The 115,343-nt window shown below is 47.9% G+C and carries 83 protein-coding genes, 1 tRNA gene and 1 riboswitch (2 of these 85 only partly in view); of the genes, 18 read left to right on the forward strand and 66 right to left on the reverse strand.

Annotated features, from left to right (window positions below):
- The 3 genes in view from AB3N00_RS07720 to AB3N00_RS07730 are tightly spaced (at most 46 nt apart) and all read left to right on the forward strand, a layout consistent with a single transcriptional unit that may run on beyond the window.
- On the forward strand, nt 1-122 hold the final stretch of the coding sequence (locus tag AB3N00_RS07720) for a Ger(x)C family spore germination protein (RefSeq protein ID WP_413034027.1). 991 nt of this gene lie to the left of the window's left edge; the window shows 122 of its 1,113 coding nt (coding positions 992-1,113); its start codon lies off the left edge, out of view; it ends in the stop codon at nt 120-122.
- A 46-nt stretch (nt 123-168) separates the two neighbouring features.
- Nucleotides 169-375, forward strand: a complete 207-nt coding sequence (locus tag AB3N00_RS07725) for a hypothetical protein (protein WP_413034028.1) — start codon at nt 169-171, stop codon at nt 373-375.
- A gap of 15 nt (nt 376-390) precedes the next feature.
- Complete coding sequence (locus tag AB3N00_RS07730) at nt 391-1,509, forward strand: GerAB/ArcD/ProY family transporter (RefSeq protein WP_413034029.1); 1,119 nt, start codon at nt 391-393, stop codon at nt 1,507-1,509.
- Between the two features lie 10 nt (nt 1,510-1,519).
- Here AB3N00_RS07730 and fucU read toward each other — a convergent pair whose 3' ends face one another.
- Entirely contained in the window at nt 1,520-1,993 is a 474-nt protein-coding gene (fucU, locus tag AB3N00_RS07735) for an L-fucose mutarotase (protein ID WP_413034030.1), read from the reverse strand.
- A 254-nt stretch (nt 1,994-2,247) separates the two neighbouring features.
- Here fucU and AB3N00_RS07740 point away from each other — a divergent pair, with 254 nt between their 5' ends.
- Together AB3N00_RS07740 and AB3N00_RS07745 are read left to right on the forward strand one after the other, a co-directional pair.
- Complete coding sequence (locus AB3N00_RS07740) at nt 2,248-2,670, forward strand: MarR family winged helix-turn-helix transcriptional regulator (RefSeq protein ID WP_413034031.1); 423 nt, start codon at nt 2,248-2,250, stop codon at nt 2,668-2,670.
- 32 nt (nt 2,671-2,702) lie between these two features.
- Nucleotides 2,703-3,992, forward strand: coding sequence for an MFS transporter (locus tag AB3N00_RS07745; RefSeq protein WP_413035216.1), 1,290 nt, complete (start codon nt 2,703-2,705; stop codon nt 3,990-3,992).
- Nucleotides 3,993-4,090: 98 nt separating this feature from the next.
- On the opposite strand, the gene AB3N00_RS07750 is transcribed toward AB3N00_RS07745, so the two are convergent.
- The 4 genes from AB3N00_RS07750 to yicI form a co-directional block, all read right to left on the reverse strand.
- Entirely contained in the window at nt 4,091-5,389 is a 1,299-nt protein-coding gene (locus AB3N00_RS07750; protein WP_413034032.1) for an MFS transporter, read from the reverse strand.
- Between the two features lie 192 nt (nt 5,390-5,581).
- Nucleotides 5,582-8,512, reverse strand: coding sequence for a glycoside hydrolase family 3 C-terminal domain-containing protein (locus AB3N00_RS07755; RefSeq protein ID WP_413034033.1), 2,931 nt, complete (start codon nt 8,510-8,512; stop codon nt 5,582-5,584).
- A gap of 15 nt (nt 8,513-8,527) precedes the next feature.
- Nucleotides 8,528-9,544 carry a phosphotransferase gene (locus AB3N00_RS07760; protein WP_413034034.1) on the reverse strand — a complete coding sequence of 339 codons (1,017 nt, stop codon included), beginning with the start codon at nt 9,542-9,544 and terminating at the stop codon, nt 8,528-8,530.
- 137 nt (nt 9,545-9,681) lie between these two features.
- Nucleotides 9,682-12,000 carry an alpha-xylosidase gene (gene yicI, locus AB3N00_RS07765; RefSeq protein WP_413034035.1) on the reverse strand — a complete coding sequence of 773 codons (2,319 nt, stop codon included), beginning with the start codon at nt 11,998-12,000 and terminating at the stop codon, nt 9,682-9,684.
- Between the two features lie 172 nt (nt 12,001-12,172).
- Between yicI and AB3N00_RS07770 the strand changes: the two genes are divergently transcribed.
- Complete coding sequence (locus AB3N00_RS07770) at nt 12,173-13,087, forward strand: AraC family transcriptional regulator (protein ID WP_413034036.1); 915 nt, start codon at nt 12,173-12,175, stop codon at nt 13,085-13,087.
- 82 nt (nt 13,088-13,169) lie between these two features.
- Here AB3N00_RS07770 and AB3N00_RS07775 read toward each other — a convergent pair whose 3' ends face one another.
- The 20 genes from AB3N00_RS07775 to AB3N00_RS07870 form a co-directional block, all read right to left on the reverse strand.
- Nucleotides 13,170-14,087, reverse strand: a complete 918-nt coding sequence (locus AB3N00_RS07775) for a hypothetical protein (RefSeq protein ID WP_413034037.1) — start codon at nt 14,085-14,087, stop codon at nt 13,170-13,172.
- A 432-nt stretch (nt 14,088-14,519) separates the two neighbouring features.
- Complete coding sequence (gene ade, locus AB3N00_RS07780; protein WP_413034038.1) at nt 14,520-16,376, reverse strand: adenine deaminase; 1,857 nt, start codon at nt 16,374-16,376, stop codon at nt 14,520-14,522.
- Between the two features lie 273 nt (nt 16,377-16,649).
- On the reverse strand, nt 16,650-19,025 hold the full coding sequence (helD, locus tag AB3N00_RS07785; RefSeq protein WP_413034039.1) for an RNA polymerase recycling motor HelD: 2,376 nt from the start codon (nt 19,023-19,025) through the stop codon (nt 16,650-16,652).
- Nucleotides 19,026-19,302: 277 nt separating this feature from the next.
- Nucleotides 19,303-19,764 carry a pyridoxamine 5'-phosphate oxidase family protein gene (locus tag AB3N00_RS07790; protein WP_413034040.1) on the reverse strand — a complete coding sequence of 154 codons (462 nt, stop codon included), beginning with the start codon at nt 19,762-19,764 and terminating at the stop codon, nt 19,303-19,305.
- A gap of 128 nt (nt 19,765-19,892) precedes the next feature.
- Entirely contained in the window at nt 19,893-20,957 is a 1,065-nt protein-coding gene (locus AB3N00_RS07795) for an FUSC family protein (protein ID WP_175399825.1), read from the reverse strand.
- Between the two features lie 358 nt (nt 20,958-21,315).
- Nucleotides 21,316-21,978: an HD domain-containing protein gene (locus AB3N00_RS07800; protein ID WP_413035217.1), complete on the reverse strand. Its 663-nt coding sequence runs from the start codon at nt 21,976-21,978 to the stop codon at nt 21,316-21,318.
- 53 nt (nt 21,979-22,031) lie between these two features.
- Nucleotides 22,032-23,471, reverse strand: coding sequence for an NAD-dependent malic enzyme (locus tag AB3N00_RS07805; protein ID WP_413034041.1), 1,440 nt, complete (start codon nt 23,469-23,471; stop codon nt 22,032-22,034).
- 179 nt (nt 23,472-23,650) lie between these two features.
- Entirely contained in the window at nt 23,651-25,723 is a 2,073-nt protein-coding gene (locus tag AB3N00_RS07810; RefSeq protein ID WP_413034042.1) for a beta-galactosidase, read from the reverse strand.
- 37 nt (nt 25,724-25,760) lie between these two features.
- On the reverse strand, nt 25,761-26,870 hold the full coding sequence (locus AB3N00_RS07815) for an arabinogalactan endo-beta-1,4-galactanase (protein WP_413034043.1): 1,110 nt from the start codon (nt 26,868-26,870) through the stop codon (nt 25,761-25,763).
- A 38-nt stretch (nt 26,871-26,908) separates the two neighbouring features.
- The gene (locus AB3N00_RS07820; protein ID WP_413034044.1) at nt 26,909-27,787 is read right to left on the reverse strand and encodes a carbohydrate ABC transporter permease; all 879 of its coding nucleotides are present in this window, start codon (nt 27,785-27,787) and stop codon (nt 26,909-26,911) included.
- A gap of 30 nt (nt 27,788-27,817) precedes the next feature.
- Entirely contained in the window at nt 27,818-28,708 is an 891-nt protein-coding gene (locus tag AB3N00_RS07825) for an ABC transporter permease (protein ID WP_413034045.1), read from the reverse strand.
- Nucleotides 28,709-28,954: 246 nt separating this feature from the next.
- Nucleotides 28,955-30,637 (reverse strand): sugar ABC transporter, encoded by a 1,683-nt coding sequence (locus AB3N00_RS07830; RefSeq protein ID WP_413034046.1) that lies wholly within the window; start codon nt 30,635-30,637, stop codon nt 28,955-28,957.
- A 129-nt stretch (nt 30,638-30,766) separates the two neighbouring features.
- On the reverse strand, nt 30,767-32,389 hold the full coding sequence (locus tag AB3N00_RS07835) for a response regulator transcription factor (RefSeq protein WP_413034047.1): 1,623 nt from the start codon (nt 32,387-32,389) through the stop codon (nt 30,767-30,769).
- Between the two features lie 57 nt (nt 32,390-32,446).
- Complete coding sequence (locus tag AB3N00_RS07840; protein WP_413034048.1) at nt 32,447-34,213, reverse strand: sensor histidine kinase; 1,767 nt, start codon at nt 34,211-34,213, stop codon at nt 32,447-32,449.
- A 310-nt stretch (nt 34,214-34,523) separates the two neighbouring features.
- On the reverse strand, nt 34,524-35,222 hold the full coding sequence (locus AB3N00_RS07845; protein ID WP_413034049.1) for a hypothetical protein: 699 nt from the start codon (nt 35,220-35,222) through the stop codon (nt 34,524-34,526).
- 131 nt (nt 35,223-35,353) lie between these two features.
- Complete coding sequence (locus AB3N00_RS07850) at nt 35,354-36,877, reverse strand: ABC transporter substrate-binding protein (protein WP_413034050.1); 1,524 nt, start codon at nt 36,875-36,877, stop codon at nt 35,354-35,356.
- 147 nt (nt 36,878-37,024) lie between these two features.
- Nucleotides 37,025-37,933 carry a carbohydrate ABC transporter permease gene (locus AB3N00_RS07855; protein ID WP_413034051.1) on the reverse strand — a complete coding sequence of 303 codons (909 nt, stop codon included), beginning with the start codon at nt 37,931-37,933 and terminating at the stop codon, nt 37,025-37,027.
- 17 nt (nt 37,934-37,950) lie between these two features.
- Nucleotides 37,951-38,937, reverse strand: coding sequence for an ABC transporter permease (locus tag AB3N00_RS07860; RefSeq protein WP_175399815.1), 987 nt, complete (start codon nt 38,935-38,937; stop codon nt 37,951-37,953).
- Between the two features lie 181 nt (nt 38,938-39,118).
- Nucleotides 39,119-40,732 (reverse strand): helix-turn-helix domain-containing protein, encoded by a 1,614-nt coding sequence (locus AB3N00_RS07865; RefSeq protein WP_413034052.1) that lies wholly within the window; start codon nt 40,730-40,732, stop codon nt 39,119-39,121.
- Nucleotides 40,707-42,530 (reverse strand): histidine kinase, encoded by a 1,824-nt coding sequence (locus AB3N00_RS07870; protein WP_413034053.1) that lies wholly within the window; start codon nt 42,528-42,530, stop codon nt 40,707-40,709. Before AB3N00_RS07870 ends, AB3N00_RS07865 begins: the two co-directional genes overlap by 26 nt.
- Before the next feature lie 465 nt (nt 42,531-42,995).
- Between AB3N00_RS07870 and AB3N00_RS07875 the strand changes: the two genes are divergently transcribed.
- A complete protein-coding gene (locus AB3N00_RS07875; RefSeq protein WP_413035218.1) occupies nt 42,996-44,369 on the forward strand; it encodes a hypothetical protein in 1,374 nt (457 codons plus the stop codon).
- Between the two features lie 9 nt (nt 44,370-44,378).
- Here the strand turns inward: AB3N00_RS07875 and AB3N00_RS07880 are convergent, their stop codons facing one another.
- The 3 genes from AB3N00_RS07880 to AB3N00_RS07890 form a co-directional block, all read right to left on the reverse strand.
- Nucleotides 44,379-44,975, reverse strand: a complete 597-nt coding sequence (locus tag AB3N00_RS07880) for a DUF4269 domain-containing protein (protein ID WP_413034054.1) — start codon at nt 44,973-44,975, stop codon at nt 44,379-44,381.
- Nucleotides 44,976-44,996: 21 nt separating this feature from the next.
- Nucleotides 44,997-45,203, reverse strand: a complete 207-nt coding sequence (locus tag AB3N00_RS07885) for a YwbE family protein (protein WP_095287993.1) — start codon at nt 45,201-45,203, stop codon at nt 44,997-44,999.
- Nucleotides 45,204-45,330: 127 nt separating this feature from the next.
- Nucleotides 45,331-45,795, reverse strand: coding sequence for a hypothetical protein (locus AB3N00_RS07890; RefSeq protein WP_413034055.1), 465 nt, complete (start codon nt 45,793-45,795; stop codon nt 45,331-45,333).
- A gap of 160 nt (nt 45,796-45,955) precedes the next feature.
- Here AB3N00_RS07890 and AB3N00_RS07895 point away from each other — a divergent pair, with 160 nt between their 5' ends.
- Complete coding sequence (locus tag AB3N00_RS07895) at nt 45,956-46,591, forward strand: efflux RND transporter periplasmic adaptor subunit (RefSeq protein WP_175399808.1); 636 nt, start codon at nt 45,956-45,958, stop codon at nt 46,589-46,591.
- Nucleotides 46,592-46,600: 9 nt separating this feature from the next.
- On the forward strand, nt 46,601-48,142 hold the full coding sequence (locus AB3N00_RS07900; protein ID WP_413034056.1) for a DHA2 family efflux MFS transporter permease subunit: 1,542 nt from the start codon (nt 46,601-46,603) through the stop codon (nt 48,140-48,142).
- Nucleotides 48,143-48,211: 69 nt separating this feature from the next.
- Here AB3N00_RS07900 and AB3N00_RS07905 read toward each other — a convergent pair whose 3' ends face one another.
- The 3 genes from AB3N00_RS07905 to AB3N00_RS07915 form a co-directional block, all read right to left on the reverse strand.
- Complete coding sequence (locus tag AB3N00_RS07905; RefSeq protein WP_413034057.1) at nt 48,212-48,988, reverse strand: polysaccharide deacetylase family protein; 777 nt, start codon at nt 48,986-48,988, stop codon at nt 48,212-48,214.
- A 67-nt stretch (nt 48,989-49,055) separates the two neighbouring features.
- On the reverse strand, nt 49,056-49,994 hold the full coding sequence (locus AB3N00_RS07910; RefSeq protein WP_413034058.1) for an aldo/keto reductase: 939 nt from the start codon (nt 49,992-49,994) through the stop codon (nt 49,056-49,058).
- A 118-nt stretch (nt 49,995-50,112) separates the two neighbouring features.
- Nucleotides 50,113-52,137, reverse strand: coding sequence for a Na+/H+ antiporter (locus tag AB3N00_RS07915; RefSeq protein ID WP_413034059.1), 2,025 nt, complete (start codon nt 52,135-52,137; stop codon nt 50,113-50,115).
- A gap of 213 nt (nt 52,138-52,350) precedes the next feature.
- Between AB3N00_RS07915 and AB3N00_RS07920 the strand changes: the two genes are divergently transcribed.
- Nucleotides 52,351-52,650 carry a hypothetical protein gene (locus AB3N00_RS07920; RefSeq protein WP_413034060.1) on the forward strand — a complete coding sequence of 100 codons (300 nt, stop codon included), beginning with the start codon at nt 52,351-52,353 and terminating at the stop codon, nt 52,648-52,650.
- Between the two features lie 93 nt (nt 52,651-52,743).
- Here the strand turns inward: AB3N00_RS07920 and AB3N00_RS07925 are convergent, their stop codons facing one another.
- Nucleotides 52,744-53,226 (reverse strand): MarR family winged helix-turn-helix transcriptional regulator, encoded by a 483-nt coding sequence (locus tag AB3N00_RS07925; RefSeq protein WP_413034061.1) that lies wholly within the window; start codon nt 53,224-53,226, stop codon nt 52,744-52,746.
- A 187-nt stretch (nt 53,227-53,413) separates the two neighbouring features.
- On the opposite strand from AB3N00_RS07925, the gene AB3N00_RS07930 reads away from it, so the two are divergent.
- Together AB3N00_RS07930 and AB3N00_RS07935 are read left to right on the forward strand one after the other, a co-directional pair.
- A complete protein-coding gene (locus AB3N00_RS07930) occupies nt 53,414-53,938 on the forward strand; it encodes an NAD(P)H-dependent oxidoreductase (RefSeq protein ID WP_175399801.1) in 525 nt (174 codons plus the stop codon).
- 238 nt (nt 53,939-54,176) lie between these two features.
- The gene (locus tag AB3N00_RS07935; protein ID WP_413034062.1) at nt 54,177-55,289 is read left to right on the forward strand and encodes an FAD-dependent monooxygenase; all 1,113 of its coding nucleotides are present in this window, start codon (nt 54,177-54,179) and stop codon (nt 55,287-55,289) included.
- Between the two features lie 173 nt (nt 55,290-55,462).
- Here the strand turns inward: AB3N00_RS07935 and AB3N00_RS07940 are convergent, their stop codons facing one another.
- From AB3N00_RS07940 to AB3N00_RS07975, 8 genes are all read right to left on the reverse strand, one after another.
- Nucleotides 55,463-58,039 (reverse strand): beta-mannosidase, encoded by a 2,577-nt coding sequence (locus tag AB3N00_RS07940; RefSeq protein WP_413035219.1) that lies wholly within the window; start codon nt 58,037-58,039, stop codon nt 55,463-55,465.
- Between the two features lie 80 nt (nt 58,040-58,119).
- Nucleotides 58,120-59,703 (reverse strand): helix-turn-helix domain-containing protein, encoded by a 1,584-nt coding sequence (locus tag AB3N00_RS07945; protein WP_413034063.1) that lies wholly within the window; start codon nt 59,701-59,703, stop codon nt 58,120-58,122.
- Nucleotides 59,700-61,448, reverse strand: a complete 1,749-nt coding sequence (locus AB3N00_RS07950) for a sensor histidine kinase (RefSeq protein ID WP_413034064.1) — start codon at nt 61,446-61,448, stop codon at nt 59,700-59,702. The genes AB3N00_RS07945 and AB3N00_RS07950 overlap by 4 nt, the downstream gene beginning before the upstream one ends.
- 29 nt (nt 61,449-61,477) lie before the next feature.
- On the reverse strand, nt 61,478-62,332 hold the full coding sequence (locus tag AB3N00_RS07955; RefSeq protein ID WP_413035220.1) for a carbohydrate ABC transporter permease: 855 nt from the start codon (nt 62,330-62,332) through the stop codon (nt 61,478-61,480).
- Between the two features lie 39 nt (nt 62,333-62,371).
- Nucleotides 62,372-63,250: a carbohydrate ABC transporter permease gene (locus AB3N00_RS07960; protein ID WP_413034065.1), complete on the reverse strand. Its 879-nt coding sequence runs from the start codon at nt 63,248-63,250 to the stop codon at nt 62,372-62,374.
- Nucleotides 63,251-63,421: 171 nt separating this feature from the next.
- Nucleotides 63,422-64,735: an extracellular solute-binding protein gene (locus AB3N00_RS07965; protein WP_413034066.1), complete on the reverse strand. Its 1,314-nt coding sequence runs from the start codon at nt 64,733-64,735 to the stop codon at nt 63,422-63,424.
- A 206-nt stretch (nt 64,736-64,941) separates the two neighbouring features.
- Complete coding sequence (locus AB3N00_RS07970; RefSeq protein ID WP_413034067.1) at nt 64,942-67,029, reverse strand: acyltransferase family protein; 2,088 nt, start codon at nt 67,027-67,029, stop codon at nt 64,942-64,944.
- Nucleotides 67,030-67,620: 591 nt separating this feature from the next.
- Nucleotides 67,621-70,212 (reverse strand): adenosylcobalamin-dependent ribonucleoside-diphosphate reductase, encoded by a 2,592-nt coding sequence (locus AB3N00_RS07975; RefSeq protein WP_413034068.1) that lies wholly within the window; start codon nt 70,210-70,212, stop codon nt 67,621-67,623.
- 334 nt (nt 70,213-70,546) lie between these two features.
- On the opposite strand from AB3N00_RS07975, the gene AB3N00_RS07980 reads away from it, so the two are divergent.
- From AB3N00_RS07980 to AB3N00_RS07990, 3 genes are all read left to right on the forward strand, one after another.
- Nucleotides 70,547-72,307 (forward strand): DEAD/DEAH box helicase, encoded by a 1,761-nt coding sequence (locus AB3N00_RS07980; RefSeq protein WP_175399792.1) that lies wholly within the window; start codon nt 70,547-70,549, stop codon nt 72,305-72,307.
- A 2-nt stretch (nt 72,308-72,309) separates the two neighbouring features.
- A complete protein-coding gene (locus tag AB3N00_RS07985; protein WP_413034069.1) occupies nt 72,310-73,554 on the forward strand; it encodes a YqhG family protein in 1,245 nt (414 codons plus the stop codon).
- A gap of 178 nt (nt 73,555-73,732) precedes the next feature.
- Nucleotides 73,733-74,788 carry a hypothetical protein gene (locus tag AB3N00_RS07990; RefSeq protein WP_413034070.1) on the forward strand — a complete coding sequence of 352 codons (1,056 nt, stop codon included), beginning with the start codon at nt 73,733-73,735 and terminating at the stop codon, nt 74,786-74,788.
- Between the two features lie 105 nt (nt 74,789-74,893).
- Here the strand turns inward: AB3N00_RS07990 and AB3N00_RS07995 are convergent, their stop codons facing one another.
- The gene (locus tag AB3N00_RS07995; protein ID WP_413034071.1) at nt 74,894-75,118 is read right to left on the reverse strand and encodes a YqzE family protein; all 225 of its coding nucleotides are present in this window, start codon (nt 75,116-75,118) and stop codon (nt 74,894-74,896) included.
- 208 nt (nt 75,119-75,326) lie between these two features.
- Here AB3N00_RS07995 and AB3N00_RS08000 point away from each other — a divergent pair, with 208 nt between their 5' ends.
- Nucleotides 75,327-76,094 (forward strand): N-acetylmuramoyl-L-alanine amidase family protein, encoded by a 768-nt coding sequence (locus tag AB3N00_RS08000; protein ID WP_413035221.1) that lies wholly within the window; start codon nt 75,327-75,329, stop codon nt 76,092-76,094.
- Here the strand turns inward: AB3N00_RS08000 and AB3N00_RS08005 are convergent.
- From AB3N00_RS08005 to AB3N00_RS08020, 4 genes are all read right to left on the reverse strand, one after another.
- A complete protein-coding gene (locus AB3N00_RS08005; RefSeq protein ID WP_413034072.1) occupies nt 76,069-76,956 on the reverse strand; it encodes a divergent polysaccharide deacetylase family protein in 888 nt (295 codons plus the stop codon). The genes AB3N00_RS08000 and AB3N00_RS08005 overlap by 26 nt on opposite strands.
- Nucleotides 76,957-77,100: 144 nt before the next feature.
- Nucleotides 77,101-78,711: an extracellular solute-binding protein gene (locus AB3N00_RS08010; RefSeq protein WP_413034073.1), complete on the reverse strand. Its 1,611-nt coding sequence runs from the start codon at nt 78,709-78,711 to the stop codon at nt 77,101-77,103.
- A gap of 129 nt (nt 78,712-78,840) precedes the next feature.
- Nucleotides 78,841-79,731: a carbohydrate ABC transporter permease gene (locus AB3N00_RS08015; protein WP_413034074.1), complete on the reverse strand. Its 891-nt coding sequence runs from the start codon at nt 79,729-79,731 to the stop codon at nt 78,841-78,843.
- Between the two features lie 24 nt (nt 79,732-79,755).
- Nucleotides 79,756-80,667, reverse strand: a complete 912-nt coding sequence (locus tag AB3N00_RS08020) for an ABC transporter permease (protein ID WP_246311174.1) — start codon at nt 80,665-80,667, stop codon at nt 79,756-79,758.
- 271 nt (nt 80,668-80,938) lie between these two features.
- On the opposite strand from AB3N00_RS08020, the gene AB3N00_RS08025 reads away from it, so the two are divergent.
- A complete protein-coding gene (locus tag AB3N00_RS08025; RefSeq protein ID WP_413034075.1) occupies nt 80,939-82,699 on the forward strand; it encodes a cache domain-containing sensor histidine kinase in 1,761 nt (586 codons plus the stop codon).
- A 154-nt stretch (nt 82,700-82,853) separates the two neighbouring features.
- Here AB3N00_RS08025 and AB3N00_RS08030 read toward each other — a convergent pair whose 3' ends face one another.
- From AB3N00_RS08030 to AB3N00_RS08110, 17 genes are all read right to left on the reverse strand, one after another.
- Nucleotides 82,854-86,630 carry an S-layer homology domain-containing protein gene (locus AB3N00_RS08030; RefSeq protein ID WP_413034076.1) on the reverse strand — a complete coding sequence of 1,259 codons (3,777 nt, stop codon included), beginning with the start codon at nt 86,628-86,630 and terminating at the stop codon, nt 82,854-82,856.
- 312 nt (nt 86,631-86,942) lie between these two features.
- A complete protein-coding gene (locus AB3N00_RS08035; RefSeq protein ID WP_413034077.1) occupies nt 86,943-88,484 on the reverse strand; it encodes a response regulator transcription factor in 1,542 nt (513 codons plus the stop codon).
- A gap of 99 nt (nt 88,485-88,583) precedes the next feature.
- Nucleotides 88,584-90,914 carry a glycosyl hydrolase family 95 catalytic domain-containing protein gene (locus AB3N00_RS08040; RefSeq protein WP_413034078.1) on the reverse strand — a complete coding sequence of 777 codons (2,331 nt, stop codon included), beginning with the start codon at nt 90,912-90,914 and terminating at the stop codon, nt 88,584-88,586.
- Between the two features lie 112 nt (nt 90,915-91,026).
- Nucleotides 91,027-93,084, reverse strand: coding sequence for an alpha-galactosidase (locus AB3N00_RS08045; protein ID WP_413034079.1), 2,058 nt, complete (start codon nt 93,082-93,084; stop codon nt 91,027-91,029).
- A 150-nt stretch (nt 93,085-93,234) separates the two neighbouring features.
- The gene (locus AB3N00_RS08050) at nt 93,235-95,619 is read right to left on the reverse strand and encodes a glycosyl hydrolase family 95 catalytic domain-containing protein (protein WP_413034080.1); all 2,385 of its coding nucleotides are present in this window, start codon (nt 95,617-95,619) and stop codon (nt 93,235-93,237) included.
- 106 nt (nt 95,620-95,725) lie between these two features.
- A complete protein-coding gene (locus tag AB3N00_RS08055) occupies nt 95,726-97,372 on the reverse strand; it encodes an extracellular solute-binding protein (protein ID WP_413034081.1) in 1,647 nt (548 codons plus the stop codon).
- 65 nt (nt 97,373-97,437) lie between these two features.
- Nucleotides 97,438-98,337, reverse strand: coding sequence for a carbohydrate ABC transporter permease (locus AB3N00_RS08060; protein ID WP_413034082.1), 900 nt, complete (start codon nt 98,335-98,337; stop codon nt 97,438-97,440).
- An 18-nt stretch (nt 98,338-98,355) separates the two neighbouring features.
- Nucleotides 98,356-99,240: an ABC transporter permease gene (locus tag AB3N00_RS08065; RefSeq protein ID WP_413035222.1), complete on the reverse strand. Its 885-nt coding sequence runs from the start codon at nt 99,238-99,240 to the stop codon at nt 98,356-98,358.
- A gap of 323 nt (nt 99,241-99,563) precedes the next feature.
- Nucleotides 99,564-101,774, reverse strand: a complete 2,211-nt coding sequence (locus AB3N00_RS08070) for a helix-turn-helix domain-containing protein (protein ID WP_413034083.1) — start codon at nt 101,772-101,774, stop codon at nt 99,564-99,566.
- A 283-nt stretch (nt 101,775-102,057) separates the two neighbouring features.
- Nucleotides 102,058-103,614 carry an S-layer homology domain-containing protein gene (locus AB3N00_RS08075; RefSeq protein WP_413034084.1) on the reverse strand — a complete coding sequence of 519 codons (1,557 nt, stop codon included), beginning with the start codon at nt 103,612-103,614 and terminating at the stop codon, nt 102,058-102,060.
- Nucleotides 103,615-103,620: 6 nt separating this feature from the next.
- On the reverse strand, nt 103,621-105,951 hold the full coding sequence (locus AB3N00_RS08080) for a X2-like carbohydrate binding domain-containing protein (protein ID WP_413034085.1): 2,331 nt from the start codon (nt 105,949-105,951) through the stop codon (nt 103,621-103,623).
- 383 nt (nt 105,952-106,334) lie between these two features.
- Nucleotides 106,335-107,270: a DUF5643 domain-containing protein gene (locus tag AB3N00_RS08085; RefSeq protein WP_413034086.1), complete on the reverse strand. Its 936-nt coding sequence runs from the start codon at nt 107,268-107,270 to the stop codon at nt 106,335-106,337.
- A 61-nt stretch (nt 107,271-107,331) separates the two neighbouring features.
- Nucleotides 107,332-108,312: a DUF5643 domain-containing protein gene (locus tag AB3N00_RS08090; RefSeq protein ID WP_413034087.1), complete on the reverse strand. Its 981-nt coding sequence runs from the start codon at nt 108,310-108,312 to the stop codon at nt 107,332-107,334.
- 19 nt (nt 108,313-108,331) lie between these two features.
- On the reverse strand, nt 108,332-109,540 hold the full coding sequence (locus AB3N00_RS08095) for a DUF4179 domain-containing protein (RefSeq protein WP_413034088.1): 1,209 nt from the start codon (nt 109,538-109,540) through the stop codon (nt 108,332-108,334).
- A complete protein-coding gene (locus tag AB3N00_RS08100; protein WP_413034089.1) occupies nt 109,527-110,084 on the reverse strand; it encodes an RNA polymerase sigma factor in 558 nt (185 codons plus the stop codon). Before AB3N00_RS08100 ends, AB3N00_RS08095 begins: the two co-directional genes overlap by 14 nt.
- Before the next feature lie 567 nt (nt 110,085-110,651).
- Nucleotides 110,652-112,256 carry an alkaline phosphatase family protein gene (locus AB3N00_RS08105; RefSeq protein WP_413034090.1) on the reverse strand — a complete coding sequence of 535 codons (1,605 nt, stop codon included), beginning with the start codon at nt 112,254-112,256 and terminating at the stop codon, nt 110,652-110,654.
- Between the two features lie 185 nt (nt 112,257-112,441).
- A tRNA-Leu gene (locus AB3N00_RS08110) sits at nt 112,442-112,526 on the reverse strand.
- Between the two features lie 361 nt (nt 112,527-112,887).
- A riboswitch (cyclic di-AMP (ydaO/yuaA leader) is annotated at nt 112,888-113,019 on the forward strand.
- A 5-nt stretch (nt 113,020-113,024) separates the two neighbouring features.
- Between AB3N00_RS08110 and AB3N00_RS08115 the strand changes: the two genes are divergently transcribed.
- Nucleotides 113,025-113,489: a C40 family peptidase gene (locus tag AB3N00_RS08115; RefSeq protein ID WP_413034091.1), complete on the forward strand. Its 465-nt coding sequence runs from the start codon at nt 113,025-113,027 to the stop codon at nt 113,487-113,489.
- Between the two features lie 79 nt (nt 113,490-113,568).
- On the opposite strand, the gene AB3N00_RS08120 is transcribed toward AB3N00_RS08115, so the two are convergent.
- From AB3N00_RS08120 to AB3N00_RS08135, 4 genes are all read right to left on the reverse strand, one after another.
- Nucleotides 113,569-113,898 (reverse strand): carboxymuconolactone decarboxylase family protein, encoded by a 330-nt coding sequence (locus tag AB3N00_RS08120; protein ID WP_413034092.1) that lies wholly within the window; start codon nt 113,896-113,898, stop codon nt 113,569-113,571.
- Between the two features lie 121 nt (nt 113,899-114,019).
- Complete coding sequence (locus AB3N00_RS08125; RefSeq protein WP_413034093.1) at nt 114,020-114,238, reverse strand: hypothetical protein; 219 nt, start codon at nt 114,236-114,238, stop codon at nt 114,020-114,022.
- A 118-nt stretch (nt 114,239-114,356) separates the two neighbouring features.
- Nucleotides 114,357-114,686 (reverse strand): hypothetical protein, encoded by a 330-nt coding sequence (locus AB3N00_RS08130; RefSeq protein ID WP_175399771.1) that lies wholly within the window; start codon nt 114,684-114,686, stop codon nt 114,357-114,359.
- Nucleotides 114,687-114,783: 97 nt separating this feature from the next.
- Nucleotides 114,784-115,343 carry the 3' portion of a xanthine phosphoribosyltransferase gene (locus AB3N00_RS08135; protein WP_175399770.1) on the reverse strand. 22 nt of this gene lie beyond the right edge of the window, so 560 of the gene's 582 nt are visible here — the last part of the coding sequence; its start codon lies beyond the right edge, outside the window — the gene reads right to left on this strand; the stop codon is at nt 114,784-114,786.

A 115,343-nucleotide genomic window follows, 5' to 3' on the forward strand; every position in this document is an offset into this window, starting at 1 on the left:
GGTATCCAAAAACCTGGGAAAAGCTTCGTCCCCAGTGGATAAACTATATGAAGAATGACTTGCAATTCCATGTTAACACGGATATCAACATCCAATTCGTGGGGTCGGAATCCAGCTTCTAATGGGTCCCAAAGAATGTTTGCCAACCAACTACGCAGGAGGAATCGCATGATAGCCGTACTGTTGTTTGCCGGACTGTACTTAATGGACTGGTCCTCTGTTCGCTCCAGCAAAAAAACGATCAGACGGATATACTTCGTCATACTGCTCTTCTATCTTGTATGGAATACACTTGCGGTGAGCTGGGCTGGATGGCCTAATCCTAATGATATGATCCAATTCATCTTCGGCTGGGCTGATCGGATCACCCAATAAGGAAAGGGGATAACCATGAACCACCTGACTGCCGGACAAGCATATCGTTTCATGTTTGTGTACTTGTACTCGGAACCTGTTGCCTTTCTATTACAGCGATTATTCAAAATGAGCGGCTATCAAGGCTGGCTGTCCACCATTGGCGGATTTACGATAAGCCTGGTCTTTCTTCTTTTCACATACAAACTCGGCTCATTGCACCCGGACCAACCTTGGCTTTCCTATGGGGAAAAGATCGTTGGCAAATATGTGCATCGATTTTACATCGGAATGGTTGCCCTGTTGTGTGTCTATCTGTTGTCGATTGATGTGGAAAATTTTATCGTTTTCCTGCAGTCGATGTATCTTCCCGAAACCCCCATATGGTTAACAGCAACGATAACCATATTGTGCATCTGTCTGTCTGCTCGTTCAGGATTGATCACGATTGTCTTTATGTCTGAGGGTATTTTTGTGGTACAACTGATCACTTCTACCTTTCTTGTCCCCACTGTAGGTGGCGGAGGCAATCCGGGGATCCTGACTTCCATGCTGACCCATCATGATCTGTCGGAGCTCTTATTCGGCTCCCTTTCGACAATGCCCTGGTTCTCGGAATGGATGATGTTTCTATTCCTTGCCCCTGCTGTTGTTTTCCAGCGTTCCATGCTGAAGAGTATGGTTCTAGCCGGAGGTACAGTTGTTGTGTTCATTCTTACGTTTTGGATATTTACGATCATGAATTTTGGCCCTTATGTGGCGGCAAGTTTGCGTTATCCCTTGCTTGAGATGATACGTTTCGCCAGATATGGCGACTTCCTGGACAACCTCGACCCTGTATTGATTGCCATCTGGTCTACGACCATGTTCACCCGAAGCTCATTTCTTTTATATGTAGCTTCCGTGTGTCTTTCCAAACTCAGTGGGATCAAACAGCAGAAATCCGTCGTTTATCTGCTTGGAGGAACAGCGGCAGCCTTCGTGCTTCAATATGCAAAAGACGCTGCTTCCTATGAGCTGGCTATCCGTTCCTATGCGGTACCTGTGTATACCTTAGTTGTTGAATCCATGCCGATCGTTTATGTGGTGATCCATTGGCTGCGTTTTCGAAAAAACAAAAAGGCGAACAGAGCGTCAGCCGCTCCGTCGCCATAATTATAAAATTTTACTTTAGTTCAACTTGTTGATTTTGCGGATAAGGATCGGTGTCCGGGAAAATAACCCCTTTTTTCAGAATCAGATTCGCATACTGCGCACGCTCACCGGTAGCAATGATCGCATAAGCACGGGAGGCCCTCTCATAGAACGAGAATCGCTCTACCTGGTCAAACGCGTCCGTGATGCCTTCATGCTCAAGGATCAATCTGCGGTAATCTTCCCAGATGATCGGCACGACCTGATCTCCCTCAACAACCTGCATCACGGCTGCCGGCCGCTCTGCATAAGTATCCAGTGGGTACAAACTCAAAATGGCCTCCAATAACTCTACCGTTCCCAGAGCGTCACAACGAATGAGATGCCGAGCATGGCTGGCTGCGGGGAAATTGCCATCAGCCAGGACCAATTCGTCCCCATGACCCATTTCGGACATAATCTTAAGCAGTTCTGGAGAAATTATTGCAGGAATGTTTTTCAGCATACTCAACTCTCCTCGTTGGCTCCACATCGACTGGAGCAGAATGGTCTTCGGCATTCCTCTAAAGATATCCTTTACTTTCCAACTAAGCTGTTTCACTTCCATTCTATCAGCATTTTCTAACTTTCGCACAAACCGTTATGGAAGAGGCAGATATCCAAATATCTTTGACAAAATTGCTTGCATCACATATAGTTGTTATAACAACTAATTAAATTGAAGATGCTTCATACAAGAAAGTGAGGACTTACGTTCGTATGGAATATTCACTGGAGCAATCTGTCGGGTTTATGCTGGGCTTTACACATCGCAAAGCTGCTGCTTTACTTGCGACCCGCTTTAAACCCTACGATATTACAACAGAGCAATTCTCTGTTCTATTCAATATCGATAAGGGAGAAGGCGTGAATCAGAAGGAAGTTGCCAATCGCGTTCTCAAGGATCAACCTACAACTGCACGCATCATTGATCTGCTCGAGAAAAAGGGATGGGTTGAACGCCGGACCAGTGAACAGGATCGAAGAGCCTATCTCCTCTATCTGACGACGGAAGGTAAAGCTTTAATCGAGAAACTGGTTCCCATTGAAAGAGAAATGAATAAAGAACTTGCTGAAGGTATACCCGAAGACCAGATGGAAGCATTTAAACATACTCTTTCCCTCATCAATCGCAACTTGTAAATGAAATGACATCTCAGGGGGAATGAATGAATATGAAAGACCAATCTACACAGGTTAAACTTTGGACCACCGACTTTATTTTGCTTATGCTTTGTAACTTCCTGCTTTTCCTGCAGCTGCATATGATTGTTTCTCCACTTCCTTCCTACGTACAGGAACGTTTCCACGCCAATGCTTTTGAAGTCAGCCTATTCACTTGTCTGTTTGCACTTAGTGCAATAGCAGCACGACTGTACTCAGCCAAAGCGCTTGAGAAGGGGCTTCGCAATGCCATGATCTACATCGGCCTGTCTGTAGCCCTGCTGGCTACACTCGGGTATTATTTTGCTGCTGGTATAGCTGTCCTCTTGTTGCTGCGCATGATTTTTGGTGTCGGTTTCGGGATGAGCAGCACGGCTTTCCCAACGATGGCTTCCGACATCATCCCGGTTAAGCGAATGGGAGAAGGGATGGGCTATTTCGGGTTGTCCACCAGCCTTGCCATGTCCATGGGCCCTATCATCGGCGTGACTTTGCTGCAGGGTTCAGGATTCGTAACACTAATGCTATGTACGGCCGGCGTAATTGTCGTTATCTATCCACTCAGTTATTCGTTAACACGCAAGAAAGGCGCCCAATCCCAAGGAGTTTCAGCAGTGCCCGTCGCGAAGGTATCTGGTACTGGTGAGAAGATTCCTTTTAACCGCAAACTGATCTTGCCCAGTCTTCTGAACTGCCTGTTATCTGTTACCTACGGCGGCCTTGTCGGATTCATTGTCTTATATGGTAAAGAGGCCAATCTGTCCAACCCGGCGTTATTTTTCTTGTTTAATGCCTTAGCTGTACTGCTTGTAAGACCGTTTGCCGGTAGATTGTACGACAGCAAGGGACCCAAGGCTCTCCTTATTCCTGGAGCGATTTTCGTTGCTGTCGGGCTGATTATCCTCTCTTTTGCAACGTCCATGCCGATTTTATTTGTAGCAGCATTTATATACGGCATTGGATATGGTTCCATGCAATCTTCACTGCAGACCTGGATGATTCAGATTGTAGCTCCAACCCAGCGCGGGATGGCGAACGGAATGTTCTTGAATACACTTGATTTGGGAATTGCTATGGGAGCTCTGCTGCTTGGAGCTATCGCCTCCATGACGAGCTACACGGATATGTACCGGTATTCTGTCATATTCATGATTGTGTTCTTGCTGGTCTATCTTATTCAAGGTAAACGAAGTGGAACTTTCGCAGTTTCCGTTCATCCGCTGCTTGCTCATACGCATATATCTGCTAAAGATACGGAATCAATGGAACAAACTTCAGACAAATCAGTTGAGAAGAAATAATGCCACCGAATAATCACAATACAAAAAAACGCGTTTGCATGTTGAGAATCTTTGTCTCATAAGCAAGCGCGTTTTTCGTTATATTTTTCACTGTTCAATTAGAATGGACTCTTCTTCCTCCTGATCGGTACCCGTCTAAATTCTCGATTGCCATCAGCATTTTCCCCCTGTTTGCCATGCGTATTTCCTGAGGTCGGCTGATCCCCTTTTTCCGGCTTAACTGCCAGTAACGTAAGCAGACCGCCTATCGCTCCAGAAGCTGCAAGCACAACAAAAAGAATAAAATGCGAAGTGCCAATCAGAAGAGATACAACAGGTGGTCCCAAAGAGACTCCAATAAAACGCATGCTGCTGAATAAAGCTGTAATTGTACCACGCTGCTCTTTGTCAACGCCTTCAGTAATTAGTGCATCCAGACATGGCAGCGTGGCACCAATGCCTGCGCTTCCAAGGGTAAATAATCCTACCACCAGATAGATGTTATCCCACAGCCCCATGATGATCAGGGAAGCCGTCAGAACCACAAGTCCTGCAAAACCTACCCACTTCATGCGCACCTTGTTTTTACCAATCCATTTTCCTGCCAAAAATGATGACAAGCACAAGGCCGCCAGCGGGATTGCAAGAACAAGCCCTTTAAGAACACCTTTCAGCTTGAACTCAGATTCCAATGTCTCTGACAAATAAAACAGCACGCCAAAAATAACAAACATGCAAATTCCACCAATGGCAAACAGTGCATAAAGCCAGCGTCCTTTTTCTTTGAGCACTTTCCGAACTGAAGAAACAAACTCGGAAAATGTCGGTGGCTTTTCCTTTTTCTTAGGCGTTTTCACAAGGAAAATGACGAGGACAACTGAAAGCAAGCAGAGCACCGGTATCGCCATAAATGGCAAGTACCAGAGCCACACAGCCAGAGCTGCTCCCAAAATGGGACTTAATACTTTACCGAACGTATTCGACGTTTCGATAATACCCAAGCTCTTGCTGACCTCCTTCTCGTCATCAAACATGTCGCCAACGAGTGGAATTACGATGGGGAAGGCTCCTGCTGCCCCTATCCCCTGCAGTAACCTCCCACCGAGAATGGTCCAGTATGCCGTGCTTCCGTCCAGCATTAACGCTGCTCCACCTGCGACTGCGCCCCCAGCTGCAGCGATGATAAGGCTCGGTATGATGACCGCTTTTCGTCCAAATCGATCCGATAAATACCCCGCAATCGGAATAAGCAGGATTGCAACAACGGCGTAGACCGTAATAAGCATGCTTACTTTGAATGAGGAGACTTTCAGTTCACGCTCAATCTGCGGAAGGATCGGAATGAGCATGGAGTTGCCCAAGGTCATAATCAACGGGATGGAAGCGAGTGCGACGAGGTCCCACTTTTTATCTTTCATACCTTAACCACCTTTACGAGATCGGAAAACAACAATGTTATTGTGGGTTGTTCGTCAAATGATTATACGGGATATGTAAAAAAGTTCAGTTCCGCGCATGAAAAAAACCGTTCCCGGATTCTAGAATCAGGAACGGCCTTTGCTCTTAGCATGGATTGAATTGAAGCATATGCTGCCACTTTGGAATCAATTTTAACATTTTAAACAAAATTGTTGTATGGCTGCGCCACCCTTGAACACAATATATAACTGATCCAAATCCTGCTCAGGTTGTTCGAGCGAACATTGTACAGTCGTCCAGAAGATGTCCGAGTCAGTTTGGTCCGATGTGGAGTCAGAGACGCCAATAGGTACAGGACACAGGCCAAGAAGCGGTCCATCCGGGCTTTCAGAACGAATCTGCAGTTCACCATCTTCACCGAAAGCGGCTACCCGTGCCTCAAATGTATGAGCTCCTTGTGTCCCATTGTTCAGGAAACCAATCCAGGATGGCTGACTTTCCCTATACAGCGGCTCTCCAGGAACAATGGCCCGAACTGCAGATCGTCCTTCCAGGCATTCATCTAGAAGCATACCTGCATGCTCATCGTAATTCTCTGCAAAGGTTGGCATGTCCAACTGGCGAGCAGGTATAACCTCACCTTCAATATGAATCTCAGCTGTCTGGCGGATGTCCGCCGAGGAGCGTCCAGCCATAATGGACCAGGTTGCCGTCTCCACGCAATATCTGTCACGCGTGACGTCCCAGAAGGATAGCTTTGGTATAGGGATTTCAAAAGAAACCGACTTGGCCGCACCGGATGCAAGATGAATGCGCTGAAAGCCAATTAATTGCTTCAAAGGCCGTTTCACTCGGGACGTTTGCGGGTGTCCGTAGAGCTGCACGACTTCATCGCTCGCATATTCTCCTGTATTTCGGACTTGTACTTCAACCTTCAACACATCATCTCCGCTTAGTCCGGATATTTCCTGAACGCTAATGTTTTCATACTCAAATTCAGAATAAGTCAGACCATGACCAAAAGGATACAAAACCGGACCCTCATGGTACATATATGTTGTACCGTTGTTGATAATATCGTAATCCATGATATCGGCAAGCTGAGACTCATCCTCATACCATGTCATGTTCAGTCTACCTGCCGGAGCATATGCACCAAGCAGCACATCTGCAACCGCATTTCCGAGTTCTTGGCCTGCATGGGTTAAATATACGATGGCTGGAGCTATGTCTTTTAACTCCTGCAATGCAAACGGATAACTTCCGACAATAACTACGACGGTATTCGGATTAACCTTGCATACCTCTTTTACCAGACGGACCTGCTCGTACGGGAGTGTAAGACCTGGCCGATCTATTTCTTCCTTGCCATTAATGTAAGGACTGTTACCAACGACGACAACAGACAGATCACTTGCCCGGGCAGCATCTACTGCCCGCTCAACACCACTGGTTTCAATGTGTTTCACTAACGACACCGGCTCTTTCGACCCAATTACCGAGCTGCTTGCTTTTGAGGTATCTGCTCCATCCTCTGCTTGCTGAACAACTGGTGTCAAAACAAGTTTGCCTTGCTGTTCGGCCAAGCCCAATGGATTCCCATTCCACGATCGCAGTATGCTGCTGTCATCCTTCTGAGGATCGAATTGCACAATTTCCTTCACGAACCATCCACCGATCTCCGGTGCATTCGCCTGATATGTGCCTTGCTCAGTTAACGTAAGATAACGATTATTCTTCACACTTCGTAATGTATGGCTGCCCCAGCCCCAATCCTGATGTACGAATTCGGCCATCTCTGCCCTGCCTTCCGGAACAGCAATAAGTGTTCCTTCAGCGCCGAGAGTTAATACCTGCCCTTCCGTAGTCTTGAAGCTAACACGATCATTCCCGTCTTCATGAAGAACCTCTGCATTAGTCAATCGACTCCGCAGGCCATCCAGTACCGTTACCCGGTACGGAAGCGTGCCGCTATACCAATCGGTATATACTGCATCTGCGAGAGGTCCAATTACACTGACCTTGCGAAGCGCATCGGATTTTAATGGAAGCAAACCTTCATTTTTCAGCAATACGATGGACTCTGTCGCAGCTCGATAACTTAATTTGGCATGCTCCGGCGCGCACAGAACAGACTCCGGTATGGATGCATAGGGGTTGAGGCCTGTCCGATCCAGTTGTCCAAGACGCATGCGAACACCAAAAATGTTCCGAATGGCCCGGTCCAGATCCTCCTCCTTCAGTAAATCGCGTTCAAGGGCCTCTTGTAATGCGGAGATCACCAAATCTACTTCATCTGTGAGGCAATCCACGCCTGCCTTCAAGGCACCTGCTGCAGATTCTGCATGCGTCGCATGATATCCATGATAGTTTACGGTCTGGGAGAGATCTCCTCCGTCACAGACGATAAAACCTGGCATAGCCCATTCACCCTTAACCACATCGTTTACATAAGGGCTCTCAATCGCTGGAGTGCCGTTAATGGAATTGTACGCTGTCATCATGGATAAGGCTCCACCCTCAACAAACGGTGTCTCGAATGCCTTTAGGTAATATTCACGCAAATTTCGTGGGTCGATGCTGGAAGAACAGTTGAGCCGATCTTTTTCATTATTGTTGGCAAAAAAGTGCTTCAGCGTAGCTACCATTTTCAGATAGAATGAATGATTCCCCTGCATGCCTTGGACGAGAGCTGCCGACATTTCCCCCGTTAGCAACGGGTCTTCACCATACCCTTCTTCCGTTCTGCCCCACCGGGGATCACGCTCCAAATCGACGGTTGGTGCCCATAGGGTCAATCCGTGACGCTCAGGCTCACGATGGTGGTATGCTCTGGCTTCGTCCCCAATAACAGAACCAATCTCACGCATGAGTGACGTATTCCATGTACTGGAGAGTCCGAGCGGCTGCGGAAACACAGTCGCCTCCCCTTTCCAGGCCACCCCGTGAGCAGCCTCGCCTCCAACGTTATATGCAGGAATCCCCAGCCGCGGGACTGCTGCTTCGCGTGTAGGAATTAAGCTGATCTTCTCTTCTATCGTCAACCGTGAAATTAAGTCATCCAATCTTTTTTCCAGCGGCAATGCTGCATCCCACATTGGGTATTGTTCATATTCCTTCATACTTATCCCTCCCGATTATTGGTATGGTTCAAGCATCATCTTCCATTGCTCCATAAGATCCAGCGTGCGCTGACGAAATCTCTGCCCATCCTGAGGCTGATCGACCTGATATTCGTGGACATACGCATTAAAGTAAGAGGACAAGATTCGATAGGCAAGCCGGCGTGCGAGTCCCTTATCAGACATATCGAGAGCTTGGCCGTATCCCTTATGGAATGCTGGTGGCGCTGTGGACAGGATGGCTTCAAACTCCCTATCGGCAAACATGGACCGATCTCCATCAATGATCGCGGCAATACTCAAGGCCCCATTTTTCTCATGAATCAATACGTTTGCTTCCCACAGATCATTATGGACAAGTACGGGAACGGTCACCTCATCGAATAATTCGCTGTGATTTCGGAACATGCTCGTTATCTGTTCACCAACACCAGGCATATATCCGACCCGCTCCGCTTTGTACGCTGTTTCTTCAGCAAAAGCAATCAGTACCTCGGACCAGCGATCCGATCCTTTCATCGTACCGTCACCTTGCGGCCAGCCGAATGAGATTCCCTCAATCCGGTGCATGGCAGCGGTATACTCACCGAGTTGACGATAGAGCTTCTCTTTCTCGGACAATGAGATTGACGAATGATCCAGCTGCCTGCTGGGGATAAACTCCATAAACATGTACGTTCTCGGAATGACCGAACCACTGTCATCACAAACAATGACGTTTGGAGCAGGAATTCCTGCCTTTTGATATTTCTCATAAACCACAGGCTCAGCTGCCATCATCTTGCGTTCAAAGGAGAATAATGGATCATCCTTATCCCCCAATAACGGGTCTGTCCCTTCAGGTGCCAAGCGTAAAATGACATCCGAATAATCTGCATGTTCCAGTTGAATCCGGTAGGTTGTATTAAAAAGTCCGCCTTGCAAAAGAGCATGTCCCTTTACTTTGGTAGCGGTTCCAAAATTTTTCTCCACCAGTAGATGTAACATCTCGGTTGTAATAGCCCGGTGTAGGCCGGTAAAAAGTGTGCTCAAATTCTTTCAATCTCCTGTCTACTTCTGTCTCTCATCAATCATACTATGATTGACTCACTGTAACCACATTTACCTGCCTGAATTGGAGACAAACAGACGGCACCTTGCGGTACCGTCCTCTGAGTCATCCATTCAAATTACAGTTGAATTGTAAGCGAGCTTGTGCCTGCTGCTGCAGTTACAACGATGCCCTGTTCACCAGCCGCCTGGGATCCACCCTCGACACTGGATACACTTTCTACACCGCGAAGTACCAGGTTCCATGGCTTGCCTGCACCTTCAGCACGTACCTCCAGAATAGATCCATTGCGGGTTACGTTCACAACCAGTTCCTGTTCAGCCTGTTGATTCACAACAACCGCTTGCGCAGTGTTGCCATCAGCGAGCTCGAACAAGTGCAGGGAAACGTCATTTGCAAAATCATAATCCGGTTTGCTATTGGTCGCACCCACTGCAATCAAACTGTTTGGTTTGATCATCATTGGCAAGGTGCGGAAGTTGTGATTCTCACGTACAAAACGACCGCCTTGAACTTTATCACCTGTCAGGAAGTTAGTCCACGTTCCTTCTGGCAAGTAGTAAGTTACATCGCCTTCCTTATTGAAGATCGGCGCAACAAGAATCGAATCACCAAACATGTATTGAGTATCCAGGCTATATGTTGCAGGATCTTCTGGGAATTCCAGCACCATAGCGCGCATCATCGGAATGCCTTTCACAGTCGATTCCTGAGCAGAATTGTAAAGGTATGGCATCAGGCTGTTTTTGAGTTTAGTGAAGTCACGAACAACGTCCACGGATTCCTCATCAAAGAGCCAAGGCACACGATACGAAGTACTTCCGTGTAGACGGCTGTGAGAAGACAACAGACCGAATTGTACCCAGCGTTTGTAAACGTCAGGGGTTGCTGTATTTTCAAATCCGCTGATATCATGACTCCAGAAGCCGAAACCGGAAAGTCCGAGCGACAAGCCGCCGCGAAGCGATTCAGCCATGGATTCGTAAGTAGAAGAGCAGTCTCCGCCCCAGTGAACCGGGAACTGTTGACCACCTGCTGTTGCCGAGCGTGCAAACAAGGCAGCTTCATTCTTGCCAATCTTCTCTTCAAGCAATTCAAATACAGCTTTGTTATACAGATGTGTATAGTAGTTGTGCATTTTAACCGGATCAGAGCCGTCAAAGTATACAACATCTGTTGGAATTCTTTCGCCGAAGTCCGTTTTGAATGAATCAACGCCTTGATCAAGAAGTACTTCCAGCTTGCTCTTATACCATTTAACGGCGTCCGGATTTGTGAAATCAACCAGAGCCATACCTGCTTGCCACATATCCCATTGCCATACGCTGCCATCCGCTGTTTTTACCAGATAACCGTTCTCCATACCTTCATCAAACAAGTAGGATTTTTCAGCAATATATGGGTTGATCCAAGCACAGATTTTTAGGCCTTTGTCTTTCAAACGGCGAATCATGCCTTCCGGATCCGGGAACATCGCTTCATCCCATACGAAATCAGACCATTGGTATTCCTTCATCCAGAAGCAGTCAAAGTGGAATACGGAAAGCGGAAGATCACGTTCAGCCATACCATCTACGAAATGGTTAACCGTTGCTTCATCATAATCTGTTGTGAATGATGTTGTCAGCCACAGACCAAACGTCCATGCCGGCGGAAGCGCTGGTTTGCCTGTTAATTTAGTATAATTATCAAGTACATCCTTCGGATTGTCACCGCCGATAATGAAGTATTCCAAACTCTCTCCTTCTACGCTGAACTGCACTTTAGATACATTCTCAGATGCAATTTCATACGATACGCGTTCAGGATGGTTTACAAATACGCCATATCCTTTGCTGGACAGATAGAAAGGAATATTCTTATATGACTGTTCACTGCTTGTACCGCCGTCTTCATTCCAAGTGTCAACCACTTGGCCATTCTTAACAAACGGCGTGAAGCGCTCGCCGAGACCGTAAACGTATTCACCAACGCCTAGATCAAGCTGCTCGCGGAAGTACGCTTCTTTACTCGGACCTGTAATATATCCAGCCGCTCTTTGGCCGCTGCCTGTAATCCGTTTTCCTCCATACAGGAAGTTGACGTCCCAGCCCTTCGTTTTGTCGATTTGAACTTCCAGATTGCCGCTTTTCAAAACAGCACCTTGTTCATCTTGCGAGATGTCAACATTCACATCTTGATGGTTGAGTTCAAATTCAGGCCCTTTTTTCACTTTTCCCTTATGGTGATTCAAGGTTACACGAATAACGTTAGGCATAGGTGAGCTGTACGTTGCTTTAAGCAATGTACCGTTCAAAGTGTCGCCCTTGGTGCGAATATATTTAGTTGCCGCATATACGGTCAAAGAATCGCCTTTTTGCACAATATCACGAATGTCAGTCGGGTTTTGAATTTGGTATCCTTCACGAGTCATCCAGAATCCATCAGTAAATTTCATGTTTTCTTTCCCCCTTCGGTTATACTATAATAATATTGATATTAATCATGGTTTTCTTCCGATATTTTGACCAAATATATCACGATTTTGATATTTTCTGCCCGATTCTTAAACAAGATCACCAATCTATGGAAACGATTACATTAATAATAACACCAAAGGAGACACTTCTATGGAACGTGAACGATTACGCGAAGACCGAATTCACGGCAATGCGATGTATCCAGTCAGTGTTTACCCGGATATCGAACAATTAAATGGAGACAGCATTCTGGATTGCCACTGGCATGATGAGATGGAATTCACCATGGTGACCCAGGGCAGCGCAGTGTTCCAGATTGACATGAATACGGTTGAGGTGAAAGCCGGGGAAGCGATATTTATCAACCGCGGCGAAATTCATGCAGGATATTTAAAAGGTGATGTCCCCTGCGTTTTTTCGTCCATCGTGTTCAGCCCGGAGCTGCTGGGCAGCCGGACCTTTGATGCCGTGCAGGAGAAATTTATAGGTCCGCTCGTTCACAAGAAACTCATTCCTCCTTTTCATATGAAGCCAGAGGATGACTGGGGGCAGGAAATCCTTTCGCACCTCAAACGGATTTTTGCGGATCACGCCGCTGGTTCAGATACCTGTGAAATGACAACAAAAGCCTGCCTGTACCTCATCTTTGCCCGAATGTTTGATCATATGCGCCCTGCCCGGCTCAAAGGAACTGTTCCGACAGGCAGCCATGACAAGGTGGAGCGTCTCAAATCCGTGCTTGGTTATATCCATAAACGCTACCCCGAGCCCCTGAAGCTGAAGGAGCTTGCGGATGAGGCCAATATGAGTGAAGGGCACTTCTGCCGTTTTTTCAAGCAAATGGTTCAAAAAAGTCCTGTCGACTACATTAACTACTACCGTGTGCAGCAGGCCTGTTACCAGCTCGAGAACACCGATCACAAAATTGTGGACATCGCCATGGATGTCGGTTTCGAACACTTAAGCTATTTCATCACAACGTTCAAAAAACACAAAAACACCACCCCCTCACAATACCGGAAAATGTTCTATGAAAAAGTGGCGATGGAGCCTGCCCTAATATAAAGGAAAGAAGGTGCTGACAGCGGATAAGCTGTAAAAGCACCTTCTTCATTTTTACGGCATGCAGCCCTTGATTCAGTTTAGATTATCTCAACGTCTTCCAGGAAGAGTATTCATGTACAGAGAAACCGTTGAATGCAGAGTGCTCTCCGGCCAACTTCTCCACCAGCTTAAGCTGAGACTCCATATACGCGGACCCTTCTTCATAAAACGTAATGAATTCCCCTTCCTTACTCTGCTTTGTCTCCACGGCAATGGATATCGATTTGCCCAGCAGGGATGCTTCAGCAAGCTCGTCTTTCGCCACACTATAGATTGCAGCGGCTGTATCCCGGTAAGCCATAATGGTAATGGAATCAAACTTCCGGATCATCCAGCTGCTCACCGCCATCGTTGAACCCGGGATTTTGTAGTTATCCAGCCAGAACGGCAGATCTGCTGCTACGGGCATATTCATCAGTGCTGCACGGTCAACGATATACTGAACATTCCCCTGCCACTGTGTTATTACACTTGCCTGATTGGTTTTCCACTCCGGATGAACATGTGGTTCAATATCGAGGTGAATCCCTGCAAATTTCTCGTTAGGTTCTACCTGATTCTGATAAGCTTCAATCCAGTCGAGGAAACTTGCAATTTGCTCTCTGCTTTCGGACAGCCCCCAAGCCGCCCTTCCATCCATTACATCGACAGCGATATTATAAGCTCTGGCCTTGCGAATAAAGTCCGTATAGTATGGAATCTTTACGTCTCGATTGATCTGCAAATAGATCGTGTTGATATCGTGATCCACGGCGAATTTCAGAACCTCTTGTGGATTGCTCTCAATCTGAGTGGTATCCCATACCCAAGTGGCTCTAATTGGTCCTTCCACATTGCCATGAATGGATTCATAACTTTCTACAGAACCCTGCGCAATGGTCTTGGATGAGAACGTGACACCTGCAATCAGGACCAAACAACTGATGATTTTAATAAAGTGTAATCCCCGCTTGCTTTGCATATTTGTACACTCCCCTTGTGTTTTACCGCTCCCTCGTCGAAACCTGGAAGAAAATCTATCGTTTTCTATTCATTTTATGAATCAGATGAACAATTCGTTTATGCATATTGCTTTCATATGCAATATCATCTTCTGGACTCACGACGAAAGAATCATATAAGATTATTTCGGGTATTCACACTTCTGTATTCATAGTTCTAAAGTCTTAATTATTAAAATATTTTTAATCATTGCAATCTTTCCCCACGACTTCTGTCGTTATTGCCATATGAAAATGACCAACAGAAGGCCTAGGAAGCGTTTTCTCAAGGAAAAGCAAAAAGAAGCCGCTTTGGAGAGCGACTTCTTTTTGCTTTTCAATCTGGTTCTATTTATTCTCTGTGGATATCTGTATAGGATCCCACCCAAGATCAGCAGAAACGTATGATCATTTTATGTTCCGGCAGGTGTATTGGAGATATGCTCAGCTGTCTGATCAAACAAAGACACCAGTTCAATGCCGTCTGCCGAGATACGTACCAGTCCCTTGTCGGATAAACGAAGCTCAGGAATGACAACCAGAGCAAGCAGGGAAAGTGTCATAAATGCATTATTCAGCGTACAGCCTGCCGATTGCAGCGCTTCGCTGATGGCAGCAGATTGCATGGCGACCTCTTCAAATGACTCTGTGGACATCAAGCCTGCGATCCGAAGCGGAAACTCGGTTGCTTTATCACCTGCAAGCACAGCGACTCCACCTTGCATGCGAATCACCCGGTTACCGGCATCAGCCATCAATGCCTCATCATTACCGATAATCAGAAGGTTGTGACTATCATGCGCAACGGTCATTGCTATGGCTGCCGGACGCGTAAAGCCAATACCGCCCACAAGGGCAACCGCCTTGTTCCCGGTTTGTTTGTGCCGTTCCAGCACAGCGATTTTGCAGATATCCCCTGTCGTGGAGACAACGACTTTGCCGTTCTGTACCGCAACAGGAACATGCTTCTCCTTCGTATCTACATGGTTCTCCGTCACATGAATGATTTTGGCTCCGATGGTCCCCTCCGTAATTGGCGCAGCCAGTTCCATATCCTTGGGCTGAATGTTGGCTTCCAGTTTCACCGTATTCAGCGCCTCTTCCGGATAAGTGAAGCTGTCCCATACGGCAGTCATCTTCCCATTCTCCGCAACAACATGCCCGGCAGCAATGGTCAAGCCTACACGTACATCTGCAAGTCGGCCATCCAGCAAAATAATGTCGGCTATATTGCCCGGAATGACTGCACCAATATCACGTGCCACACCAAAACGTTCAGCTGTGTTAATCGTAGCCATCTGGAAGGCCGTCACCGGTTTGACGCCCTGCGAAATGGCCAGACGAACAACAAAGTCCATATGTCCTTCTTTGAGTAGCGATTCAGAGCTCCGATCATCGGTCACCAGCATCATCCGGCGGGTATCCAGCCCCAGTTCGGTACAGGCTTTAATCGTTTCGGCAACGTCATGCCACGCCGATCCCTGACGCATTTTGGCATACATGCCGAGCCGCAGACGCTCCACAACATCTTCCTTGGTTACACATTCATGATCTCCGGTGACACCACTTGCTGCATAAGCGGGTAAACGCCAGTCGTCCGCTGCCCAGGTAAAGTGACCGTCTGCCACCTTGCCAGCTCGGAGTGTGGCCTGGATTTCTCCGATCATCGTTTCATCGCCGTATACGACACCCGGGAAGTTCATAACTTCTCCAAGCCCAATCATGTCCGGTCCCCAGGAGAGGGCTTCAGCCACTTCCTCAGGTCCAATGTAAGCCCCCGTCGTTTCCAGCCCAGGATGTGTGGAAGGCACGCAGGAAGCCACCTGCATATAGGCAGCCATCGGTGTGGTCCGCGCTTCGTCCAGCATCAGTCGCAGACCTTTAAGTCCGAGTACGTTGGAAATCTCATGCGGATCAAAAAAACCACCTGTTGTACCCGAAGGCAGTACAGCTCTCGCAAACTCTGTCACCTTCATTTGTGTGCTTTCGATATGACAGTGTCCATCCAGCAGCCCTGGAGCAATGTACTTGCCCTCCGCTTCGATGATGCGTGTATGTTCTCCAATGGTGTGGCTTACATCCTTGCCAACATAGGCAATCCGTGCACCCTGTACTGCAACAGACATATCAGGCAAAATTTCTCCCGAGATGACATTAACCAGCGTCCCGCCCCGAATGACCAATGTCGCCTTCAAATCTCCACGTGCTGTTGCCACCAGATCAGGTACGCAATCTGCCATTAATGGCCGTTCAAAAGATGGTTTGTTCATGCCACTGCCTCCTTCATTCAGTAAACGATCCCAAAAAAAATATATTGTTACGATTATATGAGTACACACTGCCTGTGTAAAGAAAATTTACATCAATTGTGTCTGAAAACAAATTCATGCTCGAAAATTATCCATTGAACCTAACCCATCCAAACACATGTCAGGAATGGTTATCCAGTGCTCTCATTCGGTTCATCCAGGTCCAACCTTATCACATATAGAAAGACCCCCGTCCAAGGGACGGAAGTCTTCTCCTATACAAGTATCACCCTGTTAATCCGCTTGAGCCGCAGAGACATTGCCCATGGCATATAATTCTTGTGGCTGTGATGTAATGAACGGACTTGGTTTTCCGAGGCTGTACACGTGCAGTAAATGCATCGCTCGGGTACACGCCGTATAGAACAGCTTGCGTTCGTGCTCCTGCGCATATTGTCCGGCAGAACCGTCATAGATCAGTACCGCATCAAACTCCACGCCTTTTGCAAGGTAGGCCGGTATGACATGTACACCCCGCTCAAAGGCAAGCGTTGTTTTTTTGATCAGCTTTGGTGCGGCAGGCAGAACCTGACTGAGTGCCTCATGCACTTCCTTGCTCTCTTCTGCTGTTTTACAGATGACTGCAACCGATTCATACCCTTCCTTAATCAGGTGAGTCAGATCCGCTGTAATCTTATTCATATGCTCCTGAACATCGGATGTCACAATAACACTCGGCTTTTCGCCGCTGCGGTTGAATGGAATGATCTCTTCCCCACCTGGGACCATCCCCCGTGTGAATTCCACAATTTCCTGCGTTGAACGGTAGCTTCGCGTGAGCTCAATCACTTCGGTATTTTCCGGTCCATACAGGTTCGTCAGCGGTCCAGTACCACTGAGCACCGAAGAATGGGCATAAATCGCCTGATTAAAATCACCCAAAGCGGTTATTTTTGCCCGTGGAAACAGTCTTTTCATGAAGGCCAGTTGAAATGCGGAATAATCCTGCGCCTCGTCAATGATCACATGACGAATATTCGAGTTGATATGGAATCCAAGCAGCAGCTCCCGCAAATACAGATAAGGTGTAATATCCTCATAAGCGAGTTCCTGCACTTTCATTCGGCGAAGGGTCATGCTGCAGATTTCTTCCCAGTGGGCAGGCAGTGCCTCGTCTTCCAGAAGACGAAGCATCTGTGCCTGGTCTTGGAACAAATGCGCGTATAACTGACGAATATCGACGAATCGCAGGGACTTGATCCATTTGCGCAAAGGCTTCAGTCGATCACTGACCACCATCCGGGCCAGGATCTCCCTTTCCTGCTGAAAATCATCGAACGTATCCGATTTCCCTTTTTGTTTGCGCTTCAGGCGCTGATAAGCTCGCTGCAGGTCTTCCGGTTCCATCAGATCCAACTGCTGATCTACCCAAGGGGCCTCCAATTCACTTTTGCCAAAGGCAGACAATTCTTTCAGCATCCAGTCCCGCAGCATCTCCAGTCGATTCACCAGCTTGACAGATGATCCGAAACTGTAGAATTTCTCAGCCATTGCCTCTGCTGTTACAACCGCTTGCCCCTGGAAGCGTACCGGTTTGAACTTCATGCCTTCCGACATCAGGCTATCCTTGAAACGCGTAATGACTCTGAGGAACGACTCGGATGATTTGAAGCGAACGCCTGACATGCGTGCGGTGTATCCTGGATCTTCCGTATTGGAAAGAACATATTCGAGCTGAATGAATGGATCTTCAAGCTGGTATTCGCGGCCAAGACGACGTTCCAAGTACTCCTGAAACGTCGTTTGCAGCATGTTTTCCTCCCCCAGCTCAGGCAGTACAGTGGATACGTAACTGTTGAACATCGGGTTTGGTGAAAAGAGCACCATCTGATCGGCCTGCAAATGCTCGCGGTACTTGTATAAAAGATAGGCTACACGTTGAAGTGCAGCTGATGTTTTGCCACTGCCAGCCGCGCCCTGCACAATCAGCATGCGGGTGCGGTCATTGCGAATGATTCGGTTCTGCTCTTTCTGAATCGTCGCCACGATGCTTTTCATCTGTGCATCCGATGTCCGGCTCAGCACCGCCTGTAACAGCTCATCCCCAATCGTAACCCCGGTATCAAACATAAATCGGATGCGTCCGTCCCGAATGACAAACTGCCGTTTCATTTCGATATCGCCGCTGATTTCACCGCTCGGTGTATGATAAGTTATCGGACCCGGTGCACCATCGTAATACAAATTGGATATCGGTGCCCGCCAGTCGTAGACAAGAAAGGATTCTTCCTTCTCATCCAGCAGGGAGGCAATTCCCAGATAAATGCGCTCTGCTTGCGGATAACCGTCTTCCTTAAAATCAATGCGTCCAAAATAGGGCGAGTGATGCAATCGTTTCATCTTGTCGAGAGCCGCTGCTGTATTTAAATGACTGCGTTCACGATCAGACAGGACCTGCGATTGCTGCCGCATGCTGGTGGATGTTTCCCCAACGTCATCTGCTTCACTGAAGTTCATGGTGACCTCGTCCCAGAAGTCTTTTCTCATCTCCACAACTTCATCCCGGAAGGAACCCACCTCTTCTTCCAACTCGGTTATTTTCCGCTCGATCTGATCGGTTACTGTATTGACCCGCTGCTGCTCCTCACTCCATTGCTGGTCTGTACTCATATGTTAATACGCCCCTCTTTCCCCGGATTGTGTCCTCAAAAGCCCATTTGACAAGCCCGAAAAGGCTATGGTATAATTAATTAGAAAGTAAACATTTTAATTTTATGTTAATTAGTTCTAATTTTCTGAAAACCATTTTTTATTGTACCAGTGACAGCGTCCCGATGCAAGCGGAGGCGTTTTTTGTTGTTTCTAATTTAAATATTGCTGTAATCCATCAAACAGACCTCTTTATTATTACCCTCCAATTGGATGAATATAGGTATAATTGTTTTTTCTACTGACGCAATTCTGCAATCGTCTCTTTCCATCGGATTATGGATGCCGTCTCATCTTTTAATTGAAATGTGATTCCTGACGTAATATCTGCATACGGAGCGCGATCCACACGCACGCTTACCACTCGAGCCTCATACCGATCTCTTGGATGAATGGCTTCCTTTAACTTGGGAAGTGCACCAATATCCAAGCGAACATATAACAGCATATGGTCATGTACTGCAATCAAGGTAGCCTTGCCTGTTCTGTTCATATTCATACTTGTCTGCGTTCCCGGCCATAGAGCGAGTCTGAGCGTATCCGGACTGATGGCAATGATCTCACCCATGCTTATCATGGCCTGATGCGGCCATCCATCTTCTGACACGGTCAATAGCTGCATTGCATCATGCTGTTTCCCCTCTAACTGATTACCACTCAGCCATTCAACTAGTTCTGGATCAAGTTGTTTTACATTCATATCATTCTACCTCGGTTCATTAAAATGGTCTTTATTCGTTATGTATACAAAACAACCCGGACACAGTTGTCCGGGCTGCACGTTGTCATTCTATTGTATATGATGGAGAAGCCTGCATGCAATTGGCGTTACGGCCATTTGAGCCAATTCAGAATTTTATCCTGTGACTCATGGTCTTCACTTGAACTATGCACATGTTCGGCAAGCCTGTTGAGACGTTCCAATTGATATCCGTAATCATAAATCGCTGCAGCAACGATCGACAGTCTCAGCATACCTTCCTGATCGACATCAAACTGGGATATGGCTTGTTCCATGAATCGATCATTATCCAAAATAAACTGTGCAGCTTCTTCGCCGTTCGGCTTCAATTTGTCCTCAAACTTGAGCAGTGCGTGCTCGTGGAATTTAATGACCAGTTCCAGATGCGTATCAAAAAATTGGTCCATTTCCGGTGTCCGCTGTGCCTGGAAATAATGTCGTTCCACGGAATCCAGCACATCATACCCTTTTTGCAGACTCAGCAGCATTTGTTTATATACGACCATCTGCCGGGTCTCGCTGAATTTGGAACGCTTCATCTTCTTCTGTTCTTCTTCGAACAGATTGTATTTATCCGACAGCGATTTAATGGAACCGCCCAGATTGCCCTTCTCATCCCTGAAAACAACTTCCTTGATTTCATCCGAGATGGACGTGCGTAACAGCAGCGACATGCTGTTGAACACATTCTGGATCTGCTTCACGAACTGTACCTTGGGCTTGGGCGGAAACACCGTGATATTGATGAGAAACGCAGATACAATACCGACAAGTGTCAGCAGAAACCGATTTAATGCAAAGTGCCAGTCACCTGAAGCTTCCATAATGGAAACAACCGTGACCAGGGTCAGCCCTACCGTCTCACCCATGTTCAATTTAAGACAAATCATGATAACAAGTACGATAATTAATCCAACAGCGATCGGCTCATTGGACAGTACCATCCCGCCCAACAGGGCGACAATAGCTCCAAGGGTAGTCGTTTGCAACTGATCCAGGAAATATTTCCATGAGCGATAAATAGATGGCTGCATCGCAAAGATGGCAGCTATGGCAGCCGGTACCGGTGACTGCGGATTCAAAAACATGCTCAGGTACAGAGCAAGCGTTACCGCAATCCCTGTCTTAAGCACGCGTGCTCCAAACGACACGGTAACCCCTCCTTACCTGTACTTTCAATTCGGTATAACTTATTAATAATCATTATTACCCCGTATTTCTTTTTTTGTTAAATTATTTTGATCCAATTTTTCCACTTTTTCATCCATTAACGATAACAGCAGCCCCTTTGTATGTTCCACAGCCATGTAACTTCATCATAAATTTTATCAGAACGACTTATTTTACCACGGACGCTCTGTGGTTTCCATGTGATTCCTCATAATGTTCAGTTCACACGATCACATCACCTGTTTTCTCGAAAAAGAAAAAAAGCAAACCTTTGGAATGTGGTATTCACCACGCCAAAAGTTTGCCCATTTATGGTTGTCATGTGCAACTTAATCCTGCCTAACGATCTGTTCCTTCCCATTCCCGTTTGAACTGTTCCACGAATTCCACCATAAATGCATGGCGCTGCTCTGCCAGTTCTTTGCCATAGGACGTATTCATGAGGTCCTTAAGCTTAAAGAGCTTCTCGTAAAAATGATTAATTGTCGTGCTGCGTCCATTCCGATATTCCTCCCGGGTCATCTGATCCCGCGGCGGAAGGGAGGGATCATACATTTCACGTCCTCGCGCTCCCGCAAAAGCAAACGTGCGTGCGATACCAATGGCACCAAGCGCATCCAGCCGATCTGCATCCTGGACGACTTGCGCTTCCAGCGAAGATACGGCTGGACGCTGTCCTCCCGCATAGGAGATCGTGCTGATGATGTTGACGACAGCTTCACGGGTGCCTGGCTCAAGCTGCTGCTGATCCAGCCACCCGTGAAGCTTCTCCATCCCGGCTTCCAGACTTTCGTTCAGCTTCTCATCCGGCACATCATGAAGCAGTGCAGCGAGCTCACAGACAAATGGATCTGCTCCTATTCGATGGGCAAGCTCAACAGCAAGTGCAGTCACCCGTTCGATATGCGGCCAGTCGTGTCCGTCTGTATGCTTTGATACATCTCCCTGTACAAAGGCTCGAGCGGCACGAAGGACAGCCTCTCCAGCAGATGTACCATCTATTTGTTCAAGAGTTCCAGATGCGTTCGTTGCTCGATTGGAGTTGTCGTCCACGATTACACTTCCCCACTTTCTCGGGCCTGTTCACGCGGAACACGCCGAGCTACACCCGTTCTCACCGCTGCTTCAACCACACGCTTACGGATCGATTTGACCACTTTATCATTGAATACACTTGGAATGATATAATAGCGCGTGCGTTCTTCATCCGAGACGGCAGAAGCAATCGCCTTGGCCGCAGCCAGTTTCATCTCTTCATTAATTTCAGTCGCACGGCAATCCAGAACAGCCCTGAAGATCCCCGGGAAACAGAGCACGTTATTGATCTGATTCGGATAATCCGAACGGCCGGTAGCCATGACAGCCACGATGTCCTCTACCACGGCAGGCATAATTTCCGGTACCGGGTTCGCCATAGCAAATACGATTGGGTCGTTAGCCATGGACTGCACATCCTCCCGGGTTAACAGATTACCACGCGATAAACCGATAAAAACATCCGCTCCGCGAATGACATCCCGCAGTGAACCTGACTCCAGTTCCGGATTGGTACGGGCGGCATAATCACTCCAAACCTCATTCTCATAGGTCTGCGTCCGTACTAGCGCTCCCTCGCGGTCAACACCAATCAGCCGACTGGCTCCAGCCGACAGGAGAATATTGCTGCAAGCCACCCCGGCTGCGCCAATGCCGCAGACGACAATTTTCACATCCGTAATGGATTTACCTACAAGTTTAAGTGCATTAATCAGACCCGCATATAAAACAACGGCGGTACCATGCTGGTCATCATGGAACACCGGAATATCCAGCTCCTCATTCAGGCGGCGTTCGATTTCGAAGCAACGCGGAGATGAAATATCCTCCAGATTGATGCCGCCAAAGGCTGGTGATATCGCTTTCACCGTACGAATGATCTCTTCGGTATCCTGTGTATCCAGACAGATGGGGAACGCATCCACACCTGCAAACTGTTTAAACAACATCGCTTTTCCTTCCATAACTGGCATGGCTGCTCGAGGCCCAATGTTCCCCAGTCCAAGCACTGCACTGCCATCGGATACAACGGCTACCGTGTTCCGCTTGATGGTTAGCGAAAATGCCTTTCCGGGCTCATCCGCAATCGCTGAACATACCCGAGCCACATCCGGTGTATACACACGTGACAGGTCTTCCCGGTTATGAATCGGCGTTTTGGGAGTGACTTCGATTTTGCCGCCAAGGTGCAGCAGGAACGTACGGTCAGATACGTTAACAATGGATACCCCTCTAAGCTGGCGGACCGCTTCTACAATTTTGCTGTTATCCTGTGCATCCGTTACCGCAACCGTCAAGTCGCGCACACTCACATCCTGATTGGTCGAAATCACGTCGATGGCAATGATGTCTCCCCCAGCTTCCGAGATGGCCGAAGCCACTTCGCCGAACTTGATATCTTTCGTTGTCATTTCCAGCCGAATAATAATGCTGTTGCCGTCTAGATTTCTCTGATTCATTCCAATTCCTCCCAGACTGAAAGTCTTGAGTTGCACGTTACCTGTTTCTCTTCGCTGCACATGCACTCTTTTCCTTTATCTTGTCCAGAAAAAGTGACAATCGTTACGATACTCCGCACAAAAAAAGGCCACCCCGCACGTCAGGTTATGACGTTTAGGACAGCCTATATCTTCTTTTGTTATTTTCGATCAGCGGTTCTTCTCAGGACACGGATGTCATAAGGCTGCAAATCCAAATGGGCATTTACTTTATCGCTATGAAGCAAATCAGTGTAAGACCGGTTGTCCAGCTCCACTTGCTTGGTTTCCGGCGTATAGTTCTGAACAAATACGTAATCCAATGTACCATCTGTACGCAGATGCGCAGTAACTCCTGCAGGCAGTTTGGTTTCCAGCGCACGTTCAATCCCAAGGTCTACAATGAGCTGGCCATAGAAATCGTCATAGAACGGTGCTGTAAAACGTGTTGCAATATAATACGCTTTGCCCGCTCCCAATCGGTTAACCGTTAACGCAGGTCGTCCGGCATAGAAGTCGGAACGATAGGTTGCCAGGGCTTCCGCACCTTCCAGATGAATCAGGTCACATAATTCGATTGCATCGTACTCAGCTTGCAGTTTCAGCTCATTCCCACTTACGGGGATTGCCCCGTTCTGGTCCCGATCGTGCAGCCCGTCGATTTCTTCAGACCAGATCCCAAGCGTTTTGCGCAGTGGGCCAGGGAAGCCTCCCAGGAAGCATAGATCATTCTCGTTGACGATTCCTGACCAATAGGTTGCGACGAATGTTCCTCCATTTTCGACAAATCGTTCAATACGTTCGCCTACACCTTCACGCACAAGATAGAGCATCGGTGCGATCAGCAATTTGTACTTGGAAAGATCGGCATCCATGTCGATGACATCCACAGGTACTCCTTTTTTCCAAAACGCATCATAATGCCATTCCACGGTTTGCTCATATTTCACACAAATATTGCGTGGTCCCTGGGAATCCTTCACCGCCCAGCGATTCTCCCAGTCGAAGATGATGGCCACTTCTGCCGGAACAGATGTGCCAACCACAGCTTCCATTCCTTCGAGAGCTGTACCCACGTCCGTCACATCCTTGAACACACGGGTGTGTTCATGTCCAACATGATCCACTACAGCTCCGTGCAGCTTCTCACTGGAGCCCCTGCTCTTTCTCCATTGGAAGTACTGCACACTGTCTGAACCATGTGCTACCGCTTGAAGCGAAGACAGCAGATGCATGCCTGGACGTTTCAGTTTGCTGGTCTCCTGCCAGTTCGTGGAGCTTGGCGTGCTCTCCATCAGCAGGAACGGCTGCCCGCCTTTGATCGAACGAACAATATCATGCATCATCGCTATTCTGGAAGCCAGTTTGTCTTCCTCATCTGCATCATGCCATGTCGGGTAGCTGTCCCAGGACAGGAAGTCCAGAATGTCGGCAAACTTCCAATAGTTCAATCCTTCATAAAATTCCATCAGATTGGTGGTTACGGGCAGATCCGGATTACTTGCTTTGAGCGGCTTGGTTTCGTGCACGATGAAATCAGCGGTCTGATCCGTAACGAACCGGCGCCAGTCCAGATTCATTGCATGCACTTGTGTTTCTCCATGCGGTGCAGGAGACTCTACCTGACTCCAGTCTGTTACCGTATGGCTCCAGAACGTGGTCCACCATGCATGATTCAACTCATCGAGTGTGCCATATTTATTTTTCACCCAGTCGCGAAAAGCGTCCTGACAATAGTCACAGTGGCAATCTCCGCCGAATTCGTTGGAAATATGCCAGCCAATCACCGCAGGATGCTGCGAATAACGTTCTGCAAGTTTCGTATTGATTGCCGTCACCTTTTCCCGATATACAGGAGAAGTATAACAATGGTTATGACGGAACCCATGCAGGTTGCGCACCCGATTAGCCCCTACACGCAGTACTTCCGGGTACTTGGCCGACATCCACGCAGGCCTTGCACCACTTGGTGTAGCGAGAAATGCGTATATTCCATTCGCAGCAAACCTATCCAAGACACGATCCAGCCATTCAAAGGTGTACACACCTTCCTCGGGTTCTAGCGATACCCATGAAAAGATGCCGATGGACATCACATTGCACTTGGCAAGTTTCATCAAGCGGATATCTTCTTCGAGCACTTCAGGATATTTGAGCCACTGCTCCGGGTTATAATCTGCACCATGCAGCATGCGTGGCACCTTCGTACTAACGGGTGGATATTTATATGTCATGTTTGCATCTCCTTTGCCTATTGCATTTTGTAGCACTCTATTTGATCAATGCCGATCCCTTCAGCGTATCCGTTTTGTTTTCCGAATGTTTACCGGCAGTCAACGCTGTAAACGATTCCAATTTCCGGCCTTTAAAATCAAACATCGTCAGATTGCCCCAGTTGTTCGGATGTCCAACAGACCATTCCGGTTTACTTGGTATCCAGGCAGGTTCCCAATAATAAAAACCCTGACCCAATCCTCCAGGAACTTCGCGAATAATCTGCAGCAGATCCTGAAGATAACGCGTCTGACCTTCCACACTTGCCGGATAACCGGGCAGCAGCAGCTCTTCCTGATTCAGAATCCACTCGTGTTCTTCAGGCTGCTCCAATGTCCATGGATAAGCGGTTTCAACCACATTGATCGGCTTGCCATATCTGGCTGCCAGGTCGTGCAGATTGTCACGCAGCGCGTCCAATGTTCCATGCCACCAAGGGTAATACGAGAGCCCAATGGTATCAAACTCCACGCCCAGTGCTTCAAAGCGGTCATAAAACTTTCTGCTCTCCACGTTATCGCCGCCACGATCAATATGGATCATGATGTTGATATTCGAGTCAACGGATTTAACTGCGGCGATGCCGTACTTGACCAGTCCTGCAAAACGTTCCCACTGCTCGTCGGTGTCGTGCTCTTCACCACTTACTCGCCCTTCATCCCACAACATGCCAGGTGTGATTTCGTTACCCACCTGTACCATATCAGGCAGAGCGTTATTCTCTTGCAAAGTGCGGAGCACATCTGCCGTGTATGTACAAACGGCCCGCTGGAGCTCCTCATAGGACAGATTCTCCCATGCTTTGGGCTTCCACTGGTTGGCCGGATCAGCCCAGCGATCGGAGTAGTGGAAGTCTAGCAGAAACTGCATTCCCTGTTCTTTGATCCGCTTGGCGACTGCCACAGTTCGCTCCAGGTTGCAGAATCCTCCTACTGGATCGTTCCAGATCCGCATCCGTATCGCGTTAGCACCGCCCAGCTTCAGGATCGACAGCAAGTCCTGTTGCTGGCCGTCCGCGTCGCTGTAGCTCCCTCCATGCTGTTCAATTTCATCCATAAAAGACACATCCATTCCAAGAATGAATGGCTTATTCTCCAAGTTGCTCACTTGTTCAACCTCCATTGGATTAGATTTGATGACCAGGCTCAGCCTTTAACTGAACCCAGTGTCATGCCTTTAACAAAGAAACGCTGCAGGAATGGATACACAATCAGGATCGGTGCACTTCCAATGAAAATTTGAGCTGCTCTTACCGTGGTTTGCGAGAGTGCCTCCATTTCTTTGGGATTCATGCTCATACTGCTCATATCCCGTCCGATAATGACCGTTTGCATAAATGTAGCCAGCGGATAATCCTTGGCGTTATTCATGTATAACAAACCGTCAAACCAAGAGTTCCAGTGGAACACCATGCTGAACAAGGCAATTGTTGCAATGGACGGCATGGAAATGGGCAGGAAGATCGTGAAAAGTGTTCTGAAATGGTTGGCCCCATCCATCAATGCCGCTTCTTCCAGCTCTTTTGGAATACCGCGGAAGAAGTTGAGCATCAGAATGACCAGGAAGGTGTTGACTGCACCCGGGAGTACCAGCACCCAGAAGGAATCCATCAGGCCGATCTTCTGAATAACCATGTAGAACGGAACCAGTCCTCCATTAAAGATCATACTAAAAACGAAAATCCATGAATATATTGTTCTTCCTTTAAATTCACTATTTTCCTTGGACAACGGATACGCCGCCAAAAAGGTTATCAGCAGGGTAATCGCCGTACCAATGACGGTACGAAGCAGGGAAATCCAGAGCGAGTTCAGGAAGATTGGATTATTCATCGTTTTTTTGTAGGCCTCTAGCGAGAAGCCGACAGGCCAGAGATTAACTAGATTGGCATCGGCGGCTGCCTTCGAGCTGAAAGACACCGCCAGAACATGAATCATTGGTACGATACACATGATGGCAACCAGGATCAGAAAGCAGGTGTTGACTATATTAAACACGCGATAAGGCAATGATTTGTGATACATCGTGGTCCCTTCTTTCTTTTGTTCATTCGATTAGAATATGCGGTATCCGGCGTATTTTTTGGCTAAGCTGTAGGATACAAGAATCAAAATCATGCTGATCACAGACTTGAACAATCCGATTGCAGTGGCGAAGCCCATCTCGCCATTTTGCATGGCTGAACGATATACGAATGTATCAATGATGTCACCCGTTTGATAGACGAGCGGATTGTACAAGTTGAAAATCTGGTCAAATCCGGCATTGAGTACATTTCCGAGAGCCAGTGTTCCAACCACCATCAGCATCGGCACAAGTGAAGGAATTGTGATGTGCAGCGTTTGTTTCCATCTTCCAGCCCCGTCGATTTCGGCTGCTTCGTAGAGCGCGGGATTAATCCCGGCAAGGGCAGCCAGAAACACAATCATGTTATAGCCAAATTCCTTCCACACATCCGTCAGAATGACCGTCGTACGGAACCAGCTGTTGTCACCAAGGAAAAAGTATGGCCCGAGTCCAAAGCTTCCCAGCACCCTGTTAACCAAGCCACCTGTCGATAGCAGATCGATCAAAATCCCGCCCAGGATAACCCAGGACAAGAAGTGAGGCAAGTACACCAGTGTCTGGATGGTTCGTTGTATAGCCATCTTGCGAATTTCATTCAACAAAATGGCAAAAACAAAAGGTACAAATAAATTAAATATCAGTTTAAGTACAGCAATGATCAATGTATTCCAAATGACCTGCAGGCTGTCTTGACGTTCAAACAAGAATCGGAAATTATCCAGCCCGACCCATTCCGAGCCGCTTATGCCAAGCCAAGGCTTATAGTTTTGAAATGCCATGACAATGCCGCCCATGGGAATGTAACTGAATATGATCAGAAAGATGATGGCTGGCAGCAGCATTACGTGGAATGGCCAAGTTCGTTTCAAAGTTCTCATGATTGCTCCCCCTGTAATTCTTCCTACTCAAGTACACCCTGAGTGGCTTATACTGCGATTATATCAACCGTTTGCATAGGTCAAACAGCACATAAAAGCAATATAAATGGCACAAAAGCAACCACTTTGGACCTGCTGTATTTCCTGCCACTTCTCCCCTGTGAACTAACATTTATAGCAAGCAAATTCTCATCCAAAACGGCAAAAAGGCGCACAAACTTATACTGTCTGTGCGCCGAATAAAGATTATTTTTTCACGCTGTCATACCACTCGTTGACCTCTTGTGTGATTTGATCACCACCGCCTGATTTCCACGTTTGAACAAATGTATCAAACGCATCAACAGGATTCTTGCCATAAATAATTTCGTTAAATGCCTGATTCTCGATTTTGTTCAGATAGTCCAGCTTGGATTTCATCGTTGCTGTTGTTGGGCCTGTGAACATGTTCTTGAATGAAATCTCTTCCTGAGCCAGAAGCACTTTCGCGGCAGCAGGCGTTTCCTTACCATAGTTAACGGCAACATCCTTCTCCAGCTTCGTTTCAGGCTCTTTGCCGTCAGCCAGATTCAGCAGAGCTTTCATCTGTGCATCCGGAATACGGGCACCATCACGTACGAGCAGGTAACGGACAACGTTGACATATCCGCCTTCGATTTGATCAATCGGCATTTGTTTGCCGTTTGCATCCAATTGATAGTCATATTTTTCAAATAGACCGTTATCATACGGGCTTCCTGGTGCAGGATCCGCATAGTTGTCGAACAGATAGTTCTCATAAGTGAAGAATGCTTCAGGATGTTCCATGTCTTTCTTGATCAGGATGACACCGTTAACAAACTGTGTACCGTGACGCATCGCTTTCCCTTCGGGTCCAACTGGAATTTCAATCGGTTTCCAAACGGCACTTGGCACATTTTTCACCGTATCCAGCAGCGGCCATCCGCTCATCCAGTACGGGCCTGGAATAATACCGGCCGTACCGGCCACTGCAGGCTCGGCTGTTTTGTTTTCATCCCACAAGGCTGCTTCCTGCGGAATATATCCCTTTTTGAGCCATTCGCTCAATTTCGTCAAACCCTGTTTCATGCCAGGATTAATGGAGCCATATTCCAGCTTGCCATCTGCACCCAGATTCCATTGGAACGGCAGTGTTCCGTAAGCTCCGAAAATCCAGGATGGATCCCCCATCCATGTGTTCATGGACGTTTTGAAACCAATGCTCAGTGGAATGACCTTGTCCGGAGCCAAGCCGTCCGGATTCTGATTTTTGAATGCCTCCATGACCGTTTCGAGCTCGTCGATCGTTTTCGGTGCTTTCAAGTTCAGCTTGTCCAGCCAGTCCTGACGAATCCAGAGCAGATAATCATTGTTGTATGCATAATCCAATACCGGAATACCCATTCTTTTGCCGTCACGGCTGTATTGGTTCCATACGTTCGGATCCTGTTCCATGGCTTTCTTCCATGTATCCGATGCGTATTTATCGAAGAGTGGACCGACTTCCTGGTACATGCCGGAATCGATCAGATCCTGAGCAAGCAGGTTGTCTCCCACCGTTACCACATCAGGCATCTCTTGACCGGAAGACATGGCCAAACGCAGCTTGGTTGCAAATGCTCCATTCGTGTCCGTAACGGACCACAGGGACTTGATGTTAATACCAAACTTCTCTTTGGCCCACTTGGTTGCCACGTTATTTTCCATGGATTCACCATTTTTAAATTTCAGCTCAGGATCGATTCCCCACGCTGTCGTAATAGTGACTTCCGGATCATATTTTTCTTTGTATTCGTTTTCAATGGCAGACGAGCTGGAGCCCGCACTCTCACCGCCACTGCCTCCTCCACATGCAGCAAGAATGACAGCCAAACACGTTGTCATAGCTAGGAGCGGCAGCCATCTCTTTTTTGTAGATTTCGCTCTCATTGTTGTTCCCCCTTCAATCAATCGTTTTGGTTACCCTTTCATTATAGGCCTGCCGGGCCTTTCAGCCTATGTCACGAAAACAAGATTTCTGCACCTTTGGCAACCTATATATTGGAATGGAGGTTAAATTTATGCCTGGTCACGGAATTCATTCGGGGTCATGCCGTAATGCTTTTTGAACATTTTGCTGAAATATTGCGGATTCTGATACCCCAGTTCACTCGTAATCTCATAGATCTTTTTATTGCTATTCTTGAGCAGATATAACGCACGCTCCATTCGCATGCGGATCATGTAGTCTCCAAGTCCTTCGCCGGTTTCGGCTTTGTAAATCTTCGACAAATACACGGGGTGCAGGTAAACCTTGTCGGCAATCATCTTCACGGACAGATCCTGCCCGGTGTCTCTCGTGACCATTTCCTGAACCTGTTTGATGACATGCCTGCGGCTTTGTGTTCCTGCCTGATCCGACAACTCTTCCTGAAGCTTCGCAAGCATCTCCGTTGCCCAGCGCCGCAACCGTTCAGGTGATTGGATCAACTGATGCGCAAGCAGCAGGTCGAAGCCTGCATGATCGATCTCGTGTACCAGATGGCCCTGCTTGTGTGCGATATACATAAACGCATTGGTTACAGACAAATACATCTCATACACATGCTCCCTGGATAGGCACACGCGATCTGCCGCGTCAAAAACAGCGTTAAGCTTGCTCGCTGCGGCTTCCCACTGCTTCGTTTCGAGTAACTGGGGCAGAACGGGAGGCTTATAGAGCTCTTCCAGGGCTTGCGCTGCATCATTCTCCATCCGCTGCGTCATATCCTTGTCCATGAAAATAATCTTGTTTTCTTCCGGACCGGAAAGAACAAGCGATCCCAGGCTTCTGCGATAGGCCGCTGTCATTTCACTAAAAGGGAATGGAGGTGTAACCACCATGGACAGATCTCCCTGCAAATAGCGAATGACATGCTCCCGGAAGGTGTCCATCGGTCCTCTCAATGTTTCCTGATTGAAGGGCGCTTCATCCAAAGGCCCCTGATTTTGTAGGAACATAACCAGACACTCATGCGGCCCGTGTGCAAACCAAACTTTAAATCGTTCCCCGAGAACTTCCTCTGCAATGTTGCCTACCGCAAAGTCCATCAAGTCTAGTGACTGCTGATCCATGGAGGAGAATCGGCCTGTAAGACGGATGAGTATCATGACTACCGGTTGTTCCGGTTCAAGTCCGATCTCATATTGCTGTAACTGTTCACGAAGTGCACGTGTCGTGATTTCACGGCCAAGCAGCAGGTCGTGCATCAGATTTTCACGCAAAATTTTATAATCCGACTTCCGGCTGTACAGGAGCCGGTGATATTTATCAAACTCATCCCACTCCCCTCGGAGAGACGTAATGGCAGCCGATACGGATGCCATAAACTCTTCATCATTCACGGGTTTAAGGATATAATCGGATGCCTGCAGCTGAATCGCCTTCTTGGCATAATCAAAATCACTGTGCCCGGTCAGTAGAATACAGCGGATATGAGACCATCTGCTGCTTACCTCTGCGATCAGGTCCAGTCCCGTCATACCCGGCATGCGAATATCGGTAACCACAATATCAACTGCATTTTCCTCCATGATCTCCAACGCTTCCTTGCCGGACGCTGCACGCAGCACCGTCGTTACCCCAAGCTCGCCCCAGGGAATGGTCATCTCCAGACTTTCCGTTACATACGTTTCATCATCAACCAGCAGTATATCGATCAAAGCGCGTCACTCCCTGTCTGTTACATTCGCAATATAATTTTCACTCTCGAAATTCTGTCAATCGTTCGCTATGGGCACTGCTTCATCACATATCTCATCTTCTGCAGGCCAAGATAAGGTCACACAGAGCCCACCCAGTAAAGATTCTGTAATGTCTATGCCTGCCTGCTCTCCATATCGCAGCTGCAACCGCTGATTCACATTCCACAGTCCGCAGCCCATTTCCTGATCCATCGTGCCCCGAAGCTTATCAAGAAGCCTCTTCCGCTCCTCATCGGTCATCCCATTTCCGTCATCTTCCACCTTCAGAATCATCGCACCATCACGTTTTTCCCCAGATACTCTGATCTCGCCGGCTTCTGCATCCGCTTCAATACCGTGGATTACCGCATTCTCCACCAAAGGCTGCACAATAAGAGGCGGGACTTCCTGCCGCAACATGTACTCTGGCAGATCAATACAATAACGAATCCGGTCCATGCGCATCTGCTGGATTTCCAGATAACAGGTAACAAACTCGATTTCCTCTGTAAGCGGCACTACGTCACGTTCCTGCCTTGTTGTGTAACGGTAATACCTGGATAAATTGTGTGACATGGCTACCACGGCATCCACGCGTTTCAGCTTCGCCATGCTTGTGATAAAAGAAAAACAATTATAGAAAAAGTGCGGGTTAATCTGGGATTGCAGCTGCTTCAAACGGGCTTCGCGTACATGGATCTGTTCCAGATACACATGTTCAAACAGCTGCTGAATCTGATCCACCATGGAATTGAATCGCTCGGACAAAAAGCTGAACTCATTTCGGCCCTTCGGTTCAATTCGTACCGAGTAATCTTCCTGCTTCAATCGCTGGAAGCCACGAATAAGCTGCTTCACGGGTACCTGCACCTGGACGTACAACAGATAGGCAGCAAGGAAACTCATACCAAGCAGACAAATCATTGAAGAATAGAACAGGACATTCGATTGATGAATGGGTTTCAAAATATCGGACAGGGGCATATAATCCACCAAATACCAGCCTGTTGTACTGGATTTAACCGTGTTCACCATGTAAGGTTCGTTGTCGATGACCACGGTACGGTTGTCCACATCCTGAAGTTTATGAATGGCCAGCTGGTCCATCAGCTGATTCGTCAGGGTACGATCCGAAGTTCGGTTGTAGATGACTCCGGATTCTTCCCGGTAATAGAACGGATCATGCCTTCCGTCATCCTTGAACTTGTCCAGCATATCCCGAATGTTATCGCTATCAAACTCCAGCTTGATAATGGTCTCTGCATTCACGGCTGGATCCTTGATCCCATAAGGGGAAGCGGTAATCCAACTGAACATGAATTTTTCGTCTTCGCCATCCTCAATCTTGCGCACATCCCAACCGGAAACCATACTTTCCCTGAGTGCCTGCTTATCATAAAAACGCGCATCCCGTTCGGAAACAACCCTGCCCATGGAAGGGGAATACAAATATAATTTTGTTGTCCAGTTCGATGAACTTTCCTGAATACTCAGCTTGTTTTGAATACGTTTAACCAGATTGATTGCATCGAGGTCAAAATACCGGCTATCCGCATAAATCCGCCGGAAGCTCGCAATATCCGGGTCATGGATAAGCAGATTAGGCCACGAGGATAACAACTCAATGTGTGTATTCACTTGATTCTGGAAAAATTCGAGCTGGTTACTATTGGAGCGATTCAATTCATCCCTGAGCACGGCCGTCGTTTTGTGATTCGAGTACCAATACAGCAATACGACCGGAATCAGCATAATCAGGATTAAGATCACCATTTTGGAAAACAGATTGGTCCGGTATGACATTTTTCATCTCACCTTGTCTAAAATTGTCGTGACATTAATTGTAATGATGTAAGCGGTAAAAACAATCTATTTTTTTCTCATGCGTCTCTCCGCCTTCATCGTATCATCCGCTCCTCGTCAAACCGGCTTATGAATAGCGTAAGCGTTACCATTAAAGGGATAAAGGTCACAAATCCAATATTTCTGCACTAATTGCAACTTCAACATCACAAAAAAAGCCAGCCGATACCGGCCAGCTCCTCGCGGATAAACTACTATGACATCATTCTAAAATTGCAATCATGCTGCTATGTATTTACTCCTGTTATTTTTATGGCATGGTGTAATCAAACACAATGTTCTGACCCTCTACTTCCACATCCAGCACAATATCGACGAGCTTGCCCTTCACCTGGAGTGGAGACTGTGCAACACCTGAAAATGCAATTTTTCCTGAGAACGTTCCGTGAGGCTTGATCTCGAGATGGGCTGGTGTAAGTTCGACGGATTTCAAGGCGTCATATAAGGGATCATCCTGCTGCCTGTAGCTTCTGGCCAAGTCGGGTAGAAGCACCGCTGCGACGGGTTGTCTGCTATAATTTTTAAGTGTAAGGTCACAGCTCACGATGGTGCTGCCTTCACGGGATACGCGGTACATACAGGAGCTGTCATTCTGAAGGTAAGATACCCCATGAACGCCTGTGGAGCCCCATTTGGCAACATACATCACCTTGTCTGTTATGTAGGAATAACTAAGAATAATGACCACGACGATCAGCCAGAGGCGCTTCGCGAATCGTGGATACGATGGCATGATCACTTTGCGTGTTAGATAAAAACTGCATCCCAATAAGCCTAATCCTATAAAAATCGTAATATGTACACCGCTTACGTAAGCTGTGGTATAGGGGGATAACCCCATCTTGGATAACATCCTGTCTCCCACTGAGTAACCCAGGTGGTGATTAAACGTAAAAATGATGGCAAAGAGCAGTAATATCGCAGAGAACGCTAATTTCGTCCTCGACACAGGAACACCCCCTATTTAGCTACCTGATTATATCATAAATTTCCTAATTATGATGTACAATCCATATCAAAAAAAATCAAGGCATCTTCGACTTTGGCCGAAAACACCTTGATAATTAGGGAATTATCGTTTTATTTGGACAGAAATGCGTCTAGCTGCTCCTGTTTGGCTGCAATAATTTTGTCAATGCCTGCTGCTTTCAGCTTCTCCAGATACTTCGGTATCATCTCGTTTGGATCTACCGCACCAGAGGTCATACCTGGTTTAAACTGTTTGTTTACGTTGTTGACCGCTGCAATTTCGTTTTTGACAGATTGACTGTTGAAGGTAAAGCCGAGTGCAGGTGACTTGACTCCCTTGGCATTAAACTCCTTGAATTTCTCCCATTTCTGAGGATCTTCATTATCCCAGAGGAAGTTCAGGAACTGGTTGCCGAGCTGCCACTGTGCACCGGGATTATACGTGCGGCTGTTGGCATCCACACCTTCAGGCAAAGTGATAATATTGTCCTCGCCGTCTTTTTTGACATAATGCTTGCCTTCAATACCGAAATTCAGCAAGTTGTTGATCTCCTTGTCAGAGTGGAGCAGGTTGATAACCTGCATCGCTTTCTCCGGCTGCTCGGAAGAACGTGAGATCGCCAGCATGGCTCCTGAAGCATCTCCGGTAGTAATGGTTGGCTGCGTCATCTCAATCTGAGTCAGTGGATATCCGACGTACCCTTCTTCTTCTTTGTCCTTCCCCGGTTTCATGCCATCGGTCCACATAAAGACCTTGCCTGCCTTCGCTTGATCCTTTGGAAACACATTGGAAGTTGCTGCATCACTATTGATATATCCTGCCTGATACCATTTGCGCGCCAGTGCAGCAGCCTCCTGAAACTCAGGTGTCTCCACTTCATTCAGCACGGTTGTTGTCCCTGCAGTTTTGGAAATGACTCCAGGTACGGATGCATCACCGAGATAATCCCAATCGAGGTTTTCAAGCAGCCCGTTACCATTGGTGTTCGAGATGTAGAACGGAGTAACCGCTGGTTCGTTTTCCTTGATCGTTTTCAGCAGGGGTTCCAGATCGGACCACGTTTTTACCGTGGTCAGGTCGAGTTTGTATTTATCCGCCAGATCCTGGCGCACCAGGACACCGCGCGTAGCTGCCAATTCCTTGTTTGTCGGAACGCCATAGTTCACGCCATCCACCTGGGAACCTTCCAGAAAGGCAGGGTCCAGATTTTTCTTGATATCCTGCCCATACTGGTCAAGCAGATCATTGAGGGGCAGGAATGCCCCTTTTGCCACATTGACGGTGTAATTTTGCCATGCCGCCGTAAAAATAATGTCCGACTTTTCTCCGGAAGAGATCATCAGATTGAGCTTATTATCCCACTGCCCCCAGTCGATTGCATTGATCTTGAGAGTAGCTCCGATCTTGGGCTCCATTTTTTTGTTGATCTCGGCTTCTACCAATGCTACGTCTTTCTGTGGTGTCCCTGGATAATACAAAGTCACTTCATAGGATTTGCCGCTGCTTTCTCCATTCCCACCGCTTTCTGCACCTTGCGTCGTGCCACCTTTGTCTGATGAACATCCTGCAAGTACCAAACTTAGTGCCATAGCGGCTGCCGCGAGTCGCGGCCATACCTTCAAAGACTTAACCAACTGAACCCCTCCCAATAAATGTTAGACTTTGCGAGCGTTTTCCCCAATTCGCATGTAACCCGAGTCTGACCTGATGTTTCATTGCACTGTATATAAGCCCTTTCAGTCTATCTTGGGATCATCCATTTTCCGCTAACCGGGCCGGATTTACCCTTTCACAGCACCCACCGTAAGACCTTTAATGAAGTACCTTTGGAAGAACGGATAGGCCAGCACAATCGGACCGATGCCCACGACAGCCATCGCCATTTGCAGCGTTTTGTTGGGTAGATTCAGCAATCCGCCCTGTGACGAAATCTGTGAAGAGACATTGGAGTTGGATGTTAAATATTGAATATCGAGCAGCGTTCGGTACATGAGGTACTGAAGACTGATCGTCCGGTTATCGGAAATAAAAATCATGCTGAGATACCAGTCATTCCAATAATTCAGCGTACTGAACAGCGCCACGGTAGCCATAACCGGTAAGGAGAGCGGCAGTACGATACGTGTAAACGTTCGGAGCTCTCCTGCTCCATCGATCCGTGCCGATTCAAGAATCGATACCGGAATGGAATTGGCGAAGAAAGTACGCATGACCAGAACGAAGAACGGCGATAACAGCAAGGGCAAAATCAAGGCCAGAATGGAATTTTTGAGATCCAGCACATTGACGTATACGAGATACCAAGGGACCAGCCCCCCGTTGAACAGCATCGTGAAGAAAATAAAGAACGCAAACCATCCCCGGTAAGGCAGATCCCTTCTGGAAAGCGGATAGGCATATAGTGCAGTCAGCGCCACACTGGTAATGGTACCTATCACCGTTACGATAATGGAGATGCCGTAAGAGTGGATAATCTGATCCATATCCTTGAACAAAAACTCATAGGCGGTCAGGCTAAATTTTTCGGGAATCAGCTTATACCCATTCGCGACAACGGTTGTCTCGTCCGAGAAGGAGATGGCGAAGACAAGCAGGATGGGCACGATGCAGGCAATGGCATAAAAGATGAACATGCCGTGAATGATGGACGCGGAACGTCGCGACACGGCTAATGGATCACGTGATTTCACAGCTGACTTGCCTCCTCTCAAAATAGTGCATTATCTTTATCCATTCTTCGGACGATTGTATTGGATACAAGTACAAGTACAAACCCGACAACTGCCTGATACAACCCGGCCGCAGAAGACATTCCGATGTCGCCGCCGATGAGGAATGTGCGGTACACATAGGTATCCAGGACATTCGTTACCGGGAACAAAGCCCCCGATTCCAGTGGAACCTGATAGAACAGACTGAAATCCGCGTAGAAAATCCGGCCGATCTGGAGCAGTGTCATAATGACAATTAGGGGGACCAGAAACGGAACCGTGATAAACCGGATCTGATGCCACTTGCTTGCTCCGTCCAGCACAGCGGCTTCATAGTATTCTTCATCGATGCCCACGACAGCTGCCAAATAAATGACGGCATAGTATCCAATGTTTTTCCACGTGTTCACAATCGGTAGAATGTAAGGCCAATACTTTGGCTCCGAGTACCAGTCAATCGGCTGACCGCCAAAGAGTTGCAGAATCGTCGAGTTCATAAAACCCGAATCCTTGCCGAGAAAGGCCAGAACCAGGTAGCTGACCACGATCATGGACAGGAAGTAAGGCAGCAGCATGAGTGATTGATACAGTTTGGACATCGCTTTGTTCTTCACTTCATTAAGCAGAATGGCGAGTCCTACTCCTACTACCAAATTCAGCGCAATGAATACGGTGTTATAAGCGATGGTGTTACGAGTGATCTCCCAAGCATCACTTGTCGAGAACAAATACTTGAAGTTATCCCAGCCGCTCCAGGGACTGCCCCAAATACCGTCGGCGTAGTTCACATTTTTGAACGCAATCAGGACCCCAAACATCGGCATATAATTGTTCACCAGCAGAAACAGAATTCCTGGCAAAAACATGAGATACAGCACTTTAAATTTCCCAAGATTGTACCATACAGACTTTCGCTTGCGGACCGATCGTTCCGGTATATCCGATATCCGTACGCCCTTACCCGCCTGGGGTTGTGTATTCATAACCTCTTCTCCCTCACTCCTCTTGATTTCCTTCCTCAGGATGAAAGCACCGCTGTGTATCCTGTGGTTCAAGTATACGGCGGGGAGTTCCGGCCCACTATCTGCTGTGGTGACCTTTTCACTTATCAAATGATGACTTTTGCATGAAACAAAACAAAAGACGCAGCATGCTGCGTCAGCGCTAGACGGTTCGGGACTGTTTGCGAAACTCCTGTGGGGTAATGCCCGTGCACTTTTTGAACATTTTCGTGAAATGGGAGTAATTATAGTAGCCCACCTTGCCCGCAATATCGGTTACCTTGACGGTTGACTCGGATAATAACATTTTTGCTTTGGCTACCCGGCGCTGCAAAATAAACTCAGAGAGAGACATGCCCTTCTCCTTCCGAAACAGGCGGGACAGATATGCAGGGTTGAAGCCTGCAAAAGATGCCAACTCCTCCCGCATCAGATCCTCGCCAATATGGTTTTCGATATATATGCACAGTTGATCAACAACCGTCATGGGGCTGTGACCATCCGGATACAAGATCGGAATGGCACGGTTAATGAGATCCAATGTCCAATGCTTCAATTGCGGCAGGGAACGGGTTACCATGCTCTCTTCCGGCTCCCGTTCACCCGGATACAGGCTGCGTACGGATACACTTTTCTGATGAAGCAGGGGATAGACCACATGCAGCATGGCATGATAGAACAGGCGCAGAATCTCAGGAGATAACTGTTCCTGGGCAGCCAGCAGCTCGAATATTTCATCCACGCGCTCCCGAAGATCGTCAACTTTGCCTGTTTCGAACAAAATGGACAACTCGGAGAACCACGGGATCGGCAAGAAGCGATCCTCCGGTTCCCTGCCCTGCTCGTCATACACGAAGACTCCTTCAAGCTCCCTGATATTACGGCGCTCCATATCCATCAGTTCGTTCAAAAGGCCCTGCAGTTCGGTCACTGCAACAGGAACGCCCACATAACAGGACAAGCGGCAGTAGAAGTACGTCCCGCACTCCTGAATGTACACTTGGCAATCCCTAGCAACTTGGCTTGCAATCGGTGTGACGCCACCTTGTTCATACGCGAGTACAATATTCAGACCGCTATGGTCCTGGAATACTTCCCCCGGCTGTTCGCCAAGTATCATCTCCTTGGCTGCATTGCGAAGGGCATATTCCAGCACCTCCTCATCACGCAGATCGAACTCCCTCACCCATTCCTCTACCGATATGACAATCGGCAAAACGCGTGCGTGGGGATCAATTTCCGCTCCATATACCTCGGCCAGCTCCTGCAGTCGTGGCTTGGTCAGGGTAACACGCTGAGAGATGGCATCTTTCCAGAATCGCTCCGTCAGGAGCGGTTTATGGGTTTGCCAGCGTTTATACACGGATTCATATATCTTATTGGTACGTGAACGCTGCTCTCCGGCTTTGATTTTGTCCACAGCCTTTGTGACGATCTTGAGCAGTTGATCTGCCTGAGCAGGTTTTAACACATAATCAAAGCTGTTTAACTTGATCGCAGTCTGGGCGTAGTCAAACAGAGCATGACCTGTCAGAAAAATGGTCAGTATGCCGGGATCATGCTTCAATACCCAGCTCTGCAAATCCAGACCTGTTTCCCCCGGCATTTCAATATCTGAGATCAGGATATCAATGGAATGGCTTTGAAGTACCATTCTTGCTTCTTCGGCATCACCAGCACTGAATACCTGATCGATTCCTGCCAAGCTCCAATCAATCCCTTCCACCATGGCTTGAAGGGCATAGACCTCATCATCCACGATTAACAGGTTCCGCATAAGTTCCCCCTTCTTCCGCTTCCGTCTGGGCGGGCAAATATAGGATGACCGCTGCTCCACCAGCATCCGGATTTTGAAACTCCAATCTCGCTGTGTCGCTGTATTTCACAAGCAAACGGTGGGCAACGTTCCAGATCCCGATGTGCTGTCCGCTGGGGTCCTCCGCATATAACCCCTGCTGCAGCCGCGTAAGCATTTCCTGCTCAAACCCTACGCCGTTATCCTCTACTGAAAGCCTCAATCTGGTGACGCAATCCCCATTCCCCACTCGTTCGGATTCACCATCGGATAACGTTTTCGTTTCTTTGGCTGTAATACGAATGACAAATGGTTCGGTACGCCGTTTAAACCCGTGAATGATTGCATTTTCCACAAAGGGCTGAAGTGTTAAAGGTGGCAACACATACTGGCCAAGTCCCTCATCCACGTCCAGGGAAAAATTCAGTTTGTTCGGAAATCTGAGCTTCTGAATCTCCAAATAGTGACGAATGTGTTCCAGTTCTTCATCCAGCCGGATGACACGTTTGCCTGCCCGGAGACTGAACCGGAAATAATCGGCCAAATGTCCGGCCATCTGCTGGACCAGCTCATGCTTTTGCAGTGAAGCCAGGCTGTGGATAATATTTAGGGAATTCAGGTAAAAGTGAGGATTAATTTGCATCTGGAGCTGCTTGAATTCAGCCTCTCTGGTGCGCAGCTGTTCTTCATAGACATCAATCTTCAGATGCTGAATCTCGCTTGTCATCTGATTGAAACTACGGGTTACGAACTCCAGCTCCGATGAAGCCGGCGGTTCCAGCCTCACATCAAGTTCGCCCCGGCTAACACGTCTCATCCCCCGAATCAGAGTATTCATGGGTCGAAACAGCAGCTGTCGCAAAAAAACAAGTGCCGTGATCAAAATAACTGCTGCACCAATAGGTAGCAGACGAATAATCTGCTGAAAAAAGGGCAGGTTACGCAGCATATCCTCTTCCGGCAACAGAACAATATAATTCATCTTGGACATCGCAGAGGGCATACCCAGCATCAGGTATTGACCTGCATCCCCCTTGGACGTAACCTCCGAAATGACCTGGTACGGATTCTCCAGACCGGAGAGATGTGCTGCAGCAAGCTTGATCTGCGCCGGGTCCAGGGAAGAACCCGACAGTGCATCCCCATTGCTATCAACGATGACTGCGCCTCCCCGCTCACCGGATTCCGTGAATTGTTCGGGATGATTCAGCGCGTTCATATCCACAAGTGCACCAGCGTAGAACTGCTGGTTGATTCTTACTGTTTTGACCAGTGCATTCCAAGCCCCGCCGCGAACAATGCTCCATTCCGGCTGCTGGATTTCATCGTCCAATTGCGTCATCTGAACAGGCATGCTCTCCCTCACAAGTGACATTTTGACATCATAACTGCCCGAAGTCGCCAGCAGCAGGTCATCATTCACCGCATCATATAGGAAAAAGGAATCAATCAGATTGTAAAATCCGATATCTGTCATAAATTTGTTCATGATTCGCTGTTTGGCGATGATGTAATCCCCGCTGCCGTATTTCAGGAAAAAAAGTGAAATAATATCCGGGTCACGCTCGCCCAGACTGTATAAGTACCGATTGGTTTCCTGCAGTACTCGCTCATTCTGCTCTACACTTTTCGCAAGATGATTCATGTTGGTGAGAGATACTTTATCGCGCACAACTCTTATCGCATAGACATTGTTATAGTACAGCAGCAGGAACAACGGCAGCATAATAAGTGTCAAGCCAATCATGAATTTGAAACGCAATGAACGGATAAAGTTCATGGATTCCCGCCCTCTTGTTATCATTGAATTGTATTGCTCTCAAACCTGTAAACGTTATCAAAAATAAATAGTTCATTGTTTTTTGATACTTTCTCAAGGCTGCCATTTTTCCATATTTCTTCCTTTATGCTGGCATGTTCATTGTAAGCATGCGGATTACGTATTGTCTATATGTTTAAGTGACCTAACTCTGTCATCTATGGTGACCTGATTCAGTAAACACTTCCACTCTGTATGGTCTACCCATTCTCCATTTGTAAAAAAAATCCTGCTGTCTGTCACACTTGCGCCATTCCCCAAAATAAAGCTTCTCTGCTCTCCTCTTCTCCATGAACGCCCGGTCCTGACATGCATACGATATAGCACGCCTTAGGACTAAGGTGGAAGGAGGCATGTGGTGTGAATATTCAATTGGTACCGCTGCATTATGTATATTTGGCTTTTATCGTGCTCATCGTTGCCGTCATGATCCGGCGCCGGGATACCACAATCATCTGTGTGGCCGGTGTATTAACGATCGGATTACTGGCAACAGAGACATTAAGTGGTGCGGTGTCAGGAATCTTTAATAGTTTCGTCTATGCCGCGAAAGAACTGCTCAGCACAATCTTTATTATCTCGATCATTGTAGCCATGAGTCGGGTGCTGATTCGCACAGGTATTAATGAAGTGATGGTCGCTCCGTTAACCCGATTTATTCGTTCACCACAAGTGGCCTATTGGGGAATTGGACTCATCATGATGACCGTCTCCCTGTTTTTTTGGCCTTCGCCTGCGGTGGCTCTGGTTGGGGCAGTCTTGCTTCCGGTAGCAGTTCGTGTGGGACTTCCGCCCATCGGGGCTGCCATTGCGATGAACCTCTTCGGTCACGGTATCGCCCTCTCGGGAGACTATATCATTCAAGGGGCTCCCAAATTGACTGCTGACGCAGCCGGTCTTCCGGTTACCTCCGTTATGACGGCCAGTATTCCCCTCGTAATCGTTATGGGTGTGGTATCCACAGTGACAGCCTTCTGGATGCTGCGAAACGAGATGAAGACTGGAGTGGCAGCTCCGGTTCGCCATCCTGTTCCAGGTGAAGCGTTAAACGGTCTCACGTCACCAACTGAAGTTCTGCCGGGAGCCGGAATTGCACCAATCCAACAACGTCAAGCCATACCGATACAATTACAAAAAGCATTTGCTCTAATTATACCGCTTCTATTCGCAGTGGATGTCATTTTGATGTTTGTTCTCAAGCTTCAGGGCGGGGATGCTACAGCCCTGATCGGTGGCACGGCGGTATTGATTCTGATCGCGGTCACCCTCGCTGCACATCGGCATGAGGGGCCTGAAGAAACAACAAATTATTTAATTGAGGGATTTCAGTTTGGATTCAAAGTGTTTGGTCCGGTTATACCGATTGCGGCCTTCTTTTACCTGGGGGACGCAGCCATTACCGAATTGTTCAGTCATCCCCTGCCCGATGGTTCACACGGCATAGTCAACGATCTGGGCGTTGCTCTTGCGGGTTTAGTTCCTTTGAATGACACGGTTGGTGCGATAACGATGACCTTGACCGGAGCGGTCACAGGAATGGATGGTTCGGGGTTTTCGGGTATATCACTGGTGGGCTCCATCGCCTCGATGTTTGCTGGAACAGCAGATTCTGCCCCTGTATTAACAGCACTCGGTCAGGTGGCAGCCATCTGGGTTGGTGGAGGTACCTTAATCCCTTGGGCTCTGATTCCGGCAGCTGCCATCTGTGGGGTCAGTCCATTTGAACTGGCACGCCGCAACCTGAAGCCGGTACTGCTGGGATTGACGGTCACAACCATTGTAGCGATCTTTCTAATTTGATAAGTGCAGTCATTTAACTGTTTTTTGGAAAGAAGTCTGCAGCCGGGCCCAGTTCCACAGCTTATTCCGACTCCACCTCGCCAAACGCAGCAGCTCCATATAAGGATCTCCCTGCAATCCCAGCACTGCGGCAAAGGCCGGCTCTGTCTTCAGCCCTTCCTGCTTCAGTCTGCGGATCTGAGCATGCCCTTCAGCACCCCAGAGCTGCAGCAACTCCCACTCTACGAGCATATGAAGGTAAGCATTCTGACTGATGACCTGTACCGATTGAGCGAAAACCTCCACAGGCCAATCCTCAACTTGAAAGGAACAGGTCACATAAGCATGTCCATCAGCCAGCCCTACTCCGCGCTGGCAGGAGAAGTTCGGCATCCCGCTATAGTGCTGCGTCACCAATCTTTCAAATGCGTCCAGATCTTCGGCATCACACAATATATCGAGATCACTGCCTGGAATGTCAACATCAATGGGAACAGTTCCGGCCGGATAAGGTGTGTATTCATTCAGAATGGAGAACAATTCACTCTGCAGGAGCACCCGATGGGCTTCTCGCTGGCGTTTGTTTCCCGATTCCAGATGTGCCATAACCTCTGCTGCCGTCTTCATGTCACAGCCTCGGGCATCGAATCACTCTGCCGCTCCTGTAATGACCTGTTTAACACGTCCAACCTGTCCACTTGTCAAGCGAACTTTGATGCCATGGGGATGTGTAGGGGATTTGGTCAGCAAATCCTTGACGATACCCCTTGTCAGCTTGCCTGTAGGCTGATCCTGCTTCAGTACAATATCTACCTCCAGGCCCGGTTTAATGTTTACTCGTTGTTGTCCGTTCATAAAGCAATCCTTCTCCTTCCTCTTGCAACGTTATCCATTCAGCTAAAGGTTCAACAAAGCTTCATCTATTGTAGACCTTTTGGATTCAAAACGAAAGCCATGTCCGCTGCTTGACAACGTGCAAACCTTATTTCTGGCCTGCATCAGGATCGGATGATTTGCTCTTCATCTCCCTCAATGCAGATCGATAAACCTCATCTGCACTTTTTTCAACATCCTTCGATTCCGTTACGGCTGGTTCCTCTTCAGTTTCAGATTGTGTGCGGAAATGGAGCAGAGCCTGACGATATGCATTATCGTTGCCTTTCGTTTCATTTCCCTGATCCCTGACTGGATGGCTCGCCTCCATCCTGGATTTTTGCAGTTCAGGCTCTGTCTCTTCCGAATCGCCATGTTCCGAATAATCCACCGAATTGAGCGATTCTACAGTTTCTACGTCCCGCTGCTCTTCTTCCTGTAGAAGGACAGGCTCTTGATCTGCCGCAGCAGTTTGGGCAGACCTAGCTTCTGCCGCTCTGCGGGTCGATTTTGAATTAAAGATCATGAGAAAAATTACCCCGATTACAACAATTACTGCCAATATAATCAACATGTAAGCATCCTCCTTGTCATCGCCTGTGGGCAACATATCAATATATTGGTTCCCCAATCTGCGAATTATATTTCATGTTGTTTCGTATAGAGCAGCAGAGTACCGGGAATGCTCCAAACAGGATTGTCAGCAGAAGAACATTTTAGGAGGAATGATCCACATGAACTCACGTGCCATATTGATCAATATCATTGTCATACTGGTGATTTTGGGGGCAGGCGCCGCAGGCATATATTATTACAACCAATCCACCAGCTATGTCAAAACGGATAATGCATCGGTCACCGGTCAGCCTGTTTCCGTCGCTTCCACCGTTAGCGGTGAACTTCAAACCTGGAAAGGCAAAGTAGGCACTTCGTTTAATGAAGGGGATACGGTCGGAACCGTCTCCGCAGGCGGAAAATCCACTCCGATTACAATGCCTGTTGGCGGTACCATTGTACAGGCCACCGCTGTGGAGAATTCACTGGTTTCTGCCGGGAATCCACTGGCTAGGGCATATGACTTTGATAACTTGTATGTTACCGCGAACGTGGAAGAAACCGTCATTGACAAAATCAAAAGCGGCCAGATTGTTGACGTGTACATTGATGCTTTTCCAGATACCACATTAACAGGCAAGGTCGATACGATTGGACTCGCTACTGCTTCATCCTTTTCCCTGCTGCCGTCCTCCAATACCAACGCCAATTACACCAAGGTTACACAGGTCATTCCGATCACCATTACGATTGAGGGTTACAAAGGTCTGGGCGTGGTACCAGGCATGAGCGCCACTGTGCGCGTTCATATATAAGGTCAGCCGATGGATAAACAATTGCCGCTCGGAAGAACCATTGCCGTCCTGCTGCTCGGCGCCTTTATCGCCATTCTGAATCAAACTTTACTCAATGTGGCGATCCCTCATCTGATGAATGACTTCAACGTCTCGGCAACAACGGTACAATGGCTGTCAACGGCCTATTTGCTCGTCAATGGTGTGCTCATCCCCATTACGGCCTATCTGATTGAGTCATTCGGGACCCGCAAACTGTTCATCACAGCAATGCTGCTGTTCACCGTAGGTTCTGCCATCTGCGCGATCAGTCCTGGGTTCACAGTCATGCTGATTGGACGTATTGTACAAGCCAGCGGTGCCGGAATTATTATGCCGCTGGTGATGAACGTATTTTTAACGGTCTTCCCTCCAGAGAAAAGAGGGACTGCCATGGGAACGATGGGTATCGCCATGATGTTTGCTCCAGCGATTGGTCCTACCTTGTCCGGCTGGATCGTGGAGCACTACACATGGCGCATTCTGTTCTACATGGTCATACCGCTGGCTTTGCTCGATATCCTGTTTGCCTTCCTTTGGCTAAGAAATGTGTCCAAGCTCAGTTCTCCCAAATTCGATGCGTATGGTGCTCTCTTTTCAACGATCGGATTCGGGTTCCTTCTCTATGGATTCAGCTCTGCAGGAGACAAGGGGTGGAGCAGTGCAATTGTACTGCTGACCTTGATCATCGGTATTCTCTTCATTACGTTCTTTGTTCTCCGTGAAACCGCAATGAAGCATCCCCTGCTGGAGTTTCGTGTGTTCAAATACGATATTTTTACCATCTCCACGCTGGTCAGTGCCACCATCAACATGGCGCTCTTTGGAGGCATGCTGCTGCTGCCGATCTATTTGCAAAATATAAGGGGATTCTCCCCCCTGCAATCCGGGCTGTTGCTGCTGCCAGGCGCATTGCTCATGGGTGTCATGTCACCCATCTCTGGAGCTCTGTTCGACCGGATCGGCTCTCGACCACTGGCCATTGTGGGCTTGCTGATCACTGCATTCTCCACCTTTGAATTCAGTAAATTAACCGGAGAAACACCCTATGGTCACATTATGATGCTGTATACACTCCGCAGCTTCGGCATGTCCATGCTGATGATGTCCGTGCAAACCGAGGGGTTAAACCAGCTTCCCCCTCATCTGACCAGTCATGGTACGGCGATGTCCAACACCATCAGACAGGTAGCCGGCTCCATTGGGACAGCCTTACTGATTACTGTTATGGCTACTCGTTCAGGCATTCATCTGGCTGACTACAGCAACACGGTCACTACAACCAATGTACCTCTGACTGAACAAGTCGGTCTGCTGGGTACGGAGATGGCAGCCATAGCAGGCATGCCACCTGAACAAGGTTCAAGTCTGGCATTGCAGCAGCTCTACGGCATTGCCGTCCAGACCTCGACGATTGAAGGCATTAATGATGCCTTTATTGTCGCCACCTGGATTTCCATTATTGGTTTGATCCTGTCACTGTTTCTGCGCAGAGCACGTTCCCGTCCCCGTCCGGTGAAGACAGAACGGTAAACGACTGGCCCTTAAACATAACTAAAAACCGCAGGTTTCTCATTTGAGAACCTGCGGTTTTTAGTTAGCCTACTGCTGTTGTTTCAAGGATGACACGCCGTTCTTGGCAGCTTCTTTGGCCTTTACTGCAAGCAGATCGGATACCGTTACGAAGCGGTATCCCTCTTCCTGGAGTTTGGGCAAAATTATTTTTAACGCATCCACCGTCTGGGATTTTCCTTCCACCTTGTCATGAAACAGAACAATATCCCCGTTGCGGGCATTTTTCAGCACTTTGTTCGTAATGGCTGCTACTCCAGGAGAAGCCCAATCACGTGTATCCTGATGCCAGGACCACAGTACAATGGTATAGCCTTTTCGTTTCGCGGCCTCAATGACCATATCATTGTAAAATCCTCCGGGTGGCCTGAACAACAGCGGGCGTTGTACACCTGCATCAATAATGGACTGCTCTGCAGCAGTCATATCCTGTGTATACTTGTCCTGCACTGTGGATCTGACCGCATAAGTATGAGCATAGGTATGATTCGCTACTTCGTGCCCTTCCTGCTGTTCCTGCAGGATCAGTTCAGGGTAATTCTCTGCCCATTTGCCCAATACGAAAAAAGTGCCTTTGGCTTGATACTGCTTAAGCAGAGCCAGAATCTGCGGGGTCTGCACAGGGTCCGGACCATCGTCAAAGGTTAACGCGATGAGCTTGTCATGTGTAGGTACCTCCCATACAATCTCTCCCCGTTCCTCGTAATATTGACGGTTCTTCTGCACGGGCTTCGCATAGGCATAACTGGTGCCGAGCATGAGAAGCATAGTGAATAATCCGATCGTTCGGACTGCCTTCAGGTTCATGTTTATGTCCTCTCTTTGTCGTCAAACGTAAACTCCCTGTTAGCATTTCCCGAATTGCCGGAACTATTTAACGGAAAATCTGGTCAATCACTGCGATCTCCTCTGCAGACAGCTTCACATCCAGGGTTTTCAGATTATTGATGACCTGTTCCGGTTTCTTCGCCCCCGGAATGAGTGCATCAATCGAAGGCTGAGTCAGGTACCAGGCCAGAACCAAATGTGCAACCTCCGCATTTTTGGACTCGGCAATGCTGCGAAGCTGCTCCACTTTGTCCAGGTTGCGGATAAAGTTTTCACCCGTGAACAGCGGGTTTTTGGCCCGTCCATCCTGGAATGTCGTATCCCGATTATATTTGCCACCCAGCAGCCCAGCTGCCAGAGGGAAGTATGGAACAAAAGAAATTTCGTGTTCTGCCGTGTACGGAAGCAGTTCTTTCTCGGCCTCTCGTTTAAACAGATTGTATTCGGATTGCAGCACATCCACGTATCCATCCCGATTCGCTTCGCGCAGCTGTTCAACAGAGAAGTTGGAAACCCCAATGGCTCGGATTTTTCCTTCGTCCTTTAACCGCTTCAACGTACCCACTGCTTCATCTTTCGGCGTGTGTTCATCCGGAAAATGAATGTAGAACAAGTCAATGTAATCGGTCTGCAGACGTTTCAAGGCTTCATCAACAGATGCTTTCAGGAAAGCAGGCGAATTATCGTGCACCACGCTGCCATTCACGAATTTATGAGATGCTTTCGTTGCAATGATGGTCTGCTCCCGCTGCCCTGTTTCCTTCAGCACTTCGCCAATTAATCGCTCTGAATGTTCAGGTCCATAGATGAAGGCTGTATCCACAAAGTTAATGCCTTGCTTCAGCGCCGCACGGACCACTTCCTTGCCTGTTTCATCATTCAGCATATCAGGATAGATATTATGTCCTCCTACTGCATTTGCACCCAATCCGATCGGGTTAACGAACAAATCCGTTTTCCCCAAGCGAGTCTGTTGGTCTGCCATGTCTTATCCATCTCCTTTTCCTGAGCTTTAAGTAAGTAAAACATAAGAGGTAGTAAATCTGACGATCCATAAATTATATCAAAGTTATATACTTATTTAAAATATCGGATTTATCGGATTAGCTGTTTTTCAAAGCAGTCGCTTCAACATCGTTGATAAATCGCCGCAGCTTCGCAGCCACATCACGATTAATTTCCCCATTCTCATACAACTGCTGAACCGTATTGCGCTGTTCCTGAATGGCGACCATTTGCAACTCGAGCTTCTCCTGATTGAACGGATCTTCAGTCTTGCCCTGATTCCAACTCCTAAGTCTGGCGATGACCCGCTCATACTTGGCAATAACAGACAGTGCCACGGGCCGGTTACCATCATTCATATGAGCACGAATCGCTTTGATTGCTGCTTCCGAGGTTCGCAGTTTAACCTGACGGAACAGATCCGCATTTTCAATCATAAACGGCTGATCCGGTTTCTCGGAACGATTGGTAAATAGATGTGCAAGCACACGTCCAATTTCACTGATTGAGAACATCATTTGGGTATTGGTGCGATTCGCCAGCATCATTTCCTTGCGATCCAACCAGCTGTTACATTTGAACGCCGCTTCAGAGGCAATGACGTTCTCATCCAGCATATTTTCAATTTCCTTGCGTTCCGCTCGCGTACCAATCAGGTTAATGGCGGTTTCCTGCTTCAAAATATCTTTGCGTTTACCTGCAGTCAACTGCCCTGCAGCCTGCCTGATGTATTTGGACAAATCGGAAACTACAGCGAGCGCGGCGGCTTTGTTCTCGTCGGTCATCTCGGACTTGACTGCCCGGATCGCAGCATTCAGCATAATGTCCTGAGCTTTACGTTCTGTCGTTTGCTGCGAACCATCCGTTGCCTTCTCATCATTCTTGGCCAGCACCGGTAGAAACACGCTTGCAGCAATTAGGGTAAACAGGATGACTCCGGCTGCCAGGAAAATAATCAAATCCCGTTCGGGAAAAGGAGATCCGTCCTGAAGCACATACGGAATGGAAAAAGCACCTGCAAGGGTTACGGCTCCTCTTACACCTGACAGGGAGATAAGCGACATTTCTTTCAGTCTCGGCTTACCAATCGGTGACTTCTTGCGGAACCATTCATTCCCTTGCCAGAACAGATAGATCCAGACAAAACGAAGCAATAGCAGCAACACGGATATCAGTCCGACATACCCCAAAACCTGCAGATTATTAAACGATACATTCACGAAGATTGTGCTCAACACATCCGGAATCTGTACCCCCAGAATGACAAAAACCAAACCATTCAGAATAAATAAAATAACGGACCACGTACTTGCAGAAACCACCTGCATCTTCAGCTGAACCGATTCAGTGCGGTCACGTTCAATGGCATGGATGATACCTCCCGCCACAACAGCCAAAATGCCTGAAACTCCAATCTCTTCACTCACCAGATAAATAACGAATGGTGTCAGAATTTGCAGGAGCATATGAATGGTCACATCCTCCATACCCAGACGCCGGATCCAGACACCCAGCCGAATGAGCAGAAAGGATAACAATGCACCAACCAGCAAACCACCAATCGCAATAATCAGAAAGCTGAATGATGCCTCCGCCAGAGAAAAAACGCCTGTTACGGTTGCGGCAATCGCAAATTTGAATGCAACCAGACCGGATGCATCATTCATCAATGCTTCTCCCTCAAGAAGTCTATGTATGCTTTTGGGCAGATGTACACGCCCTGCCATGGCACCAACCGCTACCGCATCTGTCGGAGACAGGATGGCTGCAAGGGCAAAAGCAGCAGGCAGCGGAATGGTCGGTATCAGCCAGTGAATGGCATAGCCTGCCACGACCACCGTAACAAAGACAAGTCCTAGCGCTAGCAGCAGAATGGGAGCCCTTAGGTTCCACAATTCCTGCCTTGGCGTTCGTTTGCCATCGTTATATAACAAAGGAGCTATAAAGAGCACAAAAAACAGTTCCGGATTCAGCGGCAGATGTACCCCTGCAGGAAGAAGTGCTATTGCAACCCCCAGGGCAATCTGAATGAGCGGAACCGGAATGAAAGGTACAAATCGATTCAGGATGTTCGACAACCCGATAAGCACCAGTAATACAAGTACCACAATAAACAGTTCCATGATGATATTCCCTTTCCCTATTGATGTGATAAAGCCAATCGGAGTAGTCTTATTTTAACATATATCCGGTTTTGTTATAAAAATGTTGTCATATTCATTACCCAGCAAGTGAAGTCAAGAATAGCGCAGATTGAAGAATTTCGGATTGAATCTGTTTATAAGATGTTACAATATGCTCAGGACAATACCCGTTTGGAAAGGAACTTGGTAACTATGGCATTTGGAATTAATCGGCAGGAGTTGTCTGAATGGAAAGATCGCGTATCAAGCGGCGAGCTTGCCTACCTTACTCATTTTTGGATAGATCCGCGTTTTCCCGGCATTACAAGTGTGACCAAAGTAGGCTGCTCGAATCTGGAACGTCTTGAACAATGGTGTTTTGAACACGGACTTGATCCTCGCTATATTCATCGGCGTGAACCTTTCCCTCATTTCGACTTGCTTGGACAAAAGCAAAAAGAAGTACTGATGGAGGTCGGGCTGACCGAACATATTCAACGTTTCCATCTATAGATAACCCTAATTGAAAAGAAAAACGTCAGTCGTCAATGTTCTGTCCCATTATAGGGAAGAACCTTGACGACTGACGCTTCATACCGAATATATTTAACGATGTGTTTGTTCCAATTCTTTCATTTTCTCCAGCAGCTTCAGTTCAATTTTCTTAAGCATCCCTACCATCTGCTGCTGCTCTTCTTCCGTAAGCGCTTGTAGCAATTCCCACGTCATGCGTCCCCGGTTGGCATTCAAGGTCCGGGCGAGCTGCTCTCCATCCTCTGTCAAGGACAGCCAGACAATCCTCCGATCCTCTTCACTGCGTACCCGCTGGATCAACCCTTCACTCTCCAGTTGATTCAGGACAATCGTGGTAGCTCCAGATGATAAACTGAGCTGTCTTGCCACATCGACAGCCATACAGCGCTGTTCCCTTAAAATCATGCCCAATATATGACTCTTAGTCGGATTCAGTTTGCAGTTTGTCTCCGTCTTCTGCTGCTGATCCAATACTTTATTCTTATATCTGAAGAAGGCCTCCAACAATTGATCAACGTTTGCCAATTGTGAGTTTCGCTCCGTATCCGGGCTCATAACGTTCCTCCTGCCTTTCATCATAACCTACCTTACATTGTAACATATTTGTACTATTTTGTTTGTGAAAAATGCGCTTGCTTCATATTCTTATACTTGTTTGTAAAGTTCATGCTTATTTTCACGTTTCATGTGACAAGCTACCTTATAGCATGATGAATGAACCATCTTAAGGAGGTCATGAAGCTTGAACATTTATATTGTTTTCGACAGCGAGGGCGGACATACACAAGCGCTGGCTGAGGCGATTGCTGCTGGAGCAGCCAGTGTGCACGGAGCAACCGTTCACCTGCACTCCACTGAAGAAGCCGATGTATACAAACTGGTGGAGATGGATGCCATCATATGGGGGTGTCCCGGTCATTTTGGTTCGATTAGCTCTGGACTGAAGAAATGGATTGATAAACTGGGATACCTCTGGGCAGAAGGTAAACTGGTGGATAAGGTAGGTGCCGTTTTCTGTACGATTGCCACCGAACATGGGGGGCTTGAATCGGCACTGCTGCATCTTCTGACTCCCATGCTGCATCAGGGAATGATTATAACCGGACTGCCAGGGAACTTTGCCGACAACGCTTTGTATGGTTCATATTATGGTGTCGGCGTTACCTGTCCGGTAGATAGTGACGTTCTGCTAAGTGATCAGGGTATAGCTCTTGGCAGAGCACTGGGTGAACGTGTCGCCCGGATCACCAATCGACTGATTACCTAACATCCGTTTCATTTGACTGATGGATCTCATTTTCCTCAAGCCTGCACTTTCTCTCCACTAATCATGGCCGAGATGCAGGCTTGAGTTTTCTCTCCTCTTCAACGTGAAATCGCAACTGCCTATTGCATAATCGCAGAAGGTTTGTTTATAATAGCTTAAGTTACTTTTAGTTACTTAATAATTTTTATAAATCTGTTATCTTAAAGTAATATAATAACATTGCAAGGGAATTTTACGTATGAATGACAATAATCCATTAAAAGTAGATGTCTGTATTGTTGGAGCTGGACCAGGCGGGGCCCTTCTCTCTTACTTGTTGAACCGCCAAGGAATATCAAGCGCATTGATTGAACGGCAGCCACATCTGCACAAATCATTCCGTGGTGAATTGCTTAACCAAGATGGTGAAGCTGTGCTGAGCAAGCATGGTTTGTTTTCAGGCGTAGCCCAGCTTGGAACCCTGCCTTTGGAGCAAATTCAATACTGGGAGAACGGACAGATTATTCATACGATCCACCCCGCTGAGGGAGAATCGCATGTGGGCATTCATGTGCCTCAGGATCATCTGCTGGATTTTATCGTTTCAGAGTCGCAGAACCTGCCGCACAACCACGAACAGGTGCTGTTTAATACCATGATGACAGGCCTGCTGAGGGATAAGACAGGAAACACGATTGGTATCCATATTCGCCAAAACGGTCTTCCGTCTACCATACAAGCATCTGTCATTGTTGGCGCGGATGGACGATATTCAGCTGTGCGCAAACATTCGGGCCTTACTCCCGATGTCCGCAAGCATGGCTACGATCTCTTATGGGCCCGGATTCCTGCTCCTGTGGGCTGGGAACCAGCCGTACGCATGGCGAGCATGGATGGTCAGCAGCTGGCGCTTTTCTCCCAATACGGCGGCTATGTGCAGATTGGCTGGAACATTCCGCAAGGTTCATTCTCCAGCCTGCGCGAGCAGCCCTTTGCCCCTTTTGTGGAGAAACTTGTGGCTGCATTCCCTTGTCTCACCGATTCGGTAGCAGCACATATCCAGACATGGAGTGATTTCGTACTGTTATCCGTAGAAAGCAGTTACAGCAAATCATGGACACAGGATAATGTGGTTTTGCTCGGTGATGCTGCTCATACCATGACGCCTACGGGAGCTTTTGGCCTGAATGCAGCGCTTGAAGACGCTGATGCCCTTTCGGAGATACTTACCCGGATGGCTTCTGATCATTTCAAATTTACGGAACCGTTGCAGCAGCTGCAAATCCTTCGCGGTGACAAGGTGAAACAGCAGCTTGCACGCCAGGTCGAGATGGAGTCTTCCTTTCAGCAGCGTTACGAATCCCTGCGCTAAAAACGTACCGAAGTCTTACGCAATCAATCAAACAAGCCGACGGCTCCTATATAGAGAAGCCATCGGCTGTTTTGATCTGTAACTATAGCCAAGCGAAGAATCCAAAAAATGCTGATAAATTCAACGGATGCAACTATGATTTTCTATTATTGGAGCTGAAGGAATCCAGTCAATCAAGATTCGCTGCCATTCATTGCACTTACCCGAAGTTCCGTCAGCGGCAGTGACGTCTTCTCCGGATGACGCAAACGAACCGTCCGGCTCTCTCCTGGCAGCAAGTCGAAGTAGTTGTCACTGAAACGGACACGTCCCAGAGGAAGCTCCAGCTTGACCAATCTTGCGATGGCGCCACTGGCCGTAACGGTTACGGACTGTTCTTCTTCATTTACATGTACACTCAGTTGAGACTGCGGAAGCAACACGTCCTTCGGATCACGCAAAAAGTAGCGGTTAAGCGGTGCAGCAAATCCTTCGGCTATCAATTCAATCATCACTTCTTCAGCACGTCTCCCCTGTAAAGCTTCTGCTTCGCCTAAAGCTCCAATCTTTGAAGCGGATTGGGGTTGAGCCTCAACAGGCAGTGTACCGGAATAGACTTTCTCGCCATTCAGTTGATATACATTGATACGGAGATGTCCCCGTAAGGGCTGCAATGTATCGTTCACGACCCACAATGCAAGAGGTTCGCCAGGCTCATGTTCCAAGGATAGCAAGATTGGATGGAAGAACGTCTTACCATAATAAAAGGATGCCTTGGGCAGCAGCTCGAAATCAATCATGGACCAGCTTGTTCCCGGCCAGCTATCATTCAACTGCCACACAAGTGCCCCGCTATTCCGGTGATTAATCCGCCGGAAATGTTCAATACCGTACCGCAAACCCTCCGCTTGAGTCAGCATAGAAAAGTTCATGTACTCCTCCATATTTTGCGGAATCCCGGTATATCCTTCCATCAGAAGAATGCCCTTTTGATGATTGGTATCCTTGTTGCGGTATGCCATCTCGGGACTTCCCCAGTAAAACTGCCCTTCAGGCATGTTTTTCTCCAGCGTGTAACGGTTTGCCGACGCATGCATGCCGAATTCACTGCTGAACAAGGCATAATCCTTTTTGTAATTTTTGAACGTTACACCTTCGATGCTGTAATCCAGCAGTGGTGGTTCACCATGTTTTCTTGGATACACAGAGCCATGCCATACCTGCCAGTTGTGCCGATCCCCGACATCCGGATCATTGGCGTCATTGCCGCCCTTGTCTCCATACGGGGAAGACGGCCAATATGGACGCGAGGGATCCAGACGTTCCAGCGTCTCAGGAATCAGTTCATGATAGATCAGTTCTCCATAGAATGGGCTAGTGATGTCCCCGCTGGCGGATTTCATATCATACAGCCAGTCAATTTCGTTATTGCCGCACCAGATCGCAAGCGAAGCCCTGTTCCGTAATCGCATAACATTATTTTCAACTTCGCATCTGACATTCTTCATGAAATCATGATTGAAATCAGGAAATAATGCGTTCGCAAAGGCAAAATCCTGCCATACCAGTATTCCTTGCCGATCACACTCATCGTAAAAGACTTCCTTCTCATAAATGCCGCCTGCCCAGACCCGCAGCATATTCATGTTTCCTTCGACGGTCAGCTCGATGAGCTCACGATACCTAGAATCGGGGATCGCACCGATCAGATGGTCAGCCGGTATCCAGTTCGCTCCCTTGGCGTACACCTTGATACCATTCAAAATAAAAGCAAACGCATCTTCTCCCCGTTCATTGTGGAGGGCAAGCTCAATGGTTCGTATCCCGTAAGGCTCACTATAACGGTCCACTTCAATTCCATCGGCATATAGAATAACCTCCAGCGAATACAAATGTGGTTCGCCCAGATCATGCGTCCACCACAATTGCGGTGATGACACCACCAGCGTTGTATCCGCCTGTCCACCTTCCACAGCCAACCCATCAGCTTGTACCACCTCATCACCACCAGCATTCAACAACCGAACATTGCATGTCGTGACTACAGGTTGCTCACGTTGCTGTCTGCTGCGGAATGACATCACCGATTTCACATTTGCCGTGACGTGGATAACCGCCTGCTCCTTACTGACAGATTCGGTTCGGGCATATACACTCTCCAGCTTCGCCATCACCCGTCTCTCCAACCTAACCGCGCCCCAGATACCAACGGTAACCATGCGCGGCCCCCAGTCCCAGCCGAAATTCATTGCCGCCTTGCGGAGCCATGGCCGTTCCTTGGTATACGATGACCAGTCGAATGTCTCCTTGTCCAAGTTGTGCAGTGTTAAAGGGTCAAACCGGACTGCAATGGCGTTCCAGCCATTACGGACCAGTGATGTTACATTGAATGTGTGGGACATGAGCATATTGGCTGTTTTCCCCACTTCATGACCGTTCACATACACCGTGGCGAATGTATCCAAACCTTCGAAGACAAGCTCGAAATGTTCCTGCTCCTCTTCACCCTTGACCAGGTTAAAGTTGGTACGATACCACCATTCCTTTTGCTCGATCCAGCGACTCTTGGCATCGTTATGCCCGTAATACGGAGGATCAATAATGCTGCGCTGGATCAGTGCCGAATGAACATCACCTGGCACTTCCGCCCCAATCCAGAAGCGGTCGTCCAATGCAGCTGCCGCAACGTCCATGGCCCGCTTTTCCCCAACATCAAAATGCTGTATCTTCCATTGACCCGACAAATCCTGACTTGAATAATCTCTCTTCATCATTTGCCTCGCTCCCCAGATCCCTGAGCCATGATGCACCGAAAACGTTTGCAGAAACATGTAAATTCATGCATTGTCTGCTAACTTCCCGAAGGCTTGAATGAATATGCCTCTTCGCGAAATTCACTCGGGGTCTTTCCCGTATGTTTTTTGAACAGCCTGCTAAAGTATTTTACGTCTTCATATCCACTGATGGCAGCCACTTCACTGACTTTTGCAGGAGAGACTGCCAGCATCTCCATCGCCCGCCGGATACGCATATTCGTAACAAAATCCCCAAATGTGATACCTGTTTCTTTCTTAAACAGCTCGCTCAGGTGTCCCGGGTGCAAATGAACCTGACCCGCCACCTGCTGCAGACTGATCTCTTGTGCCAATCCGGATTCAATGTAAGCAATGGCCTTTTGCACATGTGAAGCCTGCCCTTGACCCATTTGACTGTAATATGTATGCATCAGACCATATAAATGGTGAAACAGCATATCCCGGAGATCCGCAGCATCTGCATCCGGTTCCGGTTGCCATGGTTCATATCGTGCAGGCTCTTCTCTTCCAATGGCACGCATCGTACGAACCAGCCAGCGATGTCCGGCAATCACCGCAGAATGCAAACAGGCATGGAATGATTCAGGTGTCACTTCGGGGTCCATCATGAGTTCTCTTACAAGCTCTTGTGTCCATGTGGTCAGCACTACAGGATCATTATCGAGCAGCAGTGTCCCCAGTGCAGTTTCCTCTTCATGCGTAAGTAACGTTTTGCCGCCTTTGCGATGACTCACCTGCTCGATGCTCCATATTTTATCCTGCAGCAAACCTAGATATTGGAATGCCGCAGATGCTGTTTTGTAACTATCATGAAGATGAATCTCACCGCAAACAGGGTGCCCTATCGCTGCACGCAGCGAACATTTCAGCAATTGCTCCATGTGATTCAATACTGTTTTCAACGTATACTGTAATTCCTGCTTTAAGTTCGCTACCTGCACAACTCCAATAATCTGTTTTTTCTGAATATGGGCAACGGCACCAGGCAGCAGATCCTCCAGCATGTTCTGTACAGCAAACCTCAACAGCGCAGCTGAAGAACGACTCCATCCTTTCGCCTGAATTATGAACACTTGTTGATATACCTGCCCGCCATTCAGAGAAACATCAGTACCCTCCCCTACTCCCTGCTTCAGAAATGCAGGACAAGGACCTGTACCCACATCACCATCAATAATCCATTTTTCAAACAACCGCTGTCTGTTCTCCCGTAAAAGTCGACCTTCTCTTGACTTTTCTGCCCATCGATCCGTAATTCTTTGTTTGGCCTGAAGAACGGTTTTGATGATCTCTTCCGGTTTGCTGGTTTTGAGCAGGTAATCCGTCACTCCCTGGCGGATCGCTTGTTGAGCATAAGCAAAGTCATCGTATCCGGACAAAATAATGACCTCCAGCTCAGGCAGTAATTGCAGCCCTTCATCTGCCAGTTCAAGCCCCGTTTTACCAGTCATGCGGATATCGGTCATCAGAATGTGCGGACGTTCCTCAGCCATCCGGGTTAGCGCTTCTTCAGCCGAGGCAGCGGGTGCAAGAAGTTCAATACCCAGCTCGTTCCAGGCAATTACACTGGCAAGTCCGGTGCGAATAATCACTTCGTCATCGACAATAAGTAGTCTCATGGCGATTCCTCCAGAAAGGGAATGGAAAATGAGATACGGGTTCCGCCGCCGACCCGGCTGTCTATTTCCAGCTGTGAATCCGCTCCGTAATGGAGCAGCAATCGCTCATTCACGTTGTGGATCCCGTAACCACCAACAGGCGGATTTAAATCCGGTCTTTCCTTCAACTGTTCCAGTCTCTCTTGCTCCATACCAATGCCATCATCCAGAACCAGTACGTTCATTCGTTCCTCATCCTGATCCTGACGAATCATGATCGTGATCGTTCCTGTGCCGACCTTTGGCTGGATTCCGTGGATCATGGCATTCTCGACAAGGGGCTGCAGCAGCAGCTTCAACATCATCCGCTGCTCCAGTGCAGGATCCACAATATAATGCACTGCAAATTTATCGGGAAAGCGGATAGACTGCACACGTACATAATGCTGGATGTGGGCAATCTCCTGACCTACAGGGCAGAAATCCTTGCCGTTATTCAAGCTGATACGCAGGAAATCACTTAATCCTTCTACCATATCTGCAATCCGACTCTCTTTCGACATCAAGGCGATCCAGTGAATGGACGAAAGGGTGTTATATAGAAAATGAGGATTGATCTGTGCCTGAAGTGCTCTGAGATCTGCTTCCTTCTTCCTGGCTTCACCGCGTATCACTTCTTCCTTAAGACTCTCGATATGTGCACCCAGCAGATTATAGCTTTCTCCCAGTTTGCCAATCTCGTCGTCGCTTTCCGACCGAAACAAAGGCAGCGGCCGATCCGGGTCAATACGGGACAAGTGCCTGGTGAGCACACGGAGCGGTCTCGTTACTCGGCGGACGGTAAACCAGACAAGTCCTGCGCAGATTACAGCCGAAGCAACGACTGCTACGGCCGTGAGAATCAGAATATAACCGTTTTCCGACTTATACTGATCATAAGGTACCGTTCCGGTCAACGTCCATCCGGTCAACTGTTCCGGGTAATAGAGAAGTGTACGCTTATTTTCACCACTGCCATAGGTTGTCGTTCCGCTCCCACCTTGCCGAATCAGTGTCTGCACTTCTGGTTCAACCTGCTCCAGGGACTTCCCAAGCCTGGATTTGTCCATGGAAGACAGGATTTCTCCCGAACGTCCGATCAGCTCCAAACGCCCTTCACCCCTGCCAAGTCCCAGCGCAGCCCAGTCTTTGGAGATGGCCTTTTCATCCAAGCTAATGGCGAGCCACCCAATGGGGCGGTAATCATGAATGCTGCGGATCGGGCGCACCAACGTTATAACATTTTGTATCCCTGCATAGTTGCGGACCGGATAGACGCCGGTCCATGTTTTGACCGCATCGCCGTTAGGTGCTGGAGGATCGGAAGTACCCGGTTCATACCAGGTTGCGGTCGTCAATACAGCATCAAACCGATCCGGATAAATTGCAATATTCGCAATATATTTCTTGGAGGCTGCCAGATTGGTCATTCTGCCGAGAATATCCACGCGGTCCAGCTCATGATCTTCATTTCGGCTCAGATACTGCTGAATATCCCGCTCCCCAATCAGAAAAATCGATATATTCTCGGCATCCTGCAGCATATAACGAAGATTGGCTTCCACCTGTTTCAGCGTATCCATGCCGGACAGCTTCGTTTTCTGCTCGGTAATACGGGAAGAGATCAGAAACGCGAACAGACCCAGCGCCAGCAATGGCACAATCATGGAGGCAGTTACGACAACCGAGAGCTTCCTCTGCAGCGAAGATGTGAGCCAGCTTCTCAATTCTTTTCCTCCTCTGGATGCGCTTTCGTTTATCCCTTAACCGCACCAGCCGTCATGCCTTTCATTACCTGTTCCTGAAAGACAAGATATAGAATAATGGTCGGAATAACCGACAGCGTCATGGCGGCCAATGTTAGTCCATAGTCCGTCTGGTATCCATCAGCGAAATTCGCAATCGCCAGCGGCAACGTTTTCAATCCTGTTTTGTTAATAAACACGAGTGCAAACGAAAAGTCATTCCACGCATGCAAAAAACTCAGAATCGTAACTGTGGACAAGGCAGGCACGGACATGGGCAGCATAATCCTGGTAAACAGTCCCCACAGGCCTGTTCCATCGATAAACGCCGCTTCTTCAATATCCCTTGGCACACTAGTCAAGTAAGCCGTGAGTACAAAAATGGCTGTTGGCAGTGCAAACGCCGTATACGGCAAGATCAATGCCCAATACGTATTCAGTAGGGACATCTGTTTCATTAGAATGAACAATGGAACCAGTGTACTGTGAATCGGAATCAGCATACCAACTACAAAAAAGGTCATGACCAGACCCTTCCAGCGGAACTGGAATCGGGCCAATATAAATGAAGCAAGCGCTGCAATAAACAGGGTCAAAATCAGTGAGCCCAAGGATACAATCAGTGAATTGCCAAATGCCGTTCCCAGTCTTGAGCTTTCCCATGCATTGCTGAAATTGGCCACGTTCCAGTGTGCCGGCAGACCAAAAGGTCTGCTGTAGAAATCTTCATTCGTTTTAAACGCACTGATCACAAGCCAGTAAAACGGATACAATGTTAAAATACCATACACCGTCAGCAGCGTCCAAACAATTCCGCTGCGCAGACGGCGAACCGGATGGCCCGCAGCACTTCGAGGCGTTGGCATCGTTACAGGTGTCACACTCATTACAGTTCCCCCTCTCCTTTAATTCTCTTTTCGTTTACGACTGGTCACCCACTGGCTTGTTCCGATGAGCAGCAGGGAGATCAGCACGATGGTCGTCGAGATCGCACTCCCAAAACCATAGCGGTAGGTCGTGAAGGTTGAGTTATACATATACGTAGCGAGCAGTTCTGTGGCATGAGCCGGGCCGCCTTTGGTCATGATGTACACCAGATCAAAGGATTTCAGACTGCCCGAAATGCACAGAATAATCGCAACCTGTACCGTTCCCCAGATCATGGGCAGAGAAATTGAAACCAGCTTACGGATGCCTGATGCGCCGTCCATTTTGGCAGCATCATGAATTTCACCTGGGATGTTTTGCAGCGCCGAGATGAAAATAATGAGGTACAAGCCAACAAAACTCCAGAGCAGCGGCGGTACGAGAGAAAAGATCGCAATCTTGTCGTCAGACAGCCATTGCAATTTCCAACTCTCCAGCCCCAGTGCATCCAGCAGGAAATTCAAAATTCCGATCTGCGGATGATAGATATATTGCCAGATCATACCGATAACCACGGTAGATAAGACCATTGGCAGAAATACAGCGGAGCGCAGGAAGCGCTGCAGTGGATTGCTTTTGTGTAATATGACCGCAAGCATCAGCGCTAACGGGATCTGTCCAAACACGGAAGCCAGAACAAAAATGACGTTGTTTTTCAGTGCCCGCCAGAATACGGGGTCATGCCATATCTCCACATAGTTGTTCAGACCAATATAATTGGACTCCCCGATTCCGGACCAGTTGAAGAAACCATAATAGGCCGACCATACAACCGGCACAAATACAAACAACGCATATATGATGATTGCCGGAGCAAGCCCCAGCATGATAAACCGACGACTGCGCAGTGCGTTCATTCAGTCACTTCCCTTCATTAATGCCTTACCTAACCCTAATACATTTGATTCTTGCCAATAGAAACGGAAAACCCCTCCCCTGCCGGGAAGGGGTGATCTCTGCTGTGCAAACGTATGAATTCGGATCATTGGACCAATTTAACGTTTCACCCTGACCTCAGACCAAACTTGTTAATTGCCAACGGCGTTGGCCTGTGCAGCCTGAATTTTGGCGGCGATATCTTCTGCTTTCCCGCCCATCAGCAGTTCCTGCAGTCCATTATTGATGACCTCCACCGTTGCAGATCCCAGCTTGGAATCGTAAACCGGATTAATCTTCACTTCCTGCATCAAGTCATATAATTCCACGAACAAAGGGTGTGCTTTGGATTTGTCCAGATCAATCTTGTAACTGACCAAAGTACTGCTGTCCAGCGTCGCCTTCTGACCGTCAGGACCCGCCAGCGCGTAGAACAGCTCCATTGCTGCCTCTTTTTGGGCCCCGCTCAGCTTTTTGCTAACACCAAGGCCGGTACCAACTACGCCTGAGGTTGTTCTTGGTTCACCCTGACCTCCGTCCACTGGGGGAAGAATGGTGATATGTGTGTTATTCAACACCTCTTCAGGTGCGTTATTCACCAGGTTCGCCAAGGCCCATCCACCATTCATGACCATCGCAGCTTTTCCCTGGAAGTACAGCTGCATCATCTGGGTCTCGTCAATACTGTTGAAACCATCCTGGAAGGCTTTGCTGTTTCCGAGCTGCTGCATCTTGTTTAACGCCTCGATGAACTGCGGATCGGTAAAACTGGCGCCATCCTGGGCTGCAGCTTTCAGAAACCAGTCTGTGCCTGTAATCCGGTCAGCCAGCGTACTGAAGATCGTCGATTGAGCGACCCAGTTTGCCTTGTTACCCAGTGCCATTGGAATAACCTTGTTTTCGTTAAACGTTGCAATGGCCTGCTCCAGTTCGGCCCACGTCTCAGGAACTTTGACGTTATACTGTTTAAACAGTGCCTCGTTGTAATAAATGAAGGAACTTGGCGCCAGATTCATCGGTACAGAGTAGATGTTTCCGTCAACCGTGTATCCGTCCAATGCGTTCGGAATAAAGTTGTCCTTCCACTCCGGCTTTGCGTCCAGCTCTGCATTAATTGGCTGCAGCAGATCGCCTTTTACAAATTCTTTCGTCATTGCATCCGGCCACATCACAAACAGGTCCGGCATTTCATTCGCAGCCGCTACGGTGCGGAGCCTTGTTTTGAGACCATCTGTAGGCAGACCCTCATCCACCACTTCAATATCAGGATGTGCTGCCCGGAAATCTTCAATGATTTTACGCATCGCTACCGCTTTTGCATCCTGTCCGGTCCAGTTATGCCAAAGTGTCACGGTCACTTTATCTTTGCTGCCCGTTCCTTCCGAAGCATCACCGCCGCTGCAGGCCGCCAGTACCATTGAAAACAAGGCAACTGCCACAAATCCCGAAAGCCATTTTCTCAACATCTCTATCTCCCCCTTGGCTGATTGAATACCCTTATTGTAAATGGTAACGCTATCATACCGTAAGGTGACGATCCACGGATGCAGGGGTGAAAAATATCGGATGCCCGGTCCGATGGAGCACTTCCCTTTAAACAAAAAGAGCTCTCGAATGTGAGAGCTCCTTAGGAAACCAAGTCTATTTAATAAGAAAGAGAATAAGTTCTGATTTATTGCATACTGCTTTGGATGAGTGCTGCAAAAGCTTCCGAGCCTTCCTTCGTCAGATGCACGCCGTCTTTTTCAAAATATTCGTCGTGTCCTTCACTTGCACTGTGCCAGTCAATGAGGGAAACGTTATTGTACGCTGAGGCTGCTTCATTCAGTGCTTTGTTAACCGTTCGTTCCCAAGGACGGGGAACCCGCACGGTAACCAGATACACATGATCTTCATCCTTAAGGTAATCAAGCACTGATTTCAGACTTTTGGAATTGAATGAACCATTGGTTCCAAGTTCCAGCACCACCTGACTGCCCAATTGATCGCCTCGTTTGAGCCCATCCAGGACAGCGGCTGCCTCCCACATCTGACGCCCAACATGACCGTCCACGTAAACTCCCGACATATTTTGTTCCAGGTAAGGCTTGGCGTCCATAATAACCGAGTCCCCTATGACGGTATAGTGAACCTTTCCGTCTTCAGCAGGAGGAGCTGTTTCCCCATCCGCTTGGGACGAATCCCCAGTTTGATCCGGATCTGTCGATTTATCGATACCGTCATCACCGGAGTGATCAGTATCTCCTGCAGAATTCTCAGTTGTCTGGTTCGGGTCATCCGAAGCGGCACCTTCTCCTTCATCGGGTGTAGAAACTTCCGGTTGGGCAGATGTATCCGGGTTCGACGATTGCTGCTCAGGTTGGTTTTGCTTGTCGCCAGCATCCTCGGCAGGTTTGTCGTTCTTCTGCGGTTCAGCAGTCTTTTGGCCGGACCCTGAAGTGTCTACGGGAGCCGGAAGCACATCCTGCCCTTTCTCCTCATGTACAGAGTGCTCGCTGTTCAATGTGGTGGACATGGACACGGAATGTGAATCGGAATTCGCGGCAGATGTGGTCATCATTTGAGACACGGTAAAGCACATGAACAGAACGGACATCAGCAGTCCTGCCCGCTTCAGCCATGTCTGATGAGTGCCATGCCCGCTCCATCCTTTCTCCCACAACCGGGACCAGGTATCTCGGAATCCGTTGTGACGAATCGGATTCTCAATGTACTTTAATGATAGCGATGCCAGCACTACGGTTGCTGCCACCTGCAAAATCATTCGAACCGGGTGAAATCCTCCCGTATCAACGGCCGGACTCGTCAGGACGATCACGGGATAATGCCAGAGATAAAGTCCATAGGAGCGCTCACCAATCCATCGCAGTGGCTTGGCACCAACTAGGCGTGCCAAAAAGGATGAAGGGTGGGCCAGCACAGCAACCAGCAGCGTTGTTGCTATGGCTTGAAGGACCATCCCACCTTGGTACAGCGATGGTTCATATTCACTGCTGTTCAGCATCATATAGATCAGCAGGGCCAATGCTGCCACACCCGATACGTCAAGCACGACTCGATTAAGGCTCGCAAGGGAGTCTGACAGATTGCGGCTTGGCCACACTACAGCGAGTGCAGCCCCAGCCAGCAGCGCGAATGCCCGGGTATCCGTACCATAATATACACGGCTCGGATCCAGATCCGGATTGTACATGATCGCCATTGCACCAGCAGATAACTCAGCAGCCACTACAATAAAGACAACGAGCCATCCCTTTCTTTTGAACACCATGATTGAAGCGATCAGGATTAACGGCCACACCATGTAGAATTGTTCTTCCACCGCGAGCGACCAGAAATGTCCGAACGGGGATGGAGGACCAAAACTTTCGAAATAGGATACGTGATGAAAGATATACCACCAATTGCTTATGTATAAAACACCCGAAACAATGTCCCCTCGCAGGGCAGCAAGCCGGGAAGGATCTGTGAAGAGCAGCCAAACCATTACAACTGCTGTTACGGTGAGCATGCCAGGCACCAAGCGCCTGATTCGGCGCATCCAGAAATCACCGAGCGAAATGCGCCCATGTTCCTGCCATTGGGACACAAGAATATCTGTAATCAGGTAACCTGATAAAACAAAGAAAATGCCGACACCGAGCAAACCGCCGGGAATAAAACTCAAATTCAGATGATACGCAATTACAGCAAGCACGGCAATGGCCCGCAAGCCATCCAATCCGTTCATGTGACGCCTGCTTTTCAACGTTTGTGACATGAGCGCCCCTCCTTGTTGCTGGTTGACATCATTGGTGTCTGGGGCGATTGCAAATCATCTTCGCTTCTCACTGTGGTTCTGGTTGTCATTAACATACGTATTGCACCTTTCGTCATTCATTTCCAATATATCGTTCAACACTCACGCTTAGCATTATACGCCCAAGCGCAGCGAGATAAATTACAGTAGTAGTTACAAAGCGATGAAACGATGTAACCTTTCCTGCCAGCTTATATAGCTGTAAAATCATACTCCAAAATTGTCGTTTAATACAGTCTTTTTCTTCGACTGGGTAATATTACCTCACTGGCAAATCAAAACAAAAAAGGCCGCCCACTTACTCAGCAGCATTAACCATTATAAACCTATCCCGAGCCCGATTGAAAGTTTTGCTCATAAATGCTTCTGCGTGCCTAGGACCCTAGGTGTGGTACGGTGGAATCTTCTCTTCAGTCCCATCATCAAGTATTCGATACGTGGAACGTACGACATTCAACTGGTTATTTCATGACTTTGTACTCATTAGCAAAACAGGTAAAAAAGCGGCCAGGAATCTGGCCGCCTTGTCTAAAGATATGTGCATGTCTTCCATCAGCTGCATTTGCTATAACCACAATTGCTGCACGTCTTGCACCCTTCCATGTTAATCAGAGATGCTGATCCGCAGGAAGGACATAAATCCCTGGACTCGCCAAAGGTGCTTCGTTCTTCGCCACCATTGTCTTCAATTGAATGAGCCTCGTGTACGTCAGCTGTGCTCTGTACGTGACTCTCGAGCGCTTTGGCCACTGCGTCTGCGATGGACTCGACCCGGTTCACTCCGAAGCCGATTGCTCCCGAGCCTCCGATGCCTTTTAAATGTTTGATCAACAGCTCTACTTTGTGCCCATGGTCACCGTATCGCAGGAACAGGGAGCAAACTCTTCCAAGCGCTTCAGCCATGGCGAATACATCTGATCCAGCTTTACCCACGTTCAGGAAGATCTCCGCCGGAATGCCGTCCAGGTCGTTGATCGTAATGTATGCCATGCCAAACGGTGTGTTAATTTTATACGTTGCACCGCGCAGCACCTGTGGACGGCTCTTGTATTGTTTATCCAGCACTTTGGCAGGAGACGAGGCGGTCACGGATGTCTTGCCTTCCGGCTCTATCACCGCAGACCCTGACGAGATGGTGCTGGCCGTCGTTGCTATAATCTCCTCTTTTACCCCTTTTGTTTCGCTGCTTGCTTCACTTTTCGTCTCTTCCTTCTTCGTCGTGGATAGGACCTGTACATCACGGCTGCCATCCCGGTAGATCGTTACACCCTTACAACCCAGGTCGAAGGCAAGCTCATACAACTGTGCCGTATCCTCTACAGTAAAATCAGCCGGACAGTTGGCCGTTTTCGAAATGGAGCTATCGACCCACTGCTGAATCGCCGCCTGTACCCGGATGTGATTTTCTGCTGACAGATCCATTGCTGTCACATAATAATCGGGCAATTCCTCACCAGGGTGTCCATCCAGCCACTCCTGCGCAATGGGGACAAACTGCTCGTCATAACCGAGCCGGCTTTGGCGGAAATATTTAAAAGCAAAATACGGCTCGATCCCTGTTGACGTACCCACCATCGTTCCGGTGCTCCCTGTTGGAGCCTGCGTGATCAGTGTTACGTTACGAATACCTTGTTTGCGGATGGCCTCTCCCACTTCTGGATAGGTCTCGACCATTTTTTTCATAAATCCACTCTGTAAGTACGGTTCCACCTCAAAGGCCGGAAAAGCACCTTTCTCTGCCGCAATATCTGCTGATGCGAGATACGCCTCCCTGGCGATGAAACCATACAGTTTATCCAAAAATTCAAGCGATTCCGGACTGCCGTACCGGATGCGCAGCTTGATCATCAGCTCAGCCAGCCCCATCGTCCCAAGTCCAACCCGACGCTCCCGCTGCTGATTCTTTTGATTTTCTTCAAAATGATAAGGCGTTGCATCGATCACATTGTCCAAAAATCTCGCCGAGATGCGTGTTGTCTCCGCCAGATCCTGCCACGCCACATCATGACTGGCCTCATCGTAAAATTTGGATAAGTTAATGGCTGACAGATTGCACACACCCCATCCCGGCAGGCCCTGTTCCCCGCATGGATTCGTACATATGATCGGATTAAAATACCAACTGTTCGACATCTGGTTGTAGTACTCCATAAATACTACACCAGGTTCCGCTGATTTCCAGGCCGATTCAATAATGGTATGCCATATTTCCCTAGCTTTCACCGTACGGTAATGGATAACCGGGTACCCGGCTTCTTTCCATTGCTGCAAGTCCCCGTTCCACTCGGTATCATAATCCGGGTCACTCGTATCCGGAAAAACAAGCTGCCAGTCCCCGTCCTGTTTGACGGCCTCCATAAATGCGTTGCTCACACACACCGAAAGATTGGCATTGGTGACCTGCCCCATCGTTTGTTTGACTGTAATAAAATCCATGACATCCGGATGCCAATCGTTCATCATCAGCATGAGCGCTCCGCGGCGGCTGCCACCCTGCTCAATCAATCCCGTGGTATAACTGAACAAACCGCCCCAGGATACCGAACCACTGGAAGATCCATTCACACCTTTTACAACTGCACGACGCGGACGGAGTGACGACAGGTTGATGCCTACGCCGCCACCGCGAGCCATAATCTCCGTCATTTCAGTCAACGTTTTCATGATGCCACCTCTGCTGTCCTCTGGAGATGGAATGACGTAACAATTGAAAAGGGTCAATTCATCGCTTGCGCCTGCACCAGCAGCAATTCGGCCCCCAGGCACCAGCTTCCAATCATCCAATACAGCGCGGAACTTGGATTCCCATTTTTGCTGTTTTTCAGGAGTAGACTCCACCGAGGCCATTGCTTTCGCCAGGCGGTCCCACATCTCCTCCGGTGTTCTTTCTATATTCAACGTAAGCTTCTCCACTTCCGTCTGGATCGTATCTCCGCTGCGGGTCTTCACCTTCACCATCTGACCTTGCCGTTCGATGATTTCGCCTACTTCTTTTGTTGGAAACTTGGGATCATCTTTGGTCAGGACGAGTACAATATCTCCTGCCTTGGCATGGTTCGGATCGGCATCCTTCCAGGCGTATCGGTCCAAAAATATTTTTTCACTGAGTCCTTCCAGCTTGTGCGACAATTTGTTCGTAGTCATTATGATTGACAGCCTCCCCATAAATCCCATTTCATTTTCCACTATGCAATAAAATATGCCTTAACACCACATATAGTGATTTATATCCAGTATAGTACACCATATATTGATTTTCCACGTGACTTTTGTCACAGTCAATTTTCCAATTTGATGTGTACTCGGACTAGCTCTCTCTTACGCCATCAGACGCTCTTATTCTAAATTTGTGAATTTTCTTGGGCATAAAAGTCAGATTTCGCACCTTATTTGAAGCCAGGTTATGAACTGCCTCTCATTCGTCCATACTATGACCTACGAATAAAACGTCATCATGTATGGCAGGGGAGGCATCACCATGAACCGGAAACATCCGCTTCACATGAATCAACCTGCAGCTGAACTGCCCGTTCCGCTTGAATTCGATCGCAGCTGGCTGACACAGCTGGAGTCACGACTCGATAAGGGCGGACCTTGGGGAGATTACAGACTCTTTCAGCTTGGCATTCAGGCAGAAGAGACCAATTTGATTCCCAATTTTGATGAAATACAGTGTTTGAAGCATTTGCAGGGGCTCACCCCGCTTCCACACCAGCTGGATACTGCACGCAAGGTATTATTTGAAATGTCAGGCCGTGCCATTCTCGCCGATGAGGTCGGACTGGGAAAAACGATAGAAGCAGGTCTGATTTTAAAAGAATATATGGTCCGTGGTCTCGTATCCAAAGTGCTCATTCTCGTTCCTGCATCCCTAGTACTTCAGTGGGTTCGGGAGCTGAATTCGAAGTTTGGCATTCCGGCAGTTGCACAGAAAAAGGCCTATTCCTGGCAAAATGAAGTGGTCGTGGCTTCCATGGATACAGCGAAGCGAGATCCACATAAGGACATTTTGCTAAACACGGACTATGACATGATTATTATTGATGAAGCCCACAAACTCAAAAATAAAAAAACGACAAACTACCAGTTCATGCTGAAACTGCGAAAAAAATATTGTCTGCTGCTAACCGCAACCCCCGTTCAGAATGACATGAGTGAGCTGTTTAATCTGATTAATCTGCTGAAACCGGGCCAGCTTGGTCGTCAGGGTGACTTTGCAGCCAACTTTGTCGTGGATAAACGCGTTCCGAAAAATCAGGAGCAGCTCAAGGACGAATTGTCCAAAGTCATGATCCGCAATCGCCGCGGCGAAGGTCCGGTACAGTTCACCAAACGGAACGTCTCCAACGTGAATCTGCAGCTATCGCCTGAAGAACAGGCTTTATATGATGGTGTGACATCTTTTGTCAAAGACCAGTATCAGGAAGCCGGAGGAAACTTGAGCAGCATGCTCTCTCTCGTCACGTTACAGCGGGAAGTGTGCAGCAGCCGTGATGCTGTTTTCGTTACACTGGTCAATCTGTCCAAGAAACTCCCGCTGGACTCTCCGCTCCGGGACAAAATTTGGGAACTGGTTGCCCATATTAAGGCCATTAAGGAAAATACAAAAGCCGAGAAAACGATGGAACTGATTCGCAACATGAATGAGAAAGTCATCATTTTCACCGAATACCGGGCTACGCAGGAGTATTTGCTGAATTATTTCCGCAACAACGGACTTACCGCTGTCCCGTATCGGGGCGGTATGAACCGGGGCAAAAAGGACTGGATGATGGACCTGTTCCGCGGCCGTGTCCAAGCGATGATTGCAACCGAGGCTGGCGGAGAGGGCATCAATCTCCAATTCTGCCATCACATGATCAATTTCGACCTGCCCTGGAATCCCATGCGGGTGGAGCAGCGGATTGGCCGGGTACACCGGTTGGGACAGCAAAATGATGTGAATATCTACAATTTGTCGACGACAGGCACCATTGAAGAACATATCCTGAATTTGCTGCATGAAAAGATCAATATGTTTGAAATGGTTATTGGCGGACTGGATGTCATTCTGGAACGGCTTGAGAAAAAAGAATCCATCGAAAAGAGTCTGTATAAAATCATGCTCGAATCCCAAAACGAGGAAGACATTCGTCGCAAAATGGATTCACTTGGGCAATCGCTGAATTCCATTCAGCGTGAAGTCGCCGATGAAGTTCCGTCTGTTTCCCTTCTGGATCTGGGCAAAGGAGGACACTAACCATGACCATGTCATCTCATGAAGTTCAAACCTATGTGACTACCTATCTCGAAGCGATGGATTGTCAGATTATGGAGCGATCTCCTGCACATATAACAGTGAAACTCTCGCCTGAAGCGGATAAGGCTCTAACCAACCGTCCCTATTATTGGGGGTTTGTGGAGCGAACCGGTGCTCCGGCTGAAACGATGTCCTTTACGTTCGTATTTGACCCGGCAGCCCATCAGCAAGCCATCGAGGCAGCAGAAGCCAGAACTGCTCAAGCTTCAACCCCACCTTCTGCCAGCCAAGTTAATTCCGGCGGATTGAACGCGGGTTCTGGTTCTACTTCGGATGCACCCAAAGACACTATTCTTGGCCGTTATTTCGGCATTACTCCAGCTCTTCCGCAGCTCGGTCCCGGCCGGATTTTGCGTGAAGATGTCGTCTATGGCAGTCGCAGACTGCAGCAGATCTTCGATGCGGCCCGTGAAGGCGGAGCATATGTGAATTTGTTCGAGCAGGCCCCGAAACGTCAGCTGCGTGCTGCCGCACCGGCCGTATACGAACCTTGGCTCGGTGTCTGTTTCAAAGTTGAATTTGCTTGCGATTTGAAACGGGAGGAACTTCATTTTCTTGGTATCTCTCTTCGCACAGGTGAAATTATCGAAAAGTTTGGTTCCAAGCTGAACAGGCGAGACCTTAGCCCAAGACTGGCCGAGAACATGCATGTTCAAACAGCCAAAGTATCGCTATCTGATGCCGGAGCAGCCCTGGAAGCACATCTTACTCAACGCTTGCTGGAACTGGATTACGGATGGGCTGAACAGGCCAAAGCAAGACTGGATCTTGAACTTGGTGTAGTGGATGCGTACTATGAAGCCGTTCTGAGAGAGGATACACCTGAGGTCGAGGTAAATGACGATACCTCAGGAGCTGATCACCATACTGCTTCCAAACGGCAGGGACAAACGACAACCAAAGGAATTCAGTCTACTACGGAAGATCAATCCCGTATTGCTCCTGTGAATCGAATATCAGTAGGAGCGGCGAGGAAGAAATCTGGCCCCGATGCAGAACTAGCTGCTGAGCCCATCGTCCCGCTGGATGAAGATACGGATTCCGAACAGGAGAAGACCAGACAGGCTGTAATGGACCGTGAAGCGATGAAACTGCAATACGAGACGCGCCGAACAGAAATGATCTGGCAGTATGAGCCCAAAGTGAAGGTCACTGCCATTAGCAGCGGCATGTTTCATTTAAGATAGACGCAGACACTACTTTTCCAGCAAATGACGGCAAAAGTAGTGTTTATTCATGAGTGGCGCCCCGACAGGTTGCAGCAACCTTTGCATGGCTTGTCCACTAGAATGAACCTAGAAACGATCATGCAGCGAATAATCGGCCCCATTCGTCATGATGTACCCTAGAAAAGAAGGTGTTATTATGAAACGAATCTTTCATAGACGTTGGCACGGTATTCGCCGGGCAGCAGGTATAGGTACCATGTGCCTTTTAGGTTTAACAACCTTGTCTACATCGCTGCAAGCAGAGGAAACCTTGAACTTGCATGAAACGGCCTCTGATCTGTTGTCTTTCCAGTTAACGAATGCAAGGAACGAAGCTTCCCTTCGTTCCGAGACACTCGCTCCTGCTTCTGTCCAGCAGTTTGCACATCAACAGGCCATGTCCTTGGGCTCTTTCGAACCTTCCAGCCAAGGCTGGAAGGAAGCAGAGCTCGACTTTTCACCTCTTGGTCCAGGTACACACAGCTGGCTTGTAAACGCGCATATCGAAGGGAAATTCATTGGATATATGATTATTACAGCCAACCGAAGTGGGCTATTACAGCTAAGTGAATATGGTCAGGGAGAACAAAATCCATATAACCTCTCTCTGCTCCACCAATCTCTTAAACGGCATAATTTGAATCTGGAGGAGTTATCGCGCGAAGTGGAAATACATTTACAATATGCCTCCCCCTTGCTTGCATACTGGAAAGTGGAGCAGTCTGGTGCTGCTGCAATTTATATCGATGCAACCAACGGCGACACATTACCGAATGGCGTTGTGAAGGCACTTGAACATGACCTTCGGGAGGAGCAAACTCGATCTTCCATGCTCCCCGTATCTGTACAGCTCCATTCCAAAATAGCAGAATCATCCACTGCCTCATCATTCTCAGCAAATCCGATCCATTTGCAACCTGTATTTGATCCGGCTGACAATCTGTCATGGATTACTTCCAAAGCGGTACCTGCAACAGGTTTGCAGCCATTGATACAGCAGTGGAAAAAGCATCAACACATCGTATTTTCCGCTGATGATCGTAATGTGCTGTATGGCGGCCCTCTTCCTGTCAGCGGATATCAGGTTTGGCAAAAGAATAATACATCGGAGGAAATGGAATACGTGGCGATCGGGGGACATTCTTCAGTAAGACGATTTGTTCCTCTGGACACCCTAATCGAGGATGGTCATTTTTACACTTTTAAGCCATAGGATATCCATTTGGAGACAACAAAAAACACAAATAAGACGCCTTCCCTTGATTCTGAATCAGGAATGCGTCTTTTTAATTTCAATCTGCTGCTCGGATCAATCGCTTTATCCTTTGCCAGAAGAACTTCGTTTTTGCATTTTTCCACGTGGGTCCAATGCTTTTTCTTTTTTTCCTACCCACAGGGATACAGCAAATGGAAGCATGCCAAACCATTTCATTGCCCAAGGCTCTTTTGCTTTTGTACGCCCCTTGCGCTCTTCTTTTGGTGTATCGATAAAATGAACGACACGCTGCGTAATATACTTCACCAGCTCATCACTTTTGGCCATATTCCCCTGCCTCCTTCGTACATTAGATTTTGCATCATTCGCTTCAATTCGCTCCCGGGTACGATACCTCTATTGTGCGCAGATCAGCCCGTGGATAAACATTTCTTTGCTTCACGAAGTATGAAAAAGCCAATATTGCACAGTCTAATGCCAAAGGTATCCATCCCATTCTTTGTGGATAAGATGCCAATGACAAGAAGGAGCGTGCATACTCATGGTTAAGCTGCTGACGGCATGGATGACATGGCTGATCGGGATCAATCTTATACTTTTGACACCTGCACAAGCCATCTCCGCTGCTATTCCATCAACACAACCCATCCCTAAGTCCGTGAGTCCCTCGCTGCTGCCTGTTACGGATGGAGACGCCTATCGCTCCACACACCATGCATTTGCTGCTCCAGTCATTTTGCTGGATGTTGGACATGGCGGTATTGACGGCGGGACGACAGATCACGGGGTACTGGAAAAAGACATCAATCTGGCCATCAGCCAAAAGGTGTACCTCCTTCTTCGCAGCAAAGGGTATGCTGTCATCATCAACCGGCTTGGTGATTATGCACTGAGTGACGAGAATCGCTGGCTGAACAGCCGATCCCGTCATCGCAAGGACCTGGCCCAGCGCAAGAGCCTTAGTGAAGAAGTAAGCACCGATATCGTTGTCAGTATCCATGCCAACTGGAGTCCCAAGTCGGCTACAAGAGGACCGGTTGTACTCCACCAAAAGGAAGGCCGCAGCTACCTGCTCGCAGAGTCCATCCAGACCGAACTTAACCAGCTGTTTGGTACACAGCGGGGGGTAGTGTGGGGTAAACCTTTCTATCTGCTGAATCAGGTGAAACAGCCGGCAGTTATCGTTGAAACGGGATTTCTGAGCAATGCAAAAGACCGGGCCATGATGAGTGATCCTGCAGAGCAGAAACATATCGCCCAGTCCATTGCAGATGGCATTATTTATTATTTGTCGGCAGTGTAGGGGCAGCATGCCAGTGCCAAACTTCACGAACAAGATCTCCGATGCCGACAAACTCAATTTGATCCTGCAGACGGGTGACAGATTCGTTCACAACGCTGGATGTGTTTAGTCCCGTCTGACCCACATGCCCAATGACGACACATATATTTTTCTCCATGGCTCGCTTCACAGCCAAATCCATCTGCTGACGAATATGCGGCTTCGAATTTCGGTCATCAAGGAAAATATCATTGCCGACCGGAGGCATATTTTTGGAAACAGCGAGTTCACCCACAACCGAACGAAAATTGGTGCGACTGTCCACAAAAAACAGCCCGCGCTCGCGGCATACATCGAGCACAATCGACATGATGCGTTTGTCGGAAGTAATTTTGGAACCCATGTGATTGTTCATGCCAATGGCGTAAGGAACATCATCAATGGCTTTCTCCACGCGTTCGCGGACTTCCTCGTCCGTGAGATTGGATGTGATCGCACCCGGACCCAGCCACTCAGGTTTCCCCGCTTTGGGCTCCATCGGCATGTGCACAATCACATCCATTCCTTTTTCATGCGCAGCCGCAGCGTCTTGCTTCGTGGTTGGCAAAAATGGCATCACGGCAAGCGTAAGTTTGACTGGCATGTTTAATATCTCCGCAGTGCCTTTCATGTCGTTACCCGCATCATCAATAATAATTGCCATGCGTTTATGCTGTGATTTGGATTGAGGTATTACGGTTGATTGTGTTTGCTCCGAGGCAAGTGACCTTGCACTGCAAATCATTGGACCCCCTCCGTAAACGATAAACAACATACACACCAGCATCAAAGTAATTCGAATCGTCCATGGACTGGACGCCCCTGTTCGTTCGGCCTTTTTCATCCATCGTTCCCTCCTTTATTGTGTTACATCATTATTTGAACAATGAAGTAGGAATATGTTAGACAAAAAAAGCCTGTTCCAGTCATAAAGAAGGGGACCTCCCCGAGAGAAGACCCCCTTCACAAAATCACGAATCAATCCATCTTATTTGGTACCCCATAGCTCCATGCGCTGTGCGTATTTCTGGTTAATGATGTCTTCGACCTTCTCATCTCCGGCCTTTTTCATATCCTCAAGCATTTTATCGAAGATGGCATTCGCTTCTGCCTCGGTTGGAGCAATAATGGCTCTGGTAATGCTTTGGTCCATAATATCCTTGACCTTTTGGGCCGTCAGCGCTTCCGGTGTTCCACCGTCAGGATTGAGGTTGTCATATTCTGCGGTATCCCATACCGAATCGCCCAGACTCTTGATCGCCAGTTCATCGACTTCACTTCGTTGGTATTTAACGGCCATATCATACGGCTGTCCATTCGGATCCAGACCATTTTTGATAAACCACAGCCATTTTCGAACCCCGCTTGTCTTCACGGTCTCATCCCAATTATCCTTGAAGCTTTGCAGGAATGCTGGGTCAGGTTGCCGCTTTCCATCCACCATGGTGTATTGTTCGCCTTCCTTGCCCCACAGGAGTAAGTGCTGTCCTTCATCACTGGCCAGGTAGTTGAACAGCTTCATCGTTTCTTCGGGATGTTTGTTGTTTTTGGTAATGGCGATGGCATCCCATCCCAGTGAGCTTCTCGGTCCAAAAGTCGTTTGGCCCGGGTCTACGCCAGGAGCTACAACTTTATAAGCGAATAACTGATTTTTCTCCCCGCCGTCCTTTTTCAGCGCTGCATTTCCGTTTCCTGGATCCCAATACGCGCCTGGGGTGGAGAATACCGCTCCTGTCGTGAGCTTTTGAATCCACGTTTGTGTTTTGCTAATGGCGAATTCCTTCTCGATCAATCCTTCTCTATACAAACGATTCATATATAGTAACATCTCACGATACTTCGGATCCTTGACATCATATTGCAGTCGTCCGTTATTATCGTAATAGGTTTTCAAACCCCACATCCCTTTGAAGGTCCCCAGATTCGCCCCCATGTTCTCTCCGTTCATCGTCATGGGGACCGACTCTTTGCCATCTATCGTGTTGTATTTTTCTTTGAACTGTTTAAGAAGTGCTTCAAACTCGTCCGTCGTCAGCGGCTCAGACCCATCCGCCTTATCCGGAGCAAGTTCTTCCAGCAGGCTTTGCCTCATCAGCATGCCAAACACCGGATCACTATCGAGGCCATACCAATTTGCCAGGTAGTAATTTTTGCCGTCCGTATAACGTGTCTTGGTCAATGTGTCCCCATACATTTCTTTCAGATCTGATCCGTATTTCTCAATTAACTCATCGAGCGGAATGAAGGCCCCGCTTGAGATGTATTTATCCAAAGAGGCATCTCCCCGGCTCATGACCACCACATCAGGGTAATCACCACTCGCCAGCATCAAGCTCAGCTTTTCCGTCGGATTTCCCGTCGGCTGCTGGATGGAAATCTCTATACCGGTCTGTTTGGTGATTTGCTGGGCTACAGCATCGGTAAATGGCTCTCCTTTGGTATTGCCATCAAACCAGGTTAACGTAATAGGGCCTTGTTCAGCTCCCTTTTCGTCTGTGCCCGAACTTTCTTTCCCCTCATTCGAGGAGCAGCCCGCCAGCAAACCCAAGACTAACGCAGCAGTAATACCCATGACCATCCATTTTTTTGTTTTTTTCATTGACACCCTAATTCCTCCCAGTGAATAAGTACTTTACAGACTTATTGAGCAACCAATTAACGCTGTACCACCCCCTCTCAGGAGCGGCCGCCGAATAACTCTCCTCCGGCAACCAGACCAACGAATAGATTAACTCTTTACAGCTCCCAAAGTCATACCCTTGACAAAATATTTCTGCAAAAAAGGATATACCAGAATAATCGGTAACGTTGCTACCATTGTTGCTGCCATTCGGATGGTGTCACTCGAAACAGCATTTCGCTTGGCTGAGTTGGCCAGCATCTGCGTTTGCGATACCATCCCACCGGTCTGAAACTGACTCAAGATTTTGACCAGAACAGCTTGCAAAGTCTTCAGGTCCGAGCTGTAAGTAAAGGCATAGGAGTCAAACCAGGCGTTCCAATGGCCAATGGCCTGAAATAATCCCACTGTCGCAAGTACAGGTGTCGTCAGCGGCATGACAATTCGGAAAAATATCGTAAGATCGTTGGCTCCGTCCACTTTAGCCGATTCCTCAATCTCATGGGGGAGCTGTTCCATAAACGTACGTACAATAATCATGTAAAAAACGTTCATCAGACTGGGCAGAATGAATACGGAAAACGTATCAATCATGTTCAGGGCTTTAAGTACCATGTAATAGGGGATCAATCCGCCGCCGAAATACATCGTGAAAATGAAGTACAAATTCCAGCCTTTGCGACCCACCAAGTTCCGCCTGCTCAGCGGATAGGCCAGCATTGTGATGACCAGGACCGACAGCGGGGCACCGATCAGTGTTCGTTTGACCGTGACCCACAGCCCATTCAGAATCTCACTGTCCTTCAAAATCTGGCTGTAGCTGTCCAAGGTAGGGACGCGAGGCCACAAGTAGACGCCGCCACGGACCGTATCCTCCGCGCTATTTAATGAGAGAACGAGTATATTCCAAAAGGGTAGGAATGTAACTAGTAGCACCATGATAAGAATGAGATAAACAACTAATTTAAAAATCCGATCGCCGAATCTGTTCAATAACATCCTGAGCACTCCTTTCCTTCTTGTTTAAAATAAAGCCTGGTCGTTCACTTTTCTTGAGATACGGTTCACAATGACAACGAGAATAAATGCGACAACGGATTTGAACATTCCAACGGCTGCTCCGTATGAAAACATGCTGTTTTGCAAGCCATATTTGTAGGCATAGATATCGATGACTTCCGAATATTCGAGCACAGTGTTATTTTGCAGCAGATACTGCTGTTCGAAGCCCGCATTCAAAATTCCACCGACCGCAAGAATAGCCAGGATTACAATGGTTGGGCGCAACGCAGGAAGAGTGATGTGCCACATTTGCTTAAATCTGCTCGCTCCATCCACCCTGGCAGCTTCGTAGAGTTCCGGATTGATTGAGGAAATGGCGGCAAGATACATAATTGCACTGAAACCCATCTCTTTCCACATGTTGGACAAGGCAATAATCCACCAGAATAAAGGTCCGTTTTGCATAAAGGCAATCGGATCATCAACAATCCCCAGCAGAACCAGAATATTATTCAGCATTCCATCTGAAGCAAGCAGCGTAATCACAATATTGGCGGCAATAACCCATGAGATAAAATGGGGCAAATACGATACTGTCTGTACAAAACGCTTGAAAAACCCCTGTCTGGCTTCGTTCAGTACAAGCGCGAGTATGATTGGTGCAGGAAACCCGAATAGCAATGTCAGCAAGCTAGTTGCAAGCGTATTGCGCATGACCCGGTAGAAATCTCCCGTGGTGAAGAAATACTCAAACCACCGGAAGCCTACAAACTCGGCATGGAAGAACTGGTGAAAAAAAGACTCCCCACCCGGCTGATAATTCGTAAATGCCATATATAGCCCGAACATGGGACCATAGGAAAATAACAATGTTGCAATGAAGGCAGGTAGCATAAGCACGAATAACCATTTTTGGTCTTTTAGTCTGCTCATCAGATTATTGCTCCTGACCGTTTTGATAGCGCTTACCTTGTGCATCAAATGCCCTCCCTTTTTCTTTATAACAGTCATGATTGGCGTGATCCAGATTCAACTGTTTACCTTTTTATCTTAATTTTGATAGCGCTTACTTACCATACTTCAATGCTCCGAAAAATGCCGCTTTTTAACGATGTTTTCGGTGAAAACCGTTATTGGATTTCCATATTTGGTCTGCTATGATGAACTCTATGTAATGAATCTTCAATGGAGAGAGGGCTCCTTCATGCGTCCATTTTACAGAAAATACATCTATATGCCTTTTGTAAATCTAAACTTCAGGTCCAAACTATTTCTGGTATTTGTTCTGGTCACCATTATTCCGATGATGCTGTTGGTTTATTTTTCGTTTGAACTCACCAAATCCAAGCTGACCGAGCAGATTTACATCAATATGATGAATTCGACCGCACAGATTACCAAAAACCTGGAAAATAAATTGGACAGCTATGAACATATTTCAGCCTCTATTTATCTGGATAATCGACTAGCCAATTACCTGACGTCTGAATATCAGGATGATCCTTCCTATTTGGATGTCTATAATTATATTGGTAATCGCATAGATACCATCATGGCTGCCTACCCTGATTTTGATAGCGCATTCATATACTCGGACAATCCATCTCTTCCCAAAGATCATTATTACATCAAGCCCATCACGCCTGAGGTTCAAGAGACCGAACTATACCAGAAGCTGCAGCAGTCGTACGGTAATATCATTCACCTCTCCTCCCCGATAACAGAAGAAGGTCCCGCTATGTTTACCCTTGCGAGGCTGCTGAACAATAATAGCAATCAATATCCCTATGGCATGCTGGTATTCCAAATTTCCGAGTCTGTCATCTATTCGTTAATGGAAAAGGAAGCCGGAGGCAAAGACATCTTTATCATGAATGACCAGGGCATTATTTTATCATCTGCAGACAAAAAGTTAATCAATACCCGTCTGCCGGAACTGCTTCAGCAAAACTTCGAAGAATCTCTTTCCGGCAGATTTGACACAACCTATCAGGGGGTTAAGGCACTCGCCGTATATAACACGCTAAAAAATGGCTGGAAGACGGTTTCCATCTTCCCTTATGACAGCATTATCAAGGATGCCAAATCCCTGTCACAGCTCATTATCAAAATTTCTCTCGGCTTTATTGGTGTAGCCCTGTTACTGATCTATATTACCGCTTCGCTGTTCAGCAAACGCATCAGGACGTTAATCCGGATGATTCGGCGGATCGAACGCGGCGACTTTAATCCAACGCATGAAGAACAACTGGGCAGTGATGAGATAGGCCAGCTTCACTTTGCATTTCAGCAAATGACAACCCGTTTGAGAAGTCTTATTACCGAGGTATATCAGAAGGAGCTGCAGAGCAAAGAAGCAGAACTCGATCTTCTGCAAGCCCAGATCAACCCTCATTTTCTGTATAACACGTTGGGCTCGATCTCTTCTCTCGCCATAAAGCATCAAGATCCCCAAATTCAGGAGATGGTCCTGAATCTGGCCAAGTTTTATCGGATATCACTGAACAAAGGTAAAAGCATTCTAACCATTAACGAGGAAGTAAAACTGACCCAGAGTTACAATGCCATACAGCTCATCCGGTTCAAGGGACAGCTGAATTTCATCTATACCATCGATCAAACGATTTTGCCTTACTCCACTGTCAAGCTTGCTCTGCAGCCATTTGTGGAGAATGCGATTATTCATGCCATTTGGAATCAGGAAAGGCCACTGAATATTCACATCAAAGGGGTCGTCGAAAATAATTCAATTATTCTCTCCGTCATAGATGACGGCATGGGCATGTCGCGTGATACCCTTCAATCACTGCTTGAAGACAAACCAGGACGAGGTTATGGGATATCCAACGTAGATCGACGGATTAAGCTGAAATTCGGTGAATATTACGGTGTAAAAGTATACAGCCGACTGGGTGCGGGGACGACCATACAAATCATCCTTCCCCAGAATCAAGTTCAGGTCTGAAATGCACGGTCACGGTCATTGGCAGGAGCAAGCGTGTATGGATAAGTAATACGCGGGTATGGATGCTTCTGCCCTTTTTTGTTATATAAATTGCTCATGAATTCTTCATTGAAATACATAAATAAGGCTGCGAATCACTCCGCAGCCCCCAGAATTACTTCAAAATCAGGTTATAGATGACCTGTGCCGCTTCTGCCCGGGAAGCGATCTCTTTGGGTCCAAACTGCCCCTGCCCTTTCCCTTGAATCAGGCCAAGATTGGCTGCAGTCATTATTGATGCATTTGCCCATGATGAAATCAGATTCATATCCGTGAATGCTGCGTCCTTGGAAACTAGAGGGCTCTGATCCCTGCCCAGGGCATATCCCTTCATCAGCATTACCGCCATTTCCTCCCGAGTAATTGGTTTATCCGGTTCGAACATATTCTGACTTTTGCCGCTTACAATTCCCGCCTTGTACGCGATGGAGATTGGCGAAGCATACCAGCGATCATCCGTTACATCACGAAATTCCACTTCACCTGCCGATGTCAACCCCAGGGAATGTACAAGCATTGAAGTGAATTCGGCTCGCGTAACCGCACGTCCTGGTTCATACAGGTCTCCGCTTGTACCTTCAACAAGCAGCTTGGCCGCCAACTCCTTGATGACGGGGCTCGCCCAGTGGTAGGCAGGGACATCCGTAAAGGTGCGATCCAGCTCCAAAACAGCATATGTGCTGAAGTCGCTGATTTCTCCTGAGAGTACATCAGCTGCATACTCTCCATGAACAAAATCAAGCTCACCATTGTCAGCAATAGCATAAATGCCACCCTGTGTGGGATTAAAACCTTCCATTGCACTTAGACCCAAAACGAATGGTTTTTCAACATTGGAAAGTGTTTCGCTTAAGCCTGATTTACTCTGAACCGATAAGCTAAACTCGTAGATCTCTCCCTTCAGCGATACCTTTGCACGCGACCTGGTCTGCACTCCAGCAATGACTTCATTAGCTCTACTGCCAAGCGAAACCATTCTGAGAGAAATCGTGCTGTCTTCCCGCTGCCCTTCTGGCAGCTTATTTATAAGCTGCTGCAGCACCTCAGCAGGAATGTGGAGACTTAGCTTACCCGATTCCACTGCCAACGCGTAGTTTCCGAGTTGGCGGACAATAGCAGAAGATAACTGCACTTCCTTCGTAACTCCCTTGATCTCCACTACAGCTTTTCCAGACTCCCTGTTGATTTGCAGCATATCTGCCGTGATCGTCAGGGTTGTAGTGACACCTCCTTGGTTCGGGATGTTCCCAGACGTAGTGTTGTTATGATTATTGCCAAGGCTGCCTGAGTTTTCGGGAGTCCCAGGGCTTTCTGGATTTGATGGATTTGATGGGTTCTCAGGGGTATTCGTGTTTTTCGTTAATTTCACCAATCTCGATTCAGCTGGTTCAAGAGCTGCCGACCATGAACCCGAGACGGAAGATACTTCTCCTGACCATAGGTCTGTTAGAGAGTAAGATTGGGAAGCATTCAGTCCGGCGCGTTCGAAGTCAATCGTTCGGGCTGTCGCATTGGTAGCACTGTAATTAAATACGGCAAGGTAATAATCTTCGCCATCCTTGAGCACAAACGTATCTGCAGCATTCGCATTGGTATTGCCTTCAAGCGGCTTAAATGCCTTCCCCTTCAGCGCAACATTCAGAACCTCCGTATTGTTATACAAGGCAGTCATGTATTCCTGAGCTTTTGGATCGTTCACATCATCGGAATCCATCATCACAGTCCCGGCAATTACACCCGAGTTAACCCGGCTGCGGGCTTCGGCCAAACTTGAAGCACTGCTTAATACCAGATGGTCAGGGTCTGTATAGGAATAAATGGTTCCATTTTGCCAGAAGCCATAGGTTAATGAATTCAGCATATACTCTGTCTCATTGATATTGCCGTAGGTATCGCAGGAGATGCGTCTGCTGTGAGCATATTGGCTTGGAAAGATCGGTGCAATGGATACACTAATGAACATTTTTCCGTCCAGCCGGTCTTCAACATAACGCATGCCTTCATTGTACGCCTGGATGCCAGTGGATACTTCTGGATCAACATGTTTTCCTTCCAGAGAGCCGTGAGTCAGAAAATCCAGTTTGATAAAGGTGAACCCGAGATTTTTGAACTTATCCAGGAAGTAATCCATCCGCATTTTGGCTCCCGGATGCGTTACATCCAGTGGATAGGCTCCGTCCAGGGTAGGCAGAGGATTACCCGCATTGTCCTTAAGCACGATATCGCCATACGTATATTGGTTATTGGTGCCTTCAACGGTCTGACTCATATTGTTACCCCAGTACACAAAAGGAGCCCAATAGATCCCTGCTTGCTGACCGTTACCCTTAATTACAGATACAGCCTGTGCAAGCTCTTCATCACTCAAATTGTCCCAGTAGGAATCCATGTTGATAAAGACATTGCCGCTATTGTTGAATTTGTTCAAATTGTTCTTAAAGTAGTTGGAGACATCCACAACGTTCTGGTAAGACAGTGTGCTGCCATACGCTCCCCAGCTATTCCAGCCGACTGGAACGCCTTGCGGAAGCTGCGGATTCAATTTCAGCGGCGGAGTTATAGTTGCATTGGCCTTTCCGTATTCTTCAAGTCCTGTCCGGTAATCACTGAACCCTCCCACCATAATCAGCGGCGAGGACAGCTCCGTGCCAGTCAGACTGCCATGAGGTTGCGTATCCCGGGTAACATCACTCGCAGCCCCTCCATAAACGACAAGCTCATGAAGACGATTAGCAGATCCTTTCCAATCAATACCTGTTTTCCAGGTATCATGGGTCACAGAACCAATTACCAATCCATTGCGTGTTGCGTTATTAAAGATGGCGGTCATTTCATAACTAGTATCTGCGCGGTTCATCGTTTGGGATTTGTAACGTATCCAGGCATCATTGTCAAAAGGCACGGTGAGGACACGATTATCTGCGCTATCCCCAATGTCCACGCCACCCGTATTGGTCACGGTAATCGGGGACATGTAATTGCTCATGATCTCCATTTCGCTAATTGCACTCAGGCTGGTCAGAAAATACGTCTTATCTTCATAGAAACGATAAACCTGCTTCAATGTCGGTTTGCCAGCCGATGTATGAACAAATGCAAGTTCAATTCCTTTGCCGAATTCGTCGTCCAATTCGATCGGTGCACCAGCACTTGCATGACTTTCATAATCTTTGCTCTCCACAAGAGCTTCGCCCAATTTAATACTGCTGTATACACCTCGGAGCTTCTGTCCGTCCGCCCAGCTATAACCGGCAAAGCCTGTTTGGGTATTATAAGATACTTCATAGTGGTCATTGGATACGAGAAATCCGTACGTATAATCCGTTACCGATATTGCTCCATATTGATGCGTATCGCCCGGTGTCCCCAAGTCGTCTTCTTCGCCAGGATTCCCTGGCTCCTCTTCATTGTCTTCCAATCCGACAATGACAATCTTGTCGATGTCAGGGGAGTACCAATTGTTATCATCGATCAGGATTGTGTTACTCCCTGCGTTCAGGGGCAGCGTCACAGCATAACTTCCAACGGTATCCCAATCCGCAGTCTTCGGTGGTTCTTCAAATTGCTTCGCTCCACCATTGGCACTAATATTAAACGGCCGGGGATCACCCGAAATGTAGTAAACGTCGGCTTTATAACTTCCCGACTCGCTCACTGTCACATTGTTGAATTGTAATGAGCTGCCTTGGTACATACCTCCGACCTTCTTGCCTCCTGAAGCAGACGGACTATCCGAGACAGAGGCATTTCCGCTCAGCGCATTTCCGTCCGCCTCGGCTTCATAGCTATTCGTATCGTTCGCCTGGACCATGCCTGCAATCGGACCAATACCTGTCACGAGAGAGAAGCTCAAGAGGAACACAAAGGCTTTTTTCAGGACTCGATTAAACATAACATTCCTCCAAATTCATAATGATTGGGCTATCGCTGTGTTCATACTGTCCATTTAAGCAGTAGTACTCGCTTTTTTGTAATCGCTTTCAAATTACAATAAATGCTCATCCTCCTTCTCTGTTTTTCTATAAACTCTTGTTCCTTGTTCTTTGTTCCTCATTGCCCGCTGTCTGAATTCCTACTATTGGGGCTGAATGATTAGGTTACATGCCTAATTGTAAAAAGAGAAATCGCAATGATCCATATCCCAATTTTACGATTCATATCGGAATGTCTCTTTCATTGATACGAAGGTTCAGATACCGAACGATCAGATTGTTTTTCTATATTCATTTGGCGTAACCCCCTCATTTTTAAGAAAAAGGGAAATGAAATAAGATGTGCTCTCGTAACCCACTCTCTGTGCAATATCATGAATCTTCAGTGAGCCGTCTGCCAGCATCTCCCTAGCTTTATCAAGCCGGATACGAGTCAAATAATCATGGATGGTCATTCCTGTCTTATCTTTGAAAATGGATCGCAAATAGTTTGGCGACAGATAAACCTGCTCAGACAGGCTGTTGATGGTAATGGGGTGATTATAATTTTGATCAATAAGGGTCCGCACCTTATGAATCAGTTTTTCATTCTTGTCCATAAACCGCTCGCCCAGCAGACTCACGGCATTTCCTGCCGCATCCAGGATCAGGCACTCAATCTCATGCAGCGAAAGCGCATTATAAATGGAGTGGTATAGTTCCGCTCGTTGAACCCCCTTCGCAATTGGCTCCTGAACCTGTTCCAGCAATTCATCGACAAGGCCTATGGACCAGTCACATATGATCTTCTTTTTCATTCGCATTGCGGCCAGGGTCTCAAAATATCGGTGCAGCTTCTGTGCCGTCCATTCAAAATCCAGTCGATGAATAGCCTCAAACCACTCCTGCTTATCAAAAGACGGCATATCTTCGCTGTACAATTGAATCGTTACGGCTTCCGCATGAATCATCGTTCCGGTTCCTTCATAAAAACGTTCGCTCAAGATCACACGCATTTGCTCATATAGGCAATGAATATTGGATAATACCATTTCTTGGCCGCCTACAGCAGCAGTCACCGTGAAATCCAGCGCACTTCGCATGGCAGCCGCCAAGTCTTCCCAGGCATAATATCCAGGCTGTTGATCTGCCTCCATAAACAGCCCTGTCTCGCCTTCTTTGTAAGCAACAAAGATAACCTCCAGATTCTTCGCTTTAAAGTAGAAATTCAGATAAGACACCAGCCTGCCGGTGCAATCCTCCAGACTTAGCTGCTCCCCCTCCACCTCAATGGGATCGATGCTGAACAAGGCCAGTGAATAACGCGATGTCGCGGGCAAACGGGTTAACCGGCTAAAATCGGATGCCAGTTCTGCAGCACGAGTCACATCTTTTTCGTAGGACAGCTCCTTCAGAAGGTTGGCTTTGGCCGCCTCTGTGGAACGTCTTTTCATGCCAACTTCCTCACAGCGCTGCTTCACCTTCGATATAACGCTTTCAATTTCACTTGGATCAAGTGGTTTTAGCAAATATCCGACAGCTCCTACATTAAGAGCCGATTTCACATAATGGAATTCATCGTGCCCTGTCAGAAACATCACTTGAATGGAGTCGTACAACTCATGTATTTTTCTAGCCAAATCAATTCCATTCATAATTGGCATCTGAACATCGGTAAGTACAATATCAGGCTGAGTGGCCTCGATCTTCTCCAAGGCCTCCCTGCCATTGCTCGCTGTTCCAATGATGTAGATCCCCATCTCTTCCCAGCGGATATAATCTCTCATCATCTCAAGTCCAAGCTCTTCATCGTCTACAAGAAAAATGCTGTACATCGAAGTCCCTCCCATTTTGATCTGTCTGTGTCTCTATTATATGTTTTTCCCTCCGTTCGACCAGATCGAATTATTATGAAGGTTCTTTTCAGTTTGAAATTATGGTACTAACAACTCCAGCTGAGCGTTGAATTTGTAATTTACTCCCGCTTCGGCATGAAGGGTCGTTCTAAGCCCTCCTCTGCAAACCGTAAATACTCCAGGTGAAAAGGTACGAATTGTAGCGGATATCAGCTCCCCGTTCTCCCAAACTGCATCAACCTCGGCATTGCCTTTGGCTCTTAACCCGGATACCTCTCCCTTACTCCAAGCCTGCGGCAGAGCTGGCAGCAGATGAATCTCGCCTGCATAACTTTGCAGCAGCATTTCCGCAATAACGGCGGTTCCTCCAAAATTTCCATCAATGACAAAAATATTGGTTTCAGCACCGGCAATGCCCGATTTCGAATAGGTCAGCAAATTATCGAAACACAGCCCACTGATTAGGTGGGAGATATGCTTGTAGGCCATCTCTCCGTCACGCAGCCTGGCAAAACCCAGCCCAAACAGGGCCGCCGTAAATTCCACATCCTCCAGTTCTTCCTGCTGCATCCGGTTCTGCATCATCACTCTTGCTGCCGAACCGAGTTCAGGTGTCCGATCCGGTGTAATCTGATGACCTGGATACAAGGCGAATAGATGTGACATATGTCGATGCTCCGGCTGTGCTTCCTCATAATCCTCCAGCCATTCCTGCAGTTGTCCTTTCTTCCCAATCTGCAGGGGCGGCAGCTTGGCAATGGCTTCCTTCAATTTTCGTCCAAGTTCCTCATCCCGATTCAGCAGTTCCACCGACTTCAGGCAAAATTCGAACAGCTCACGTACCAGAATCTGGTCCAATGTCGTTCCCATCGAGAGCTGGTGCACGGTACTGCCAGAATGATCGGGATAGAAATGATTCTCTGGGGAATTGGAAGGACCGGTCACCAGCCAGCCATATTGGGGATGAACACTCATATAGTCCAGATAGAAGGCTGCGGCTTCTTTAAGCACGGGATAGGCCGTTTTCTCCAGAAAAACAAGGTCTTGGCTATATTCATAATGCTCAATCAATTGAGTGGCAAGCCACAGTCCGCCTGTAACATTCAGCCCCCACGAAGTATCCCATCCAGGAAGTGTGAATCCCCAGACGTTGGAGAAGACATGCGCAACCCAGCCTTCGCTTCCATATAAGTTACGAGCCGTTGATCTACCCGCTGCTGCCAGATCTTCAATATATCTCGCCAGCGGTAGATGACTGTCTCCCAGATTCGTAATTTCCGTTGGATAATAGTTCATTTGGGTATTGATGTCCAGGTGATAATCACAGCTCCATCCCATACGACAGGCCTCTCCGTCATTCCATATTCCCTGAAGGTGCAGCGGCAGCGGAGAATTGGCGCGGGAACCGGCAATGGTCAGATACCGGCCGTATTGCAGGAACATCGCGAACAGCTGTGGATCATCGCTTCCGCCCCTCGCGAGCATTCGGATGCGCTGATCCGTTGACAGATCGGCTTTGCTTGCAGTCCCAAGATGAATCCTAACCTTGTCGTACTGCTCGCTGTAGTCCCCGATATGATCCCTTCTCAGCAGGGGATAGCCTTTGTCCACCGCCTTTTCCAGCGTGAGGAGGCTCTCCTTTCTCCACGCCGCTTCAGCACGGCGATAATCGGTGCTGACTGTGAAGTAAATCCAGGCCTCATCCGCTCCAGCGACAGTCAACTTTCCGTTTCCTCCAGTAACCGTACCACCAGACACGACAACCTTCACATAACCTTGGGCCCACACACCGCATTTGCCGTTGCTATGGACATTCTCTGTTGCCTGACCTTTGAATTCCAGTGTGCCATCATTTAGAACGGCGCACTGGAACGATTCCGCGCCTCCCTCCAAGCCGAGCGTAAAAGATACGCCTCCGGAGGCATCACTCCAAACTTTAGAGACAACCAGATCATCGGCATGGGATGCAAAAACCTCACGGTTCAGCGTTGTATGGTTGTTCCTCCAGACTGTCCTCACCAGTGCCTGGTTCAAATCCAGCTCGCGCCGGAAGCTTCCCGCTTCCATGTGGTCCGGGCTCTCCTCGGAAAATTGGATAACAACCTCACATAACCCCAGATTCGTTCCGAAATTTTGCTTATTCGGCTGCAGATACTGCTTGGCAAGACGATCACCTTCATCGTAATTGCCCGCGTAGAAATGACGCCGCATCTCCTCCAGCGTTACTTTTCCTCCTTTAAAAGCAGGCTCCGGGTCTGTTTGCCCTGACCAATAGGTAACCTCACTCATGCTCCACACTTCACGATGTGGTGATGCCATGACAACCGCACCCATCCTCCCGTTACCCAGCGGCAGCCCCTGAGACCAATTCACTGCAGGGGTGGAATACCACAATGTAAAATCGTCCATTTCATACCCTCCTCTTCAAATTGGATAAGCTGTTAATACGTTAAAACAAATAAAACGCGCTGTCTGTATTGAACAAAAGCGCGCAATTATTTGATTCGAGTTGAAGTAACTGTCAGCTTCCTTTAACCGTCAGTCTGAAGATTTTAGACTCTGCTGGTACCAGCGTTACGTTCAGATCGCCGAAGGTTTCCCCTTGTAATCCTTCCCACAGCTCCTCATAACTGTAAACGGTGCTGGCATCAAGTCCGGCTCGTTTCAGAGAAATTGTTTTGTGTACCTCACGTGCAGCATCGAAATTGAAAACAGCCAGATAGAAGCTCTTTTCTTCAAGCAGTTCAAGTACAAACACGTCTGAAGCCCCCTTGCCGCAATCTCCCTCAACCGGACGGAAGGTTCGGCCCAATCGGGCAACATTCATGATTTCGTTGTTTGCAAGCCACGCTTTTGCCCGTTCCCCAGCCTCCGCTTGGCGGAAATCATCTCCGAGCAGTAATACCGTACCGGCAATCACCGAAGCAGTCAGACGGCTTCTCCCTTCCTGCAAGCCAGTCGCTTCCTGGTTGAAGCTCTTGTACAGCACGGAATGATCCGGATCATTGAATCGGTACAGCGTATTATTCATCCACCATCCATAAGTCAGTGAGTTTAATAAATATTCCGTATCCTGAAGCGTGCCGAAGACATCGCAGGAAATGCGGCGACTGTGGGCGAAGGCGTACGGAAACAGCGGTGCAATGGACAGGTTAATGAAGAATGGCCGGCCAATGGCTTCCGGTGAAAGTTTTTGCTGCAAGTAAGACATGCCATAGTGGTAAGCTGCAATCCCTGTCGTGATCTCCGGGTCGTGATGCTGTCCTTCCAATGCACCGTGAGCGAGGAAGTCCAGTTTGATATACTCAAATCCTTCCGATATGAATTTGTTTGCGAACCAGTCGATTCTTAACCGATTCCCTGGATGTGTCGGGTCAATAGCCAAACCGCCATCCACATCCGGCAAAACCTCACCTTCACTGTCCCGCAGCAATATATCCCCGTAGGTATACTGGCCATCCGTTCCTTCCACGACTTGACTGAATTGTTCCGGGCTTCCCCAGAAAGCAAAAGGCGTCCAATACGTTCCAGCTCTGTGTCCGTTTTGCCGCACCCGATCCAATGCATCCTTCATTTCTTCGGGTGTAAAATTGTCCCAGAAGGCATCAAAGTTGATGTACAGGGTGCCTTCATTCTGAAACCCCAAAGGCTGTACTTCCTTTTTCAAAAAATCACTGGTCGACGTATACAAATCGTAGTCCAGTTCACTCATTGCGGCAGACCAACTGTTCCAGCCGACAGGCACTCCGCCTTCCCATGGCAGCGGGGCCTCAATCCAGGTGTTGGTACGGCCGTAAGCTTCGAGTCCCTCCCGGTAGTCTTCGTAAAATCCGATGAATACGAGTGGTGATTCAATTCTCTTTCCCTTCACATAACCGTGAGGCTGAAAATCGCGGGTCAACTCGCTGACGGCACCGCCGTAAAGATCAAGTTCGTCGATGTGCCCGCTCCGTTCGCTTTTGAACCGAATTCCTGTTTTCCATACCTTATGGGTGAGAGAACCCATAATGATTCCACGGCGGCTGTCTGGCTCGAATAATGCTGCAGCTTCATAGCTTTCGACTTCCAGTGGCGGTTTTATCACCGTATATCGGACCCATTTGTCGTTGTCAAAAGGTACCCGCAGAATGCTGAGCTCTTGTTGTTGAGCTTCACCAACGCCAAGTGATATTTGTTTGGATTGAATGACCGCAAAGCGATTCACCTTAATCTCTTCATCACTATCAATGGTGCTCTGTACCAATACAAACGGTAAGGATTCGTATATATAGAAATGTTGTTCCAATCTCGGCAGCATGGATGCCTGATGCAGGATCACCAAATGCACCCCTTTGCCAAAGCCTTCCCGCACAATGGTTTCCTTGCTCTTCAGCTCATGGCTCTGATAATGTTCTGTATTGTACTCCCGACCTTGCCAGCGAAAAGCACTGCGGAAATTCTGAACATGGCCAGAGATACTGTCATTGCATGAAGCTTCACCATTTCCAAGATGAATCTCCAGACTTACCTGGTTATTGCTCAACCGGATCAAAGTTTCATCCTGCTGCTCCACCCGCACTGCTGTATTGCTAGTTAGCATTCAAATGCCTCCTCCATATTGCATGGCTAGTTGGCAGGAGCGGTTATTTTATTCGCCCTCCCAAGTCTGCCCTCATTATAAAGACAGGCCAGGGTGTAATCCATGCACCGATGTTCCGATCCATATCGCGATTTAACACACTTCTTGGCCTTAATGCTGATCGTCCACTGCAACGCTGTATGTCTGACCAGCGGATGTTGGAAATTTTATCGTGAATGCATCGATGCGGATCGTATTCATCAGGTTCCCATTCAAGGTGACGATGAGCGGGACATTACTGCGAAGGGTGCAATCCATACCCAGCAGGGAAGTGATATGTGCTTCCGCGAGCTCTCCCCTGTCCCAACTAAGGCTAACTTCGAATCCACCCCTGGCACGCAGTCCAGCGACGCTGCCCTTCTGCCATGCATCCGGTAGTGCCGGAAGCAATTCAAGGTACGGACGATGAGATTGCAGCAGCATCTCGGCAATGCCGGCGGACGCGGCGAAATTGCCATCGATCTGAAAAGGTGGATGCGCACCAAGCAGATTGGCATATATACCGCCATGGTTGTATTGCTCTGATTCCCCGTCCTTGACCAGACGAAGCATGTTGGAGAGCAGACGCAGGGAATGGTTCCCATCTCCGAAACGACTCCAGAGGGCAACTCGCCACCCCAAACTCCAGCCTGTGCTCTCGTCTCCGCGCCGCTCCAGTGAGGTTCTGGCAGCAGCATACAGCGCCGGTGTTTCCTTCTGGGACAACTGCCGCCCGGGGTATATGCCTACGAGGTGCGAGGTATGCCGGTGATACGTATCCTCGTCTTCAAAATCCTTCGACCATTCCTGCAGTTGTCCATATTTACCGACCTGCAGCGGCTGCAGTCGTTTGCGGACATTCTCCAGTTCCATCCTGAAATCCAGGTCAATACCCAGCCGTTCCGATGCTTCCATGCAATTGGTGAACAACTCCCAGATCAGGGAGATATCCATGGTTGAACCCGAACTGACCGCTGCTACGCCTCTCGGTGTACGAAATTTATGCTCCGGGGAAGTAGAAGGAGAAGTCGTATAACTTCCGCTGCCGTCGTCAATGAGCCAGTCCAGTGCAAACAGTGCAGCCTCCTTCATGACAGGATAGGCAGTTGTCCTCAAATACGCTTCGTTTCCGTTAAAAGCGTAATGCTCCCATAAATGCTGGGTCAGCCATACGCCACCCATCGGCCAATACGCCCAGCCTGGATCACCATCCCCATAATTTCCAACCGGGGCCGTCTGTGCCCAGAGATCCGTATTATGATGCGCCGTCCAGCCACGGGTACCATAGTTGACCCGGGCAGTCTCGGCACCCTTCTTCGCCAGATTGCCGATCATATCCAGCAAGGGTGTATGGCATTCCGCCAAATTGCAGATTTCGGCCGGCCAGTAATTCATCTCGGTGTTAATATTCAATGTATAATTGCTGCTCCAAGGTGGACGGGTAAATGCATTCCATATCCCCTGGAGATTGGCAGCCTGTGTTCCAGGGCGCGAACTGGAGATCAGCAAGTAACGTCCATAATGAAAGAGCAGCTCCACAAGTCCCGGATCTTCAGCTGCATAGGTCGTGATGCGCTGAGTGGTAGACATTCCTTCCGGAGCAAGCGGCGTACCAAGCTGAAGTTTTACTCTGTCAAACAGTGAGCGATAATCCGAAATATGTGAATCTCGCAAGCTTGCATAGGATTGGCTTGTCGCAACGTTCAGAAATGAACCCGCAATGGTCGAGGCGTCTTTCCCTTCCACTCCAGGTATTTTGTCATAACCATTAAAACTCGTAGCCGCACTGAAGTAGAAGGTGGCAGCCGTTGCACCCAACAGATGAATTCCTTGTCCATCCACGGTTACCTGTCCATCCTCCGCTGTCACAGCCAACTGTCCTTCAAAAACCATGCCTTTGCGGTCTCCCGGTTCCCCGTATTTAATGGGATTATCACTTGCAACATAGCTGGGCTCCACATGATCTGGTGCGGTTCCTGACAGAACGAACCGATCACCTTGCACGTGAAGGGTATGCCGAAGCGGGCTGTCCAGCGTGGCATGAACATTCAGTGCCCCTGTCACACTTGCCGTCAGCCGAAGTGCCAGCACCTGATGGGGATAGGAAGCAAACATTTCTCGTTTATACGTAACATTCCCAACCTGGTATTCGAGGCTGTGTAGTGCATTTTCCACATCCAGCATCCGCTTGTAGGAATGATGGATGCTCCCATGCTCGAAACGCAGAAGTAAGTCTCCAAAAGGCAAATACGATTGAGTGTATGGTCCCAGCATCTCTTTCGTCAACGTATCTGCTTCCAGATAACGCTCCTCCTGAATCAGCTTGCGGACCTTCGGCAAAACCTCCTTAGCCCGGGGATTGTTGCCCTCCATAGGGTACCCGGACCATAAGGTGTCTTCATTCAGACTGACTTTCTCCTCCTCCACCCCTCCGAAGATCATGCCTCCCAGACGGCCATTTCCGATGGGAAGTCCTTCGGTCCATACACTGGCGGCTTTATCATATTGAAGTTTCATGTGTTCTCTCCCTTCTCCCCCTTCGTTAGAATGAGTTCCTTTCCTGAATGCAACGACAATGAGGTGCCCGGTCCATCCTGAGCACCTCATTGTCGATCTTCACCTGTTACTTGGACGCCTCATAGGCTTTTTGCAAAATTTCGAGATAACGGTCCAGCTTCAGATTTTCCAAACCTTTTACATACGCATCCCAATCCTTGTTGAGATCCTTGTTGCCTGTGATGAATTGAAGCTGATTTTGTTCGATGTAGTTTCTGATATTGGTTTGCAGCAAACTGGCCTCATCAATCTCGGCCGGATCAATCCACACGGACCAGATCGGGAACAATTCTTCAGGTTCATGTCCTTCGTACAGCAGCGTGGCATCATAAAGTCTGCGCTCATAACCGTCCGAAGCATAGATATCCGTGCCTTGAACAAAGGTATCACGATATTCTTTGGGCATATAGAAATGAGCCATTCCGCTCCAGCCCGCATTACGCGGCGCTTCGCCCTCAGCCATTGGGATTTGTTTAACCATCGGCTTGGAATCCTTGCCCAGTGCCACATCACCCTCTACCGGATCGGTCCAATCGATTCCTTTCATACCGCTTGCCCCGTTCGTTTGACCTTCGGCAGTGAACATGTAGTCAACCATTTTGATCAGGGCGATTTGCGCCTCTTCGCTTGCTTTGTTGGTAATAACGAATTTGGCTCCTGGAGATACGCCGCCTCCGTCATGTGTCGCATAGGATATTCCGCTCGGTCCGGAAATGGGAGGTACAGGGTTATAATGTGCCGAGCGAGTATTTCCAGGATCAATATTCACGAAGATGGCCGGGTGCATGCCCGCACCGACGCCGAGAATTTCCGCATCCGCGTTTTCCCCAATTTTCTTGAAGGCTTCTGCGTTCTGTGTAAAGGCTCCTGGATCAATCAGACCCGCGTCAAACAACGACTTGATGTAGGTCAATCCTTCCTTCCACTCCGGCGTAATGGCTGCGGATTGAACTTTTCCTCCGATCATCTGCAGGTAGTTGCGGTCATCGTCATACACAAATGCATTCATAAGGAAAGGAATGATTCGCACACCGAACTCTTCGATGGAGCCGCTGAGCGGTACTTCATCGGCTTTGCCGTTCCCGTTCGGGTCCTGCGTTTTGAATGCCTGCAGCACATTTTTGAATTCTTCTGTCGTGGTTGGCATCTCCAGGTTAAGCTTTTTCAACCACTCGGTATTCATCCACATCTTGCTCGGGTACGAACAATGGAAACATTCCGTATAGGCAACCAGGCCATAGATATTGCCATCCGGTGCCGTGTTAAGCGTTTTCAAATTCGAATTCTTTTCCATGGTTGCTTTGATGTTGGGAGCATATTGATCAATCAGATCATTCAGGGGCACGAGAACGCCCTGTTTGCCATATTTCAACAGATCCGCTTGTGAGAATTGGTCAATGTAATGAGTAAGCAGGTAGGCATCGGGATAGTCACCACTCGCCAGCGAGATTTGGCGCTTTTCCTTGGCCCCGTCTGACGGATTGATCTGCCAGTTGAATTTGATGTTGAACTTGTCTTCCACAAATTTGGTGAATTGGTTGGTGGGGATATCGATCCCTGATTCCTGTACGGAAAACACGCTGATGTTCACTGGATTATCCCCTGTAGCCGGGTTTCCTGATTCCTGGCTGGACGAGGTGTCACTTGAACATCCGCTCATTACAATCGTGAACGCCATAAGCAGCATGAGTATGGTTATCAGGCTTTTCTTCAAATCGGATCACTCCCTTTAGTAGTTTACCGGGTAAGAAAATGATTCTGTACGTGCAAAGAGGAGAATTAGCCCTTGATGGAACCAACCAGCATTCCCTGTACGAAATGGCGCTGTACAAACGGATATATCACAAGTACAGGTAATGTAGCGACCACAATCAAGGAATATTTTAACAGCTCGGCAAGCTGCTGTCTCTCCACCATTTTCGCCGCATCCATCGCTCCTCCGCTGTTGTTCTGAATAATAATGCTGCGCAGGATCAACTGCAATGGGAACAAGTCGGCCGATTTTAAATAAATAAGGGCATCGAAATAGGCATTCCATTGTCCAACCGCATACATGAGTACCAGCACGGCAATAATCGGTTTGGATAAAGGAAGGACAATACTCCAGATAAAACGCATGTCACTGCAGCCGTCCATCTCACTGGCTTCCAGCAATTCCTCGGGAATGGAGGATTTGAAGAATGAACGGGCAATGATGACTTGCCAGACCCAAATGGCGTTAGGAATCAGCAGTGCCCAGCGGGTGTCGATCAGGTGAAGCTGCTTCACGACCATATACGTGGGAATTAACCCGCCGCTGAAAATCATCGTAAAAGTAATGATCATCATTAAGGCATTCCGGCCAAAAAAGCTTTTGCGTGATAACGGATAGGCGATCATGATGGTCAGGACCACACTGATGATCGTACCAGCCACCGTATAAAAGATGGAGTTACTGTAGCCTGTTAGAATTTCAGGTGTATTGAACAATGCCTTGTAACCACTGAATGAGATATCTACCGGCCAGAGCCATACTCGGCCCGAAGTGACGGCTGCCGGACTGCTTAACGAGCTGCTGATAATAAAAATCAGAGGATAGATGACCGCAAGCACAACGAGGCTGAGCACAATATAGATGGTGATCAGGAACGCTCTGTCGGCGGCAGACTCCTTGATCCTTTTTTGTACAGTTGCTGCCACTCGGGGACCCTCCTTTCCCTACCAGATACTATTGTTGGTCACGCGTTTTGCCAACCCGTTCACGGTAACCAATAAAACGAGATTGATTAACGAGTTGAAAAGCCCAACCGCCGTCGCAAAGCTGTAGTTGGCATTCAGCAGGCCGATGCTATAGACATAGGTTGCGATGATTTCCGAGTTGGCGAGGTTGAGCGGATTCTGAAGCAGGTAGACCTTCTCAAAGCCGATGGCCATGACGTTCCCTACATTGAGAATCAGAATAATGACAATGGTTGGCACTAGACCTGGCAGATCGACGTGCCTGATCTTTTGAAAGCGCGAAGCGCCGTCGACTTTGGCCGCTTCATAGAGCGTCGGATCTATTCCGGCGAGTGCTGCCAAATAAATAACCGCACTGTAACCCGCAGTCTGCCATATATCCGACCAGACATAGATCGATCGGAACATCCCTGGTTCACCCAGGAAATTGACCGATTCAAGCCCAAAGAAATTAAGGGCAATGTTCGCAAAACCAAGCCGCGGTGCCAGAAACAGCATGATGATGGATACCATTACGACCGTCGAGATGAAATAGGGTGCGAAGGATACGAGCTGGACGAATTTTTTGAACTTTGTACTCCGAACCTCATTAATCATGAGTGCCAATATAATTGGAATCGGGAATCCGGCCAGCAATAAATATCCGCTCAATATGATTGTGTTCTTGACCAGCGTCCAAAATAATGGATTTTCAAAAAACAGACGGAAGTTTTGCAAACCAACCCAAGGACTTCCCCATATTCCCTTAATGACGTTATAATCCTTAAAAGCAAGGACCGCATTGATCATCGGGTAATACTTGAAAATAAGAAAAAACAGCACTGGCGGAATAACGAGCAGATGCAATTGCCAGTGCTTCTTCATTTTCTTGCCGGCATTGCTCCATATGCTCGTTCCTTTTCTCTGTGGCAATGACCTGTGATTCACAACGACTTCTTTCTCCAGAACAACCCCCCCCTGACTACAGTCTGTGATGTGCGATGAATGATAGCGCTTTCTGCATGTTGATCATAGCGGATTTGGCTGTCCACTTAACAGGTACACTTGAGCTATAGAGCGTACAGTTATCCCTTTATCGAGGGAACAAACCAGCATCAGAACGGCCATTTCTCCATTTGGACCGCTATAAAGCGCAAAAAAACCGTATTGTTCCGGTAGGGACAACACGGTCGCAGGACATGGATGATTTATTCGTAGTTAGATTGTCTGTACACGCTGGGAGAAATACCGTTCAATCGCTTAAAGGCGCGCCGGAAGGAATGCGAACTGTTGTAGCCAACTCTTGCCGCTATTTCATCGACCGTATAATTACTGTTCTTTAGCAGAATTATCGCCTGATCCATTCGGACTTTAATCAGGTGATCGGAGAAATTAACGCCGGTATACTCCTTGAACAATTGAGAAATGTATTTCTCGGGCCGCTCAACCTGTTCGGCAACACGATACAGCGTAAGCTCGGTATCCGAATACATCTCCGCGGTATATTCTTTGATTTGCTTAATGATCTGACTGTGGATATCCTTCTTCTTGTTTGCAATGAGTCCGCAGAGTTCTTCCATGATTTCGTACAATTCAGACTTGACGGTTTCCAGAGGCTCTGCAGATCCAATCTCGATGACCCGACGTTTGACATTTTCAATGGAATCGTATTCCGTAAACGCTTTTTGATCAAGCAGCTTGATAAAGGTACCCTTCATTTCGCCGATAAGTTGATGCTTCATCTCCATGGACAGCTCCCGCTGCTCCATGTTCTGAATCATGACTGCTTCCACAATTCGCCTGGCTTCTTCAAGCTCCCCGGCCCGGATCGTCGTAATTAGACGCTGCTCTGAATCGAGCGGATAATAATAGGTCGTATTTTCAATCTGGGTTTCACTGTTCCACATCAGGCCTCTTTGGTTCGTATAAATGGCGTATTCCAGCGCCTGATTGGCTTGGTCAAAGGAATGACTGACTTCCGTTACGGAGGTGAAGTGATTACCAAATCCAGACTGGATGGTGATCCGGTATTCATTAAACATAACCTGTGCCAAATGTTCCATGGTCTGTGTAATATCCTCAACTATACGGTCAATGCCAGCCTCCTCCTCCGTGGAAAAAAACAGCGTAGCCACTTTATCCGATCCCCAATCGGTCATCAGTATATCAACGCCAACATCACTCAGAGCCTGCTTTAGCAGCAGCCGGGAAGCGTTCAGCTCATTCAGGACTTCAACGTTGTCCATGCTGCCATAACCGTTAATCTGAACGATGCCTGCATACCCCGTCCCCAGATGCAAACGGATATCCGCCTGTTCAGCAGCGGAAAGAATTTCGTCCCGCGATTTGAATTCGCCAGAGATCAGCCGTTTCAAAAACGCGTCCCTCACGAGTGGAAGCTGGCGATTCAGCTCCGATTCCAGCAGCTTGTTCTTGGTGATCATATCCGCGATATTCCCGCTAAGAAAATCAAACTCGTTCCTGGAAGCTCCTTCATCTCTCCCAAACTGCTCTTTCATCACACTAAGCAGCCGATTAATCGGTGCGCTATGGCGATAGGCCAGTATAAGTCCAACGACCAGGCCGATCAACAGCGTGCCACCTGTAATGAGCATACTCATCTTCTTGATCTTGTTTGCATTTTCCAAAAGCAGATCCCGTGGAATCCCTGCCTGGTAAACCCAACCATTCGTATCGGACCGAGTTGTGATGACTAGATCATTCTCATAAAACTGACTGACCTTGCTCTCATCAAAACCCGGATCGGATGTCATCTTGGCCATCTCTGATACTCCGCTGCCCTTCAGCGCGATGGTGTTTCCCTGCGCATCACTGATGTGAACCCATCCACCATATCGATCCGTCAGACTGGACAGCAGTCCAACAATCATTTTCTCGTCAATGACAACGACGGCGACCGCTGGTGAAGAATTATTGAAGCTGTCCAAAGGCAATGACTGCATATACGTAATGACCGAAGTTTGCTGACCTCTGCTGACATAGGAACTGAGCGGCTTGATCTCACTCCGATGCGTTTGTTCTAATACTTCCTTCATCCACTCCTCCAGCGACAGATCGTTATAATGAAAATCGGCGTAATAATGATTCGGCCTGTAGGAAGAGCCTGGGGTGAGGATCAAATTATAATTGGCCAGATAAATATAATAATTTTGCAGGAAATCATTCGTCTGTCCAAACGTCAGCACATTCTCCATGGCTCGCCATATGCCGTATACATTGGTTTCGTTATCCCTTTCATTCATAAGAACGTTCAGTTCCTGATTAACCGCAAGCTGTCTCGTGAAACCTTCGACTTCAGCCATGCGGCGCTCCAATATTTCTTGGCCCTTCTCAAGCTGGGTAATCCCATTCTCAATGGAAATGGACTGTGTTACGGAAATCGAAGTCAAATAAGACATATAACCACCAATGCTGGGTATAACCAAAATGATTACATACGAAATGAGAAATTTCCGAAAAACACTGGAATTTTTAATGGGTAACCCCCTCCCTTACCGAGGTATTGGTAGCGCTATCATATTCACAGATTATCTCATTTTTTTACTTAGTCAAATGTTTTCTTGGTCATGCAGCAACTGTATTCGTTTTTTTCTCCGCACAACAGCCTCTCTCTTGACTATTTCGTATCATTATAAAGAAGGGGACCACTTGGGTCCCCTTCTCACTTAAGCTATTTCCACACTATTCCACCCATTTTTCCCCGCCATTTGCAGCAGGCTTCGAAACATGATCAGCAGAAGCTTCTTCAATATCTCCGAAAGCCCAATGCGAAGGTAAGACATCCTTCCACTTCGGCTGCGAAACACCAGTAAGCGGACCTCTGCCGAGCGCTCGGTTAATAACGACAACGGCTTCTGCTCGTGTCAACTCAGCATTCGGCCGGAAAGTGCCGTCACGGTAACCCGTCAGGATTCCCAAGCTTTGTGCTCTCAGAATTGCATCCTTTGCCCAATGACTGCCGATATCGCTAAATCCGCTGCCGGGTGTGGCGGGATCCGGATTTAGGCTCACCGCAAGACTTGCCATCTCTGCACGGGTTAATGATTGGTTTGGTTTAAATGTACCATCCTTGTAACCTTTCATAAGTCCCATCTTTGCTACCTTGGCAATGGCCTCTGCTCCCCAATGGGATGAATCCACATCTCTGAATGTTACATCCGATTGTACAGCACTTTTATCATATACCTGGGCTAAAATAGTTGCCATTTCTGCACGCGTGATCTTGTTATTCGGTTTGAACAAACCGTCCTTATATCCGTTAATGTAGGCCTCATGCCGCATCGTCTGATCATCGGTATTCCCCGAAGGTTCCTCTCCCGTTCCTGTTTCAGGAGCTTCCGAAGGAGTTTCCGGAGGCTGTGTGACGGGAGTTGATGGTGCCCCTGGATTGGAAGGTACGGAAGGTCCTGGTGGATTTGTCGGATTCGTTGGCACCCCGTTCCCGGCAGCGATTGTAAATTTCAGTTGATCGGTGAGCATCAGTTCACCAGACTTCTTAACGGCTTTCAGCGTGTGTACACCACTTGTCATTCCCGAGATGCTGTATATCTCCTGCTGATTTTTACGACCTTGGCTGTATGTGCTTACCGTTTGAACCAGGTTTCCGTCGGTATAGATGTCCACTTCTCCCTGCTGCGGCCCGGTAGGTGTAATCATGCTTATGCCGGTTCCTTTGAAGACATACTCAAATGAATCACCATCTACGGTCGAATAATGAATATCGTTGAGATAGTCTCCGTCAAAGACAAAACTAAGTTTCAGCGTGCCGAGAGGCTGCTCGGCAAGATACGATTTTTTCAACGTTACCCGATCACCTGTTACCTCATAATCGGTCCCCATAACCAGCTCTTTTGATCCGTTCATGATCTTGCTGAAACTTTCCGGCTCCTGTAAAAGCGTCACTTCAATATCTGCCTGCGCAGATTCAGCTTTGTCAAAAATGGCGCTCACCGGCTGTATGATATTGGGGATTTCCACTTTTAGAAAATCTAGCAGCATGAACCGTCCGGACTTTTTCACAGCTTTTAGTGTGTGCTGTCCATCCGGTAGTCCAGAAATACTGTACACCTTTTGCTGCGCCAATCGTCCGTCACGGTAAGCACTTACCGTTTCCTTGAATTCACCATCCACGTATATATCCATGTCTCCTTGTGAAGGATCAACTTCCGTAAAAAACTGGATGCCCGTTCCGTGGAATTCATACTCGAAATAATCACCGTTCTGCTCGGCGTAATGCACGTCATCCTAATAGTCACCGAATGCTCTCCCCGTACTGCGTGACCAGTTGCCGCTGTACTTGATGGCGGGATCGTCGTTATTGATCATTGCGAACCGGATTCCCGAAGTATCGCTCACCTTGATAGTCAGTGTCTGCGGATCACCCGAGCTAAATACCACGTTTAGCTCTGTTGTTCCCACTGGCAGCTGCGCGAGGTATTGCTTCTTGATCGTTAACGTGTTATCAACGACCTCGTAGTCATTCTCATCGAGAAGAACCCCGTCATGTTCCACGCCTGTCAATACATTGCCGTTCAAGTTTAACGTGATTTTCAGATCCGCTTGTTGCTCCGCCACCTTGTCGAAGTCTGCTGTAGTTGGACTAATCGTACTGTTCTGCCCACCAGCCTCTTTCTCCTTCGATACCTTGAGCGCATCCAAAAGCATGTACTGGCCTGAATCCTTAACTACCTTCAGTGTATGTGTGCCACTGGGCAGATCCGTTTTGCTGTACAACACCTGCTGAACTTCCCTTTCTCCAGCGGTATAAGCACTTACCTGTTCTGCCACTCCATTATCAAGAATGATGCTCATGTCTCCCTGCTCTCCATGCTTCTCTGTCAGCAGTTCAATGCCTGTACCTGTGAACGTGTACTCCAAATAATCCCCGTCTTGTTCCGTATAATGCACATCGTCATTGTAGTCCCCAAAACCTCTGCCGGAATTCGAGTTCCATGAACCCGTGTATTGGATCTCACTATCGTCATCGTTAACGTAGACCACATCGGTAACCGTGGCATTGTTCCCGGAGACGGAAGACGCAGCTGGTTCATCTGCAGCATTCGAATCGCTCGCCGTACCCGGATTCGTGGGCTCCGTGCCCGTAGAATCCTGAATGACTATACTCAAATCCTGTGCACCTTCTAATTGTTCCTTGCCTCCATTGCGCTTCCAATCCCCGTTATAGCGCATGCCCGTATCATCGTCATTCACAGTTGATGTTCCACTCAGTGCTGTTACTTTCAGCATCCGTGAAGCATGAGGCTCCAATAAACCGCTGCTGAATTCCTCGTTAAATGTACCCAGTTCAGAGTGGCTCCACAGATCACGGACCGATGCGGGGCCTTCCAGGCCAATATCACTCCAGTTGACATTGACCTCAGCACTTCGGTTGCCCAGATTAAACAAGGCTACACTGTAGGTCCCATCTCCATTATTGGCATACCATACCTGCTGCTTCGTATCGATCGAGACCGGATGAGCCGGACGTCCAGCCTGATTAACGGCAATCACTTCATCGTTCGTTAGCAGTTCCAGTCCGTAGCTGTCCAGTCTGGTCATGTCATTTCCTGTATATAAGGGTGCAGAAGAGATCGCCCAGAACGTCATCGCTGTCTTCCGCTCATCCTTGGTGAGCCCATCCATGGAGCCATTGCCAACGTTTAACGAATCAAAGTCGTTCCATCCGCCGGGGCCTGCATCCCGCCACCAAAGCGCTGCGATCGGAAACAGACGTGCAATATTAGCCCACTGCGTCAAACCCACATTACTGTCGTATGCTTCGACATCCCAGTCGATACGCCAGCCATTGGCGTGTTTTTTCCAGAAATCCACGTAGTTGTGATCCAGTGCCCATGAAAGCTCGAACCAGATATTATGTCTTGCCAAAGCTTTGGACCAGGCCTCCACATCTCCTCGTGCATCCCGGCTCAAATTGTTGATTCCCGAACCTGGGGTCACACTGTCGAATTTGACAAAGTTAATGCCCCACTCGCCCAGAAGATCAGCAATGGAATCGATGTATTTCTGAGCACACGGATTCGAGAAATCAATCTTGTAGGTATAGGCATTCCAGGCATCCATCACGGTGAGCGGCTGGTATGCGATGTCCTGCATCCGGCATGCTCCACCCGTCCCGTAGATCTCCAGATTTTTATTGTACGCATCAATGGATAGTCCAGGGATCAGATAGATCCCGATCTTCTGACCATTGTTATGAACATAGTCAATAACCTCCTGGAACCCGTTCGGATACAGCGCAGCGTTAGGGATCGGTCTTCCGTATTCATCATTGTCTCCATTCCAGCCCGCATCAATATTGATATATTCATAGCCATGGGCCTGCAGCTTCTCGCGCATGGCATCCGACTGCTTCTTGATGCTCTCTGCGGATATCCATTTCACTGAAGGGTCATACACCTGCATACTGTAACTGCTCCAGCCCATATACGGTTTCTCGGCCAATATTGCATCCGCCGCTTCAGCCACATGGTCTTTTGTTCCTGTAAAACCAAACTGTACTGCTGCCATGATGAATACCAGAAGAACCATCGCCATCCTTTTCCCTATTTGTTTCAAATCATCCCTACCCCCTCTGAAATGTGAATTCAAGTCATTCATGATAGCGCTTTCCTTACGAGAAGAGAATAGTGGATGTACTATTTCCGGGATAGGTACAATTCGGCATTTTGCGTACATTTCATCTTGATTACGGGGGCAATTCAGCCATAGAACAGACATTTTTCCAAATGGCACTGGGTCTAGATCCAAAGAGAACTTTCCTCCTCGGTCCAATGGAGACAAAACGTGGAAAGAATACGAAAGTTCAGCTGATCCAAACAAAAACACAAAAAAGGTTCCCCGAAGGCGCTAGCCTAACGAGGAGCCTTTCTTTAATTGATGCGGTCGAGAGGACTCGAACCTACACGGGGGCTAGACTCATGAAAGGACGTTCGATTCCATTACTTCACTTTTACCTTCATTTCCAATTCTTTCACGTATTCTTTAACGATGTTTCCGTCAGCGTCCAGTTCATACGCTCCACTCGTCGCTCCAGCCACAGCAAATTTCGGTTTGTAAGCCCTAATTGTAATCGATTTGGCGTTCTTCCCTAAAGGGCTCAGCACGAAATCGTAGTACATGTCGCCGGCTTTATTATTCTCGTCCGATCCCTGGATCGAAAATATGTCTAACTCTTTGCCTTGATCATCCACAACTTCGTAACTGATATCAGACTGCTTGCCCTTGGCAATCAACTGAATCCGGGAAGAGGTTGAGGTTAAATTGAGCTTACTGAGATTAACGGTCAAGTCACCCGTTATTTTCGTCACATTCGGCTTCAGGGCCACCGCTTTGCCGGCAGTCTTTTGCAACGAGAGGTCAAACGTATAAGGTTTGCTTACGCCTTCCAGCGTGATCTTCGCCGTCAGTTTGAATTTATTCGGGAAAGCCTTCAGTTGGCCTCCAAGCCAAGAAGGATCGGACAGCCGAATGATAGCCGTATCCGTGGTAGACCCCGGACCCCACCCCATAGCTCCTCCACCGATACTTTTGCCATTAATCAGGATCTTGATATCTTTAATGGAGCCTTTCTCCACAATTTCCTTCATGGTCTTTTCATCAAATTTCCGGTCGGCCATGCCGCCGACAAGTCCCTTGCCGCTCCGCTGCAGCGAAATGTCGATGTAATTTCCGTCATAGAACGCCTTGCTCACCCCCAGCGTAATGCCGCCCTGGGTAATGCCTGCCGTGTTTGCCACTTTCTTCGCTGCAATGTTCTGGACCGCCGGAGCCTTGGCCGCCGCATGTTCGGTCATTGATGTTACTACCCAAGCTGCTCCGCCAATAAGCACCCCTGTCAGTGCAGCAGTGGTCATTACTTTGTAGATTTTATTCATTCGCTTGAATCCTCCATTTTAAGTTTAATTTATCTCTGTATACATTCCGGGATTCTGGTATTCACCTCATGTTTACCGTCATTTCCAACTCTTTAATGTAGTTTTTGACGATCTCGCCGTTCTCGTCTAGTTTATACTCTCCGCTTGTGGCCCCCTGCTCTTTAAATTCGGGTTTGAAAACCCGGAGCGTAATCGACTTGGTATCTTTCCCCAGAGGGCTCAGCACGAAATCGTGGTACATATCCCCAGCTTTGTTATTCTCGTCGGTACCAAAGCCCGAAAGAAAATCCAGCTCTTTGCCTTGATCATCCACAAATTCATACAGGAAATCTGATGGCTTGCCCGATTCATAACCCTTTTCGATCAACTGAACCCGGGAAGAGGTCGACGTAAGGTTCATTTTGCTAAGGTTAAGGGTCATCTTGCCCGATTTTTTCGTCACATTCGGCTTCAAGACCATCGGCTTGCCTGCAGTCTTTTGCATGGAAAGATCAAACGTATAAGGTTTGCTTACGCCTTCCAGCGTCACCTTTGCGGTCAATTTGAACTTATCTGGAAAAGCAAACTCTTGGCCGCCAAGCCAGGAAGGATCCGTCAGCTTGATATGAGCCGTATCCGGAGTGGAGCCAGGCTCCCAACCTAAGGTAGGTCTTTTGCCCAACTCTCCCCCGCCGTACTCAAAAATCGATTTGCCATTAATGGACACGTCGATTTTTTTAATTGCGCCTTTCTCCAAAATAACGTCCTGGATCTCTTCATCAAATGTGCTGTCCGTTATGCCTCCGATAAGTCCCTTGCCGCTCCGCTGCAGGGTTAGATGGATATAATTCCCATCGTATGTTGCCTCATTCACTCCGAGCGTAATGCCGCTCTGGGTAATGCCAGCCGTTTTTGCCGCTTTCTGTGTTGCAGTGCTCTGAACCGCTGGAACTTTGGCCGTCGCCGCATCCACGGCTGTGGAATTCATCCCCCACGCTGCCCCACCCAAAAGCATTCCTGTCGTCAGTGCAGCGGTAGTCATCACTCTGTAGATTTTATTCATAAGAAAATCCTCCAATTTTTTATTTTGAAATATCATATAATTTATCCAAACCGGCACGCTCCACCGGAACGGTGATTTCCAGTTCCTTCACGTACTTCTTGATCAGTTCACCGTTACTGTCGACTTTATATCCCCCCGTTGAAACTGACGGGCCTTCCGTTTCCGACAAAAATGCTTTAAGGGTCACCGTTTCCGGTGCATCCGCAAAGCGGTCAAACAGCAATTTGTTTATCATTTTCCTTTGTTCATCGTTATCGAAAAATCCAAAGCCGCCGACGAGGCCAAGCATCCTGTCGCGATCGTCCCACAGCTCAAACATCAGATTATTTCTAAGGAATCTGGCCTCTTTATCGTTCGACGTAATGTTAAAACTTACTTTTGTCGTAATCGGAGTGAACTCGATTTGTTCAAGCGTAACCTTATTTCCTTTCCATTCCCTCGTCTCACTGAAGGAGGCAACTCGCTGATCGGTGTTTTTGCGTACGGGAAGCTGGAAGACGAATGGCTCTTCGATGCCTTCCAACCCGATTGTGGCCGTCAGCAAAAACGAGTCCGGTAAAATGGGCCCCGGTTCACCCGTTAGGGAATAAGCCGTCAGTTCGTAGATGGCCGAATTCGGATCAGAAGTCGGCTTTCCGGAAAGGCCAATTTCTCTCCTTCCCGCCTCGCCCTGAACCGAGCGGCCGTCAATCAACACGTCAAATGAATGAATGGCACCCTTAGGGTAAATCGCGTGGGTACCATTCCCCGTCGACTCGAATTCCATGATTCCACCGTCGAACCCTTCCCCGTCACGCGTTACGGCCATGGACAGCCGGGTTCCGTCATATACAAGCTGCGGGATGCGGAGCGTAACTCCCCCGTGGGTTGCGCTGGCTTCCGGTTCATCTGCAAGTCCGTTTTCTTCCGCCGCTTGTAGACCCAGGTCCCCGGCCAGCTTGAAAATGCTGCCGATCAACGGAATGCTCTTCAGCGACTCTGCCATGGCCGGCGATACCATGGAGCCACCCAGGCCGCCGATCAAGGCGATCGTCGCAGCTGCGGCAGTTGTCAGGGCAGCCCTGCGGGCCTTGCGGAAGCGGAATGACGGGCCGCTTCTGCTCTGCATCGGAAGGTCGACCAAGGAGGCATAGACTTCATCCTGCCGGCGGCGGACGATATCCGGAATTTCCGGCAGCGTTTCCTCGCCGATTTCCCGAAGCTTTCGATCGACATCATAGGTTTTCATAAGCCAGCTCCCCCTTCCGAATTTGCTTTACTTCATCGGCCAATATCCCGCGGGCCCTGTGCAGGCGCGCCCTGACGGCTCCCTCGGAAATATCCAGCACGGTTGCGATCTGTTTGATCGGCAGATCCTGATAATAAAACAAGTGGATGACGATTCGTAAGGATTCATCCAGATTTTCTACCGCTTCCCGAAGGTCAAGCTTACGGTTATCCTTAAAATAAGGTGCTGAGCGATCCTGATTCACCTGCTCCGGCAGTTCCGCCATAACCACCGTTCTTTTGCGCATCCGAAGCAGTTGGTTGCATTCGTTAATCAGGATCCGGATGACCCAGGTTTTAAAATATTTCGGTTTTCGCAATGTCGACATTGATTTATACGCCTTAAGCGTCGTTTCCTGAAATGCGTCCGCACAGTCTTCATCACGTCCCACAATGGACTTTGCCAAGCTGTACAGCTCGGGTTCCAGCCTCCGGAACAGCCGGATAAACGCTTCACGATCTCCCCGCTGCGCTCGCTTGACTTCCAGTTCCATATCTTGCTGCACGAATTTCATCTCCTTTTGAGGGCCCTCTATAGGATTAGATGGACTACCCCACCAAAATGTTATATTTTACTGAAAAAAATTTGTAATCTTACAAACTTGTCATCGTATCGACATCCGTTCGGCCCTCTTCCCCCAACGCTCATTTCGCTGATCACCACGGAAAACCAAGCTGGGAAATGCCCCATTCAACGGACCGATTCCGTTGACGCCAACCGTCTTGCTCCTCCGAAGTAAGTATACAGGGGCTGCAGCATGTGAAATAAAAAAAAGGCTGCGATGAACGATTCATCGTAGCCTTTTTGAGTGAATTAAGCATTTCATTTTGCATATGAACCTAAAGCAATAGCTTGAACATCCCGCTCATCATTTTGGCCATTTCGGCCCGGGTTACGAAAACCATTTTGTCAGGTCACTCGGTTCAAATTCCTTGATGTCTCCTGATCAAAAAATGTTCTAAAGTACATTATCTATAAACGCAAAACAGACCACCGATATTAAATATACCAGTGGTCCAAGATCAAAACATAAACGCTGATATTGAGGATGGTGTTAGATGTACTCTTTCGGCTAATGCTTTCTTTGAGTCTTTTTTGTCAGAAGGTTAAGCAAATAATCTTTTAAGTCCACCATTCGTAAATGTTCAGGCTTTTGGTCTGTTCCGCTAATAATCAAGGGAACAAGCGATTCCATTTTACGAATGGACCCATGGCCCCCTCCGCCCTTGTGCGTTGGTGAACTGCCGCCAGTAAATTCATATCCCGGTTTGGCCGTAACAACCAAAAATTCACCTTGGTGTGAACGAAGGGCACTTGACAACCGTTTCAGAACATCTGGATACTCATCATAATTCAATGTATGTCTAGCCTTGTTTACGCTTAAGTCCAGCACCTCTTCGTCCTGGTCGACCGTCCATGATTGGTTGTATGAATCGGTTAGGTTACCTCCTGATTTAAATTTGATCTGTTTGGCTGTTGATCCCTGAATGGCGTAATTCCACTCCTTTTCTTTCCAGGAAATAAAATCGATACGTGGATCATCCTTTAATAAGTTCGCCGTATCTCTCAGGGAACGATCCGCTTTCAATGAGTATACATACGTCATCGTTTCATTGACGGCAAGGATGAGTTCCGTCTCCTTCGAAACAGCATCACCAGGACGCATGATTTTGGCATCTCCGAGCAAAGAGGACAGATCAATGACCGGATTTTGATCTGCAGGCAGAATACGGGTCATCCCGCTGTCACCAGCAATGATAAAGATGGCATCTTGCAAAGCTTTTTCCGGAGAACCGAATGTTTGCAATACAGATTGAAGCTGCTGATCCAACTCCTTGACCCCACGAAGTCCCGTGGGGCCTTTCTTATGTAACTCCCGGTCTAAATCCGGTAAATAGACAAACAAAAAATCCGGCAATTTATTGGATTGAACCAAATATTTTACGGCTTCAATAGCAAAATCATTATGAATGCCCATTCGATTCGTTAGGCCATCCGGCAAGTTTTTAATACCTTGAAACGGATTAGACAATGCACCCAGGGACAGTAAGTCCGGCCCTTTTACATCAATCTCTTTTGATAAAGAAGCAGCTACTTGAATCCAATGAGGTATCGATAACTTTTGAGCTGACGCCCCCCTGTAAATCAGGCCGTTGATCGAACCAGACTTTAATCCTCGCTGGGCTAGGTCCTCATAGATCGTGGGTACATTCCTGTTCAGATGACTCCCGTTTAAATGGATTAGAGCATCCGTCAACACCGGATTAACTCCGTGTTTGAGCACTTCCGTCGGTCCGGTTCCATAAATGATCAATTTCTTATTGTCCGCAGAATACCAAGTCAGACCCGGCACATGGTGAAGGTCCGAATACGCACCGGTAAGCAATGAGCTGTCGATCGTGACGGACATCGTGGGAAAAGAACTGACCAGGTTTTTATAATATTGCCCGTGTTCGATCAGGAATTTTAAGGTAGGAAGCTCCTGCTTGCTGATTCCTTGGTCGATCGCCTGATACATTAAAGAGTCCACCATCAGGAAAATGACTTTTTTCGCATTTTCACCATTAGCGGAGTTTATCCGCATCAAATCCTGTTCTTTAGGTTTCGAGCTCTGGCATCCGATAAGCATGGCCAATAACAAGATCGAAGGCAATATCCGAATCCCTTTTTTCCTCATAACAGTTCACCCCATTTATGTACATTCTGTCTTGAAAATCTTGGGGTTATTCAAGGTTTTTTTTGCCAAGAGGGATCGGACTAGGCTTTCTCATCTGATGAACAGCAACTCTAGTGTTATGAAAACAAAAAGGTTCCCAATCTGCTAAAATAAGCAGATTGAGAACCTTTTTGTTAATGATATGATGCGGTCGAGAGGACTCGAACCTCCACGGGGGGTTAGCCCACACGGACCTGAACCGTGCGCGTCTGCCAATTCCGCCACGACCGCATATGCTGTATCTCCGGGATAATCTATCGCGGCGACAATAAATAATATATCATGTGGAATTCATAGTGTCAACACTTAAAAATAAATTGATATATAACAAAGGGCAATGGTAGCGCTGGAGTCTGAATAACTTCACTTTTTCATGTCGGATATGCCTCGACTCTCCTCTTTTACGCCAATTCAAATATTTGTCCAAATCTCCCCCTATTGAAACACAAATTACTTTTTTGTCATCATAAATAATCATTCGGAACTACTATATTCTGCAAAAAGTCTTGAATTCCGTTAACATTGAAGGAGGAAGAAACGTTTGACAATTACGCATTTATGCAATATAGTTTCAAAAGGTTACAAAAACTTAATTATTCAATTGCCGAGTTTCATGTTTGAAAACGGGGGAACCATTTTGGGTGAATTATTCTTATACATAGGAAATATAGGGAACCTTCTACCGAACCCTTAGCTAACTCCGTAGGCATCGAAGGGAGAACATTGATTTTGAAAAAGCTTATCATTTCTATTTTTGGAGCAGCCGTTCTATTTACATCCGGTGCAGCAAGCACTGAAGCAAGCAGTATCAACACCGTCGTTAACAGCATGACTGGCATACCTTACAAGTGGGGCGGCACGACGCTGGCCGGTTTTGATTGCTCTGGATTTATGAGATATATTTTCGAAAAATATAGCATTGAATTACCACGTACCTCGCAGCAGCAAGCCAAAGCAGGTACTCCGGTATCCAAAGCGAATCTGCGCACAGGTGATCTGGTGTTTTTCAACACTTCAGGCAAAGGCATTTCACATACAGGCGTATACATTGGTGGCGGACAGTTCGCTCATGCCTCCAGCAGCAAAGGTGTCAGCATTACCAAATTATCAAATCCGTATTTCAACACACGTTATGTTACCGCACGCCGGGTAACTGGACAATTTATGTATAACAAGATGCTCGGAAAAATATAAGTTGGACAAAAAACAGGCTCCGGATCAATCCAGGGCCTGTTTTTCTGTCTTGCTATGCTTGCTCATTCTCAAGGGGAGCCTAGTGCAATGCTTTCTGCACACGCATTGCGCCTTGTGACAGCGCGTGACCGCCACCAACGGCTCCTGCTACCGCTACCGTCTCCATAATTTCCTGGTCGGTTGCACCCTTTGCACGGGCCTCTTCCACATGGTAAAACGTACATACCTCGTTATTCGCAAACAATCCGATTCCGAGGGCAATCAGCTGCTTTGTTTTGGCATCAATGGCACCTGACTGAAAGCATTCCCCGGTAAACTCATGGTACGATTTCACCACACCAGGCAGCGCATCGCTTAATTCTCCAATCTGATCCTTATAGGCATGAACCTTATCATTCATCAATGTCATGGCTACCACACATCCTCTCGGCTGATATGTTACCTTCTCGCTGTACCTATCTTCTCTCCCGAGTGGTGCAATTATGCCAAAACATCCATGGTAATTCCATGCATCAGGCTCAAACTGTTTTCTATTCCTCCACCGGACTTTGGCGCGGCTCGCTAAAGAGCTGATAGTGATAGCTGCGATCCAGCTTGACCACACGTCTGTTCTGGCGGCGGATAAGCACCTGTTCCCCATCCCATGCAACGACGATACCCGTTACATCGTTGGATTCCAATCCATCCCGTACCACTCTTACTTTTTCACCCGATAAGCGCAGTGCATCCAATTCTGCATCACTAATCATGTCTATGGCTCCTATGTTCCAAATTTATTTACAAAAAGAGACCTAAATGAAAAGTCATTTAGGTCTCACGTGACTGTATTGGACTGTCATGTCATTCGAAAAATGTCCCGACTGAAAGTTACCGCTGCGCGTGCTCTTTGCTGTCGTTCTTCTCGAACCAAAAATCAAGCACTTTGGCGGACATCACACGTTCTTCAAGGTACTCCACTTGATGCGGTGTAAATTGTTCTTTCCAAGAGAAGGACAACTCTTCGCACAAGCCTACAATTGTCAGCAACTCTGACCAGGCAACATAGCGTTTGTACCAGAAAAATTGAGGATGTTCAATCATATAGGGATAAAGGTCATCGAATTCCGTATGTTTACAATCCAGGGCACGTTCAAAATGAACTTTCGACTCCGCCAGCTTTTCAATAAAGAATTGTTCTGATGCCGGTTGGTTCCCCATGGTGTTGCCTCCTCTCCCTAACATAACCCCATTATAAATGAAATCCGCGGTCATGCAAAGGCATTGTTCAAAAAATAGGCCCTTTTCCTTGAAACTGTCACATTTCGTTATCGTCGAATTGGACGGTCCCATCGTTCAGTGAACGAATGCGTACCAAGGCTTCAACCGGTATGCCCTGTTCGCGGATGGTGCGTGCTCCTGCCTGAAAACATTTCTCGACGACCACACCGAATCCGACGAGCTCTGCGCCCGAACGCTCAATAATTTTAATGACACCGCGGGCAGCATCTCCGTTGGCGATGATATCGTCTATAAACAAAATACGGTCATTCTCATGAATGTATTCGCGGGATACCATAATATCGGTTACGATCCCTTTGGTAAAGGAAGGTACGCGTTCACAGTAGGCATCAGGATCAGCCAGAAGCGTCTTTTTGCGACGGGCAAATACAAGCGGCACCCCAAGTTCATGAGCGGCGGCAAATGCAACCGGAATCCCCGAAGATTCTACCGTAATGACCCGGGTCACTCCACTTTCACGAAAACGAGCAGCAAACTCGCGCCCCATCTCCATCGTCAATGCAGGATCAATCTGATGATTCAATAATCCGTCCAGCTTCAGCACCTGATCCGAGATGACTACGCCTTCTTGTAAAA

Origin of the sequence: Paenibacillus xylanilyticus, from assembly GCF_047246825.1 — a bacterium.
In the GTDB taxonomy this organism is placed as follows: domain Bacteria; phylum Bacillota; class Bacilli; order Paenibacillales; family Paenibacillaceae; genus Paenibacillus; species Paenibacillus xylanilyticus_B.

Coding starts and splice junctions, on each gene's coding strand:
- AB3N00_RS07725 (WP_413034028.1), top strand. CDS start 169: ATGATAGCCGTACTGTTGTTTGCCGGACTGTACTTAATGGACTGGTCC.
- AB3N00_RS07730 (WP_413034029.1), top strand. CDS start 391: ATGAACCACCTGACTGCCGGACAAGCATATCGTTTCATGTTTGTGTAC.
- fucU (WP_413034030.1), bottom strand. CDS start 1,993: ATGCTGAAAAACATTCCTGCAATAATTTCTCCAGAACTGCTTAAGATT.
- AB3N00_RS07740 (WP_413034031.1), top strand. CDS start 2,248: ATGGAATATTCACTGGAGCAATCTGTCGGGTTTATGCTGGGCTTTACA.
- AB3N00_RS07745 (WP_413035216.1), top strand. CDS start 2,703: ATGAAAGACCAATCTACACAGGTTAAACTTTGGACCACCGACTTTATT.
- AB3N00_RS07750 (WP_413034032.1), bottom strand. CDS start 5,389: ATGAAAGATAAAAAGTGGGACCTCGTCGCACTCGCTTCCATCCCGTTG.
- AB3N00_RS07755 (WP_413034033.1), bottom strand. CDS start 8,512: ATGAAGGAATATGAACAATACCCAATGTGGGATGCAGCATTGCCGCTG.
- yicI (WP_413034035.1), bottom strand. CDS start 12,000: ATGAAATTTACTGATGGATTCTGGATGACTCGTGAAGGATACCAAATT.
- AB3N00_RS07770 (WP_413034036.1), top strand. CDS start 12,173: ATGGAACGTGAACGATTACGCGAAGACCGAATTCACGGCAATGCGATG.
- AB3N00_RS07775 (WP_413034037.1), bottom strand. CDS start 14,087: ATGCAAAGCAAGCGGGGATTACACTTTATTAAAATCATCAGTTGTTTG.
- ade (WP_413034038.1), bottom strand. CDS start 16,376: ATGAACAAACCATCTTTTGAACGGCCATTAATGGCAGATTGCGTACCT.
- helD (WP_413034039.1), bottom strand. CDS start 19,025: ATGAGTACAGACCAGCAATGGAGTGAGGAGCAGCAGCGGGTCAATACA.
- AB3N00_RS07790 (WP_413034040.1), bottom strand. CDS start 19,764: ATGAATGTAAAACAACTTGATCCAGAACTAGTTGAATGGCTGAGTGGT.
- AB3N00_RS07805 (WP_413034041.1), bottom strand. CDS start 23,471: ATGAATCAGAGAAATCTAGACGGCAACAGCATTATTATTCGGCTGGAA.
- AB3N00_RS07810 (WP_413034042.1), bottom strand. CDS start 25,723: ATGACATATAAATATCCACCCGTTAGTACGAAGGTGCCACGCATGCTG.
- AB3N00_RS07820 (WP_413034044.1), bottom strand. CDS start 27,787: ATGTATCACAAATCATTGCCTTATCGCGTGTTTAATATAGTCAACACC.
- AB3N00_RS07825 (WP_413034045.1), bottom strand. CDS start 28,708: ATGAGAACTTTGAAACGAACTTGGCCATTCCACGTAATGCTGCTGCCA.
- AB3N00_RS07830 (WP_413034046.1), bottom strand. CDS start 30,637: ATGAGAGCGAAATCTACAAAAAAGAGATGGCTGCCGCTCCTAGCTATG.
- AB3N00_RS07840 (WP_413034048.1), bottom strand. CDS start 34,213: ATGTCATACCGGACCAATCTGTTTTCCAAAATGGTGATCTTAATCCTG.
- AB3N00_RS07860 (WP_175399815.1), bottom strand. CDS start 38,937: ATGAATACACAACCCCAGGCGGGTAAGGGCGTACGGATATCGGATATA.
- AB3N00_RS07865 (WP_413034052.1), bottom strand. CDS start 40,732: ATGCGGAACCTGTTAATCGTGGATGATGAGGTCTATGCCCTTCAAGCC.
- AB3N00_RS07870 (WP_413034053.1), bottom strand. CDS start 42,530: ATGAACTTTATCCGTTCATTGCGTTTCAAATTCATGATTGGCTTGACA.
- AB3N00_RS07875 (WP_413035218.1), top strand. CDS start 42,996: ATGATCCGGCGCCGGGATACCACAATCATCTGTGTGGCCGGTGTATTA.
- AB3N00_RS07880 (WP_413034054.1), bottom strand. CDS start 44,975: ATGAAGACGGCAGCAGAGGTTATGGCACATCTGGAATCGGGAAACAAA.
- AB3N00_RS07885 (WP_095287993.1), bottom strand. CDS start 45,203: ATGAACGGACAACAACGAGTAAACATTAAACCGGGCCTGGAGGTAGAT.
- AB3N00_RS07890 (WP_413034055.1), bottom strand. CDS start 45,795: ATGTTGATTATATTGGCAGTAATTGTTGTAATCGGGGTAATTTTTCTC.
- AB3N00_RS07895 (WP_175399808.1), top strand. CDS start 45,956: ATGAACTCACGTGCCATATTGATCAATATCATTGTCATACTGGTGATT.
- AB3N00_RS07900 (WP_413034056.1), top strand. CDS start 46,601: ATGGATAAACAATTGCCGCTCGGAAGAACCATTGCCGTCCTGCTGCTC.
- AB3N00_RS07905 (WP_413034057.1), bottom strand. CDS start 48,988: ATGAACCTGAAGGCAGTCCGAACGATCGGATTATTCACTATGCTTCTC.
- AB3N00_RS07910 (WP_413034058.1), bottom strand. CDS start 49,994: ATGGCAGACCAACAGACTCGCTTGGGGAAAACGGATTTGTTCGTTAAC.
- AB3N00_RS07915 (WP_413034059.1), bottom strand. CDS start 52,137: ATGGAACTGTTTATTGTGGTACTTGTATTACTGGTGCTTATCGGGTTG.
- AB3N00_RS07920 (WP_413034060.1), top strand. CDS start 52,351: ATGGCATTTGGAATTAATCGGCAGGAGTTGTCTGAATGGAAAGATCGC.
- AB3N00_RS07925 (WP_413034061.1), bottom strand. CDS start 53,226: ATGAGCCCGGATACGGAGCGAAACTCACAATTGGCAAACGTTGATCAA.
- AB3N00_RS07935 (WP_413034062.1), top strand. CDS start 54,177: ATGAATGACAATAATCCATTAAAAGTAGATGTCTGTATTGTTGGAGCT.
- AB3N00_RS07940 (WP_413035219.1), bottom strand. CDS start 58,039: ATGAAGAGAGATTATTCAAGTCAGGATTTGTCGGGTCAATGGAAGATA.
- AB3N00_RS07945 (WP_413034063.1), bottom strand. CDS start 59,703: ATGAGACTACTTATTGTCGATGACGAAGTGATTATTCGCACCGGACTT.
- AB3N00_RS07955 (WP_413035220.1), bottom strand. CDS start 62,332: ATGCCAACGCCTCGAAGTGCTGCGGGCCATCCGGTTCGCCGTCTGCGC.
- AB3N00_RS07960 (WP_413034065.1), bottom strand. CDS start 63,250: ATGAACGCACTGCGCAGTCGTCGGTTTATCATGCTGGGGCTTGCTCCG.
- AB3N00_RS07965 (WP_413034066.1), bottom strand. CDS start 64,735: ATGTTGAGAAAATGGCTTTCGGGATTTGTGGCAGTTGCCTTGTTTTCA.
- AB3N00_RS07970 (WP_413034067.1), bottom strand. CDS start 67,029: ATGTCACAAACGTTGAAAAGCAGGCGTCACATGAACGGATTGGATGGC.
- AB3N00_RS07975 (WP_413034068.1), bottom strand. CDS start 70,212: ATGACTACGAACAAATTGTCGCACAAGCTGGAAGGACTCAGTGAAAAA.
- AB3N00_RS07980 (WP_175399792.1), top strand. CDS start 70,547: ATGAACCGGAAACATCCGCTTCACATGAATCAACCTGCAGCTGAACTG.
- AB3N00_RS07985 (WP_413034069.1), top strand. CDS start 72,310: ATGACCATGTCATCTCATGAAGTTCAAACCTATGTGACTACCTATCTC.
- AB3N00_RS07990 (WP_413034070.1), top strand. CDS start 73,733: ATGAAACGAATCTTTCATAGACGTTGGCACGGTATTCGCCGGGCAGCA.
- AB3N00_RS07995 (WP_413034071.1), bottom strand. CDS start 75,118: ATGGCCAAAAGTGATGAGCTGGTGAAGTATATTACGCAGCGTGTCGTT.
- AB3N00_RS08005 (WP_413034072.1), bottom strand. CDS start 76,956: ATGAAAAAGGCCGAACGAACAGGGGCGTCCAGTCCATGGACGATTCGA.
- AB3N00_RS08010 (WP_413034073.1), bottom strand. CDS start 78,711: ATGAAAAAAACAAAAAAATGGATGGTCATGGGTATTACTGCTGCGTTA.
- AB3N00_RS08015 (WP_413034074.1), bottom strand. CDS start 79,731: ATGTTATTGAACAGATTCGGCGATCGGATTTTTAAATTAGTTGTTTAT.
- AB3N00_RS08020 (WP_246311174.1), bottom strand. CDS start 80,667: ATGAGCAGACTAAAAGACCAAAAATGGTTATTCGTGCTTATGCTACCT.
- AB3N00_RS08025 (WP_413034075.1), top strand. CDS start 80,939: ATGCGTCCATTTTACAGAAAATACATCTATATGCCTTTTGTAAATCTA.
- AB3N00_RS08030 (WP_413034076.1), bottom strand. CDS start 86,630: ATGTTTAATCGAGTCCTGAAAAAAGCCTTTGTGTTCCTCTTGAGCTTC.
- AB3N00_RS08035 (WP_413034077.1), bottom strand. CDS start 88,484: ATGTACAGCATTTTTCTTGTAGACGATGAAGAGCTTGGACTTGAGATG.
- AB3N00_RS08040 (WP_413034078.1), bottom strand. CDS start 90,914: ATGGACGATTTTACATTGTGGTATTCCACCCCTGCAGTGAATTGGTCT.
- AB3N00_RS08045 (WP_413034079.1), bottom strand. CDS start 93,084: ATGCTAACTAGCAATACAGCAGTGCGGGTGGAGCAGCAGGATGAAACT.
- AB3N00_RS08050 (WP_413034080.1), bottom strand. CDS start 95,619: ATGAAACTTCAATATGATAAAGCCGCCAGTGTATGGACCGAAGGACTT.
- AB3N00_RS08065 (WP_413035222.1), bottom strand. CDS start 99,240: ATGAAGAAGCACTGGCAATTGCATCTGCTCGTTATTCCGCCAGTGCTG.
- AB3N00_RS08070 (WP_413034083.1), bottom strand. CDS start 101,774: ATGTCTTATTTGACTTCGATTTCCGTAACACAGTCCATTTCCATTGAG.
- AB3N00_RS08085 (WP_413034086.1), bottom strand. CDS start 107,270: ATGAATAAAATCTACAAAGTAATGACCACTGCTGCACTGACAGGGGTG.
- AB3N00_RS08090 (WP_413034087.1), bottom strand. CDS start 108,312: ATGAATAAAATCTACAGAGTGATGACTACCGCTGCACTGACGACAGGA.
- AB3N00_RS08095 (WP_413034088.1), bottom strand. CDS start 109,540: ATGAAAACCTATGATGTCGATCGAAAGCTTCGGGAAATCGGCGAGGAA.
- AB3N00_RS08105 (WP_413034090.1), bottom strand. CDS start 112,256: ATGAGGAAAAAAGGGATTCGGATATTGCCTTCGATCTTGTTATTGGCC.
- AB3N00_RS08120 (WP_413034092.1), bottom strand. CDS start 113,898: ATGACATTGATGAATGATAAGGTTCATGCCTATAAGGATCAGATTGGA.
- AB3N00_RS08125 (WP_413034093.1), bottom strand. CDS start 114,238: ATGATTAGTGATGCAGAATTGGATGCACTGCGCTTATCGGGTGAAAAA.
- AB3N00_RS08130 (WP_175399771.1), bottom strand. CDS start 114,686: ATGGGGAACCAACCGGCATCAGAACAATTCTTTATTGAAAAGCTGGCG.